The organism is Christiangramia aestuarii, assembly GCF_009735585.1.
GTDB classification, from domain to species: domain Bacteria; phylum Bacteroidota; class Bacteroidia; order Flavobacteriales; family Flavobacteriaceae; genus Christiangramia; species Christiangramia aestuarii.
The window spans coordinates 633,958-749,300 of the sequence record NZ_VJVW01000002.1; the positions used below are offsets into that span (position 1 = coordinate 633,958).

The window sequence follows — 115,343 nt, forward strand, 5'->3', positions numbered from 1 at the left end:
CACCGATCCCAAGGGCGAATAGATTATCTGAATCATCTATATCCTGGACCTGAGCTTCAGGTCTTATTAAAAATCCGGGGTTGATCATAAAGGAGACCCCCGGACTGAACTTTCTGGCTATGATCACTTGAAAGAAATGAGAGATCCTGTCTGATTCCTTATCGAACTCGTTCCGTGAAAATGGTTCCCGGGTGATCCAGCTACTCTGACCAAAAAGGGTAACCGAAAGCGGCATTGAATCCTCTTCCTGCCAAAGCAGCCTGTATTTTACAAGTCCACTATAAGACTCATTGAATTTACTTCTTCCAATTCCTACGGTCAATGCATCTGTGATCCCATAATCGAATCCCAGGTAAAGATCTGTAGCGATGTCCAGACCAAACAAGGTATTGGAGCCACCAAATTCGCCCCCTATATCACCAAACCGGTGACCTACCCAGAAAGCGAGATTTTTTGCCTTCTGTGTTTCATTGGTTTGCAGCAGTACAAGCCTAGGACTTTTAAAAGTAGCCTGCACCCGGTAATCCTTCTCTTCGGAAAGATTTGCCATGAGACTATCTACGTCCTGTGCCTGTAATATGGAACAGAGAAGCAAAAATTGAATAAGTAATAGTTTTTTCATTTTGTTATGATTTGAAATTCTGCATTCACGCTTACCTCTATAACCTCAGCAATATTTTCCCAAAGAATTTTCGGAATCTTAATATCATGGTCCTTACAGGCAACATCGAACTGGGATTCCAGTTTCAAAGCCTTGCCATTGTTCTTGACGGTAATTCGAACAGGTATATCCCGGGGCCTGCTAACCCCGTGCACACTAAAATCTCCCTTGAAGACCACTTCCTGAGGCGTACTGGAATCGAGATCGATTTTACTGTTTGCTTCACCTTTAAAAGTGGCTGCAGGATATTTTTCGCTTTCCACATAATTTTCGTTAAAATGTTCCTGCATGAGTGACTTTTCAAATTTGAAAGACCTCATCATTACCTTAAAAGAGATCTCTCCATTGTCTGAATTTAAAACCGCGATGCCCTCCTTTGAAACTGCCTCGATATCCTCGACTGGTGCAGAGGAAAAAAACCTGATCTCTGCACTGGTGGTCTGGTAGAATTGAGCATTTACCGGAGTTGTGTTCCAGTAGAGAAAGGTCATTATTAGAAAATAGAAAGGCCGCATATTTAATATTTACGAAAAAAATAAGGGTATAGTTTCCACCTATACCCTTATAAATTTATGTAATATTCCTTTAAAAAAGAATTTTTAAACCACTATTCCCTAGTTACTTACATTCTTTTCAATATAATCTGCTAAATATTCCGCATCCTTTTTTATTCCACCCAGGGTAGCAGAGCCGCGAGTATGCAGCCAGGGAAGACCTATGAAGTAAAGACCTTCGATATTACTTACCCCGCGATAATGTTCGGGATACCCATCCTTGGTAAGCTCCAGACCTTCGATCCAGCTAAAATTAGGTCGGTAACCAGTAGCCCAGATGATATTCTTAAGGTCTTTGATTTTTTTCTTTTCGGTCACCACCAGTTCTCCTTCGGCGTTTTTGGTCTTACCTACAGGTTCTACATTATCCCGTTCCAGGATAGCCTTAACATCGGTACCAATCACCGGTTGCCTGGATTTCGAGATCTTCCTTCCCAGCCAGGTGTCTCGGCTAAAACTCAGGAAGCCCGATTTGGTAAACCACCACCACAGGGTTTTTCCTAAAATTTCCTGCGGAAGCACCTTTACATCTGTAGTTCCTGAAAAATAGACCATACGACCGTTCTCTTCAGAAACTTCATCTAGTATCTGGAAACCGCTGTCGCCCGCCCCTACCACCATGGCTTTTCCTTCTTTAAGCTGATCTGGGTTCTTGTAATAATTACTATGAATCTGGAAGATATCTTCGTCTATTTTTTTCGAAAAAGGTGGAGTGTATGGAATATGAAAAGGCCCTGTAGCAATTACCACATTCCTGGCTTTCATAATTCCTTCACTGGTCCTCAGCACGAAATGATCATCATGATGAGCAATGTTTTCTACCAGTGTATTCAGCTGTATGGGAAATTCGAACTTTTCAGCGTAATCCTTGAAATATTTCGCCACCTCAACCTTGGAAGGGTAATGGCCTTTCTCTGCCGGAAATTCCATTCCCGGCATATTATTGAATTCAGAAGGTGTAAATAAAGTAAGCGAATCCCAACGGTTAAGCCAGGAGGCGCCAATCTCAGACTCCTTATCCAGAACCAGGAAATCCTTTCCCTGTTTCCGCAGATAATAAGCCATGGCTAATCCGGCCTGTGCAGCACCCACAACGATAAAATCCAACATTCCTATTCTTTTTTGCAAAAGTAAGGCTATTTAAAGGTTTCTGAAAATGAGAGCGTTTAGAATAGGAAAGCCTTGTAATTCCATACCTGGTAAAGAAATAAGATCAGGAAAGCGAAGGTGACGATGAATTCCATAAAACTTGACGCAAGTAATCCTACGAAAGATCCGAAGGCAGCCTTTCCGGCAGTCCTGGAATCACTTTTATTCATGATCTCCCCTACGAATGCCCCTAAAAACGGGCAGATGAGGATAGCGAAAGGAAAGGGCGCAAAGATACCAACGATGAGCCCGACCGTAGCCCCGATCATTCCTTTACGGCTGCCGCCAAATTTTTTAGTACCCAGGGCGGGGATCACCAGGTCCAATACATATATAAGTATAGTTACCGCCAGGGTAACGCCAAGAAATAAATAATTGATACCCACGCCGGGAATAAGATAAAATATTAAAAGTCCTATCCAGCTAAGTGGCACCCCGGGAAGCACCGGCAAAAAACTGCCCATTAGCCCCAAAATCATAAACATCCCTGCAACTATTAATAATATTATTTCCATTTTATTTTTATATATCTAAGCTTAATTCCTTCTCTAATAATTAAGTCAGCCTGCCAATAGCTAAGAAAGGCATTCCACGAATATAATCAACTTCAGATCAATTTATAACTAAAATGTTAGTTTAAACTAATTATTTAGTTTATATTAGCTTCAAATTCATCATCAAAATGAAACAACTCACCAAAGCCGAGGAGGAGATCATGCAGATCTTATGGAAATTAAAGGAGACCAATGTTGCCGGAATCATTGAAGATATGCCGGAGCCGAAACCCGCATACAATACTGTTTCTACCATTGTAAGGATTCTGGAGAGCAAAGGTTTTGTAGATCATCGCCAGAAAGGAAAGGGATATATCTATTTCCCTGTGCTGGAGAAGGAGACCTACAGCAATCAAAGCATCAATCAATTAATGAACAATTACTTTAATGGCTCCTTTAAAAGCATGGTTTCTTTTTTTATGAAAAAGAACGACCTGAGCACCCAGGAGCTGGAGACTATATTAAAAGAAATCGATAAAGAGGAGGAAAAATGATACTTGATTATACGATACAGGTAATATTATTTCAACTAGTATTTTTACTGGTTTTTGAGATATTTCTAAAAAAGGAAACCTATTACAATTACAACCGATTCTATCTCCTGCTCACCCCTCTAATAGCCTTAGTTTTGCCATTATTGAAATTAGATTTCCTGGCAGAGACAGTTCCACAACAACTTAGAATGGACCTACCTGGCATAGTATTGGGAAATTTCGACCATCCGGTTCAGAATCTTCCCGAGATTACCTTACATGCTGAAAATAATCAGATCAACTGGTGGCTGCTCACTTATTTCGGAGGTTTTGGGGTCAGCTTCGTTCTATTCCTGAGGAAGTACACCAAGCTCTCCCAAATGTTCAGGTTTAGGAAAGTTAACGAAGAAAAGGACTTCAGGATGATAGAGGTTCCAAATTCTAATATGGCTTTTACTTTTTTGAATAATATCTTCCTGGGTGACCAGCTTTCTGAAGATGAACGCAAACATATCCTATCTCACGAACTTGTACATGTAAAACAAAAGCACAGCCTGGACCTGATCTTTTTCGAGGTCCTGAAGATCATTTTATGGTTCAATCCGCTCATTTATGTCTACCAGGCCAGGATTGCCGGGCTACATGAATTCATCGCAGATGAGGAAGTTGTAAAGAACACCGGCAAAAAAACCTATTACGAGCAGTTGCTGAATACTGCTTTTAATACTCGTGACATCTCATTTACAAATCAATTTTTCAAACATTCATTAATCAAAAAACGAATCATTATGTTACAAAAAAACAGATCCTCAAAACTTTCAAAGTTCAAATTTCTATTAGTAATTCCTTTAATGCTCAGCWTGGTTACTTATGTGGCCTGTAGTGAGGACAACCTGTCACAAAATGATTCCCAGGCAAGTGACGTAGATCAACAAATGGAACAATTACTGGAAGCCCTGAAGGAAAAGGAAAATCTTTCAGAAACTGAAAAAGCCATCTATATGAACCTTTTAAAAAGGAAAGAGGAAGGAAGTCTAAGTTCCAGCGAAAAGGAAACCAATGCCCAGAAGGGATTGGAGAAATATGGAGATAAAATTCCTTTTGCAGTGATAGAAAAGGTGCCGGCGTTTGAAGGCTGCGCGGGACTTGATGGAGAAAACAGAAAAGCCTGTACGTCGAGAGAAATTTCAAATTTCGTCAATAAAAACTTTGACACCAGCCTGGGCAAAAAACTAGGACTTACAGGGATGAACCGGGTGATCGTTCAGTTCAGAATAGACGAGACCGGTAAAATTACCGATGTAAAGGCAAGAGCTCCGCATCCAGAACTGGAAGAAGAAGCTAAACGTGTAATTTCCAGCATTCCTGATATGACACCAGGAGAACAGAATGGACAACCAATTAGCGTGATGTATTCTCTGCCAATCGCTTTCCAGGTTTCGGAATAAGAAACACTACAATTATTTAAGTTTAAAGGCCGGAACCTGCTTCCGGCCTTTGATCATTAAAAATTTTCTATGAAATCATTATTTAAGCTTCTTCTTTTACTGAGCCTTTTCAGCAGTGCACAATCGAACCAGATAAAAGTAGCCGATAGCCTTGCTGCAGTTGGAAAAAATACTGATGCAATTTAGCTGTTAAAGCAAACCGAATCTAAGACGGGAAAGATATACCTTCGGCTTGCCCAGATACAGAAAAGTATAGAGCAGAATGATCAGGCCCTCGAAAACTATCAAAAAGTTCTGGAACTAAACCCTTCTCTCGTATTAGCTGCCCAGGAATACGGAGAACTCTTGCTGGAATCTGGAAATCTGGATGAGGCCGATAGCCTTTTCAGTAGTTTAGGTGAAAAATATCCGGACAACGCAGGTTTTATTTACCGAACTGGATTGGCTAAAGAGAAGAAAAAAGACAGCTCGGCCATGGATTACTTCTTTAAGACGGTGGGATTAGACTCCACGCATCAGGCAGCTTTATATAAAACCGCCAAATATGAGCTAACCCATAGAAAACCTCATAATGCCATCCAACTAAGCAGTACCGGTTTAAGATCCAGGCCTAATAATGCCTCTTTGCTATCAATTCTCGGGCAGTCCTACCTCGCCACCCTTCAGTTTGAGGAAGCTACCAAACCATTTGAGAGACTGCTTGAACTGGGGGAAGGCTCAGAATTCATTCTGGAAAGACTGGCCTCGGCCTATCGAAGATCGGGGCAGACAGATAAGGCGATAGAGACCTATAACAAAATGCTGGAGTTAGATAATATGAACGGCATGGTACACACCAATCTAGGCGCTCTTTATTTAAAAAAGGACGATACCAGAAAAGCACAGGAGCATTTTATGATGGCTTTATTCATTAAGAATCAACCGGCAGATGCTGAATATGTAAACCTGGGACTGGCTTATAAACGCAAGGAAGATTTCAGAAGTGCTTATATAAGCTTTCAAAAAGCACTGGAAGAGAATCCTGAAAATGAACGGGCCATGATCGAACTAGCCCTTGCCGCCGATGCACATTTTAAAGATAAAAATGCGGTGCTTGAACTTTACCAGGATTTCGTGAAAAAGTACGCTGAAAATGGTAGAAAGGATATGCTTTCTGTAGCCGAATATCGAATTAGCGAATTGAAAAAGGAAATACATCTGGCCAAATAGCATATTTTTTTCCTAAGCTGCTATATTTCACTATTTTTGGAATCCGAAAGCGGATTGCCAATGAAAAAAGTTCTACTTTTTGTATCCATCTTAATACTTACTTCCTGCAATTTTGAGACTAAGAAGATCTCTTCTGAAGAGGTCCTCGAACAGGAATCGAAATCCCTAAACTGGAAAGAGGTGGACGAATATCCCGCTTTTGAAAATTGCCAGGATGCCAACGGACTTGCTGCGGCAAAGAGCTGTTTTGAAAGGCAGCTGGCTACCACCATTTACTCCTTCCTGGCCAATCAGCAACCCGTAGTAACCGAAAGTATAAATGACACCCTATACATCTACCTGGAGATTACCAAAGAAGGTAAGCCGCAGATAGATTCCATTAAAGTAGACACCACCGTTACAAGTCAATTACCCCAGATCGAGGACTGGTTACAACAAAGTATGGATTCCCTGCCGAAGATCTACCCGGCCAGCAAACGAGGAATTCCAGTTTCCACGGTTTTCAAAATGCCTGTAGTGATTAAAGCAGAATAGACTGAAGTACGAAATTGGAAAGACGAAGTTGGAATATAAAGAGATTTTAGTATTGTCTATTTTGGAAATATCACCCCTGAACTTGTTTCAGGGTCTTTAGTTTAAATGCTGAAACTCCCGACGCATCGGGATAGCATGACGAAGCCCCAACTATTGGATTTTTTCAATTCGAAAAAGTAAGAAATCTCATTCTCAACCTTCAATTCTAGACCCTACCACAGCATTCCATTTTCTAACTTTCCATTCTTTGATCAGTCCGTTTTTCACATAAGGATCATTCTTGGCGAAAGCAGTTGCTGTTTGTTCATTTTCGCTGCGGAAGATAAGGTAAGCCTCATCTGCCGGTTCATAAAGTGCTCCACCCAGGACAAGTTTACCTTTTTCCGCGGCTTCTTTGGCCATCCCGAGATGTTCAGCTCTATACTGACCTCGGTCTTGAAGATAATTATCTGCCAGTTTGTAATTAAGTATGTAATAATTCATAATTAAAAATTTTAAGTTTCTTCTCTTAAGCTGACGTCACCCTGAACTTGTTTCAGGGTCTCAAAAAAGATGCTGAAACAAGTTCAGCATGACGAAGTACTATTCATTTAATTTTGATATTTCTAACGTAGTAAAGAAATATCATTCTCAACTATCTATTAAACCTTCTCCCCTTCCATTCATAACCTTTAAAAAGCGAAAGACTTGCAACATACACACTGAAAAACGGATAAGCGATACTGCACCAGAAATAATGACGCATTAAGCTCTCCCGGTTCATAAATTTCGCTGCTTTAAAGATGAGCATAAAATCGGCGTTGAATTTCAAGAGGAAGATCAGCATTAAATACTGAAAAGAAAACAGATCCATAAAAGCCAATACCGTAAAAATGATAAGGGACAGGTTCATCAAATAAACAATGACTCCGGTAAATTTTGCAAACAAGCTTGTATAGGCAGATGTTTTGGCTGCCCATCTAATGCGCTGTTGGATAAGACCATGGAGATTCTTTTGATAATTGGTGAAAACGGCAGCCTTTTCAGATTTTATAAAGGCTACCTTTTTTCCTTTTTTTCGAAAATCCTGCAACAGGAACACATCGTCTCCGCTGGCCAGATTTTCATTTCCAGAGAAACCTGATCCTTCTTTGAATAGGGCTTTCTTGTAGCAAAGATTTGCCCCGTTACACATAAAGGCCTTTTCGATCCCGAAAGCTCCAATAGTAGAGGCCTGCAGACTCATAAAATCCATTTCCTCAAAATTCTGAAAATATGGTTTCTTTCCTCCCGTTCTTTGAATAAACCCAACCGGCCCGGCGATCATTTCAGAATTATGCTCCCTGATCATTTCATCAAAAAAATGCAACCAGTTAGCGGGAATCACACAATCGGCATCGGTAGTAGCGATATACTCAAAATTTGAACTTTCTATCGCGGTCTTGATCGCATCCTTTTTAGGAGAATTGGTCTGCCTTTCATTTTCCAGCAAACGGATATTCAGCAATGGAAAATCCTTCAGAAAAGTTTCACAGATCTCCCTGGAATTATCTCTGGAAGCATCATTAACAAGAAGGATCTCATATTTTTCAGCAGGATATTTAATTCCGGAGAGCGATTTCAGAAGCGCTGGTAGATTTTCGGCTTCATCCCGGTAGGGAATGACAATAGAAAAAGTATTTTCAGCAGGCAACACTTTTAATTTTAGATCTGGCAACCGCTTCCACCCGTAAAGGAATGAAATGATGAGCCCCAGGTAGGCTGCTGTTATGAGTCCGAATAAGATCAGCAAAAGCATAACCGATAAGTTTGATGCTGGCAGTGCAGAATTGTTTAGCTTTGTGAAAGTCCCAAATTAGGTAATTTTTGTGAGCAAATCTTCGGAAAAATCAGTTTTGAAAGGCGAAAGGATCATTCTTGGTATCGACCCAGGAACAACTATTATGGGTTTCGGACTCATTAAAGTAGAGAATAAAAAGATGAGTTTTATCCAGATGAATGAACTCCAGCTGAGCAAATACAGTGATCACTATAAAAAGTTGAAACTGATCTTTGAACGTACTATTGAACTTATCGATACATACCATCCCGATGAGATCGCCATTGAAGCTCCTTTCTTCGGAAAGAACGTTCAGTCGATGCTAAAACTGGGACGGGCTCAGGGTGTTGCCATGGCCGCCGGACTATCGAGGGAAATTCCTATTACCGAATACCTACCGAAAAAGATAAAAATGGCGATCACCGGAAACGGGAACGCCAGTAAGGAACAGGTTGCAAAAATGTTGCAGAGTCAGCTGAATATTGGTAAGCTTCCCAAAAATCTGGATGCTACAGATGGTCTTGCTGCCGCGGTTTGTCATTTCTACAATTCCGGAAAGACCGAAATAGGAAAAAGCTACACCGGATGGGATGCTTTTATCAAACAAAACCCTGATAAAGTCAAATAATGGCTGGGATATATATACATATTCCTTTTTGCAAACAGGCTTGCCATTACTGTGATTTTCATTTTTCAACCTCAACGAAGAAGAAAACCGAGTTGGTGGAAATGCTGTGCAGGGAGCTGGAACTTAGGAAGGACGAGATAGGACAGCAAATTAAAACCATCTATTTTGGTGGGGGAACCCCTTCTCTTTTAAATTCAGAAGAATTAGAACTGATCTTTAAAACGATCTTTAAACATTTCGATGTTTCTGAAAATGCCGAGATCACTCTGGAGGCAAATCCCGATGATCTTTCAGGAGAAGTGATCAAAATGCTTGAAGCATCTCCGGTGAATCGACTGAGTATCGGAGTACAATCATTTTTTGAGGAGGATCTTAAATTGATGAACCGGGCTCATAATTCTGAAGAAGCATTGAGTTCCTTGAAAACAGCGAAGCAGTATTTTGAAAATATCAGCATAGATCTTATCTACGGGATTCCAGGGCAATCAAATGAACAATGGATAGAAAACCTGGATATTGCTTTAGGCCTTGAGATTCCACATATTTCGAGTTATGCGTTAACTGTTGAACCAAAAACCGCCCTCGAAAAATTCATAGAAAAAGGAAAAGTAAAGCCTGTTGAAGATGAAACCTACCGGGAGCAATTCGATATTCTGCTGAAAAAGCTCACCACAAACGGATTTGAGCATTATGAATTTTCGAATTACGGAAAACCCGGATATCATTCGCAAAACAACATGGCTTACTGGCTGGGAAAACCTTACCTGGGAATTGGCCCATCAGCACATTCCTATGATGGTATTTCCAGAAAATGGAATATCAGTAATAATACCCTATATATAAAAGCCATTGAAGCCGGAAATTTACCTCAGCAAACCGAAAAACTTTCCATTACCGATTCTTACAATGAATATGTAATGACCAGGCTCCGAACCAAATTCGGAGTTTTTACAGATGATATCCAACAGAAATTTGGAGAAAAATATCGTGATCATTTTTTAAAGGAAACCGGTAAATTCCTGGATGACGGACTCATGGAAAAGATCGAAAACACTTTTCATATTACCGCCAAAGGAAAATTTCTTAGTGACGGGATTGCAGCAGATCTTTTTTATATCGACTAATGAACCGTCATGCTGTTTACCAATCATTACTATCAAGATTATTCGGGAGTCTTATGGCCCCATAAGGTGCTGAAAATACCAAGTCTTCGGGACAGCCTGACGATTTTATCAAAATCGAGATAAATCTCAATTGTCCATTGTCAATTATCAACTAACAATACTACATTTGTTAGGACCAATCAAACAACATGTTAGCGAACATAAGCCATCACGGCAATTCATATAAAATAGATCTCTCTCATCCACTCGATATTTCCATCAGTCTTCGTGGAGATAATAAGAATCCGATGGCCTGGTATTTAAAGCATCCGGAGATCGAACCCGTAATTGATGGTGATTTTATTGGAAAGGTGAGCAAGGGGTCTTCGGTGAATTTCAATAATATCTGGTTTAATCCGCATGCTCATGCCACGCATACCGAATGTGTGGGCCACATCAGTAGCGAAACACATACTATTCAGCAGCATCTGAAAACCTACTTTTTCAAGGCAGAACTTATTTCCATTGAACCTCAGAAAAAAGGAACTGACCTCGTTTTTACCAAAGAGCAGTTACAAAAGAAACTGAAAGATTTTAATGCTGAAGCGCTGGCACTACGAACACTTCCAAATTATATTGGGAAGATCTCAAAAAATCACTCGCATACAAACTGGCCATATATTGAGGAAGATGCCATGACCTATATTCGTGAATTAGGTATCAAACATTTGTTGACCGATCAACCTTCAGTGGACAGGGAAAAAGATGAAGGAAAATTACTGGCTCATAAAGCCTTCTGGGATTATCCTAAAAACACCAGGTTTGATGCAACAATTACAGAATTGATCTATGTACCGAATAAGATCGAAGATGGGAACTACTTCTTAAATCTTCAACCCGCTTCTTTTGAAAATGACGCCGCTCCCTGCAAGCCGGTATTGTATAAAATTATTGAGTGATGAAAATTACCTTAAAACTGGAAGAACTTGCCATGCTCCTTCTGGGAATCTGGGCATTTAGCCTTCAGGACCTCAGCTGGTGGTGGTTCATTGGTCTGTTCTTCGTGCCAGATGTTGGAATGCTGGGCTACCTTATTAATAATAAATGGGGTGCTTTATTCTATAATATCTTTCATCACAAAGGTCTGGCGATTGTCATTGGCTTAACTGGATATTATCTTAAATTGCAGGAACTGGAAGTTGCCGGCATCATTTTGTTTGCGCATTCCAGCTTTGACCGCTTGCTTGGATACGGATTAAAGTTCGAAAAAGGCTTTAAATTTACACATCTGGGAGAAATAGGAAAATAATATGGAATTACTCTTTATAGGATTGGCCGTTGGCGCCATTGTAGCATACTTCATTTTCGCAGCTTTCAATAAGGAACGCTCAAGATCGAAGACCAGTGAGCAATCTGTTGTTTTAATGGATAAGATCAAAAGTGTATGCAAATTCATTACCGTGGAAGGTGATTTTTCTGAGATCTATCATTATGAAAATCTGAAAGAAAAATATCTAAGTCTTATCCTCGGAAAGAAAAAGGCCATTGTCCTGGTAACTGCTAAAGCACATGTAGGTTTCGACCTTAGTAAGATCAGGATGGATAGTGACAATGAGAATAAAAAGATCATCCTTACCAATTTTCCGCAGCCGGAACTGTTAACTATTGAAACAGATTTTAAATATTACGACAAACGAGAAGGATGGGCGAACCCGTTTACGACTTCAGATCTAACCGATATAAACCGTGACGCAAAAAAGACCATTGTAGATAAGATCCCTCAAAGCGGACTGCTGGACAAAGCGAAAGCTGAAGCTTTGGATACTATTCTTCTCATGGAAAAGATCGTGGAAACCATTGGCTGGAAACTGGATTATACAGCTCTGACCATTGAAAATACTGAAAATAAAAAGATTGAAAACCAATAGAGATTCCTCTCCCGATTTCATCGGAATCGGAATGACAAAATTTTCCAATGTCATTTCGAACGTAGTGAGAAATCTCCTTGCAATAACGGGCCCATGAACATCGACACATTCAGAGATTATTGCCTGGCAAAAAAAGGAGTTACCGAAGGTCTTCCCTTTGGTCCGGATAATCTCGTTTTAAAGGTAATGGGTAAGATGTTTTCTATCGTTTCTCTGGACGAGGTGCCGCTCAGGGCAAATTTGAAATGTGATCCAGAGCGGGCCATAGAACTTCGGGAAGAATATGAAGAAAATATTCTGCCGGGTTATCATATGAATAAACAACACTGGAATACCCTGGTTCTGGACGGTCGGCTGGATCCAAAACTGGTTTTTGAATTGATCGACCATTCTTACGAACTTGTAGTTAACGGACTCACCGCAAAGCTGAAAAAGGAACTTGAAGATTTATAATGACAAAAGCTGAAGAATTTTACTCCTCGCGACAGGCGAAATACTCCGAATTAAAAAAACAGATCTCCAGGAAATTAGCTTTTTCAAGCACCTTAAGGTTAGTAGTCTTTCTGGCGATCTGCGCCTCAATTTATTTTTTCTTCGGAAATATTACTGTCCTGTTGCCATTGGTAATAGCTCTAATAGCTGTTTTCATATTTCTAATTTCAAGACATACCGATCTGAAAAAAGAACGGGACAAGCTGGCGGCTTTGATCGATATCAATAAACTGGAACTAAGGATCCTTAAAACAAGAGATTTCTCAGACCTTCCTGACGGAAAGAAGTTTGAACCCGAAGATCACGAGTATGCCCGAGACATTGACCTTTTCGGCAGAAAATCTTTCTTCCAGTTTCTTAATAGAACCGCATTAAAAGAAGGAAAGGCCAGGCTCGCTAGAATTCTACTCGCGAATAAAACCGAGGATATTCTAAAGAAACAGGAAGCTATAAAAGAACTGGCTTCAAAAGCCGACTGGAGACAGAACTATTCCGCTACGGCTACTTTGGTTAAAACCGAAACCGATTCCAAGTTCATCCTCAACTGGATACAGAATTACAAAAGTTTCGTGCCGAAATACATGAAATGGTTTCCGGCGGTATTTTCAATATTATCCATTGCCGTTCTGGCGCTATTCTATTTTGATATCATTGGAGGCTCCCAGGTGCTGTTATGGTTTATCATTGGAGTGCTTATTTCAGGAGTTTTTCTGAAAAAGGTCAATGACCTGTCTGGAACTGTAAGCAAGGTGCAGGATACTTTTCAGCAATATCACCAGTTGCTTGATTTCCTTGAAACCGAAGAATTCGAATCGGCATTAATGCAAGAAGTAAAGAATTCCATTACTTCAGAATCTAAAAAAGCTTCCGTCATTTTAAAGGAATTTTCCCGGGCAATAGATGCGCTGGATCAACGAAACAATTTCCTTTTTGGGATCTTCGCTAACGGATTCTTCCTCTGGGATCTTAGACAATGCTACCGACTGGAAAAATGGATTCAGCATCATCACACCGCCGTGGAACATTGGTTCGAAGCTGTAGAAAGGACCGATGCTTATAACAGCTTGGGGAATTTCAGTTTTAACCACGAATCATATCATTTTCCTGAAATTCTGAAAAAAGGCCAAGGAACTACCGCGAAAAATTTAGGCCATCCATTATTGCATCCACAAAAGCGTATTAATAACGATTTCAGGATCGATGGTGAACAGTTCTTTATAATTACCGGCGCGAATATGGCTGGGAAAAGTACATTCTTACGTACGGTTGCCCTGCAGATCGTCATGGCAAATATCGGTCTTCCGGTTTGTGCTGAATCTTGCAGCTATGCTCCTACCAAACTTATTACCAGCATGCGTACCAGCGATTCCCTGGGCGATGACGAATCTTATTTCTTTTCAGAATTAAAAAGGCTGAAATTTATCGTCGATAAGATACAGACCGAAGATTATTTCATCATTCTGGATGAGATCCTGAAAGGAACCAATAGTACCGATAAAGCGATAGGTTCAAGGAAATTTGTGCAGCGACTGGTAGGTACTAATTCTACCGGGATCATTGCCACGCATGATCTGAGTTTATGTGAGATAAGCCAGGAATTAGAGCAGGTGAAGAACTTCTATTTTGATGCTGAAATCGTGAACAATGAACTTCACTTTGATTATCATTTAAAAGATGGTGTTTGCCAGAATATGAATGCTTCGTTTTTATTGAGAAAGATGAAGATAGTGGAAGATTGAGTTGATTAGACCTCACAGGTTTCAAAAACCTGTGAGGTCTGTTCGAAGAGGTAATTCGGTTGGAGCAATTTTAGCCTGAGATCCCTTCATTACGTTCGCGATGACTTTTGTCACATTGAGCGCAGCCGAAATATGATATCATAATTGATACTTCGACTGCGCTCAGCATGACGCATATCTAATTTAATTCCCCCGTCACCCTGAACTTGTTTCAGGGTCTTTATCTTAATAAATGAAAACTAGTTATATCTATATACTTTCAAACAAAAACCGATCTGTACTTTACATCGGAGTAACTAGTGAACTAATCAAAAGAATGACTGAGCATAAAAATAAAATAGGTTCAGACTTTTGCCGAAAATACAATCTTGAAGATTTACTCTATTTTGAAGAATTCACAGAAATTAATAAAGCCATTGCAAGAGAAAAGCAATTAAAAAATTGGCATAAGGAATGGAAGTGGAATTTGATCAAAGAATCCAATCCAGACTTAGAAGATCTGTTTCAGGAATTATGAGATGCTGAAACAAGTTCAGCATGACGACTTTTATTATTTAAACGTCATCCTGAAATAATTTCAGCGTCTTATCTTTACCAAATATGGATTCAGTAACCCAGATCGTTTTAGGAGCAGCTGTTGGAGAAGCAGTGCTCGGTAAGAAAGTTGGTAAAAAGGCTATCCTCTACGGAGCGATTGCCGGAACCATTCCAGATCTCGACACGCTGGTCGGTAACTTTTTCGATACCATTACGGCTATTGAAATTCATCGTGGTTTTTCCCATTCCATAGTTTTTTCGCTCCTCTTTGCGCCGATATTTGGCTGGATCATCTCAAAGATCAAATCAAGTTCTGAAGCTACCTGGAAGAACTGGTCCTGGTTAATGTTCTGGGGTTTGTTCACGCATCCCTTACTCGATGCGCATACTACCTGGGGCACCCAGCTTTTCTGGCCATTCGATCTGAGACTTGCCTACAAGAATATCTTTGTAATAGATCCGTTGTACACCCTTCCATTCCTGTTCTTTCTTATCATGGCCATGAGATTTAACCGGACAGATCCTAAAAGAAGAAAATATAACCGGCTTGGGCTCATTGTGAGCAGTATTTATTTGTTAGTTATCACTCCGGCATTAAAATTCTATACATTTCAGAAATTTGAAGCCGCTCTGGAAGAGCAAAATATCACTTATGAAAGAATGGACACCAGGCCAACACCTTTAAATTCGATTTTATGGACTGCCAATATCGAAACAGATGAATCCTTCCTTATCGGGAATTATTCTGTTTTTGATACGCAGCCAATAGATTTTTATAGCGTACCCAAAAACTATGACCTGGCTGGCGAACTGGCTGATGACCCCAACTTGCACAGATTGATCCAGATTAGTGATGGCTGGTATACATTTTCAGAAAAGAACGGAGATCTCTATTTCAATGACCTCAGGTTTGGCAACATGGATATCGAAGATCCTGATTCCGAATTTATTTTCAGCTACAAATTAGCCAGAGAGCATGGTGAACTTACCGCGACTGAAACTGAAAAGGAAATGACCGATGCTAAAAACCTTCTTCCGAGACTGTGGGCACGCATTCTGGGAAATTGATTTATTAAAAATTTCCAAGAACGTCATTCTGAACTTGTTTCAGAATCTCGAGTTTCTAACGAATAACCGAAATTGAGACCCTGAAATAAATTCAGGGTGACGAAATAACAAGAATAAGAATCCAAAGAATTTACAATTCTTATATTTAAGAAAAATTCTATTTATGCGATTGCTTCCGGCACTTCTTGCTATTTTCATATTTTCTTCCGCCTCGGTTTACGCTCAAAAAGATTCTTTAGCCCTGGAAACAGTAATAAAGAAATTTCAGGACCACAAACCATATAAAGGCTCAAATTATCCACTTGGGCTTTACACTAAAGAACATTACAAAAAGGAAGCTGAATTTGCTGAAAAACTGCTGAAAGAAATAAAGAAACTGGATTATTCAGATCTTTCAGAATCTCAAAAAATATCTGCTGATCTTCTGAAATATGACTTGAAGAACACAGTGAAAACTTATGAATTCAAAGCTTATCTCAATCCGCTTTTATCTGATTCCGGATTTCACCTTAGCCTGAATTATCAAATTCGTGATCTGAACAACTATGAGCAGGTAAGGGCATATTTGAATAAACTGAACGCCATACCAGAGTATGTAGATCAGCATTTTAAATTATTGCGAGAAGGTTTAAAAGAAGGGATCACCCAACCACTCGTAATATTCGAAGGTTACCAGAATACTTATGACTCTCAGATCGTGGATAATTATAAGGACAGCTATTTCTATAAACCTTTTGAAAACCTGCCTGCAACTTTATCTGAAAAGCAAAAAGATTCGGTTTTAACAGCTGCTGAAAAAGCGATCTCGAATAATGTAATTCCTGAATTCAAACGCATCAAAAAATTCTTTGAAACCGAATATTATCCAAAAACAAAGACTGCTTTAGGCGTTTCAGAAATCCCGAATGGAGAAGAATATTACGATTACCTACTGGAATATTACACCACTTTAGACCTTAGTGCCGATGAAGTTCATAATATTGGACTAAACGAGGTGCAAAGGATCAATACCGAAATGAAAAAGGTGATGGCCGAAACCGGTTTTAAAGGTTCTTTTTCTGAATTCTTTGACTTCCTGAGAACAGATGAACAATTCTATGCTGAAACCCCTGAGGAACTTCTCATGTTCGCCAGGGATATCGCTAAACGTATCGATGCGAAATTGCCGGCATATTTCACCAAACTTCCAAGAAAGCCTTATGGCGTTGCTGAAGTTCCTGCGGCAATCGCTCCTAAGTACACCACCGGAAGATATATTGGAGCTTCAGATGAAACTCAGCCAGGATATTACTGGGTAAACACATACGACCTGCCGAGCAGGCCAAAATATGTTTTACCCTCATTAACGGCGCATGAAGCCGTGCCGGGACATCATTTACAGATCTCCTTAAACAATGAACTTGGAGATGAAATTCCTGAATTCAGGAGAAGATTTTATATCTCCGCTTTTGGTGAAGGCTGGGGATTATATTCAGAATTTCTGGCGGAAGAAATGGGAATTTATCGTAATCCTTACGAGGTTTTCGGAAAGCTTACTTACGAACAATGGCGTGCCTGCCGACTGGTTGTAGATACGGGGATCCATGCAAAAGGCTGGACCAGAGACAAGGCTGTTGATTTTATGAAAAAAAACACCGCGCTTTCCATTCACGAGATCAATACCGAAGTAGACCGTTATATTTCCTGGCCGGGACAGGCTGTTTCATACAAGATCGGAGAATTAAAGATCCGTGAACTGCGAAAGAAAGCGGAAGATGCTTTAGGAGCCGATTTCGATATTAGGAAATTCCACGAAGTAATCCTGGAAGAAGGGGTTGTGACCTTACCAATTCTTGAGAAAAGGGTGATGGAGTATATCAAATCTAATTCTTAGATCTTTATAAGACTCATAGCCTGAGTTTAAACTATCTTTGCAGCCAAATTCAGAAAAAAATGACCTTAGAACAAAGCCTAAAACAGCGCAGTGATTCCTCCTGTGAACTCTGTGGAAACAAGGAAACCCTTAAAGTTTACGAGATACCTAATTCTCCTGAACAGGTACTTCTTAAGGAAATTCTTATTTGTGATATCTGCCACACCCAGGTAGAAGATCCGGAAAAAGCTGAACCTAACCACTGGCGTTGTTTAAATGACTCTATGTGGAGTACTGTGCCCGCGGTGCAGGTGATGGCCTGGAGAATGCTGAACAGATTGAGATCTGAAGGATGGCCGCAAGACCTTCTGGATATGATGTATATGGAAGATGAGGTAAAGGAATGGGCGAAGGCCGGAATTCAGGAAGAAAAGGCTGAAAATTCAATTGTACATAAAGACAGCAATGGGGCGATCATAGAAGCTGGAGATACCGTTGTTCTAACCAAAGACCTTAATGTAAAAGGTTCAAGTTTAACCGCAAAAAGAGGAACTGCCGTAAGACGTGTTTCCCTTGTTCATGATAATGCCGAACAGATAGAAGGTAAAGTTGAAGGACAGCAGATCGTGATCCTTACCAAATTTGTCAAAAAGATTTAGTTTCGATTGAGAATTGAAAAGGGATAATTGACAAATCAAGCAACAGGTTCAGTATGATGCTAGTGGAAAAATCTAATTTTTAGAAGACGTCAAGCTGAACTCGTTTCAGCTTCTCAAATGAGATTCCTTCACTCCGTTCGGAATGACATAAAACAAAAGTATGAGCGAAAATATTAATAAGAACGAGCAACCAAATAATCCGCTTCACGGAGTAAAGCTTGCTACCATTATGGAAAAGCTACATGCTCATTACGGATGGGATGGCCTCGCCGATCGCATCAATATCAATTGCTTTAAAAGTAATCCTTCCGTAAAATCCAGCTTGAAGTTCCTAAGAAGAACACCCTGGGCCAGAGAGAAAGTGGAGAGGCTTTATTTGAAAACAGATTTTAAATAAAAGAAGTTTTTTAATTGGCACATTTGAGGAATTCAAAGCAATTACAGATTTACAAATAGATTTCAGTAATAACATTCATTTTCATTATTGCTCATCACCCAAACTTTCAAAGATGGATACTTTCTTCTCGAAACCGGTATTTGATCTCCGCTACTTAATTGAAAATATCTATTGCTAAATTTCGAATCTCGAAATTTCAGATTTACCAGGTATGATTTATGGCACCTGAAAAATCCTTTATCACTTAAAAGGTTTTCGAAATCTTTGATGGTCTTTGAAAAAAGCTCCTTTTTACCGCTACTTAAGTAAACACTCGTATAATTATTTTCTGCTTTCAAAAAAAGAATATCCCTGATCCTTAAATTAACAATGCCTTTTTGAGTTCTAAGACTTAGGATATCGAGCGTGTTTTGCTCAATCTTCATACCCGATCCTAACTCAGCCTTAGTCGACATATTTTCTTGACACCTCTCTTTGAATCTATTTATGGCCGAATTTAGCTCCTGAAATTCAAAAGGAGGAATTAAAAAATCCAGAGCATTATATCGGATAGCCTGGATAGCATGGATACTTGATGAGCTAATAAATATTGTTTCAAATTCAGTCCGATTCAGTTTATTGAGCATTTCAAAACCTGTCATATCGGGTAATTCAGTATTGAGAAAAACGAGCTGGGGTTTATATTTAATAATCTTCTTAAATCCACTTAGGCCTGAATTAGCCATCCCCTTAAGATCAATCTCAGGGAAATCCTTTGATAATTTTTGAGCAAGTGTTTTAAGCAGAAGAGTATGTCCTTCAATTATAACGCAGGATATCTTATTGAATGCAAACTGATTATTCAAAGTAGGGTATTGAATAGTTCTTAAACCAAATTCAATTTTAAAAAATAAAAACCTGATATTAAATAAGTTAAAACCCCGATTTTAAGTTTATTCTATTCATATCCAGTAACTCTAATAATCTCTGAAACATTTTTTTGAAATTTAGTAGCCCTTTACTGAACCGTTCCCTAAAAAGATTTCCTTTTAATAAATACATTTCATACTTATCTAAGTTTTGCAATTATCTTAATATTTAGAATCTACTCATTTTACCACCTGCCTGCTACTTTTCATTAACAATTATAATTTACAAATCATGAAACCAATCAAACAACTAATTCTGTTGGGTTTACTTTTTTTAGTAGCCTGCGAAAGTTCAGAAACCCCGGAAAGTTTCAATGCACAGGAAATTAAGATCCAAAACGAAGTAAACAGGGACCTCATTAATGCCACAAACGTATTCATTAAAAGTCCATTATTTAATCAACTATCTCAAAGCAGTATCCAATCACAAAATTTCAAGGAAAAAGAGAATAATAAAGGAGCATTTATAGTTCAGCAAGGTGTTTTTGCTTTTTTCCCGCACTATTTTGACGGTGGAGTTGTAGTAGTAGCCGCGATATTTGAATCTGGTGACTATAAGATTTTACCTAATGACCTGGCTGAATTCAATTTAAATATAGAAAATCCACTGGTACTGTATATTGATGATGCCAACGGATTATTCCTATCTGCAAATGAATGTATTGAAAGAAACAGTACTTATAGCGTTAAATATAAAGGACAATTACTAGTTATTGAAGATGGAGAGACCACAACATACAGAGCTGTATTACCATTAAAAACTGCTTATATAGCAAAAGGTAGAAATATGGTCGTGAATGATGCAGATGAATTTGATGAAGAAACTGAAACCGTAATATGCCGTGAGGAAAATGTGACCGAACTGGCTTTCGATTTCATGTATATTGAAAAATTGAACAATGAAGGTAATGCTACGGAGACTTCTTTAAATATCAATTTCAGGTAATAAAATCGCTTAAACAAAAAGCCCGGCAATTGCCGGGCTTTTATATTTCAGAAGAATGAAATATTACATTTCAGCTGTTTCAACAGCTTCATCTTTTTTCGCTTCCTTCTCTTCAGTTAAGAAGCTATGATTTTTAGAGTAATCCATCATTTGCTTTTCAAAAGATTCCGGCTGGGTCACTTTGATCGCCATGATCTCTCCATTCTCATCCATTTCAGGAACCAAAACAGGATTTATGAATCCGCTATAAGGAGCAGATTTGAATTTAGCGTTTCTGTCAAGAACCTCTTTATGAAGATCCTGATCTACTTTTACTCCGTAGTTCTCTACAAGATTTTTGGCAGCTTCATAATCACCTTCAGATTTAATTCTCTGAGTTTCTCTCAATAACTCTCCAAAAAGCTCACGAAGTTTCGCATAATCTTTAATGTCGTAATAAGTCTTTCCGTCTTTTTCAACTTTTTCGATCACACCTTCTTCCTTACCTTTTTCAAAAACCCAGGCACTAACCCACTGGCGGTTTCTCATATGAGCCTCTTCAACATCGTCTCCAAGCTCTAATCTCACCAACTGAGTTACCAGTCCGTTACGGATATAATCGTTATAAGCAGCTTTCCCAAGCTCTTCAACATTATCGGTAAGGCCAAGTTCCTCCAGTTTTGGATCCATCAGGTAATAAAGTCCCACAAGATCTGCACGCCCTTCTTCCAGGGTAGATGCATAACTTTTCAAAGTTTCCTTGGTAGTTCCTACCCCCTGGTTCAACTGACCTGAAGCGTGACCTACCACTTCGTGAAGTGCTGTGTGCAGTTTATCTGCCTGTTTTCCATATTTTTCGGAAAGCGCAATCTCCTCCTCGTCATGAGCAAATTCTTTCAGCCTGTCTGAACCACCGGCGTTCTCATACGCATTGATGATATTTCCAAGCGAAACAGATTTACTTCCGTGTTGCTTTCTAATCCAGCTAGAATTTGGCAAGTTTACTCCAATTGGAGTACTTGGAGAAGCATCTCCTGCCTCACCGGCAACAATTACAGTTTTATAGGTTACACCCACCACTGAATCTTTTTTATGCTCCTCCATGATCGGCGAATTATCTTCGAACCACTGAACATTATTTTCTACAACGCTCATCTTCTCAGACATATCGAAATCCTTGATCTGGATAATACTTTCATAAGAACCGGTATACCCCATAGGATCGTTATAAACCTCAATAAAAGAGTTGATATAATCGATATTTCCTTCGGTAGCTTCTACCCAGGCAACATTATAATCGTCCCAGGTCTGCAGGTCTCCGCTCTTATAATATTCTATCAGAAGACCTAAAGCATTTGCCTGCTTTTCATTTTCGGCAACTTCTTTAGCCTTTTCCAGCCATTTTACTATCTCATCGATGGCATCTCCGTAAAGTCCGCCACTTTTATAAACTTTCTCTACAAGTTTCCCGTTTTCCTTAACCAGCTTGGTATTGATACCAAAAGCAAGAGGTTTTTCAGGATTCGGTGATTTCTTGTTCGCATAAAACGCTTCTACTTCCTTAGCAGTCACATCTTCGCCATACATATTGATCGCTGAACCTTCAATAAGACCTTCAGCCTCGTTAAGGTTCACTTTCTTGGAATCCTTATCGTTAAAGATCACTTCGTAAGCCTCTCCCGTAAGCTCGGTATTGGTTTCTTTCAGTAAAGTATCAAAATAATCTTTACTGAATCCAGGCTTCAATTTCGCATTGGAATAGTGGTGGTGAATTCCGTTAGAGAACCAAACCCTTTTAAGATAAGTTTCAAACGCATTCCAGTCTTCAGATGATTTATCACCTTCATAATTAGTATAAATATTCTCTAAAGCCTCGCGTATGGTAAGGTTATGACGATAATTCTGGCCCCAGATAATATCACGACCCGCTAGTCCCGCCTGGGTTAAATAATAAACCAGTTTCTGCTCTTTCAGGCTAAGGTTTTCCCAGCCCGGGATCTGGTAACGAAGGATCTTAAGATCTGCAAATTCATCTGCTTTAAAATTGAAATCTTCCTGGGAAGTTTTTTCTGTCTTGGCTACATCTGCATCTTTTTTATCCTCATTGCAGGACACAAAGGTCAGCGCAGTGGCCAGCAGACAGGTACTTAATATTTTGTTCATGTTGTTAAAAAATTTGAGGCGCTAAGATAATAAAACGGGGAATCAAATCTTAAAAAATCTGATTCCCCGGTATTTATATAAAAAATCCTTTTAGTAGACCCTGAAACAAGTTCAGGGTGACTGCTCCACAAGTAAAATTATTATTTACTCATTTCAGTAAAATGCTTGTAGAACCATGGAATGGTCTCGATACCTTTCAGGTAATTCCAAACCCCGAAATGTTCATTTGGTGAATGTATCGCATCTGTATCCAGCCCGAAGCCCATCAGGATAATCTTGCTTTCCAGCTCCTTTTCAAATAAAGAAACGATTGGAATACTTCCTCCACTTCTTTGTGGGATTGGTGTTTTTCCGAAAGTTTCTTCATAAGCAGCACTTGCCGCCTGATAACCAATAGTATCAATTGGAGTTACATATGGGTAACCTCCGTGATGAGGCTTTACCTCAACTTTTACTGAATCTGGAGCCAGACTTTCAAAATGCTTTTTGAAAAGCTCTGTGATCTCCTTCCAATCCTGATTTGGGACCAATCGCATAGATATCTTCGCATAGGCTTTTGAAGGTAAAACGGTTTTTGCACCCTCGCCTATGTAACCACCCCACATACCATTCACATCAAGGGTTGGTCTGATAGAACCTCTCTCTAAAGTAGAATATCCTTTTTCCCCATGGACATCTTTAATGTCTAGTTTCTCCTTATATTCTTCTAAACTGAACGGTGCTTCCGCCATTTTGGCTCTTTCCTCGTCGCTTAGGTTTTCAACTTTATCGTAGAAGCCTGGAATGGTGATATGATTGTTTTCATCTGTGAGCGAAGCGATCATCTGGCTAAGAATGTTCAGGGGATTAGCCACAGCACCACCATATAAACCTGAATGCAGGTCACGATTCGCCCCGGTTACCTCAACCTCAACATAAGAGAGTCCACGAAGTCCTGTGGTGATAGATGGAGTATCTTTAGAGATCATTCCTGTATCTGAAATAAGGATAACGTCGTTCTGAAGTTTCTCCTTATTTTCTTTGATCCACCAGTCCAGGTGTTCACTGCCAACTTCTTCCTCACCCTCGATCATGAACTTTACGTTACAAGGCAATTCATTATTCTCGGTCATATATTCCAGCGCCTTCACATGCATATACATCTGGCCTTTATCATCACAGGCACCACGCGCGAAGATCGCTCCTTCAGGATGAATTTTGGTTTCCTTGATTACAGGTTCAAATGGCGGTGAATCCCACAGATCCAAAGGGTCCGGTGGTTGAACATCATAATGCCCATATACCAGGACTGTTGGCAAACTTTTATCTATAATCTTTTCGGCATAAACCACGGGATGTCCAGGAGTTGGAGAAACCTCGGCAAGATCACAACCGGCCTGCAAAAGTCTTGTTTTTACAGCCTCCGCAGCATCGAGCATGTCAGATTTATAGGCTGGATCGGCAGAAATAGAAGGGATCTTCAGTAGGTCTACCAACTCATTAAGGAAGCGCTCCTTATTCTTTTCTAAGTATTCTTTTATTGAATCCATGAATATAATTTCGAGTTTGGGTAAAGTTACTAAGTTATGACTGGAAAACTATAATCCTTCCGCCGACTCTTTTCTTAAGGTCGCGCTAATTTTTTTATTTTTTTTTCATTTTTCTACTGAAATCCTTAGTGCTGAATTTCAGAATCTTAGAATAAAACCAGCCTGAAAAGCAGAATTTTTGATGAAATTTTTCAATAATTTTCTTCAAACACTGTTTGAAATTTGAAAACAATATATATATTTGCACCCGCTTAGGTAATTAAGCAGGTAACACAACGAGTCCTAAGTGTTGTGAAACTTAAAATGCGGGCGTGGTGGAATTGGTAGACACGCTAGACTTAGGATCTAGTGCCGCGAGGTGTGAGAGTTCGAGTCTCTCCGCCCGCACGAAAAAAAGCCGACTTTTTCAAGTCGGCTTTTTTATTTTTGAATCTTTTCTATTTCGGACTGGTTTTCGAAAATTCAGGGTTTTCCCCCAAGATATATCTTCCATCAAAACGATAATTTTAATTACCACTTATGCTTTTACAATAAGCACATCTCCGGATCCTCCTTTTTATTTAAAAACAACCATTCTAAATATAAAACCGATCCAATGATGAAAACTTTTCGATCATGGCATATATGTGTACTCATGTTTGCCTTGCTAATAACCGCCTGCAGTAAAGATGAGAACGAGCCATTAAAACAAAATGAAACCGATGAATTGATAGACCTTTCCCTAAACATCAATATTCTGGACGTTGCCAGGAATTCTGAGTCAAGGCAACAGGTCATTGAGCTACCTGATTGCAGCGAAGCCGCTCCCTTTTATATAGAGATCATCATGAAACAGGGAGACCGGGAAGTTGTTGGTACGGCCGACACACCATTCAGGCTGGACCTGGCACCAGGACAGATGTTCACTAAATATGATCCGGCAATGGCTATGCCGGCAGGATTATATTTTCTGGACCATTGCGCTGTTTTCGACGAAGCAGGAAATTTACTTTGCTTGGCTCCCAAAGCAGACAGCCCAATGGGCCCAATGTCTGATGCTCCTATGCCCATGAGCATAAATCTCAGGGCCGGCAGCAAACCTTTCCCGGATGTTCCGGTACTTTGTTTCGACAACCGTGATGTAAACGAATATGGCTATGCCTTTTTCGATATCGTTCCTACCAGGATACAGAATTTCTGCTTTTTCGCCAATTACTGCAGCGATACCGGCAAGCATTATCCCGCCAGGTATTCCCTGGACCTTTCGGTGGAAGGAGTGAATATTTACAGTAATGAGATAAGCACGACCGGCCAATACGATACCGATGGATATTTTGCCGATCCGGTTTGTGTGGACATTCCTATCCTATCTAAATATGAAGAAGATGAAGAGTATATAGATTACACCTTAACCTTGCTTCCCTGGGATGATGTCTATGGTTTTGAGGAGGAAATGGTTATCACGGGAAGTTTAAGCCGGGAGGATATAGAAGAATTCCTTACAGACGACGGAAACATCGAATACAAACATATTTTCTTCAATTGTGAGGACGAAGAAGACATTCCGCTTCCCGATTTTGAAGCCGCTTCCTTTTCTAATCCAACCAATATCACCAACCCTTTTTACGGGCCCAGACAACAATTTGAATATTTATATGAGGGATATGAGCTGGAAGATGGTGAAATGCCAGATGAACCTTCAGAAGTCATTTTTGTAGAAAGAAGGCTTGAAACCAAAGAGATCCTGGGTATAAATACAGTTATACAGAGGGATTATGTTTCTGAAGACGGAGTAATAAATGAAGATACCGACGACTGGCTGGCCCAGGATGACGATGGAAATCTCTGGTATATGGGTGAATTATCAAAAAATTATGATGAAGACGGTAATTTTATTGGTACTGAAGGTTCCTGGGAAGCCGGAGTAGACGGAGCTCTTCCAGGATACTGGTTACCGGCAGATCCTTATGTGGGTCAACGCTACTACCAGGAATTCTATGAGGGAGAAGCTGAAGACTGGGCAGAAGTAATTGCCCTTGATGCTACGGTAGAACTTGAAATTGGAAGTTTCAGTAATGTTCTGGTCACCAAAGATGTGAATCCATTTGAACCTGGTGTATACGAGCTTAAGTATTATGCTCCCGGAACAGGTTTTATCAAGGAAGAAAAATACGAAGATGGAGAGCTGGTCGAGGTTGTTTTCCTAACCGGAATTATAGTGATCGATTAAAGAATTTCAGGTTCATTTTAATAAATGAAAGTTATAAACTAGAATAAAAAAGCCGGCCAGATGGCCGGCTTTTAGTATTAAACTTATCTGCGAACATTAAAAATTCTCAAGTGTCCCGGCAAATTCTATTATAAATTCTATGCTACTGTTTCCTCTTTTTCAACAAAAGGATAATCTACATAACCTTTTTCTCCCGGAGTATAGAAAGTATCATAATCTGGCTCATTAAGCTCCAGATCATTTTCAAACCTATAAACCAGATCTGGATTGGCTATAAATGACCTTCCAAAGGAAATGAGGTCGGCAGAGTCTTCCTGGATTGTATTTTCTGCTTTTTCTTTCGTGAAACCACCGTTCAGCATTAAAGTGCCATCAAATCTCTCCCTGATCTTTTTAGGTAGATCGGTTTGAACTTCTGGAGATCCCAGGGTAGAATTATCTACCAAATGAATATAGGTTAGACCCAGCTCATTCAGTTTATCGGTGAGATAAAGGAATTGCTCTTCCATCTCGTCAAAAACTTCAGTTCCGTTGAAAGTACTGAAAGGCGATAATCTGATCCCCGTTCTTTCCTTCCCAATTTCGGCAGAGATCATTTCGGCAAGCTCCAGGGTGAAGCGGCTTCGGTTTTCAATACTACCACCATATTCATCATTACGTTTATTTGTGGCCGTATTCAGGAACTGATCGGCAAGATAGCCGTTAGCGGAATGTATCTCAACCCCATCAAACCCAACTTTGATCGCATTTTTAGCGGCATTTAGAAACTCCTGCTGGGCCTTTTTGATATCCTCAAGATTCATAACCTCAGGTACCGGGTAAGGCTGCGGACCATGCTGATCTGTATACATTTCTCCATCCAGGGCTACCGCTGAAGGTGCAATGATTCTGGCATCCTTTTCCATATTATATTCATGAGACACCCGGCCGGTATGCATGATCTGTAGAAAGATCCTGGATCCATTATCATGAACCGCATCTACGATTTTTTTCCAGCCTTCAAGTTGTTCCGCAGAAAAAATACCAGGAATTCTGGCGTATCCAAGTCCGTTGGCTGAAGGTGCGGTTCCTTCAGAAATGATCAATCCGGCTCCAGATCGCTGCACGTAATACTCGAGCATAAGATCGTTAGGAATATTATCTGTCGCTCTGGCGCGGGTTAGGGGAGCCATTACCATTCGGTTCTCCAGTTCTAATTCTCCTAATTTATAGGTATCTAATAATTTCATTAGTTTTATTTGTTTGATTCTGACCAATAACGAGCTGGTTTTCAAAAATCAACTCAAATTGATCACATTGATTTATTGGCAAGAATAATTCTATTCCTGCCTTTCATAGTTCATTTTAAAAATTTCTACGCTTTTTCCAGTTTTCTTCCAGCAAAAGCATCATCAATTTCGGTGTGAAAAATATGATTTGAATAATTACTGATGGTCTTTACAGACTGTGCCAGAATGATCCCGAGTATATGGATCTCTTCATATCCGGCATCAAGGAATCTCTTCGCCTGCTCGGGAGTTGGATTCCCCCTACTCTCGTTCATTATTTTAGTAAACTCAGAAAGCGCCTTCATTTTAGCATCTGGAATCTCCTTACCATCTCTAATGGCATTCGTAACCTCTTCCGGAGTTTTGGACATATTATCAGCAATAAAACTATGCGCAGCCGTACAATAGCCGCAGTCATTATCTATACTAAGAGTTAGAAAAACGACCTCCTGCTCTGCCGGAGTAAAACCACTTTGCTCACGGAAATGTTTGTAACCAAGATCGTAAGTATCCTGAAGTCCCGGAAGATTCACCATGTTCTTATACATATTCGGGATCATTCCATTGGCTTTCTTCGCTCTTTCCAGGATCTGTTTCTGTTCCTCATTTGCATTTTCCAATTCTACGGGCTTAAGGCCTATTTCATAAGTTTTATCAGACATACATTATTATTTTTTTAAAGTGACTGGAAGTTTAGACGACCGCAGATAGTCTGAATTACTCACTTAACAAAAGTTTATCTATTGTAGAACCTCATCTAACAGCTGAAAAACCTTGCCCTAATAAAACCATTGAGATTAATGAATTACCTAAACGTTATGAGCCAGCTTTAAGATTTCATATTCTTTGCGAATTCAGGATAATAAGTCCGAAGATGATGGAACTGACCAGTAAAATAGACTCAGTTTTCCAGTAATATCTAATTTTATTTGATCAGGTAACCGATCAATCTTTAACTAGTATTGATTGGCAAATGATCACCCGGTCCTTTATACCGGGCTTATTGTTTTGATTTTCTATCTCTTTTGAATTAAGAATGCCAAACCCGGCCTCTACCAGGAATTTTTCAATATACCCAGCTTCATGGTAGTAGGTGAACAGCTTTTCTTTTTCATTGCGGGAAGAGCTCAAATACCCTGAATTATTATAATCGTCTTCCATAAAGCTCAGGTATATGATCCCTTCGGATCTTAAGGAACCGGCACACTTACCAATAAATCCTTCCGCTTCTTTTTTAGAGAGGTATGGAAGAAAAAAACCGGCAACCACCGCGTCAAATTTATTCTTCAACTCATCGATCCTCCGTCCATCGAGCAGCTCGAAACTGGCCTGGGGATTGTTCGTGCGGGCCCTTTGGATCATTTCCCCGGCAATATCTATACCGGTGATTTTTAAACCAGGGCGGGAATTCAATAAATACTTGGTGATATTCCCGGGACCACAACCTATATCCAACACCCCAGCATCTTCAGTCTTTATCAGAGCCAGAAATTTATCAAGCGCTTCAGCGTACAAAGACAGATCCATATACCTGCTTTCATATTCCCCCGCATATTTATTGAAGATGTTTCCAGTATTTTTCAGCTCATCCATAGTTCGAATTATAGCTCAATTTAACTAATTGCTTCTTAAAACAATATCGGCTTATCCCTTTTGATTCGGTTCCGATAAATGAGCAGCTTCAATTTATCCAAGAAAAGAAAAACAAGCTTATTTAACTGATTTACAATTATTTAAATTTATTTTCTATCTTTAAAGGAAGTTTAGTTAAGATCCTCAATTTTTGGCAGATCCCACCTGAACCTAAAATAGCCCCCACTTCACTTTCCTGATCAGATTCAGGTTTTCCTACTAACTATAATAACCAACTAAAACCAACAATTATGAAAATCAACGCCACTTTTTACGTTCTACTTGTCTGTACATTATTACTCAACTCTTTTCTCTTTTCACAGACCAACAAAATGATCACCCTGGAGGTTGATACCGAAAATATCAACCAGGATAATATTGAAGAAATGGCCACTTTTGGCCAGCCTTCGGAAACCCCTAACAGAGATTTTACTTTGGAAGTAGAAAATGGAGATGTGATCATCTGGCAGGGCCGAGCCACTCAAGCTAGCGGAGGCCTGGTTTATATCAAACTATTCAAACATGAAGATGGTGTTCAATTATTGGGTACAGGCAGAATAAAAGACACGAACAACGCCGGGGTGATCGTAGGAAAGGTACAGAATGGAGAGTCCGGACAAATGGAAAAGTATAGTATACGATTTGAGGTGAGGAAGAGAGGTTCCCAGACCTGGGAAACCTTCGAAATAGACCCAAAACTTCAGATGCTTTAATACAGAAAACATATGGGATTGAATGGGGTTCCTTTATCCATATTTAGAAATAGCACATTTATAATATGCCTGCTCTTATACGGCCTCATGCCTGAAAATTGTCTTTCGCAAAACCAGAACATAGCAGATAGTATTGAAAAAATATACGATAGGAACCCTGAAAGGAAGAAAGATCCGGACCTGCTTAAAATGGTTGCGAGGAACTCCGCAGACCCGGCTAAGCAAATACAATACTCGAACGAATTAATTGAGATAGCAGAAAAGAACCAACAACCAGACTATTTATTTTTAGGATATAATTATAGAGGATACGGATTCTTCGCCAGAGGCGATTATAGTGAAGCCCTGGAAAACTTTTTTAAAGCGGCATCTATAGCTAAAAATGAAGAAGAAAAAGCTATGGTGACAGTAGCCATCGCAGATGTTTATTCTGAAACCGGAAATTTTAGCAGGTCTGCTGAATATTATAACCAGGCTACCGATCTCTTCAGAAGAATGGACGATCAAAAAAACCTCGGTTCGGCAATATTCAATGCCGGGGATAATTATTTAAAAGATGGTCAACTAGAAAAAGCCATAGAATACCTGGAACAGGCCGAAACCATTTTTATCGAAGAAGGTTTTGAGCAGGGATTAGCCTATTGCCTAGGTACACTAGGCCTGGCTTATGCCAGGCAGGGCAGGATCCAGGAAGCAGAGAAGAATATAGAACAGGCCATTCAAACTCTGGAAAAGTCGGAAGATTATTCCCCTATTTGCGAATTCCTCTCTGAAATGTCTGATATCTATAGCGAAAAGGGGCAGGATTCCCTGGCCATAGAATTTGCCAGTATAAGTCGTGACCTGGCTAAAACTTATGGGTTTAAGAACGAGATCCTAAAAGCCAATTTGAAATTATCCCAGATCTATGAAAAGACCGGGAAAATTCCCGAATCCTATAGCTCCTACAAGGAATACATCGCCTACAGGGACAGCGTGATAAATGTCGCCAAGGCTCAGGAAATGGCAGGCATGAGAGCCGATTACGAAGTATCCCAGAAACAGGCTGAAGTAGACCTCCTTAACGAAAAGCAGAAAAATCAACAGCTGGTAGTTATCTCTATTGCAGTTGCCAGTGTTTTGATAGGCCTGCTTGCATTTGGACTGTATCGCCGGAACCGCTTTATAAATAGAACCAAGATCATCATAGAAAAAGAGCGAAACAGGGCAGAACGCTTATTACTGAACATTCTGCCGGAAGAAACTGCCAGGGAACTCAAAAAACATGGTAAGGTAAAGGCAAAGAAATTCGCCTCGGTAACCGTACTTTTTGCAGACTTCAAGAGATTTACCCTGGTGGCTGAAAAACTACCTCCGGAAAAACTCATTAAAACCATCGATTATTATTTTTCAAAATTCGATGAGATCATGGAAAAGTACAGTATAGAAAAGATCAAAACCATTGGCGATAGCTATATGGCTGCCAGTGGACTGCCTTTTCCTTCACACGATCATGCCACCCGCATCCTTATGGCTGCTTTTGAAATGACCGAATTCGTCAAGGAAACCAAGGAAAAATCGCTTTTTGATGGTGCCGATTTTGATGTAAGGATAGGACTTAATTCCGGGCCAGTGGTAGCGGGAGTGGTAGGAACTAAAAAATTCGCCTATGATATTTGGGGAGATACCGTGAATATTGCGGCAAGAATGGAATCACATTCAGAAATAGGAAGGATTAACATTTCCGAACATACCTACGAACTTGTAAAAGATGAGTTCATTTGCGAATACCGCGGCAAAGTAGAGGTTAAGAATAACCGTATCCTGAAGATGTATTATGTGAACGGGCTTCGGGAAAATATGGTTTGGGAAAAGGAAAAAGAAAGCGTTCCTTCCAAACCTTAGTCAAATCTTATTCACTTCTTACTTCTGAACCTCGGGGCTTGGCACTGCTGCTGAACCTTCCGGTAATAAGCCAGCCAATTCCCACTCCTATAAGCATTCCCGATAATAAATGTATTCCAGTACGATTGAAGTAATAACCGATAAAAATTCCGGTGGTAATAGTCCCTAACCCCAGGATCCTAACTTTATTCATGTTAGCGCATTTAATGGTCTTTTTATCTAAATGCGGAGTAGGGCTAGCATTTGGCGTAGGTCAAGACCCGATTTGGACCATAAACTTACACAATAAATTGAAAATTAAATATTTATTTTCTCAGAAATTATTACCGGAATAATTGAACTTCGAGGGCTGTTTTTTCAGATTAGATCATAAAGTCCAAAAGATCTTCACCGCGCTTAGCCGGGAAGTTTCCAGCCTGACCGAGGCATCTATTTTGAACCCGAGTTTTTTGTAAAACGATAAAGGAGACCTGTAGGCCTGGCCATTGTTTTTAAGATAAGCATCAGAATCTATTACCCAGCCGTGAAGCTCTTTTCTGCTTTTCATGGCCCTTTTTATCAATTTTGAGCCATATCCTTTTCCCTGAATCTCAGAATCCAGGATAGCGGCGAACCATCTTTTTTTATCCCTGATAAAATCGAAATACCAGCCTAACACACGGTCATTATCATCCAGCAATAATGCATGAGATTTATCCTCCAGAGCTTGCAGGTAGTTTTCAAACTCCTTCACGTCATGATATCTCAGGTTTATGGGATATTCATTATTCCATAAGTTTAAAACGGCCAGTTTATCTGCCGGAGTCAATTCATTTTTATCTAAGATCCTCAATGTTCCCAGCGATAAATCCAATTATATTACTTCCCCTTGAATTCATTCATTTTAGAGAGCCTGTACATCAAAATGGCTGCTCTTTTAGCCTGTACGGCCACTTTATTGATATTCCCTGTTTCTTCCACCGTATGATTATCGGCACCACTCAGTCCAAGACCATCCACGGCCATCTCTACATGTGAGGCAGTGAAAGAAATATCAGCCGCTCCGGCATTTCTCGGGTTCACGGCGTAGACTTTTCCAAAGCCAAGATCCTGGCTAATTCTATCATATTTTTCCAGCAGTTTTTCTGAACCTTCAGACCTGGCAAAAGGTGGATAACCTCCAACATCAAAACTAAGCTTCGCGCTGGTTTGAGGGTAATTTTCCGAAACTATTCTTTCCATGGTTTGTTTGGCTTTATCCAGTTGATCTATAGAAACCGCTCTTATATCACCTCTTACCACAGCTTTTTCTGGAACAACGTTGGTCTTCCCATAAGCTGAACCTCCGGTCCCGTCTTCCTTTAATTCTACGGAAGTCCCACCAAGTATAAAGCCCGGGTTAAAAGTAAGATTTTCTTCCTGTGACAGCTCTTCAAGGAACTGAGTCAGTATTCTGGAAGCCTCGTAGATCGCGCCATTGCCCACTCTTTCTGTAAAAACCTGGGATGAATGCGCAGGTTTACCGGTAACTTCCAACTTCCAGCTGGCAGAACCTCTACGTGAAATCACGATAGTTTCTTCTTTGCCATCCCCATTTTCAAAGCCAAGTGCAACGTCGGCCCACTTTGCGGCATCTACCAGATCTTTTTTAGAGAGTTCCAAAGGACTTCCGCTTTTCTCTTCATCGCCGGTCATCACGATCTTTATAGACATTTCATCCAGCAACCCTGCATCTTTTAGTGCCTGCATGGCCAGAGTAATGATCACGTTACCACCCTTCATATCACCCACACCAGGAGCTTTCATCACGGTATCGTTCACCATGCTGCTGCTCTGGAAAGGGCTGTCCAGTTCGAAAACCGTATCCAGATGTCCTACCAATACTAATTTTAATCCTGGTTTTCCTTCGTGGGTAGCTATCAGGTGGCCGGCCCGACCATATGCTTCTCCCGAGGTAAGTTCTGTTTTGAAACCCAGTTTATCCAGTTCAGATTTGAATAACTGACCCACTTCCCGAACACCTTCGAAGTTCATGGTTCCGCTGTTAATATTCACGGCCTTTTCGAGTAACTCCAATGCAGCTTTCTCGTTTTTATCAATAGAGCTGACTATTTTCTTCTCTTTCTTATCTAATTGGGCCAGGAGGATAGAAGGCAGGAAAATGATTAAAATTACAAGGAGTTTCTTCAGGCTCATAAAACGGAATTTTGATTAGATGCCCAATTTACAAAAAGAAAATTCTAGAATATCGCAGCTTCGATTTTCCTCCTGAAATTCTCTTTGTCATCCACATGAAAGGCAATGACCCTGAACTTTTTGGTTCTTCCGTATATACCCGTAAGATTTTGCTCCCTATGCAGGTGTAGAATAATATTATGGCTTTCAAGCTTTTCTAATAAGGCTAGTTTCAAGGTGGATGCATCCTCCTCAATGTCCCGATCTGAAATTTCGATCGCCGCAATATCGCTCAAACTGATCTCTGCTTCCTTCATGATTCCATAACGAAGCAGCAGTTTATCCTCTTCTATAAGAATAGGCCGCTTATAGATTGAACGTAGAAAACCAAATAATTGCAGTCCTGTATATATGCTCAAGATCGAGATTAGCCAGGCCAGGCTTTCCAGCCAGAGAGAGATTAATATATGAAGCACCAGAGTTTCGATTATTATAAGAAAGATGATCACGGCATAGAGCGAAACAGAACCACTATCCTTATGGTAACTATATTCATTTTCTTTAGGGTCTTTCTTTTTCCAATGAAAAAATCCGTAATAGAAGACCGCGATCTCAGTTGCAAAAGGAATAGCAAAAGCTTTAGGCAAAATCTCACGGCAGGAAGTTTTTAATGCATTATAAAAGTCGGCTTCACCTTCCCGGTTGATCTTGTAAGCCTGGATAGTCCTATAAACCCTGAAAATTACCATACTAATAACAGAGATCTCCAATACCGGTAATGCCCAGCTCTGGAAGGAGTCGAGGTAGAAATGATATTCCTGTGGAATGGTATATTTCCCTGCCAGCAAACCGATTACCATCAATGGAATTATCGTAGTGGCGGGAATTTTACTTTTCCGAATGATCAGGAAATATATCAGGGGAATGGTAATGAGAAAATCAAAACTCAGGGCTAGCGAGAGAAGCTCTGCATTCTCCTTAAACCCAGCTGAAAGAGCTAATAAAACCAGGGAGATAAGTAGAATTAATGGGAAAATTAAAACCAGGTAATTGAAACTGCCTTTTTCCTGAAGCATGATGATTTATCTTAGCATTTGCTTATAAGACGCTGAAACATAGATTTGTTACAGTTTCCAGCAATTAGATCATTCAAGATCTCCACGCATAAAACTCTTGATTTTTTCTGCGATCTCCCCGCCTTTCTCCTCCTGAAGAAAATGTCCGGCGCCCTTGATAATGATAGGTTTTTCACCGATGCTGCCAGGGATAAGTTTTTGGAAAAAGCCTTCCAAACCACTAAAAACCGGATCTTTATCAGAAAACATGATCAGTGCAGGTTTCTTCCATTCCGAAAGGATTTTTCTGGCCTTTAGCATCCTATCCACCCCTTCATCATCTGGACTCGAAGGGACTAATTGCGGAAAAGCTTTGGCCCCATCTTTATATTTCTTTGAAGGGAACGGGCTATCATAGGCTTTCCTGACCTCTTTACTGATCTTACCGAAACTTGCAAATTTCACGATCCTGCCCGCAGATAATGCAGGGTGATACTTAGCATATAATTGCCACAACCTGAAATACCACGGAAGCTTTTTTCCTTTTGGAAGGAAGGTATTTAATATCACTACCCTCTTAAACCTCTCAGGGTATTCTCCCAGCAGACTCAATCCTAAAAGACCTCCCCAGTCCTGCACGACCAGAGTGATATCGTTCAACTCAAGCATGTCTATAAAATTCTTTAGAGACCTGAAATGCAGATCGAAAGTATAATTCCTCCATCCTACTATTTTATCAGATTTACCAAAGCCTATCATATCTGGTGCGATAAACCTATAATCTTTAAGTACAGGAATGAATTTGCGATACAGGTAAGACCAGGTAGGTTCGCCATGCAGGGCCAGGATAACCTCACCAGATCCTTCATCTATATAATGCATCTTTAAGTTTTCAAAATCTACATAGTTTTCCTTAAAAGGAAAATCTGGGATAGACCTGTATCTTTCAGGATCTGTTTTAAGTACTTCCATCTTTTATTCAAATTAAACTCTCTTCATAACAATGACAGGATCTAAATCTGCTAACCCATAACGTTCAAGTTAGATAAATTAATTAAAGGAATATATTGATTTCCCTGTAGGTTGATTAAAACTGGAAGTAAATAAATTGTTGCCCACTACCCTGTGAGATTACTATTAGAAAAAGCATTACGGCCCACCCAATTCCTAGTAACCATGCCGGAGTTTTTAATGATAATTCTTTCAGGGAAGAATTCCGCATCAGGTAATGACAAATAAATAACAGGCTTATTAGGACCATCACCTTTATAATATCAAAATTCTGTAAAAGCTTTACTCCTTCCCCGTTCATAAAGAACATGGAGGTAATCATATTTTTTGCGGTTTCAAATTCACGTGCTCTGAAAAATACCCAGGTGATATTTACACAGGTATAGGTAAGCAAGGCCAGAAAGATACCATTAACAGGGGTAACCTTTATCCGCAATTTATTTTTGAAAACCCTTTCTAAGACCAGATAGATTCCATGCAATGCGCCCCAGATAACAAAGGTCCAGGCTGCCCCGTGCCATAATCCTCCCAGCAACATGGTTAACATGAGGGCTACATACATCTGGGTGATTCCATGCCTGTTCCCACCCAGGGGGATATATAGATAATCTCTTAGCCAGGTTGAAAGCGATATATGCCACCTGCGCCAGAGATCTGAAAATCCTGTTGCCGCATAGGGATACCTGAAGTTATCTGGTAATATTATTCCCAGCATTAAGGCTATGCCAATGGCGCAAGTCGAGTATCCGGCAAAATCAAAGAATATCTGCCCCGAAAAAGCTAGAGTTCCCGTCCAGGCATCAAGACTGTTCAATATTTCCTTAGACCCAAAAACCCTATCTGAAGTTCCCGATAATAAAGTATCTGCCAGAACCACTTTTTGAAATAAACCTATAGTTAGTAAAAACAGTCCCCAAAAAAACTGGTTTGCGGTAGCTTTCTTTTCTTCGTAGAACTGACCAATTAGATTTCCCGCCCTAACAATCGGTCCCGCCACTAACTGTGGAAAGAATGTTACATATAAAGCAAAATCAAGAAAAGTTCTGGCGGGTTTAATTCTTTGGTAATACATGTCTATGGTGTAAGACATGGTTTGAAAAGTATAAAATGAGATTCCCATGGGAAGAATAATATCCATGGGTTGTGGCTCATAGGTCATTCCCACTGCATTCATTCCGGCAGTAAAATTTTCAAGGAGGAAATTCCCATATTTAAAGAATGCCAGGAATCCCAGATTTGTGAACATACTCAGGAGTAACCACAGTTTTCTTTTCCGGCCATCCTCTTCAATGGCAAGTTTATTCCCGGCGGTCCAGTCGACAACAGTGGAGATCCATAAAAGAATTACCAGTGGCGGGTTCCATAGGCCATAAAAAATATAACTGGCCAGCAAAAGCATGCGTTTCCGGTTAGACCAGCTAAGAATATTTGAATAATAAAGCACCAGAACAATGCCGAGAAATAATATAAAGCCCAAGGAGTTAAAAAGCATATCCTAACTAATTATTGGTTAGTTGATCTATCTGACCAGATTTTGAAATATGTCCATCACTTAATAATAAACCCACAAAAGTTTGTGTAAAGCTGTCTGCATCTTCTGCTGAAAGGTGGGACCATTCCGGGCAGTCGTAATTTTTCAGGCTCTCGTAGTCTTCAAAATGATAAGCTGGAACATCAGACTTTTCTACTAACCAATCCCAATATTCCTCCCGGGGGAAGACCTTTTTTTCAAATCCCCTTACGTCACCAGTGGAAGGGCATCTTATCAAGATCACCTTCCCGCCACGTTCCTTGAACTTGTTTACATTCTCCACAAAAAATCGGGTAGTTGCCTCTTTCTCCGGCTTGAAATTGGCACTAGCACTTCTAAAGAACATCCATACTTTTTTAATAGTTCCGGCAAAAGCAGTATCGGTGGCAGTGCGTGCAGTCATTCTCAGGTTTCTGCTTTCATCTACACTTGAAAACACATGGAATGGAGGCATGGGATCGGGAACTCTTTCGCCTATTTTCACTTCGTCCAGAAGCGATTTCAGTTTAATCCCATCAACGCCAGAAACATCACTAACAAAGGCCATTGAATTCTGAATCGGAATAGACAACGAATGGTTAAGTCTATCTGCATAGGTGCGATCCTTATAATATTTTATTCTCTTATTGATCTTTTCATTTGGAGAAGCTTCCGGAAATACGGTAGAAAAGAATAGACTTTCGGTTACTCCCACTACGATCGTCCCATTAAAGTTGGTATTATTCACCAGGTCGTCGAAAGCATATAACGGCGAAGTTCCCTCTATAGCAAGCTGTATAGGTCGCCTACCAGTTTGGTCCTCCCACTTATCTAACTGAAGATCGAAATATACCCTCGAAGAGCCAATAAGGATGACATCATCTTCAGTTGCCTCTTCTACCGTAGCCCTGTGTATAGCCCATAGGTTATCATCATCGTCCAGGTCTGCCATAAAACCCTGGCTACGCCAGTATAATTCCCATGAAGTTACTCCCAAAAGGCAACCTACTACAGCGATAATTAATGACTTTTTTAAATTCATTATGCTTGAAATAAATATTCAAAATGTCAGGCAGTAAGTAGGTAAGGGTAAAATAAAATGAGTTCTGAATAAATCCTCTTATTTTAATAAGATAGAGTTTCAGGATTTTTCAAGTGGTTCAGCTTAAATGTAAATGCTAAATTTAGCTGATAATTTTCAACTGAGTGTTAATCAGCATTTTGTAAATATATGATTTTAAATCAAGTACAGTTTAGCCTGGGGCAAAATCGATGATTTTTCCAGCATTTTTTGAAAAGTCTCAGTATTTCGAAGAATTGTAAAATTTTCGGTGAAAATCAGATGTAATTTTTATGAATGTGTAATTGTTTGATCTGGATTTACACCTGAATTCTAAAAAGTCAGAAAGCCCATAAACCTTTCATCTTCTATCCCATCCAATAGCTGCTGAAATTTATCTACAAATAGTCCAACGTGATATCCGTCCATTAAAGCATGGTGAACATGTATGGATACTGGCATTATTCTTCTCCCATTTTCCTGGCTGAGTTTTCCGAATGAGATCTTGGGACAACTATCCCCTTTCTGAAAGCTCCTTGCGTGAGATAGGGCTGTAAATTTCAACCACGGCAAGGCGGAATAATGCACTTCATTTTGCCGGACTTCCTCAAGCATTAAGCCGGAACCAGACCTGATCCTGTGCATTTCTTTTTCGGCATTCTGTAAAAACACCTGCAGGTCTTCATGGTGGATAATATGGGAAAAACCGAAACTGTTATCTGGCCTGCTAATGGTGGCAGAGGCATTGATCTGGTCATAGATAAAAACCCTGTCGCCCTCGATTCTATATCTAAAGGCTTCGATAGAATTAACCGCTCTTGAGGCCTGGTAGAGATAATACAGAAAAAAGGAAATATTCTCTTTCTTGCATCTTGCGTAGGCCAGGCTACAGTCCATATCTACACTTACCCCGAAAAAGGGTTCTTCAAACTTTGAAAAGAATTCGAAATGCTCTTTTCGATTCCATTTAGAGAGATCTAATTCGGTTTTCGTGCAGGCCATTTGTGGTTTCTTTAAAACGGCCACAAAACTAGAATTTTCAATAATAAAAAAAAGAGGTTTGTCCGGCAAAATTTGATTGAAATGCTCTCTTCCTGCTTTTTTTACTGAAGCCCTGGAATTAAACCCTAATGTAATTCTTTACCACTTCTCTGCCCTCTCCATAGAAAGATCTCTTTTCCAGTAAAACAGTTCCATCAGCTTTCAGGGAGAAATTAAGCCGCTCGTACATATTTTCAGGGAGGCCACCATATTCAAAGGAATTTTTGCCGGTATAGCTAAAGACCTTTCCAAAGACCTCGTTTTTTATCCACAGTTCGCCTTCCCTCGCAAAAAACTCGTTGATCTCCCCGGTATTTATATTCCTGTATTTCCCTACTATACTTTTTAATGCATCCTGGCTTGGCTTAAGCTTGTCATTCATATTGCAATCAAACCGTATTCTATGAACCTCCTTAGATCTGTCGATCTTCAGGATTCTCTTTTCAGCACGCGGACTTATAGTAGAAGGATCATCGTCAAGGTATTCATCGCCTTCAAAATATATCTGGGTGATCAGGCTCTGGTAACCTGGTGCAGAGATCATAATATGGAAATGCGCTGGTCTTATTTCTCCGCCCCCGGCATCGTAAGGTACGGGCATCTGGGTAAGGAACTTATAATTGCCCTGGTCATCGGCATATGTAGTTCCGCGATAACGGAATTCCTCGCTGTCATTATCATAAACCTCGTTATTAGAGCAATGCCAAAGCTCTACCTTGGCTTTTTTATGGGGAGTGCTGCAATCCTGGTGCCTTATCTTACCAGAAAGCTCGACGATGGCACCGGGCATCCCCTCGATTACCAGGTTGTTTCTAACAGGACTATCTGGACGGTAAAAAGGACCTAAAATATCTGAAGTGGTTTCACAGTCTCCCACATAATCCTTTCCGTTAAAACTTATAAATCCAGTAGTGGAAATGGCGACCACTCCAAGCCCGGTTAATTTTGCGAATTCTCTTCTTTTCATGGTCTAAATTATTTGATCGTTCATAATCCATAAGAACTGCAGGCAGGGTACAGGAAGAATAGGAAGGGTAGATCTTAAATTTACGATAATTATTCCTTCTTGTTGTTTTTCAGACACTTAAATAATCATGAAGAAAAAAGTATTCCCCAATTTCCAGGATTTGAAACTGATGAAATGAGAATTATTTCGGCTTTAATTTCTATTTTGCATATCCATTAGATAATTTGAATTAACATGAGAATCCTACTTGTCATAAGCTTTCTAATTTTCAGTCTATCCTCCGCTGCCCAGAATGGCAAACCCGAGGATTACCTTTCTTCTGAATTTCACCAAAGTCGCAGGGATGCCCTCAGGGAAAAAATGCCGGAAAATTCGGTAGCTGTTTTCTTCGCTAATGCGGTGAGAAACCGTGCCAACGATGTGGATTACGTCTATCACCAGGATCCCGATTTTTATTATCTCACGGGTTATAAAGAGCCACACGCGGTACTGGTTATCTTTTCTGAAGAACAAACAGATGCTGAGGGAAATAGGTATGACGAGATATTATATGTGCAGGAAAAGAATCCACGAGCTGAAATGTGGACCGGATACAGGTTAGGGATAGAAGGAGCAAAGGAAGAATTAGGCTTTGAAACCGTATATAATGGGAAGGATTTCCTGGATAATTCTATAGATTTCGCTGAATTCGAAACCGTTTTCCATAAACCATTCATGAACGATTACCGCGACACCAGGGATGAGGCAGACCTTGCCGACCTGATCGCGGCTTTTAAAGACCAGGTAAGCGAAAAGGTGATCGTTCAGAACAATTCTGAAAACAACCTGGAGCTGAACAAGCAGGTCACCACCAAGCCTAAAGCAAATGTTGACCAGAACAGCCTTCGAACTTTCATGGGTTCACTGCGGGAGATCAAAACTCCGGAGGAAATGAAGCTTCTTAAAAAGGCGGTCAGGATCTCGGCCATGGGCCAGGTGGAGGTAATGAAAGCCATGCACCCGGGAATGTCTGAAACAGAGGTACAGGGAATACACGAATATGTGTACAAGAAATACGGCAGCGAATATGAAGGCTATCCTTCTATCGTAGGAGCCGGTAATAACGGCTGCGTATTACATTACGTTGAAAATTCCAAGACCAAACTGGAAGATGACCTGGTTCTTATGGACCTTGGAGCAGAATATCATGGCTATACAGCCGATGTTACCCGAACTATCCCTGCTAACGGGAAGTTCAGTCCCGAGCAGAAAGCCATTTATGAACTGGTATATAAAGCACAGGAAGCTGGGATCGCCGCGGCTACAGTTGGCAACAGCCCAGCCGATACTCATAAGGCCGGCCAGGTGATCATCAACCAGGGTTTAGCCGAACTCGGCATCATAGATTCACCGGATGCTAAACATATGTATTTTCCTCATGGAACCTCTCACCATATAGGCCTGGATGTACATGACCTGAACACCTGGGGCAGTTTTAAGCCCGACATGGTCATTACCGTAGAACCGGGAATCTATATTCCGGAAGGCAGTGACTGCGATCAGAAATGGTGGGGAATAGCGGTTAGGATAGAGGACGACATTCTGATCACCGAAAACGGGCCGGTGAACCTTTCTGCCGAGGCTCCTAGAAAGGCTGAGGAGATCGAGAAAATGATGCAGCAGCCTTCTATTTTCGATAAGCTGGACCTGCCGGAACTGGATTAACCTGGCAATATTCTGAAGTTATAATTCCAGGAATTCCATCGTATAATCAAAATATTCCTCCCCAGCAATACCCCGGGCATATTCCAGGTTTGCCGGCTGGTCATATTTTTCCAGGTAAGCTTTACTAATTTCAGGCTGAAGGGGATCTTCTGCGGAAAGCTGTTTTCCCCTTACCTTGATGATGCTATTCCCATATTTGATCTCACCAAGACCGGTTTTTTGAAATTCGGTAAACCAGCTACGGGAACTCTTATTCCAGCTCCGGGAAAATAACCGGCCGTTCACTTCTACCATCCAGATAGGCAAAAAGCTTTCCCGGGTAGTACCGCCTTTGACCTCGATTAGAGTATGCGTATTCAGATATTCATACAGGTGTTTCGGAAACATTTTTTCAGATTATTTATTCCCGGCAATATTAAATGAAAAACCTGGACGATAAGCACACCCAAATCGATAAAGATCAACCTTTAAATTTGTGAATATTTATTTCCTACAAGAGTTTTCAGGAAATCTTTTAAATCTATATTTGGCCTCCCAAAAATTATATAGATATGAGCGTAACCTGGTATGAATGCAAAGTGAAATATAGAAAAACCCATGAGACGGGGGAAAGTAAGGTTGTAACAGAGACTTATTTGCTGGATGCAGTTTCCTACACAGAGGCTGAAGCCCGTATTACCGAGGAAATGGCAGCTTACACCAGTGAGGAGTTTTTGATCACGAATATCAAAGTGGCCAACCTTTCTGAGGTACATCCATTTGAAAATTCAGATCGCTGGTTCAAGTCTAAAGTTTCTCTTATAAGTTATGACGATGAGAGCGGGAAAGAGAAGAAATCCAATCTTTATATGCTTATACAGGCCAACGATGTAAAGGAGGCTTATGAAAATACTGAACAGGCCATGCAGGAAACCACTGGTGATTATAGCATTCCTGCGATAACAGAATCTCCGATCCTCGATGTATTCCCATATTTCACAGGAGACGAAGATGAAGTTGAAAGTTCTGAAGCGGTTAAGGAAATGGAAGTTACCGAGGAGGAAGTAATTGCTGAAAGCGAAACCGTTTAGCCATAGGCTTTAACATATGAACTTCTGATTATGGCGAAAAAGGGAAAAGATAATACCCATAATTGTGTATCAAAATGAATAATTCCACAAGCTGAGCTTTTCATAAACCCCGTAAATAAAGGGTTTTCGCACTTGGCACAGGACTTGCTAATGCATGAACTCGAGATCCTTAATGGAATAGATTATGAATCAAGACACAACAAATATTGCTAATAATAGAACAGAAGTGAATTTAAAAAATGATTATACCGAAAACCCGGCGGTTAAGAAACCAACTACCACCTGGGGAATCGTAGTACTTGTTAGTACTTTTATCCTGATGATAGGGGCGGCTTTTCTGGTCTACCTGCTTCAGAACGATTTTACTGAATACAACCTGGACAGGATGAATACAACCTGGGGCTTCGCCTTTTTTATTGTGGCCAGCGCCCTTTTCCTTTACCGGGCCGGGTTCTTTGTGTACAACCTGTACCTGTATTTCAAATACAAGCCAATAGCCTCGGTGACAGACGAAGAATTGCCCACAACCACGGTTATTGTACCGGCTTATAATGAAGGAAAACAGGTGTATGCAACTTTAATGAGCCTTGCAGCCAGTGATTTCCCAATAGAAAAATTACAGTTACTGGCCATCGATGATGGTAGTAAAGATGATACCTGGTACTGGATGCAGGAAGCCAAAAAAGTGCTTGGAGATAGGGTTTCTATTTATCAGCAACCTAAGAATAAAGGTAAAAGACATGCTCTTTACCGTGGTTTCAACCTGGGTACAGGCGAGGTTTTTGTTACCGTAGACAGCGACTCTGTGGTAAATGCAGATACTTTGAGAAATCTGGTAAGCCCATTCGTGGTGAACGAAAAATGTGGCGCTGTAGCCGGGAACATCAGGGTTCTTAACAACGAAAAGGCACTGCTTCCTAAGATGCTAAATGTAAGTTTTGTACTTAGTTTTGAATTCATGCGTTCGGCGGAAAGCACCCTTGAATCTGTACTTTGTACCCCGGGAGCACTGGCGGCTTACAGAAGATCTTCGGTTTTCAAATGTTTGCCAGAGTGGATCAACCAGACCTTTATGGGTAAAGCTTCAGACATTGGAGAAGACAGGGCTATGACCAATATGATCCTTAAACAGGGGAAACATGTATTGTTCCAGAGAAATGCTTACGCCTATACCAACGTCCCTGAAAGATATAAAGGTCTTTACAAGATGTTCATTAGATGGGGAAGAAGTAACGTAAGGGAGAACATCGCGATGTCTAAATACGTTTTCACCAACTTTAGAGAAGGTTCTAAACTAGGTTCGAGATTATTATTCATCAACCAGTTCCTGAAGATTATCATGAGCTACCCGCTTATCTTCTTGATGCTGTTCTTTGTAGTATCCCACCCGATACTTTTTATAAGCTCGACCCTGTTCAGTATTATGATATTTTCAAGCTTCCCGGCATTCTTTTATGCCAAGAAGTATAATACTTCAGAATCTTTCTGGGCATATTCTTACAGTATCTTATACACCTTTGGCCTATTCTGGATCACCCCCTATGCTATCGCAACTGCCAGCAAGAGTGGTTGGTTAACCAGAGAATTGAGTCAGAAGAAATAAGGATTCTAGATCTTAAAAAGCTAAATGGTTTCAGGTTGAATTTAAATTTCGATCTGAAACCATTTTTTTTGATCGTGGCTGAAGACAGGCTAATGCCAGTCGTGCTCTAACCTGGTCTTCATCTCCTGGGTTTCCCTTTCATGAAGCTTTATCAGTTCAATTTCATCTACCGGGTATTTATCTACTTGCATAGCCTGCATCATGCGGAAAGGAGGCACGGTTTCCCTCCCCTTTTTCACCGTGTTCTTTACCAGGCAGGCGGCTATAAGCTTATCCTTTCTCAGGATCTTTTGTTCGATATAGATCCACTTTTCGTCTATATAACAGATCCTTGAATAAACACAGGCCTTTTGCAGGAACTTCATAGGCCTGAAAAACTGAACGCTTACCGCCTGACTCGGGAAATACCATTTATTCTTTAGGGCTATTTTAAAGAAGCCGGAGCGCAACATCGCATCAAGCCTGCCGCATTCAAAAACGGTCATGAACGAAGCATTGTTCATTATGGAAATATCAATATCTGTGAGCCAGACCTGGAAATCGTATGAATAGGAATCTGTAGCCCGGCCCCTCGTCCTGAACCTGGCGAAAATGAGTGCTGAAATGAGTCTTAACCATCTCATTTTTTTGAATTATAAAGTTGAGCTTACAGGACGGAAGATCTGGCACCGGCCCCTACAAGTTAAGACTTTCTGGTTTCATTAAGTAATTAATCCAGAAAGGATTGGTGCAAGCTGATCTGATTTATCAATAGTTAGGTCGCGCAAAATGGATGGCAGGTGCAGTTTGATATTTTCTAAAAAGGAAAAATTCGGCTTTGTAGAAATTGTTCCTATTCTGCCCCTTCTCTATTTTCTACTCTGTTCAGAAAACTACCTATAGCCTCCGCAACTTGTTCTGGTTGGTCTATCATGGTGGAATGCCCGGAATTCTCTATGATCTTTACCCTGGCATTTTTTGCCAGCTTTTGATATTCATACATAGTTTCTGGCCTTGCCTCATCATATTCACCGGCCAGGAACAGGATGGGTTCATCAATTTTGTCCAGATCCTTTGTCCGGTCAAAATCTAACAGCGTACCCGTTGCCGTAAATTCGGTCGGACCCCACATATAATTATAGACTTCAGAATTGAAATCGCCCACATTTTCACATTCAGGGTTGGGTTCATATGGCCAGCTCTTCCTGGAGAGATGCTTACTGTAAAAGGAATCTACCGCCGCCAGGTATACTGGAGCCGAATAATCCTTCAATGCTTCATGTTTATATATGGTATCCTGGATAGGTTCTGGCATTTGAGATAAAAGAAGTTTTGCGTCTTCCATCCAGTCTTCAGTACTGAGTAAAGGACTCGAAAATATTACAGACTTAACTCCTTCTGGTTCCCGGGTGATCAAATATTCACTTAAAAGGGCACCGCCCCAGGACTGTCCAAGAATGTGCAGGCTGTCTAATTGCAGTTCTTCCCGCAACAGCTCTATCTCATTTACAAACCTCTCTTTTCTCCACAGACTGGTATCTGAAGGCCTGTCTGAACTTCCCGACCCTAACTGATCATAAAAGATAACTTTTCGGTCTTTAGCCAGTAACGAATAACCGGGGATCATGGAACAGCTTCTGGAACCGGGGCCACCATGCAGAATCAACAAGGGTGTCGCCTCTCCTTCCCCAATGATCCTGTACCAGATCTTACCTCCTTCTACTTCAACAAAACCTTCTGCCGGGATTTCCTTTTTGCAGGAAATGAACAGCAAAAGTGTCGATATTATTAAAAAAGTTGATCTTATAAACCGGGGCTTAAAATATGTCATAGGATTTCAAATGTGTCCCAATTTCAGAATAATGCCCCAACTTAGAAAATCCTGATTTGAAAATATAGATAGGTGAAATTTAATATCGCCTAGTCTTCATTCTTATAGGGGTCTATAAAAGAATTGATCGTAGCTTCAGAAAGTATGGGATTTGCGCCCTCTTTTCCGGCTACCAGGGCACCTACTGCACATGCCGTATCCAGTGCCGCCTGAGGTTCTGTTCCCTGTAACAATTTTGCCAGAAGGGTTCCTAAGAAAGAATCCCCGGCACCCACGGTATCCTTTACTTTTACCTTATAGCCAGAATTGTAGTATAATTTCTTTTCGTGCAACAAAACCGCCCCATGCCTGCCCTTGGTCACGCATATAGTTTTGGCATTAGATTTTACAGCCATAAATAACAGGTTCTGCTCCAAAGAATTATATTTTGAACCCAACATCGCTGCGATCTCAAAAAGTTCATCATCATTGAATTTTATGAATTCCGCATGCATTATAAGCTCCCTGATCAGGTCTTCGGAATAATGGGGCGGACGCAGGTTGAAATCCAACACCCTGTACCTGGCTTTTGGTATGAGTTCAAAAAGGCTTCTGCGGCTAACCTCATCACGGCACACCAAGCTTCCAAAAATAAAGGCATCGGCTTTCTTTACTGAATTGATCATCCCTTCGGTTAATTCTATCTTATCCCAGGCTGAAGGATAGGTGATCTCATAGGTTGCCGAACCGCTTCCGGAAAGGCTCACCTGTACCATCCCGGTAGGATGTTGTGGATCTTTTGTAATATTTGAGGAAGCGATACCGCGAGAGCTCAGGTATTCCAGCAATTGAGCAGCTTTTTCGTCATTACCTACCTTGCTTATCATTTCTGTTTCTACCCCCATACTGCTAAGCCTGCTGGCTACATTGAGTGGCGCTCCGCCAATTCTCTCTTTATCGGGAAATACATCAAAAAGGACCTCGCCAAAACATACCGCCTTTACTTTTTTACTCATATCTAGAAATACCTTTTATTTATTCATCATTTTCGACATCCCCGGTTTGGAATCTGCACGCTGCTCATACCCGAACCGGACATAGAAGTCCTTTACCCCATCTGCGGCCATAAGACCAACGAAAGAGTTCTGAAAGGAATTTTCACGAAGCCAGGCCTCGAGCTCTTCCATGATCATGTCTCCAAGTCCAGTTCGCTGGAATTCGGGCAGAACGATCACATCCTGTATATAAAAATAGATTGCTCCATCTCCTACTATTCTACCAGCACCGGCGATCTTTCCCCCAACCATAAAACAGACCGAGAACAGAGAGCCTTTCATTCCTTTTTTCACCGCCTCATCACTTAATTCCATCCAGCCGGTAGAACCTCTTAATAATTGGTATTCTGCAACGCTGGGGTTTCGATGTTCAATTTTTATATTCATAACTATAAGATCAATTCCAGCTTAAGTTAGAGATATTCGAATAAGGAAGTCTTAATTATTTCAGAATTAAGAGAACCAGGCTGATTTTTTTCTATTTAAAGATCCTGATCTTCCTCAGCAGAAGCAGCTTTTGTGGGTCGCTCAAATTTCAGCTCATAGGCCTTAAGTTCACTTACTCTAAAATCTTCCAGGCTGGCAAAACTGAATTCATTCCAGGGCTGATTAGGAAAGAATATCTCTGTCATCACCGTTTTACCATCGTCGAAGAACATCTCTATGGAAGTTTTATCAAGTATAAGCACGGCTGTAAGGCTATCGGAATCTGAGATCCTTGGAGCGGTTGAGTTCTCTGCAGCAAAATCCTGGGAAAAATCTGTCTGTCCCGAAAGCGACCTGTTTACACTAAATTGTTTTTGAGCATGGTCGTAGGAAACGATGAACTCTTCGCCTACCACATTCGAAAGCCTGAAGTTGTAGGTCATTTCCTGTAGATCATCTATGGTAAATCTTATCTCGGCGCGGGCCAGGTCAAGATCTTCGCTATCCAGCGCTATGGAATTTCCACTTACATTAATCTCTTCCATATAATGATCTTCATCGCGGTATTTTTTTAACTCTTCCACAGGTTCTGAAGTCACCAGGTACCTATCCCCTTCTTTTACCAGTTTTAATTCCCGGGCCACGGTCATGGCACTTCTCCAGGTCTGGGTTGGAACCTCCTGGGCGTAAAGCCAGTTGGACATCCACCCAATAAATAATTTTCGGCCATCATCCTGCGGAATATTCGCCCAGGTCACCCCGGCATAATTATCCCGGCCAAAGTCTATCCAGTATTCATGTTTTTCTCCCAGTTTTTCCATATAGGTTTCCGGGGTGAATTTCTTCCCATCAAAATCACCAACGAAATATTGGGTTCCGGAACCACCATTATACCCACCCGGATTAAGGCTTTGAATAAGTACCCACTTGGTTTCTTCACCGCCTTCCACCTGCATGGGGAAGAAATCGGGACATTCCCAGACGCCATCATGAGCGCCGGTGCCTTCCCCAAATTCGGAAAGCTTCTTCCATTCCTTCAAGTTCTGCGAGGTATAGAACAGTGTTTTTTTGGTGGTGGCCAGGGCCATTAGCCATTGCTTATGAATATCGTCCCAGGTCACTTTCGGATCCCTGAAATCTGTCATCCCGGGATTTGGCAATACAGGATTGCCTTCATATTTGGTCCAGGTCTTACCTTCGTCCAGGCTATAAGCGATTGCCTGTGACTGGTGATCATTTTCCTTATTTTCAGCCCCAACAGGATCATGGTAAGTATAGATTGCCACAACCGGGACCTTTCCGTCCTTACCAAAACCTGAGGTATTGTTGCGGTCTACCACTGCACTTCCGGAGAAAATATATCCATTATCATCTGGGTAAAGGGCTATATCCTGTTCTTCCCAGGTGATCATATCCTTACTTGTAGCATGCCCCCAGTGCATGGGCCCCCAGACATTATCTTCCGGGTAATACTGAAAATATAAATGATAGGTTCCGTTGAGGTAGAACATTCCGTTAGGATCGTTCATCCAGTTCTTCTTTGGAGTAAAATGGAAATTAGGCCTGAAGTCCTCATCCTTCTGAGGTTCTAGTGCTGCCATGTCTTTTTCGGATTCATCGGTCTTTTTATCGTTCTTACAGGCAAAAAGCAATCCCAAGAATAAAGGAAAAAACAGGACAAGGATATTTTTTTTCATAGTTTTCATATTTCACTACTGTTTATTTAAAGATAATTCTGCACTCAACTCTTCCAGGGTCTTTCCTTTGGTTTCGGGCATCATAAAGATCACGAAAAGCAGCTGTAGCACCATCATAAAGGCAAAAAAGGCAAAGACGTAACCCGGGCCAATATTGGTAAAAAGGTATGGAATGGTAGATGGGATGATCGCCGCCAGCACCCAGTGGGTCGAGGATCCAAAAGCCTGCCCCGATGCTCGAAGCCTGTTAGGGAAGATCTCTGAAATAAATACCCAGATCACCGCTCCCTGGCCTATGGCGTGTGCGGCGATAAAAAGGAACAGGAATATAGGAACCCAGAGCCCTCCCCAGTTCAGGAAAAAAGCTGCGGCCACCAACGAAAGCGAGATGATATACCCAATCGAACCAATGAACATGAGTTGCCTTCTCCCAAGTTTATCTATAAGAAATACCCCGAGCAGCGTAAAGATGAGGTTTACCACGCCAATGCCAATACTGCTAAGCAAAGCCGTGCTCTCACCAAGACCCGCAGATTCGAAGATCCTGGGAGCATAATAGAGAAAAGCATTTATGCCGGAGAGCTGGTTAAAAAAAGCGATGAGGAAGGCAAGGATTAATGGAAATCGAAATTTTTTCATCAGGATATTTTCGCCGGTAGCTTCTAAATCGTCCAGCGCCTTGATCTCCCTGAGCTTTTCTTTGGTATCTATTCCCGGATAGATGATCCCCAGCACTTTCTCGGCTTCTTCCAGCCTTCCTGCCGATACCAGCCAGCGCGGACTCCTCGGAATAAAAAGGACGAAGATCACATAGAGCAAGGCCGGAACTGCTTCTACCCCAACCATCCACCGCCAGGGTTCTTCCCCGGTATTGCGCAACAGGTAATTAGAAAGGAAGGCTATGAGAATTCCCAGTACTATATTGAACTGGTATAGTGATACCAACTTTCCACGCTGGTCTGCCGGAGCGATCTCAGAAACAAAAGCCGGTGCAGCTATCGTTGACGCACCCACGCCGAGGCCTCCCAAAAACCTGAAGATCGCAAAGCTAATCGGGTCGTCTACAAGGGCAGAGCCCAGGGCAGAAACAAAATATAGTACTCCAATTACCAGAAGGGTATTCTTTCGACCGAATTTATTAGTGGGGATTCCGCCAAAAATGGCGCCCACCACGGTTCCCCAGAGGGCCATGGCCATGACCACCGAGCCGTGAAAGGCATCTGAAGTATTCCACAATGCCTGTAACTGTTTATCGGCTCCGGAGATCACCACAGTATCAAATCCAAATAAAAAGCCGGCTAACGCGGCGCTGATAGACCAGATAAGAATTTTGTTCATATTAAATCTGAATTTGAGACTCGTGATTTTCAGCCCTAAAACAGGGATATAATGCTTTGTATCGCGGTTTTAACGGTAGAATTTAAAGATTTTTAAAAAAATAGCCGCATTTTTTCAAATAAATCAATCAGTAAGAGATTGAACTTTAGGTATTCCGGGCAACGACTGGGCTATTTACCAAATGCTAATGCGCTTCTTTTTCGAGCTTAAGGAAAGGATATTTCAGAATATAAATCTTATCTTCATAATCAACCTAATATCAACAGCTTAAGCAACAAAAAACCAGAAAACTGAAGCCATTCAAACATTACTTTCTTAGTCCTAAAATGAATGAAAAGACTTTTTCTTCTTATGCTTTTGCTGTTTCCAATGATTGCAAATTGCCAATCCTGGCTAACGCGTGAAGACACCTACTGGTTCGTGGGCACCGGCGTGGATGTTAGAAATGCTATTTTTGGCGGTACCGTTAACCCGGTCGCCTACGACGGTACCTGGAGCCTAGGTTATCGCAATGCCGGATTTAGCATCATTGCCTATTATGAGACCTTCCACGAAATAGAATATGAATCTTTTGGCGTGAACCCCGGTTTCGTGGTTCGGCCCGGAAAGAAATTCGTGCCTGCAGCAGATATTTCCCTTTCCTTTATTAGAAGACCCTGGAAGGTCTATCCCTCCCTTGCCTTCAATGCCAGGGCCGAATATCATTTCGACAGGTTTTTCATCTACGCCCGTGCAGAGAACAGGTGGCGTACAGATTATGATTTTTACCAATTCTCGGTTTATGGAGGCTTTTGTGTGAAATTTGGCTTCGATTAAGCAGGTCTTTTCTAAAAATTTCCTTTGGGTAAAATTTAACTACAAGCAATCAAATTTTCAATAATTTTGGACCAGTCCAATCTAACAACCATGGAAATATTCTTACTACCAGACACCTGGGTAGCTTTGCTAACCCTCACTTTTCTGGAAATTGTACTCGGTATAGATAATATCATTTTCATTTCGCTGGTGGCCGGAAAGGTGCCCGAAGAAAACCAGAAAAGAGCGCGTCTGGGAGGATTGTCTCTGGCTCTAATAATGAGAGTCTTACTATTGTTGAGTATCACCTGGATCATTGGCCTAAAAGAGCCAATTGTGACCATATTTGATTTTGAGCTTAGCTGGCGGGATATCATTCTTATAGCCGGCGGAATATTCCTGCTAGTAAAGAGTACCCTGGAAATTCATCATAAAGTAGAAGGTCAGGAAGATAAACCTGAACAAGGGAAGAAATCTAAAACCATGAGTTTTACTTCAGCGATCATTCAGATCGTCCTGCTTGACCTGGTTTTCTCGTTCGATTCCATACTCACCGCAGTAGGCTTAACAGATGAGATCATACTTATGATCATCGCGGTAGTGGTCGCTATTATCGTGATGATGGTTTTCGCAAAACCTGTGGGTGAATTCGTGAACAAGCATCCAACCATACAGATACTGGCATTGTCTTTCCTGATACTTATTGGAGTGATGCTAATCGTAGAGGGAGCACATTACCATGTACCTAAGGGTTATATCTATTTCGCGGTCTTCTTCTCTCTGGCCATAGAAATGCTGAATATGAGGTATCGCAAGAAGAATTGATCACTCCAGTATCTCGTAATGTATAGGCTTAAAACTACCGCCGTTGCTATCTTCTGCAGAACAGGCGGTAAGGCCAACAATCAGGTCCATCTGGGCCTCGAAAAGCACGTGATCGCCGGCCTTGCTCAGTGGTGGATCTACGCTAAGTTTCCCGTCGGGCTGGAACTGGACATTCATGAAGATATTGAAAGCCGTAGGAATATCATCGGGCTCAATATCATATTTGGCCAGATTGGTATATAGATTCTCAAAGCAACTGGGATGATACTGCTCGTTGCCGTACATGATTTTAAATGTTTCGGGGCTGCAGGGTGCCAGCAAGAAATCGTTCCTGCCATTGGTATCCTCCAGGATCTTCATCATTTTATTGCTGCGGTTGCTCCATAGAAAATCTCCTTTAGTAATAAGTATACTTTCCTCGAAATCCAGTGTTTTTCCGCTGGAGATCTTTTCGCGGGTATCCTGGGCATTGAAAAGGACCATATCGCTTACCTGCTCTCCTTTAGGATCAATCACTTTCAGTTTATCGCCTTTTTTAATTTTAAATGCCGCGCCACTCTGCTTTTCGATAATGTTCATTCCAGGTTCATTTTATAATTTGTTCTCTCTCCGCATTTCCTTCGCCAGCTTACGATCCATGGGATTCTCTGAATTTTCCAGCTTTTCTATCACATTTTCCACATCATGCCTGGGATAGGACTGGTGCAATTTAGCGATCCCTTCCACTTTATAAGGGTCCAGCCAGAAACCGGTAATGAGGGGTAGGTGCTCCTGCAGCATTTTTTCAGGAATATCGCCGTACAGTAGAGGTTGCTGTTGGGAGGATTCAAATCGGGCCACTAATTTTTCAAGGGAAACTCCCAGTTCTTGCGGAGTTTGAAGCCTAATTTTTGCATTCAGGTGAACAGCGGAATAATCCCAGGTACTTATATCTTTCTCCTGATACCAGGAAGAGGAGATATAGGCCTGTGGACCGTGAAAGATCACCAGTGCTTCAGCCCCATTTTTCAATGATTCACGTTGTTTATTGTGATTCGCAATATGAGAATATAGTTTCCATTTTTTGTGATCTCCCTCTATAAGAACAGGGATATGCGTGGCCATAAGGCTGCTGCCCTCTACGATAAAAGTTGCAAAAGGATGCTCCTGGATAAAGGGAAATACAAATTCAATTTCGTCCTTAACGTATTTTCTGGGTCTGTACATGCAAATTAATTACTGCTAAGAAAAGGACATTTCCACTCTTCTCCTACTTTTCTTCCGCTATATTGCCTGGCTTCAGAATTAGCTCCAAAATCCTGCAGCATAGGGTTGATATCACCCTGCAGGGCTTTATCGCGCTCCCTTATCTTATCACGAACAGTCTCAAAACTACCCATCTCCCTGAGTTTCTCAAATTGCCAGTGCAGGTTGAACGCCATGGCCGGATACGGACTTTTCCTGGCCTCCCTGGATGAATTCGGGTGCATTCCAACCACGTAGAATGCTTTCCCGCAAATACTGAAACTGAAATGTTCACTTTCTGGATCTGCACTTACTTCGGGATCCCAGTCACAATCATCCACTTTATGAACAAGTTTTAATTGCTGCCATAATTTTTTTTCAAATTCCAATTCTGAAAAGTCTGGCGAGTCTGGGAATACAGCGAGAAATGTTTTAAAATCATTGGTTTCAAAATCATAGGTCTCTATATAGTTTTCAAGATCCTGAAGGATCTGCCTGGCTGCTTTCTCAGTTCCAAGCTCTGGATATGAAGACATGACCACCTGGTCCATTCCAAAAACGGTCTTGGCCATGATACAGGGATGGTCCTCTCCCAGGATAAATTTTTCGAAATCTCTTTTAATTAAGGAACATGAATTTCCCAGACTTGGGTTAAGCTCGAGGGCTTCTTCATTTTTCACTTTCATAATCTTCTATTTTTGAGTACTTTACAGGTTCTTCTTTATTCTGATCAAAATGGAACTACTCAAAGTGTTAATGGCAGGAATTCTGGGTACGGTTCTTATGACCGCCTTCAGCTATGCCGTTTCCCGAATGAAGTCACAGCAGTTCCGCGAACCGCGCCTTCTTAATATGATCCTGCGCAGGTCTACTTACGATATGAATCCTTCCAATAATTCATTTTTAGGCTGGGTAGTCCACTTTTCGATTGGGGTGATCTTAATGACCCTTTTCTATATTTTGCATCTAACTTTCTCGTTTAATATTTCTTTCCTAGCCATCCTTATCTACGGAATTTCGGCCGGTGTGCTATCCATTCTCAGCTGGCATCTTATGCTCACCATAAGCCCAAATTCTCCAGATTTCATTCTGCGTGAATTCTATTTACAGCTGCTCATTGCCCATATACTTTTCGCCATGGGCGCGGCCATCTTTATTTTTTGATCATTTTCTCTTTACATCTTTCATCAGCCAGTTCTCGAGTTGCTCATTATCATTTTCGGTATGCAGCACCGAAATATCCCCGGTAGCCTCGAACACCACTGCCCTCACTTCTTTTAACCTGATCACGTTCGCTTCCCTCAGTTTAGACCTTAGATCCTCTTCAGTAACCCGGGCCTTCTTGAGATTTTCAAAGTAAATCTTCTCTCCTTCCATTAGAAGCAGAGGCTCATTGTCTACCGTTTTTTTAATTATTTGGAACCTACGCAGGATAGCAACAAATAGTTGTAAAAGATAAACTATCCCCATACCTACAATTCCGTCCCATAAGCTCACACTTTTGGATAGTACGGTGGTGGCTATCATAGACCCCAGGGCTACGGTCATGGCAAAGTCGAAACTCGACATTTTAGAAAAGCTTCTTTTTCCCGCGATCCTGGTATAGATGATCGTTGCGATATAGATCCCTACCGCCGTAAGAATTATCGCCAACAGGTCTACTTGCTTAAAAGCGAACCATTTCTCCATCCTAGATCGATTTAACAGGACAAAAAATGGTACTGATTTTATATGTATTTGCTGGTCTCATATTTCTCCTGGTTGGTTGAAAAACTAAATTACGAGCTTAGGTAACTAATTAAATGTTAAGCATTCATAATCCTTTCTCAATATTGACACTTTCATTTTGATTGAGTCAAAAAGTCTTACCAATAGAATTAATTGAATAAATTTGGGAATGGACAATTTCTTAAAGATAGGCCACAGGGGCGCCAAAGGTCATTTAGCCGAAAACACCCTGGAAAGCATTCAGAAGGCTCTCGACATTGGGGTAGATGCCATCGAAATTGATGTTCACAAATGCGCCAGTGGCGAGCTTTGGGTGATACACGATTTTACCCTGGACCGTACTACCGACGGAAGTGGCGAGATCGCAAAAAAACCTCCGGAAGTCCTGAGAAAGTTGAAGGTCGAAGGCCACTTCAGGATCCCACAGCTTACTGAAGTTCTGGACCTATTGCAAGGCAAGTGTATGCTGAACATAGAATTGAAGGGCTTGAATACGGCCGCACCTGTGAACAGGATAGTTAGAGAGAAGGTGGAAAACGGAAGCTGGAAATATTCAGATTTTATCATCTCCAGTTTTCAGAAGAATGAACTTTTTGAGACCAGGAAACTGGATAAAAATGTGCCTATAGCCGTGCTTAGCAAGGCCAGTGTTCCGGAGGCGATCGAACTGGGAAAAAGACTGGAAGCCGTGGCCATACATCCATCACTCGGCATTATCACCAGAGACAACACTAAACAAAGCCACGAAGCCGGTTTTAAAGTGAATGTCTGGACCGTTAATGAAAGGGAGGATATCCTGAGGATGATAGATTTCGGGGTAGACGGTATCATTTCAGACTTTCCGAACAGGCTGCACAATCCGCTGCTTAGCCTCAATCCATAAACTTATTTCCCGGGCCCGGAATATCTGCCTATTTTTGTGCCCTAAATAAATTCTGAATTTGGAGAGTTACGATATCATTATTGTTGGAGGTGGAGCGGCAGGTTTCTTCAAGGCTATAAACGCTGCTGAAAATAACCCCGGTTTGAAGATACTTATCCTGGAACGCGGAAAGGAAGTGCTCACCAAGGTCAAAGTTTCTGGTGGCGGACGCTGTAATGTGACCCACGCTGAATTTATCCCTGCCGAACTGGTAAAAAGATATCCTCGCGGCGAGAAGGAACTTCGTGGTCCCTTTCATAAATTCATGACCGGAGATACCATTGGCTGGTTCGAAGAACGGGGAATAGACCTGAAGATCGAGGAAGATGGCCGCATGTTCCCGGTGACCGACAGTTCCCAGACCATTATAGATTGCTTCAAAAAACAATGCCTTAAACTGAATATCGAAATTCAGAAAGGCCAGAGTTTGAAAAAAATCAAAAAAGAAGAAGATCACTGGTTGATCGAGACCAACACACATTCTTTCCCTACCCAAAAAGTAATGCTGGCCACGGGCAGCAACTCCAAGATATGGAAGATGCTGGAAAGAATGGGACATAGCATAGTCCCCGCGGTTCCTTCCCTGTTCACTTTTAATATTCAGGATAAAAGAATCAAGGATCTGGCAGGGATCGCCTCAGATGCCGAGGTCAGGATCCTGGACCAAAACCTGGAAAGTTCAGGACCGTTATTAATCACGCACTGGGGAATGAGCGGCCCTGCCATCTTAAAACTTTCTGCCTGGGGAGCCAGGGAACTCAACCAACTCGATTATAAGTTCAGCATCAGCGTCAACTGGCTGCCTGGACATACCTCAACAGACATGTTAGAGAATTTAAAGGAACTAAAATTTTCCAACTCCAAACAGCAGGTAAGCAGCAGGCCCCAATTCGAGCTTCCTAAAAGGCTGTGGCAAAGTATAGTTTCAGCTTCAGGAATAAAGAACGAGACCAAATGGGCAGACCTTAATAAAGATCAGCTGAAAGATCTCGCAGAACAGCTCACTTCCGCAGTCTACCAGGTAAATGGAAAAAGCACCTTCAAGGAGGAATTCGTTACCGCCGGAGGAATAGATCTAAAGCAAGTAGATTTCAAGACCTTTGAAAGCAAACTGCACAAGAACCTCTATTTCGCCGGGGAAATACTGAACATCGACGCCATTACCGGTGGATTCAATTTTCAGAATGCCTGGACCGGTGGATTCCTTGCGGCAAAGGCTATGAGTTAAGTCTCCAGATCTCGAAGTTGAAAACTATCGCGAACAACACCCACACCGCGTATGGAATGAGCAGGTAGGCCGCGGTATTACTAACGATCCTGAACCACCTAATGGTCAAAAGGATTATAATGAACAAAAGAATAAGATCTATAAGGGCTATCAATGGTTGTTTAAGAGCGAAGAAAAGCAGGAACCAGAATCCGTTCAAAAAGAGCTGAAAACCAAAATGGTAAAGGGCAGTTTTTACCCATTTATGATAAAAGCCTTTGCTCCAGACCACCCCGGCGGCGATACCCATCAAAACATACATAAAGATCCAGATAGAGCTGAAAAGGTCTTCATCTATATGGAACCAGGGTTTTTCCAGCTCGGGGTACCAATCGGCGATCCCGGTCTGGGTGGCCACCGTTCCCATAAAACCGAAGATGAGACATATTCCCACCGCAAACGAACTTCTTATGAAGAGTTTTCTGGTCATAACTGGCCGGTTGAATTCACTAAAATAGGAATTTATTTGAATTGTTTAGGCAGGATACAAAGTCATAAAAGTTTAACTTTGGCAAAAATTTTTGAGGATGACCCAAAAGGATTTTATTCCTAAGACAGAACCGAAAAATATTGTTAGCGGAGAAGTTAGCTGGCAATCCCCCAGCAATATAGCGTTGGTAAAATACTGGGGTAAGAAAGAAAACCAGATCCCGGCCAACCCTTCCATTAGTTTTACACTGGATGAATGCAGGAGCACCACCAGCCTGAAGTATTTTAAAAAAGAAGAAAACAGCGAAGCTTATGATTTCGATTTTTACTTTGAAGGAAAGCCGAAGCAGGATTTTAAACCTAAGATCCAGAAGTTCTTTCAGCGGATAGAAACATATTGCCCTTATCTAAAGGATTATCAATTCGAGATCCACAGCGAAAACTCCTTTCCTCATAGCAGCGGGATCGCTTCTTCAGCCAGCGGAATGAGCGCGATCGCCCTATGCTTAATGGACCTGGAAAAGGAACTTTATCCCGGGATGTCCCAGGAATATTTTAATAAAAAGGCTTCTTTCTTGGCGAGACTGGGTTCTGGAAGTGCCTCCAGAAGCATCGCGGGCCAACTGGTGGTTTGGGGAGAACATGAGAGTATAGAAGGTTCTTCAGATGAATATGCCATTCAGTTCCCTTACGAGGTGCACGAAATCTTCAAAACTTATAAGGACACCATCCTGCTGGTAGATAAAGGTGAAAAACAGGTAAGCAGCACGGTGGGTCACGACCTGATGCATGGGCATCCGTTTGCCGAAATGCGATTTAAGCAGGCAGAAGACAATCTGGAAAAACTGATCCCGGTGCTCAAGAACGGGGACACTTCAGAATTTATAAAGATCGTGGAGAGCGAGGCCTTAAGCCTGCATGCCATGATGATGAGCAGCCTTCCTTATTTTATCCTGATGAAACCTAATACACTGGAGGTCATCAATAAGATCTGGGAATACAGAAGAACCACCGGGATACCGGTATGTTTTACCCTTGATGCCGGCGCCAACGTACATGTTCTTTATCCTGAAAATCACGCTACTAAAATTTTAGAATTCATTAATAATGAGTTAGTTGTATATTGTCAAAACGGACAGTATATTTGCGACCATGTTGGTGATGGAGCATCGAAGAATTGATAATTGAAAATGGATAATTGACAATAATGAAGGAGAATGTCATAGGAACCAAGACTTTTAAGTTCTCCGTGAAAATTGTTAATCTATACAAATCGATTATCGACCAAAAGAAAGAGTTCGTACTTTCGCGCCAACTGGTACGTTCCGGAACAGCCAAAGGGGCGTTGGTAAGAGAATCTGAACAGGCTGAAAGCAGGGCAGATTTTATTCATAAGCTCTCAATAGGGCTTAAAGAAGCCAATGAAACTGACTACTGGTTAGACCTTTTAAAAGAATCTGACTATATTAGTGATCTGGAACACAATGAAATGAAAGAAGACCTTGGTGAAATTTTGAAATTGCTTACTAAGATTATCAAGACCTCAAAATCAACATGATTGTCAATTTTCAATTATCCATTGTCAATTTGAAAATACTATGAAAGGACCTCTATTTTATTCAAAAATCCTTCTCTTCGGGGAGTATGGGATCATTAAGGATTCCAAGGGTTTATCTATTCCTTATAACTTTTATAATGGTGCTTTGAAACTGGACAAGAATCTAAGTGAAAAAGCACAGAAATCTAATGAGAACCTTAGGAAGTTTGCAGCCTATCTGGAAGCGCTTCAGGAAAACAATCCTGAGCTAGTACAGTTCGACCTGGAAGACCTAAGGGAAGACATTTCAAAAGGAATGTATTTCGACTCCAGTATCCCTCAGGGTTATGGGGTTGGTAGTAGTGGTGCCCTAGTAGCGGCAATTTATGATAAATATGCCAAGGATAAGATCACGGTACTGGAGAACCTTACCAGGGACAAGCTGTTAAAGCTGAAAAAGATCTTTGGCGAGATGGAATCTTTCTTCCATGGAAAATCTTCAGGGCTTGATCCTTTAAATTCCTATTTAAGCATCCCGATCCTTATCAATTCTAAGGAAAATATTGAACCTGCCGGCATACCTTCTCAAACCGAAAATGGTACCGGCGCCGTATTCCTTCTGGATAGTGGGATTACGGGAGATACTGCACCCATGGTGAGCATCTTCATGGAAAACATGAAACAGGAACCTTTCAGAAAAATGCTGAAAGACCAGTTCGTAAAGCAAACCGATGCCTGTGTGGATGATTTCCTTAAGGGAGATGTAAAATCTTTATTCTCTAACGTTAAGAAACTTTCGCATACGGTCCTGGATAACTTTAAACCAATGATCCCCGCACAATTTCATAAGTTATGGAAGAAAGGGATCGAAACCAACGATTACTACCTAAAACTTTGTGGTTCTGGTGGCGGAGGATATATACTCGGGTTCACCGAAGATATAGATAAAGCCAGAAAAGCTCTGAAAGATTACAATTTAGAAGTAGTTTACAACTTCTAAATTATATTCATGGCGAGCACTGCTAACAAGCGACTTCTGCTGAAGATACTTAGTCTATTTTCAGTAGTAAGAGGTTATAATATCCTGGTAGTCGTCATAGCGCAGTACCTTACATCGGCATTCATACTGGCCCACGACAAACCTTTACGGGACGTATTGTTCGATCCTAACCTGTTTTTCCTTATCCTCGCTTCATCCAGTACCATCGCGGCTGGCTATATAATCAATAATTTTTACGATAGCGAGAAAGACCTTATTAACAGGCCTAAAAAAACCATGCTGGATCGCGTAGTAAGTCAGCGAACCAAGTTATCGGTTTATTTTATCCTGAATTTTGCTGCGATCTTTTTTGCCAGCTATGTTTCCTTCAGGGCGGTGGTTTTCTTTTCCATCTATATTTTTGTGATCTGGCTTTATTCCCATCGTCTGAAAAAAATACTTTTTCTGGGGAACCTGGTAGCCTCTATCCTTACGATTACCCCTTTCTTCATAGTATTTGTTTATTATAAGAACTTCGAAACGGTCATTTTTATTCACGCGACCTTCCTTTACCTTATGATCGTAATGCGCGAACTGGTAAAGGACCTGGAAAACATGCAGGGAGACCTGGTACAGAATTACAGGACCATTCCGCTGGTGTATGGAGAGAAATGGAGCAAGTTTTGTCTTGCTGTTTGCGCCCTGATGGCGATCATTCCCATTTACCTTCTTATCACACGTTTCGAGACCGGGTACATGAATTATTATTTCTATACCTCGCTAGTGCTACTTATCATTTTCTTACTGATGCTTTACTTTAGCAAGGCTAAGTGGCAGTATCTCCTACTTCATAATATTTTGAAACTGATCATTGTAGTGGGTGTTTTCAGCATTTTGCTTATCGACATCGATGAAGTGATCAACCGCGTATTTTAGATAAATCCCTCATTCTAAAACTTTTCTCAATTCCTTGGCTACCTCATTGGGGATAACGTATCTTTGCAAAAAATTTAGCGATGAGTAGAAACGACAGATCTTCAGGCAAAAAGTACAGCGGAAGGCAAGGTGGCGGACAGAGAAAGAAGTCCCATGCCCGCGGTAATGCGCCAATCAAACCGAAAATGGAGAAAAGCCCGTTGTCTAATACAGACGGGATTCGTTTAAATAAATATATCGCGAATTCAGGTATTTGTTCACGTCGCGAGGCAGATATGTATATCGCCGCCGGGAACGTGACCGTTAACGGGAAGACCATCACCGAGATGGGTTACCGTGTTAAACTGGAAGATGATGTAAGGTTCGATGGCCGTCGCCTAAACCCTGAAAAACCTGTATATATTCTACTGAACAAACCTGCCGGATTCTTCGTGACCGGAAATCCTGAAAAAGGTGGCCGCACCGTAATGGAGCTTGTTTCTAAAGCTACCAGCGCGAAGGTGAGCCCTGTTGGGAAACTGGACAACCAGGCAAAGGGATTGCTATTATTCACCAATGACGGCACCCTGGCTAAAAAACTGGCCAAACCTAAGAATGGGATCAGGCAGATCTACCAGGTGACCCTTAACAAGAATATGAGCAAGGAAGACCTGGAAGCCATACAAAAAGGAGTTTATCTTGAAGGCTCCAAGGTACCGGTGACCAGCATTAGCTTCATCGATGATAAACCACATACCGAGGTGGGGATAGAATTAAAAAGTATCAAGGAGCATATCGTAACCCGTATTTTCAAAAGCATGGGCTATGAAGTGGAAAGCCTGGATCGTGTTGTTTTTGGGGGACTTACCAAAAAGGATCTTCCTCGCGGAAGACACCGACACCTTACTGAACAAGAGGTGATTAACCTGGGAATGTTATAGTATTTTTTTTAGCTTATCATTCTGTTTTTTTAATACATTTACCCCGTCAAAAACAGGGAGCCATATAACCGGCTTCCTTTCGATTTTTTATGTAATTGAACAGAATTTCATTTTACAAGCCTGAAGTCTATTCAGCAGCAGATCTTAGTGGTTTTCAGAAGTTCTCTGGACAAGCCCACACACCCCGAAACCTTTTCTTAACATTAATTTACCAGTCGATTCTTTTGACCCTATAAATTATTCTCTAATTTTTAGCCTTAAACCATTTTAAGAAATTGAATACCAAGTACAGCGACCTCATCGACCAGACTTACTACTTCCCACAGGAAGAGTTTAACCTGGACGGCACACAGTTAAAATTTCATGACATCGACCTCATGGAATTAGTTAAAAAATACGGAGCACCGCTTAAGTTCACCTACCTGCCCAAAATTTCACAGAATATAAATCGCGCGAAAGGCTGGTTCAAATCGGCCATAGAAAAGCATGATTACCAGGGTTCCTATAACTATTGCTATTGCACCAAGAGCTCTCATTTTGAACATGTTCTTAATGAAGCACTTAAAAACGACATCCATATAGAGACCTCTTCAGCTTTCGACATCAATATTGTGGAAAAACTGAAGAAGGCCGGGAAGATTTCAGATGATCGCTGGGTGATCTGCAACGGCTTTAAAAGGGACCAATACATTGAAAACATCAGCAGGCTGTTGAATGGCGGACATAAGAATTGCCTTCCTATTATAGATAACTATGAGGAGCTGGACCTGCTTTCAGAAAAAATCGAGGGGAAATTCCAAGTAGGAATACGAATTGCTTCTGAAGAGGAACCAAAATTTGAATTTTATACCTCAAGACTGGGAATAGGTTACAAGAACATTGTTCCTTTCTATAAAAAACAGCTGGAAGAAAATGAGCAGGTAGACCTGCGTATGCTGCATTTCTTCATAAATACGGGGATTCGCGATACCGCTTATTACTGGAACGAACTGAACAAATGTCTCAAGGTTTATATCGCCCTGAAAAAGATCTGCCCTACCCTGGACAGCCTGAATATTGGTGGTGGTTTCCCTATAAAGAACTCCCTGGCTTTCGATTACGATTACGCCTATATGGTAGACGAGATCGTGAACCAGATCAAGCTTGCCTGTGAAGAGGCCCACGTTGATGTTCCGAACATTTTCACAGAATTCGGAAGTTTTACCGTTGGAGAAAGCGGCGGAGCGATCTATGAAGTGCTGTACCAGAAGCAACAGAACGACCGTGAGAAATGGAATATGATCAATTCTTCTTTTATCACCACTTTACCAGATACCTGGGCCATTAGTAAGAAATTCGTCATGCTGGCGGTAAACCGCTGGAACGATGAATATGAAAGGGTACTTTTAGGTGGCCTTACCTGCGATAGCGACGATTATTATAACTCAGAGCAGCATACCAACGCCATTTATCTGCCGAAATTCAAAAAGGACAAACCATTATATATTGGATTTTTTAACACAGGTGCCTACCAGGATACCATTGGAGGTTATGGCGGACTTCAGCATTGCCTGATCCCGCAGCCAAAACATATCCTGATAGACCGTGATGAAAATGGTGAATTAACCACCAGGTTATTCAGCGAACAGCAAAATGCTGAAGATATGCTGAACATCCTGGGATACGATAGAAACAATTAATATCTTATAACTTTAAAATCAACTAACTAAACTCTCTTATTAGCCATGAGCAAAAAGAATTATGCCGGGATACCCGAAAAATACGCTCGTATAGACGAAGCTAAGGTGGTATTGATTCCTGTTCCCTACGATGGTACCAGTACCTGGCAAAAAGGCGCCGATAAAGGCCCTGATGCGTTTTTAAATGCTTCTGAAAACATGGAGCTTTACGACATAGAAACCCAAAGCGAGGTTTACAAGAAAGGGATCTACCTGGCCCCTCCTGTCACCGAGAACTCTTCCCCTGAAAAAATGGTCGAGGCGGTTTATAAGACCACCAAAAACTATATTAAACAGGAGAAGTTCGTGACCCTTTTTGGAGGAGAACACTCGATCTCTATTGGAAGCATCAGAGCATTTAACGAGGCTTTTGAAGACCTAACCGTGGTTCAGCTGGATGCACATGCCGATCTTAGACCAGAATATGAAGGTTCTAAATGCAATCACGCCTGTGCCCTGCATGAAGCCAGTAAGAATACCAACTTGTTGCAGATTGGTATCCGCTCTATGGACATTTCAGAGAAGGACCATATGGACGAGAACCAGGTGTATTTTGCTCATGACCTATACGAAGACTGGCAGGATGATGCTATTGGCCAGATGACGCCTAACGTATTTATTACAATAGACCTTGATGCTTTTGACCCTAGCATCATGCCTTCTACAGGAACCCCGGAACCAGGAGGATTGTTCTGGTATGAGACCCTGGAATTCCTGAAGATGATGTTCAAAAAGAAGAACGTGGTTGGGTTCGACATCGTGGAGCTATGCCCTAACGAAAAAGAGAAATCTTCAGATTTCCTTGCGGCGAAACTCTATTACAAGATGTTGAGCTATAAATTCAAATATCAAAATTACAACGAAGAAGACGAAGATGAGTAAAGGACAGATATCTCAGTTCATTGAGAAATATTATTTACACTTTAACGCTGCAGCTCTTGTAGATGCGGCAAAAGATTACGAAAAACAACTGGAGAACGGCTCAAAGATGCTGGTTTCCCTTGCGGGTGCAATGAGTACCGCCGAGCTTGGGAAGATCTTTGCAGAGATGATCCGCCAGGATAAAGTTCATATCATTTCCTGTACGGGTGCAAACCTGGAGGAGGATGTGATGAACCTGGTAGCGCATTCGCATTATAAAAGAGTTCCTAACTATCGTGACCTTACTCCGCAGGAGGAATGGGACCTGTTGGAAAAAGGATTGAACCGTGTGACCGATACCTGTATTCCTGAAGAAGAAGCCTTCAGAAGGATACAGGAGCATATTTTCAAGATCTGGAAAGATGCCGAAGAAAAAGGTGAGCGCTATTTCCCTCATGAGTTTCTGCACAAACTGCTGTTAAGCGGGGTGATGGAAGAACATTACGAAATAGACATCAAGGATTCATGGATGTATGCTGCGGCAGAAAAGAACCTACCCATGGTAGTTCCGGGTTGGGAAGATTCAACTCTGGGAAATATTTTCGCATCTTATGTACTGAAAGGTGAATTAAAAGCGAGCACCATGAAGTCTGGAATAGAATACATGACCTTCCTTGCCGACTGGTACACTGAGAATTCTGATAACGGAATTGGTTTCTTCCAGATTGGTGGTGGTATTGCCGGTGATTTCCCTATTTGTGTGGTGCCTATGCTTTACCAGGATATGGAAAGAACAGATACTCCATTCTGGAGCTATTTCTGCCAGATCTCAGATTCGACTACTAGTTACGGGTCTTATTCCGGAGCGGTGCCAAATGAGAAGATCACCTGGGGTAAATTAGACATCAATACACCCAAACATATCATAGAAAGTGATGCAACCATTGTTGCTCCCCTGGTTTTTGCATATCTCCTGGATATGTAATTAACAAATAATTACAGGTAGTTAAAGCTGTTCAATAGGTCATTTTGATTAATATTGAACAGCTTTTTCATTTATAGACACTATGCAAGACTGGCCTATTTTCGCGATCGGGTTTCTCGCCCAGCTCCTGTTTTCGGCCAGGCTTATTTCACAGTGGTTCCTTTCTGAAAAATCACAAAAGGTAGAAACACCTGTCCTGTTCTGGAAACTCAGCCTATTGGCTTCCATCTTACTATTCACTTATGGTTATTTGAGAGAAGACCTTGCCATCATGCTGGGGCAGTTCCTCATTTATGGAGTCTACTGGCGTAATCTGGTCTTAATGGGAGAGTGGAAAAAAAGGAACCTTTTCTTTAAGGCATTGGTGAATATTTTCCCTTCCGGAATTGCCGCTTATATCATTTTCTTCGGAAGCCTTACCTGGTCTGATCTTTTTAAATCTGAAAATATCTCCGGATGGCTTATCGGCCTTGGGATCCTAGCCCAGATAATTTATACCTCGAGGTTCTTTTATCAGTGGTACTATTCTGAAATGAACCAGGAATCTTCCCTGCCCATGGGATTCTGGATATTAAGCCTGATTGGTTCGAGCCTATTATTTACTTACGGTATATTTCGTCATGATCCTGTGCTTATTGCGGCCCATTTCTTTGGTGCCATCATTTATATGAGAGATATGTACCTACTGAAAAAGACTAGTAAGCAACCTGCGGCTTAGATCTCTGAAAAAGGTCCCTTCCTAAATAGTATAGAACGACCAGGTATTCCAGGGCCAGCAACCAGGGATTTTCCTGAAATTCGGGGTTCGAATAAGCGAAATAACTCAGTATTACCACCAGCGTCCAGGCCAGCATATATTTGAATTCGGTAAAAAGGCTAAGCATTAATGGGATCGCCAGGTACCATGGATGCACGGTAGTTGATAGTAGCAGGTAAGCAGTCACGGCAAATAACATATTTTCTATTAATTGCCTGCTTGTCGCATTATTCCTAAAGAAACTAAGACCCAGGATGATCAATAAGCTTATTGCAGGAAGTACTTTCCCTGCCGTCTCAATGATATTATATCCCTTCACCTGGAAACCAACCCAGCGCACCAAGTAATAGATGCTAGCATTGAACTCGAATTTCCCGAACCATAGACCTATACTCGCCATAAAATTGCTGAAGATTTCTTCGGAATAAAATGGAACAAAGGAAATTGCCAGGGTAGCGATCACTAGTAGATAGTAAGTAATGAGCTTCGAAAAATTCAGCGATCTTTTATCGGTTGAAAAATAGTTGAAAAACAGTGGCAGCAACATTAACGGTAGTAGTTTTATGGATACAGAAAGACCAAAAACCAGGGCGCTTATCATCCATTTTCTTGTTTGCAGTAGGTATAAGGACAGAACCAGGAAAAAGACCATTACCGATTCGAAATGAAGATTACCGGTCATTTCAATAATGATGAAAGGATTCAGGATATACCAGAAGATCCTGTACTCCGGCAGCCCTAGCGACCTTAAAAGTTTCCTCCCGAAAATAAGAGTTCCCAGGTCGGCAAGAATAATCATAAGCCGGAAAATGATCACCGATCCTAAAATGCTCGAGGTAGAAAGATAGCCGGAAATTGCAAAAAGGAACTGATTCAGGGGTGGATAATTAGAATAATGCCCGGCACTTAGGCTTCCCATTCCCTTAATAAGTTCAACCGCCTGGGAAAGACTGAAATTATTCATTTCGATGAGCTCGTTCGGAATATACCTGTACGGATTCCAACCGGTAGTGATAAGCCTGCCATCCCAGATGAACCTGAAAAAATCCTGGGATAGGTTGGGAAGTGCAAACAGGAAGATAAGCCGGAAAAGCAAGGCTGCGCCTGCCAGCAACCAGAAATTATTCTTCTGCATCTGTATAAGCTTAAAACTTAAAAAGAAAACAGCAAGATACAATCCGATTAGCTTAAAGAAATCAGCCCTTTCCAGGTCGTAAGCGAATGCAGCATAAAAAGCCGAACAGGAAAAGATAAAGATTATGGGGGTCTGGTAAAGTTTTAGTTTTCTGAAGTCCATGTAAAGCGATATGCTCCCGCTAAAATAAGAATAATCAGGCTTCTGCCTTCAGGCTTTTAAAGACCACGAAACCAAATCCGCTAAAAAGCATCAGGTGAAAAACCAGTAAGCCAAATTCCTGCAGTTTAAAGGCGCTCCAGATGGCGAAGCCAAAATAGAGAAAGAGCAGAGCTTCAATAAGGATATTTTTTGAGAACTGTTTCTTTAAATACCTGTTCCCCTTCCAGGAATCCTTTAGCGAATTGATATTGAATTTCGGGGTCCTGATGAATTCTGAACGCTTTCCGAAATGACCTTCCAGCACCGCCAGTGAATTATGTACGGAGAAGCCCATCGCTACTGAAAAAAAAGTGAGGAACATGCCGATAAACCTGAAAAAGCTCTTTATCCCCCTTCCATGAACCTTTCTATAAGCCACGTAATAGCAGGCAAAAAATATGATGGTACTTATGGCAAATCCTGCCAGCACCTTGAAATACCAGGAAAAATTGGGGTTGGTATGTTTAATATAAAGAACCGGCACACTTAATATGGCAAGTAATAATACGATAAGGAACATACTTGAATTAAGCAGGTGAAAAAAGCCATGAAATTTGGTGGCAATGGAAACCGAAGGGTCCCTAAGCAGTTTTCCATAATTCTTCCTGAAATTCTCTGCCGCACCTTTATTCCACCTGAACTGCTGACTCCTGGCGGCACTAATCACCACAGGCAATTCTGCAGGGGTTTCAACGTTCTCCAGATATTTGAACTCCCATTTTTTCATTTGGGCACGATAGCTAAGGTCAAGGTCTTCGGTAAGGGTGTCGCCGCTCCAGTTCCCGGCATCCAGGATACATTCTTTCCTCCAGATACCCGCGGTACCATTGAAATTGATAAAATTTCTTCCGAAATTCCTTCCGGTCTGCTCCAGGATGAAATGAAAATCAAGCGCGAAAGCCTGTATCCTGGTCAGTAAAGAGTAATCCCTGTTCAAATGCCCCCATCGCGTTTGTACCACCCCAATTTTTGGGTTTTTGAAATAAGGCAAAGTTTTCATCAACCAGTTCTCTCCAGGAACGAAATCTGAATCGAAAACAGCTACGAATTCCCCCCTGGCGATCTTCAATCCTTCTTTCAGAGCTCCGGCCTTAAAACCGGTCCTGTTCCCCCTTCTTATATGTTGTATATCCAGGCCCTTTTCCTGTAGCTCTTTGATAAGCTCTGATGTTTTTTGTACAGAATGATCGGTAGAATCATCAAGCACCTGTATCTCGAGTTTCTCTTGGGGATAATTTAGTCGGGCTATATTTTTCAGCAGTCTTTCGACCACGTAATATTCATTATACAGCGGCAACTGTACCGTCACATAGGGTAATTCATGCCGGGTGAAATCATATTTTTCAGAATTGTCGGTAGACTTTACCGCTTTCAGGTAATTGACCAGTAAATGAAGCTGGGAAAGGCTGTAAATAAAAATGACCAGCAAGGCAAGGCTATAAATTATGATTACCGCTAGATCTATCATTTAAAACTATATTTAAAAATCCAACCAAGGATCTTAACCCCCGCAAAGATAGCACCTTTCACGGTTCCTGAAACCTTGGAAACGCCTATCCTGTTCCGGTAATGCACCGGCACCTCAGCATAGCTCAGGTTTTGTCGTAATGCTTTTAGCTGCATTTCAACCGTCCAGCCGTAAGTTTTGTCCTCCATCTCCAGCTGCAGTAATTTTGGATACTTTATGGCCCGGAATGGGCCAAGGTCCGTAAATCTAGACCTGAAAAATAATTTCATCAGACTTGTGGCCAGCCAGTTTCCAAAGATCTGCGGAAAGGTCATGGCTCCTTTTTCCCGCCATTCAGCTACCCTGGCTCCCACCACAAAATCCTTATCCTCTTCCAGGATCGGCTGCAGCAGCTTATCCATTTCCTCAGGATAATCGGAATAATCTCCATCAAGAAAAACGATTATTTCAGGCTTTTCTTTCAATTTGGAGACATACTCCATACCCTTCAGGCAGGCATAACCATAGCCTTTACGAGATTCAGATAGCACGGTCGCGCCAGCCTTTTCAGCATTGGCTTCGGTATCATCGGTAGAATTATTACTAATCACGATCACCTCATCTACATAATCCGGGATATCGGATATCACATGGGGAATGGAGCCGGCTTCGTTATAGGCAGGAATTAAAACCTTTATAATAAGATCCTCTGGAATATTCAAGTTTGGGGCTTTAATAAAGGTGCAAAAATAGGGTATTCTTCAGAATTTATTTGCTCTTCTGCTCGATGAGATCCAGCAGGTCAAGATTATCCCCCATCACCGCTTCCTGGCTGATAGTTCGGTTCCTAGGAGAACCATTTTCCAGCTTCAGAACACCCCTGGGGCAAACCGCAGAGCAGATCCCGCAGCCTACACAGCTTGATCTAACGATATTCTCCCCTTTCTGGGCGTAAGCACGAACATCTATCCCCATTTCGCAATAGGTAGAACAGTTCCCACAGGAGATACATTGCCCACCATTGGTAGTGATCCTGAATTTGGAAAACAGCCTCTGTTGCATCCCCAGAATCGCCGCCATGGGACACCCAAAACGACACCAAACCCGGTTCCCGAAGATCGGGTAAAAACCAGTACCAATAACCCCGCTAAAAACGGCTCCTATCAAAAATCCATAGGCCTGTCTTAGCGTTTCTGCATTAAAAAGAAACAGGTTTTGGCCGCTCATATAGTGGAAGCCGACCAGGGACAGGATAATCACGAGGTAGCATATGGCGCCGTAACGCGCATCCTTTTCTAATTCTTCTCTTTTAAAATACCAGATCCCGGCAAATAAGATCGTAAGAAAAACAGCGACCCCGACAAGAAAGACATCTCGATTCAGCCAGTATTTATCGGCATCATATCCAAGATAGGAATAGACCACAGCGGTCGTCATAAGGACCACAAAAACCAGCACGCTATGTATGACCCATCTTTCAACCTTCCAGGCAAAAAGACTTTTATCTGACAAATGACGATAAGGATCACCGGCCGTTTCAGCCAACCCGCCACAACCGCAAACCCAGCTGCAATACCAGCGTTTTCCATATTTGTAGGTTAAGATCGGGGTGATTATGAATATAGACGCGATCCCAAAAAGCAACAGGGCCAGACCAATGGTTCCGGCAGACAGGAAATCGTCTACCCGATACTGTTCAAAATTGTAATAATTCAACGGCCATATATTCTTTAGATCATAATAGGGCAGACTAAATCCTTCGCCATTCAAACGGGACATGAATTCGGGAATAAGGAAAGCAAAAGCCGTCTGGAAAAAGATCACCGAAATGGTCCTTAATTTTTCATAGCGGTTGTGCCGGTATTTCCAAAGGAATTTGATTCCGAAGGCTGCAATGGCAATGGTATAAAGAGTTCCGTAAACAAACCACTGGCTGGCCGGATTCCCGCTAAGAAGTTTACTCAGGGGATCGAACAGGGCGATTAGTCCGGTATTATCTCCTTCAGCCCTAAGCCCAAGGTATTCAGGATAGAAATAAAGCACGATATAAAAGCCGGTAAGGGCTATTCCCGTGATCCAGGCCAGGTAACCCCGGTTAGTCATAGACTTGAACCAGATACCGTCATTTTTGATCCCGGGATGTGTATCTGAATACGCAGCTCTGGCAAACCATACGATCCCGGCGAAAATCGCGCCCAGGGAAATACTAAGCCACATGGTCTTGTTCGGAAAATTTACATTAAGGCCCGCCAGCAAAAGGATGATGAGCCCCGACATTCCCAGGAACGAAGCTAGTTTTTGTTGAGTATTCAGGGAGGCGGGTGCCTCGCCGGTCAATGACATATTATGTTCTATCCTGCTCATTAAGCTTGCTGTAGATTATTTTTAAAACTTCTAAAGATCTCCTTTTCATGCCTGTCATAAAATTCAGGGTCGAAATTGGCCTCTCTTAAATTTACCAGTACATGATCTATCTTCATCTCTTTATCTAACCAGGTATCGATCACTTCCTGCCGCATACGTATACCAAAAGTATTGATGCCCAAAAATTTCCTTGATTCCATATCAAAAGCTATGGTTACGGCCTTTGGCTCTTTTTCATGTTGCCAGTGAAAATGCTGTTCATTTTTCAGGGGCTTTGGCCAAACCCATCCGTAGGTTTGATATTCTATATCGAAAAATTTAGCAGAATTGAACCAGTTCCCCGGCTGGTAAGCAGTTCTTTTCCCGGTTAAAGTTTGGGCAAGGGTTTCGCCCATGATCCTTCCGGTATACCAAACCGCCTCTACCGGTTTCCTAAGTCCCACCGGATCCCTATGCTGTACGCAATCGCCGATGGCATAAACATCCGGAATACTGGTCTCGAGAAATTCATTTACCAGGATACCGCGGTCGGTTTCCAGTTCTGTGGCTTTTAGAAAATCTATATTGGGCCTAACTCCGGCACAGAGACCTACCAGCTGACATTCAATCTCTTCTCCAGCGCTTGTCCTAACAGCCTTTACGCGGCCATTTTCATCTGCAAGTATCTTATCAAGTTCGGTAGTATGGCGAAGGTCTACCCCATGCGAAGCAATATGTTCAGAGATCATCCTTGCTTCGGGAAGTGGCAGAACATTATTCCAAAAGGCCTTCTCCCTAACAAGGAAGGTCACCTCTATCTTTCGGGTGCGCAGCATCTCGGCAAGCTCAACCCCAATGAGGCCTCCGCCCACAATCACGGCTTTTTTAGTGTAGGCAGTATTTTCTTCTAATTCAATAAGGTCCTGTTTCGAGACCAGGCCTTGTACACCTTTCAGATCTTCACCCTCCCAGCCAAATTTATTGTAGACCGAGCCTGTAGCCAGAACCAGCTGATCGTAGTTCATGCTTTCCCCTTCAGAAAACAATAGTTTCTTATTATCGAAATCTACCTTCTCTACCCAGGCTTTTTTCAATTCGATCCTGTTCTTCTCCCAGAACCAGTCTTCATAAGGTTTCAAATGATCCCACTTCATATGCCCCATATATACATACATCAGGGCGGTACGCGAAAAGAAATAATCAGATTCTCCAGAGATTACGGTGATCCTTTGATCGGAAGCTTTACGGATATGCCTCGCGGCGGTAATTCCGGCAATCCCATTTCCAATAATTACGATATGCTTCATTAATTTTTCCTAATTTGGGTAGAGCAAAAGCACTAAAGTAAAGTACGCTGAAAATAGGCAGAATCCCAAGTATGTCCGGGATTATATATTCAAACCAGATGAACGGAAGCTTCTCAAACAAGACCATAAAAATTTTCGCTTTTGCGATAGCGATCCTTTTTTGCTCCTGCCAGGCTGAAGTTCCTTCGCGGAAATACAACGGGATAAGCCTGGTTGCTTCCAGGGACAGCCTGGAAACCGGTCAACTGGAGCCGATTATTAAGGTAAATGCGAACGCGGTTGCCCTGATGCCCTATGCCTTTCTTCGAAGTACAGAGGAGCCGGAACTTATCTACAATATAGATCGCCAGTGGTTTGGTGAAAGACTGGAAGGCATTGAACAGGCAATTTCAGTACTAAGGAGGAAGGAACTCAAGATCATGATAAAACCACATATCTGGATAATGAACGGCAAGTTCACCGGGGATCTTGATTTCAAAACCGGGGCAGACTGGGAAAGATTTGAGGCTTCTTATCGTGAATATATCCTGCTGTATGCAGGGATCGCTGAAAAGCATCAAATAGAACTACTTTGTATAGGAACTGAATTATACAATTTTTTAGATAAACGGCCTGAATTCTGGAATTCCTTTATTTCTGAAGTCCGTGAACTGTTCCAGGGCAAGATCACCTATGCCGAGAATTGGGACAAGATTGACAAAACCGATATCTGGAGCCATCTGGACCTGATAGGGGTGGACGCATACTACCCCCTGCATCAAGAAGCCTCTCCAACAAAGGAAGAAATAAGATCTGGCTGGGAAAAGCATAAACCGGAACTTAAATCGTTAGCTTCAGAATATCATAAGCCTATTCTCTTTACCGAATACGGCTACAGAAATATTGATCATGCGGTGAAAGAACCATGGAATTCAGATAGGGATCATACGGGGATCAACCACGAACTGCAGGCTTTTGCCCTGGAGGTTATCTATGAGGAATTCTGGCCCGAGACCTGGTTTTCGGGAGGTTTCCTGTGGAAGTGGCATCAACAGGAGTCGGCCGGCGGATTGGAAAATGACAGGTTCACGCCGCAGAACAAACCGGCAGAAGAAGTGGTTAGGGATTATTATGGCAGGTTCAGGAACTAAGCCTGTTGTAGTAGTGCTCGTAGAGTTCTTCGGGACCCGCGCCTAACCTGCGTTTCCAGTAGATTTCAGCAAAAAGCAATTGTGTTTTCCAGACGCCCATTTTTTCGTAGAGTCTGGCAGAAGTTGTGAGCCACTTTTTTATGACCCTGAAATTCCCATTTTGGTAAATACGCCTTATGAATTCGTTGTCCTCGTAGACCTTATATGCTTCATCAAAACCTTCAAGTTTTTCAAAAAGGTCCCGTCTTATAAACAGCGACTGATCGCCCCCGCGACAGGAAATATGGTTAAGCCTGGTGAACTGGCCCATCAAGTTGAGCCACCAGTGATCCTTATCGAACTTCATCTGGAAACAACCTGCATCCACCCCTTCCACTATTGCTCGGAAAATTTCAGCATCAAAGTCAAATGGCGGCAAACTATCAGCGTGCAGGAAATACAGAATATCAGATTTAGCTCTATCTGCCCCGGCATTCATTTGAACGGCCCTGCCTTTTGGAGATTTCAGGTAAAAAACAGCCGGCGAATTCAAGGCCAATTCAGCAGTTTTATCTGTACTTCCACCATCAACGACAATAATTTCAGAGATCAAACCGGCAGAAGTCTTTTCCAGGTGCTTTAAAAGTACCGGAAGCTGCTCTTCTTCATTATATACCGGAATGATGATACTTATCATGAAAGCCTATTTAGAATCATTCAGCTCCCAGTTGTATTCCCGGAAAGAAACTTTAGCATCTGGATCTATTCTGGTTTCTGAATACTGGTTGATATAATCGATAAGGCTTCTCCCATTTTCAGTAAAATCTCCTTTATACCAGTCGAAGATCTTAGATAATTTTACAGCATTCTTCGAGATAACATTCTTATCAGAATTAATGAATTCCCTGGTCACCTTATCCAACTGGCTCTCTATCTTCCCGGCAGTATAAGCTTCATTCAGCAATTTAGGACAGGAAATGGAAGCACAGTTAATGGCGAAATGTATCCTGGGTTCGTTCATTTTTCGCAGAAGACTGTTCTCAATTCCGCCAAGGGAGATTTCGGTATCGCCAACTTTCACGAATTCCCTGGTCCATGCTCCATCAATATCCTTGATGCTTTTAACCGGGTAATTCCTAAGAATAAGATCTACCGTATAGGCATTATAAAGATTGATGTAATAGGCCAGCAATTCTGAAGTTTTCCAACTGTCATCTGGCTTCTTACTGGAAAGCAATTTTAAATATTCGTCCAGCTTTTCCCTATCCTTCTTAAACCCGGAATAATTTACCATTCCATCCTTATCCACATGCCTTTGCAAAAGTCCATTCCAAATCCCATGATCTACTTTATTTTGTACTCCCTCTCCAGAATTTCGCAACTCTGCAGTAACATCTGGCGTGGGCAAACCTTTACTATTGAAGCCCGCACTGGAAATAAGGTTACAGGATGCGAACATCCAGGCTCCGGAAATAAATACCACAAAACTTAAAATGAACTTTTTCATATTCCAGTTTTAAAATTAGCAGCAGCCCCCACCATCATAATGAAAGGTAGACTCGCTTATATAAATATCATCCCGTCCTATCGAGGCTAGGGCACCAGCCGTCTTATCACAGATCGCTAAAGGCTGATTCTTCAACAGAACATGCCCTTTGCCATCATCAAAATGATCATCTTCTCCGTAATAGATAGCAGCCTTGCCGGTGAAAATACAAGGGCCGTCTTCTGGCATGGGATCCTTGATCGCGGCAACTTCTATAGACTCTATATAGATAAGTTCATCTGTAGGATAGTTCTTTGGATCCAGGATGCGATATGGCTTTCTTGCTCTAATTTCGATAGTTCCAAAACCGGCATCGGTAAGAGCCTTTACATAATCTTTAATGGAAAGGCTCCCGCTTAGACAAAGTGCCCTTAGGCGCTCATCATTCCTCAACTCCTCGTTCATTTCCTGTTCACAGGTAGGATCGCTCATCACCAGCCTTCCGTGAGGCTTTAGAACGCGGTACATTTCTTTAAGGGCTTTGGTAAGCTCTTCTGTTTTAAAGATGTTGAACAGGCAGTTCTGCGCCGCCACATCTATGGAATTATCCTCAACAGGAAGATCTGTGGCATCACCCTTTTTAAGATCTACAAAATCTGAACTGAACCAGGGATTCATCTCTTCGGCTTCCTGGAAATTTTTTCTGGAGGCCTCCAGCATTTCGTCCACTACATCTACCCCTACTACTCCCGATTTTTGCCTTGAAAAATAAGCGAACTGAAGCAATTCCATTCCTCCGCCCACTCCTACATATAGAATCCTTGGGCTATTTGTAAGGTCACGAGCATGAACGGTGGTGCCACAGCCATAATTCATTTCCTGCATGATCCTGGGGATCTTAAGGCCGGGTAATTCCCAGATGGGATTGGTGGTACAGCAAAGCCCCACATCTGGAGTAAGCGCCGCATCGCGGTAAACATCTTTGGTTGTTTCTAAATAGCTCATGCTTATAGCTTCTTAAGTAATTCTTTAAATAATTTAACCATATCTGGTTCGGCTTTGGCGGCCATGGCCAGGATATCCTGAATATCAACTTTCTCCAGGTTATCGGGATCGCCCTGATCTGTAATAACTGAAATTGCCGAAACAGGGATATTAAGGTGATTGGCCACGATCACTTCGGGAACAGTACTCATGCCCACGGCATCTGCTCCAATGACCTTCAGATACCTGTACTCTGCCCTGGTCTCCAACTGAGGCCCCAGCACCGAGGCGTAAACACCTTTGTGAAGTTTGATATCATTATTTTTGGCCGCTTCTTCAAAATGAGCATTCATCTTTGCATCATAAGGTTCACTCATGTCTACAAATCTTTCCCCAAGTTTCTCAACTCCGTGGAAAGCCAAGGGAGAACCTCCCTGAAGGTTAATATGGTCTTCAATGAGCATTAATTCACCTTTCTTAAAATCAAGGTTTATTGCGCCGGAGGCATTGGAAACCAGCAGCTTTTGGATCCCCAGTCTTTTCATCACCCTTACCGGATAGGTCACATCAAAAAGGCTGTAGCCTTCGTACAGGTGAAACCTCCCCTGCATGATCACAACTTTTCTTCCCTGTAAAGTTCCGTAGATAAGTTTTCCTTTATGGAATTCTACGGTAGCGGTAGGAAAATAAGGAATATGATTATAGCTCGCCTGTACCTCTATCTCTACATCGTCCAGAAGCTTCCCCAGGCCGGTGCCCAGGATTATACCGAACTCAGGCTCTCCAAAGCCTTTTTCTTTTAAGAATTCTACAGATTCATCAATTCTATCTGTCATAGTTATATAAATTTTTGAAATGCAGGATAAGTCTTAATATCATCCAGTACATCAATATCATTTTGTATTTCTAACAATTCTACCTTTTCTCCCATCAGGTCATTCAGGCTATCTTCTAGAACTGTGGAAGTACTCCAGTTTTTATTCCTGAAAAGTGCCGAATTCAGGGATTTCATGCCTAACAAATAATATCCCCCATCCCGGGCCGGACCTATTACATAATCGTTTTGGTCCAGGGCCTTGAAGGCATCTTCAATATGAGCGGTTTTGAGATCAAATAGGTCTGTCCCAATAATGAGGACCTTTTCAAAACCGGCAACGAAGCCATCTCTAAAGGCATTTTCCATTCTTAAGCCTAAATCGGAACCCCGCTGTAATTTCTTATCAAAGCCACCCCGATCCCAAAGATCTTCTTCTGGAATTTCGTTAGAGTAGTAAACATGTTTTGAAATATTTAAAGAGGCAGTTTGCTTTTGAGAATGCTTTAATAAGGTCTTATATATTTCGAGAGCATTTCTATCCCCAATATCTTTGGCCAGCCTCGTCTTCACCTTTCCAGGTTCAGGGTTCTTGGTAAAAATTATAAGTAGGTCTTTCTTGTTCACTTAATATACTTTTTCGGCATTTTTAAGCCATTTCCCCCAGGTTTGAGAGAAAGCATGTACCCTTTCTGTTTCTTTTCCGTTGCTATCTATCACAGGAAAGCCTTTATTTTTCCATTCGAAGATGCCGCCATACAGATTCCTGATATTCCTGAATCCTGCCTTTTGAATTTCTGTACTTATATCTTCGGAACGGATGCCCAAGGAACAGTACACTACTATTGGTTTATCTTTTGGAATGTCGGCTAACCTGCTTACCTCAAAATCTTCATAACCCACGAAATATGCATCTTCCAGGTGACTAACGACATATTCCTGTGGCTCCCTGGCGTCTAATATCGTTACCTCACCCTTCAACTGCTGCATCCGTAATTCTTCCACAGAAATGTAAGGTACCTCCCCGGTATTATATTTTTTAAGCAAAGCATCGAGATCTTGCTGGGCATTTGCCAGATTAAACAGGCAGGCAGTAAAAAAGAAAATTAAAAAAGATCTCATAGTACAGATTTTAAGACAGGCTTCCCTGGCAGCTGCTGCCTGCGCCGGCCGTACAACCGTAGCAATGCTGTGAAATGATAATTTCCCTGTCATTCAACAGGTCCTCATTATAATCGCTGATATGCTTCACCTTACTATCCACTTTTAGTCCCAGCATCTGATTGAAGTCACAATCGTATAACCAGCCATCCCAACTTATGGAAATGGTATTGGTACACATGACGTTCTCCACAGCCGCAGGATTATAGGCTTCTACCAGGGAATACATATAATCCTCGTAGTTTTCAGAAGCGATCAGATATTCCAAAAACCTGCTGATGGGAAGGTTAGTGATCGCAAAAAGATTATCGAAGTCTATATCGAAATCTTCTTTAAGGGCTACCTTGAAATCCCTTTCCATAGCCTCCTGATTGGTTGGCAGAAATGCTCCCGAAGGATTATAAACCAGGTCAAGTTTTAGACCTGTACCTTCCTGGGCATATCCCACCTTATTCAGCATCTGCAGGGCGCTGATAGATTTATCGAAAACGCCACTACCTCTTTGCTTATCTGTCTTTTCCCTTTTATAAAAAGGAAGGGAAGAGACCACATGTACATTATGCTTCTTGAAGAAATCGGGAAGGTCATGGAATTTTTTATTCGCAAGTATTATGGTAAGGTTAGAACGTACGATGAAATCCCTGATCCCGGCTTTTGCAGCTTCCTCCACGAACCACCTGAAATTCGGGTTCATTTCTGGTGCGCCGCCTGTTAGGTCGAGGGTATGGGCACCCGTGTTCTTTATAACCTCAAGGCATTCCTGCATGGTCTCCCGCGTCATGATCTCCTTTCTATCCGGACCGGCATCTACGTGACAATGAGAACAAACCTGGTTACACATATACCCAAGATTGATCTGCAAAATCTCAAGTTTTTTTGGCTTTAGGGGGAATTTTCCAGACTCGGCGATCTTTTCCTTGAAGGTAGGGAGTTCTCCTTTTCTGAAGATCCCATTGCTTAAGAATTTCAATTGATTTTCCGGACTGGAAAGATCGTTTTTCCTGGCTTTTAGCGACTTTATCGTCATAGATTAATTCTTGAGTTGTAAAGTTAGTTCAGCAAATACGAAAAAACTTACATACTCAGCTTTTTGTATTTGTTCATCATTTGCACCCCATGTACCAGGGTAGCGCCGCTTTCTATGGCGGCCCCGGCATGCACAGCCTCCATCATCTCTTCTTTGGTGATCCCTCTTTGCAAGCCATCCTTGGTATAGGCATCTATGCAATAAGGACATTTCACCACGTGAGAGACCGCGAGGGCGATCAAAGATTTTTCCCGGGCAGAAAGGGCTCCCTCTTCGAAAACCTTTCCATAATAATCGAAGAACTTTTTACCCAGTTCTTCACTCCACTCTGTTATTTCGCCGAATTTCCTAAGATCGGCAGGATCATAATAAGTTTTAGACATAATAGTGTGCTTATACTCGTTTAAGTACTATAAAATTTACGAAAAATAAGGAGTTGTGGATTTACAGGTTCACAACTCCGGTTATAGACAGGATGATAAGTAAAAATACGATAACCACCGCTATAACAATCCATAATTTAGAACCTGAATTTCCGGTCCTGGTTTCTGTAGATTGGTTTACACCCTGTTCTGTCTTATCATGTTTGGTAGAAACCGGTGATGATCTGTCTTTGTCTGCACTCATAATTATTGTTTTTCCTGAAAATAAGGCCTTCCCAAGACCTATAAAAAGATTTAACAAATCCTTCAAAAATGGAAAACAGGCCATAATCCCAGTAAAACGGGAGGAATACTATTTTGGAATAACGTTTTTCGCATTACCATTAGTTCAAAGCCTGATAATTTAAGACTGTATTCTTAGTTTTTTCACACAAATTTTAATTTTACGACACTTTTATCATAAAATTATTAGTTTAAAAACGCTTAACTTTAAGGAGCGTGAATAGTACGAAACAGGAAAATGAGAATTGATGTTAAGACCCTACCGGTAAATGAGATCCTCGAAGACATCTCCGAGACGCTACAGAGTGAATTAATAAATAATAGCGGGGAACTTACCGTAAAAATTCCTGAAAAACTGGGTGAAGGATATATCCGTGGGGTAAGTTTTGATTCTGGAATGGGCATCATCACTTATAACTGCAAATTCTACGAGGATATCGAAATTCATTTTTCCCTGAACACCGTACACCCCTTAAAATTCATATTCTGTTCTGAAGGTAGCGTAGAACATCGTTTCCAGCAGGACTCCAAGATCCATAAAATTGACACCTACCAGAACATCGTGGTAAGCAGCAACGGTTATGACGGGCATGTGCTTTATTTTAAAAAGAACGTGGCCTCCCATGTCTCCAGCCTGGAGATCATAAGGTCTGTATTTACCCACAGGTCTAATTATGACTTTAAGGACCTTGACCCAACCTTGAAGGAATTATTCCAGGATGCGGTTTCCAAGAAACAGTTCTTTTACCAGGGTAATTACAGCATCAAGGCGGCAGACCTTATGGACGACATTAGCGCAAAAGATTATACCGGATTCCTGAGAAATCTCTTTCTGGAAGGCAAGGCTTTTGAAATGCTCGTGATACAGATCGCACAGTATGAAGATGACGCTAATGGCGGGAACCTACCAAAAATACTTCGTAAGTCTGATATCGAAAAGGTAGATTATGTTGCCAAAAGGATACAGGGCGATCTAAGCACCAATCTTACCGTAGAATCCCTGGCCAAGGAAGCCGGCACCAATGTGAATAAACTTCAGGAAGGCTTTAAATATGTATATAATCTTACCGTAAACAAATACATGCAGCATGTGAAACTGGAAGCGGCCAAGGAAATGCTCCAGCTTTCTGAAAAGAACATCTCTGAGATCGTAACTAGCATTGGGCTTAATAACCGAAGCTATTTTTCAAAGATCTTTAAAGAGAAGTACGGGGTAAGTCCTAAATACTTCCTGAGAACCAAGAAGAAGCTGGTGAACGACGAAATAGAGGAAGAGCAGGATTGATTGCATAGTTGGGATATTTATCCTAAAAACCGATATTTAAGGAATAAAACCAACCAAGCATGAAAGACCTGGAAATAAAAGCTGCCTTACAGATAGGCAAACCCATCGATGAAGTTTTCGAGGCCATTGCAGACCCCGAGAAAATGTCAAATTATTTTATATCTGAAAGTACCGGCCGGCTGGAGGAAGGCAAATCTGTTACCTGGAAATTCCCCGAATTCGATATGAAGTTCCCAGTACACGTTAAAAAGATTGTGAAACCTCAACAAATCCTTCTGGAATGGGAAGGAGCACCAGAAAAGACACTACAGGTAGATTTTAAATTAGAGGCCTTAGCACATAATAAAACCCTGGTAAATATCACCGAGGGGAAAATGCCCATTAACCAGGAAGGCCTGGAATGGTATGGCAGGAATTCTGGCGGATGGGCCAATTTCCTTGCCTGTCTGAAAGCTTACCTTGAATTCGGGATCAACCTGCGTAAGGGAGGATTTGATTTTATGAAAGAACCAAAGTAGTTTAACTCATATAGGTTTAAAACAAAAAACCCGCCTCATGAAGAAGCGGGTTTTTTTATTTAATCAATTAAATCTCAAGTCTAAGATCTAACGTCTGATGTTCATCTTACATCATTCCTGGCATTCCGCCTCCCATACCTTGTGGCATTCCTCCGCCACCGGTATTTTCTTCAGGAAGGTCGATCAATGCACACTCGGTAGTAAGAATCATTCCGGCAACAGAAGCAGCGTTCTCAAGAGCTACTCTGGTTACTTTCTTAGGATCGATAATACCAGCTTTCATCATGTCTACATAAGTATCGGTCTTAGCATCGTATCCAAAGTCTTTCTTACCTTCAAGTACTTTGTTGATTACTACAGAACCTTCACCTCCGGCGTTCTCAACGATCGTTCTTAGAGGAGCTTCAATAGCTCTCGCCACGATCTGGATTCCGGTTGCTTCATCGTCATTTTCAGCTTTAAGCTTAGAAAGTACAGCCTGTGCTCTTACCAGAGCAACACCACCACCGGCAACGATACCTTCCTCCACAGCCGCTCTGGTTGCGTGAAGAGCATCATCTACACGGTCTTTCTTTTCTTTCATTTCTACTTCTGAAGCTGCACCTACATAAAGTACGGCAACACCCCCAGCAAGCTTAGCAAGACGCTCCTGAAGCTTTTCCTTGTCATAATCTGAAGTAGTAGACTCTATCTGAGCTTTGATCTGGTTCACTCTGTTCTCGATATCCTCGTTCTTACCAGAACCGTTCACGATAGTAGTGTTATCCTTATCTATAGCTACTTTTTCGGCAGTACCAAGCATGTCGATGGTCGCGTTCTCAAGAGTGAATCCTCTTTCTTCAGAAATTACAGTTCCTCCTGTAAGGATCGCGATATCCTCTAACATTGCTTTTCTACGGTCACCAAATCCTGGAGCCTTCACAGCTGCGATCTTAAGTGATCCTCTTAATTTGTTCACTACTAGGGTAGCAAGGGCTTCCCCGTCTACATCTTCAGCAATGATCAATAATGGTTTTCCAGACTGAGCTACTGGCTCAAGAACAGGAAGCAGGTCTTTCATTGAAGAGATCTTCTTGTCAAAAAGAAGGATATAAGGATCTTCAAGATCTGCGGTCATTTTTTCTGAATTGGTCACGAAGTAAGGAGAAAGGTATCCTCTGTCGAACTGCATACCTTCAACCACGTCTACGTGAGTTTCAGTTCCTTTTGCTTCCTCGACAGTAATAACTCCTTCTTTACCAACTTTTCCGAAAGCCTGGGCGATCAGGTCGCCGATCTTATCGTCGTTGTTGGCAGAAATAGAAGCTACCTGCTTGATCTTTTCTGAAGAATCTCCAACCTCTTTGGTTTGCTTGGCAAGATCTTCTGTAAGCGATAATACCGCTTTATCTATACCTCTTTTAAGATCCATTGGGTTTGCACCTGCAGCAACGTTCTTAAGACCTTCTTTTACGATAGCCTGGGCAAGAACGGTTGCAGTGGTAGTACCATCACCGGCGAGATCGTTGGTTTTTGAAGCAACTTCCTTCACCATCTGTGCTCCCATGTTCTCAAGAGCATCTTCAAGTTCGATCTCTTTAGCTACGGTAACCCCATCTTTAGTTACGGTTGGCGCACCAAAAGACTTGCTGATGATCACGTTACGACCCTTAGGTCCTAAAGTTACCTTTACAGCATTAGCCAATGCATCTACTCCACGTTTGATCCCGTTACGGGCCTGGATGTCAAATTTTATATCTTTTGCCATTTTTATAGATTTTAGAATTCTAAAGCTTATTCAGCTGAAGAAAAAATATGGTTAATTAATTTTTATTGAATCGATCTCCTGCGGAAGCAGGAAAAGTTTATCGTGTTGAAACTTATACTATCGCAAGTATATCATCTTCCCGCATGATAAGATAATCTGTACCTTCCAGCTTTAGCTCGGTACCGGCGTACTTACCGTAAAGCACCATATCTCCTTCTTTCACAGTCATCTCATGTTCCTTGGTACCTTTACCTACAGCTACTACTTTTCCTTTTTGCGGTTTTTCTTTAGCAGTTTCAGGAATAATAATACCAGAAGCAGTTTTGTTCTCTGCGGCAACAGGCTCAATAACAACCCTGTCTGAAAGCGGTTTAATGTTTAGTCCCATTTTTATAAATTTTATTATTAGATTAATTAATTTTTCAAATTCGGTTAGGGATATTTCTAAAATTATGCCACTAGCTTATTCCTGCCAATACCCAATAAAAAATGCCAGCTTGTCATAAGCTGGCATTTTCAAAATATAATATTTTGTGAAATTTACTGCGCGCTGTCAGTTTCCACCGGTTGTGCTGCCGGCGCCTGTGTCGCAGGAGCTTCAGTATTCACTGGTTCATCGCTTTCAAAAACTCCGGAAGCTGCACTTGCAGGAGCATCCATGATAGTCACATTAGAAAGGAGGATCAATACCAATAATAAAGTAGCAAGGGTCCAGGTAGATTTGTCAAGAAAATCTGTGGTTTTCTTAACACCTCCCATTTGCTGACCGCCACCTCCAAATGATGAAGATAGTCCCCCACCTTTAGGGTTCTGTACCATAATCACAACTACCAGCAAAAATGCTACGATGATTATTAAAGCTAAAAAAATAGTGAATGTGCTCATTCTTATTCGTTATTAGTGTCTTGTAATTTTTCGATTGCCCGAATTTGGTCTGCAAAGAAACCACTTTTTTCGGGATTTTTCAAAATTAATATTTTATATGCCTGAATGGCTTTCTTATAGTTTTTCTGTTCCAGATAAACCTTGGCCAGGGTCTCTGTCATCAGGGATTCCGGCGCGGCCATGCTCTGCTCGGCCAGGTTTGCCTTGTTTGGTGTCTTACCTGGTTTTATTTTAGGATTCTTGGAAATGAATTCCTCGATAAGCTCAAACTTTCTGGTCCTGGACTCATTGGTTTCAACCTGCTCTTTTTCAGCCTCCTCTTCCCTTTCTATTGGTTTGGCGCGGGTAAGCTTAAGCCATTCTGAAAATGAATGGGATTCTTTCCCGTCAAATTCCAGTGGCTTTCCAATTCCCAGCTTCTCCTCTGTAGATCTTTCCTCAGTAACCTGTGATGCTTCGCTTTCCTCAACTTCGGTATGAACTGCCGGTTCAAACAGGGCCGGGTCTAACACCCTTTCAGACTCAGACTGCTTCATCTTTATAGCCTCGTCCATTTCTATACTTCGCCTGCCGTGAACCTCTTCGGCCTCATAAACGGTGATATTCTTCAGCCTCTCCTCCTGTTCGCGTATCTGCTTGGCGATCTGGTTCTGGTTGAATTCGGGTGAGGTTATGAATTCAAAAAGAATGCTCCTGTCTGTAGTATAGGCCGCGGTCTTTTTAAGGGCGTCATTATAAGTGAATTCCTGGTGCTCTTTTAAGCCTTTCAGCCTTATGGCCCTGGCCGCCTGGAAATAAGGCGCTTTTGCCAGCACTTTTTCGATCTCCCGGGTTTGCTCAGGAGTGATCCCGGCCGGGTTATCCAGAAGATATGTAAGCTCTTTTACGTCCATTACCAATCGGTGAGGGCTGCGTTAAAAATATCCTGGGTAAGACGGGTATAGATCTCGTCCAGCGCCGTTTCAAGGTTGGCGCCTACCAGCTGGGTTTGCGCCGGGTAATCATAGTAGAAAGAAAAACGTCTTTCCAGGTCCTTTTCCGGCTCCAGCGTATTATAATATCTCACGTTCACCGAAATGGTCAACCTGTTCTGGGCCGCGGTATTCTGGGCGGTGGCAGACATTGGTGAAATATAATATTCTACGATCTCTCCTTCAAAGATCAGGTCTCCATTATTATTTACCAGGCTAAGGCTGGTTTGATTCTGAATAAGGTCCTGCAGGGAAATGGTAAAAGCCCTGTCTATTCCCGGTTCCACCAAATCTGCATTATTCTGAAAGAAATTCACCTGGAAGGTTTCGGCTTCACCTGTATCGGCCCCTGTAAATGAATAAATCCCACAGGACTGGAAGGTCATTAACAGTAGGAAGGAGCTAAATAATAAAAGAAGTTTCTTCATTGTTGAGAGCTGTAAGCTTTAAGTAATAAGCTTTAAGCAGGTCAAAATACTAAATTTGATCTTATCTGCTCAGGGCTTAAAGCTGAATGCTTAATTCTATAAATTGTATTGTTTGATCTTACGATAAAGCGTCCTTTCACTAATCCCTAACTCCTCGGCAGCGGCCTTACGTTTACCGCTGTGTCTTTCCAGGGATTTTTTGATCAGTTCAAGTTCCTTATCCTGAAGAGAAAGTGTTTCCTCCTCTTCGATCTCTTCGGCAAAATAGTATTTATCTTTTTCTTCCTGGCTTGGCGCAGCATTATTTTGCTGAGGGATCTGCAGCACGTTCAGTTCATCATCATCAATATCGGCCTCATCGATATCATCACCACTGTTCCCGTAGATCTTCTGAATAAGGCCTTCATTATCGTCCTGCACCTGTTTACTGTCCCCTTCCTGCATCAGCTTCAGGGTTAATTTCTTCAGGTCGTTAAGATCGCCTTTCATATCGAAAAGAACCTTATAAAGGATCTCCCGCTCGTTGCTGAAATCGCTTTCCTGTTTCTTTTCTGAAATCACCGCAGGAAGATTGCTACCCACATCTGGCAGGTAATGCCTCAGGTCTTCAGCAGAAATACTCCTGTTCTGTTCCAGCACAGAGATCTGCTCGGCAATATTTCTTAGTTGACGGATATTTCCTCCCCACCGGTACTTTTGCAAAAGCTCCACGGCATCATCGTCAAGCTTAATGGTCGGCATCTTGTATTTAAGACCGAAGTCTGAAGCGAATTTCCTGAAAAGCAGATGTATGTCCCCTTTTCTTTCCCGTAGCGGCGGCAGGTTAATTTCAACGGTGCTCAGCCTGTAATAAAGGTCCTCGCGAAACTTTTCCTTTTTGATCGACTCGAACATATTGATGTTGGTAGCAGCAACTATCCTCACATTGGTCTTCTGAACCTTAGAGGAGCCCACTTTAATGAACTCACCATTCTCCAGAACACGCAAGAGTCTTACCTGCGTAGGCAATGGTAATTCTCCCACCTCATCAAGAAAGATGGTCCCTCCATCGGCCACTTCAAAATACCCATTCCTGGTTTGAGTGGCGCCGGTAAATGCTCCCTTCTCGTGACCAAAAAGTTCACTATCTATGGTACCTTCTGGGATGGCCCCACAGTTTACCGCAATATATTTACCATGTTTTCTATGGGAGAGGGCGTGAATGATCTTAGGGATGCTTTCCTTACCCACACCACTTTCACCGGTCACCAGTACAGAAATATCTGTTGGTGCAACCTGTATTGCTTTTTCAATTGCACGATTCAGCTTTGGGTCGTCCCCAATGATTCCAAATCTTTGTTTTATTGCCTGAACTGATTCCATTTACAAATATTCAGCGAGCAGTAAAGGTTTTCTGATATTATTACTGAGAAACCTAACTGTACCTTTTAATTAGTTATTATCACTATATCCAACCGGAGTACCAATAAGCGTGGCACTCGTGCAATCTTCTATCTTTACGTTCACAAAATCACCTACCTTATAGTTCTCCTTATCAAAGACCACTACGGTATTCTGCGAATTCCTGCCACTCCAGTGAGCGGAAGACTTCTTAGATTCTTTCTCAATAAGAACCTCAACGGTCTGCCCCAGGAACCTTTCAGTTCTTAGACGGGAATGTTTTTGCTGAAGGTCAACGATCTCCTGCAACCTTCTTTTCTTAACCTTTTCAGGCACATCATCTTCAAATTTACGCTCGGCCATAGTTCCGGGTCTTTCGGAATAAGCGAACATATATCCAAAGTCATATTTCACATATTCCATCAGGGAAAGAGTATCCTGATGGTCCTCTTCGGTCTCTGTTGGGAAGCCTGTGATAAGGTCGTGCGAAATACCGCAATCCGGGATCAATTTCTTGATATTATCTATCAGGCTGAAATATTCTTCACGGGTATGAAGTCGATTCATTTTTTTCAGGATTCGATCACTTCCACTCTGTACCGGTAAATGAATATAATTACAAATATTACGGTGGCTAGCCATGGCCTCTATCACATCCAGAGTCATATCCTGTGGATTCGAAGTAGAGAAGCGAATTCTCATTTTTGGCTGCGCTTCAGCAACAAGCCTTAAAAGCCCGGCAAAATTCGTAGCGGTCGCTTTCTGAATTTCGGTAGCGTTCTTGAAATCTTTTTTCAATCCGCCTCCATACCAAAGGTAAGAGTCAACATTCTGCCCTAAAAGAGTGATCTCCTTATAGCCTTTCGCGGCCAGGTCGTTCACTTCTTCAACGATACTTTGAGGGTCACGGCTTCTTTCCCTTCCCCGGGTAAAAGGAACCACGCAAAAAGTACACATATTGTCACAACCACGGGTGATCGAAACGAAGGCAGAAACCCCATTAGTTTGCAACCTTACCGGGGAAACATCACCATAGGTCTCTTCTTTGCTTAGGATTACGTTAATAGCATCGCGGCCTTCCTCAACTTCATTAATAAGATTAGGCAAATCTTTATAGGCATCTGGGCCCACTACAAGATCTACAATCTTTTCTTCCTCCAGGAACTTGCTTTTAAGACGTTCGGCCATACAGCCCAGAACCCCTACTTTCATTCCCGGGTTGATCCTTTTTACCGCGTTATATTTTTCGAGACGTTTTCTTACCGTCTGTTCAGCTTTTTCTCGTATAGAACAGGTATTCACCAACACCAGGTCTGCCTCCTCCAGGTTCTGGGTGGTATTAAAACCTTCTTTAGAAAGGATGGACGCCACGATCTCGCTATCGCTAAAATTCATCGCGCAACCATAACTCTCGATAAAGAGTTTACGGTCGTTCGAAGCCTTAGGCTCCATCACCAAAGAGTTTCCCTGTTTTTTCTCGTCTATAGTCTTCTCCATAATTCTATTAGAACCTTTCGGTTTTTAGATTCGCAAAGATAGGACTAAAGACACTTCTGACAAAGTGACAGAAAAAATTTTATAATTATTCACGCAACCTTTTGAGACCAGTTGTATCTACCTAGTAACTAATTGGTTTAAAATGAAAAAACTTTTCTTTTTTTCCATCCTTTTGAGTCTCTTCACTTTTACTTCCTGTGAAGAAGAAGACGACTCCAACCTGGTCACTGTCGCTGTTCCCGTGACCCAATCTATTGCAGATTTTCGTGCTTCCGTAAAGATACAGGAGCCAAGAAGCATCAAAGAATCGGGCAAGATCTACGCCTGGAAAGACTATATCTTCATCAATGATAAAAACGAAGGGGTTCACATCATAGACAATTCAGATCCTTACAATCCAACAAATATCAGGTTCCTCAAGATCCCCAGGAATATGGATATCGCGATAAGGAACGATAAGTTATATGCCGATAACGGGATGGACCTGGTGGTCTTTGACGTTAGCGACATGAACAACATCAGGGAAACCGGCCGGGTTGAAGATGTTTTTCCTAACTACTTTAACCTTGCTCCAGAGGGCGCAGTCTATGTGGACTTCGCTAATTTCAATTCACAGGAAGAAGTTATTGTTGGCTATCAATTGGAAAGCCGAAAGATCGAACAGGTAGAGATATTTATAGACAGGTTCGAGACCGCAGATAATGCTTCTGGCGGGAACACCGGAACCGGAGGCAGCATGGCCAGGTTCAATATTATGGATAATTACCTTTATGTGGTAGATGAATCCAGCCTCTCTGTTTTTGATATTAGCAGCCCTTCAGAACCCAACAGGATACATTCTGATTATGCCGGCTGGCAGATAGAAACTATTTTCAATTACCAGGGTTATCTATATCTGGGAAGTGCTACCGGAATGTTCATTTTCAGTATCGAAGATCCGGCAAATCCAACACAGGTTTCCTTTATTCAGCATGTACAGGGATGTGACCCGGTGGTGGTAAAAGATGATTACGCCTATGTAACTATTCGAGGCGGGAATGAATGCGGACAGAATTTTAACCAGCTGAATATCGTAGATATAACAGACAAACACAATCCTAAGATCGCCAAAACCTATGAGATGAGTAATCCATATGGGCTGGGCATAAAAGACAACTGGCTTTTCGTGTGTGACGGCGATGCAGGCTTAAAGGTCTTCGACCTGCAAAATACCCCCAATCTTGAGCAAATAGATCATTTCAGCAACATTAACACCTATGATGTCATCCCCCTGGATGATAGGTTGCTTATGGTTGGGGACAATATACTTTACCAGTACTCGTATAAGGGTGACGAGATTAATTTGATAAGTAGTTTTACTTTAAATTGATTTCCCTTATTGTTTGGTTTTTTTGCAAATCCCCGTTCGTCAGCGGGGATTTTTTAATACTTCTTCTTTGAGATCCGGTTACCGGTGATCTGTCTTTGGGAATCACTTTTAAACCGGCTCACCTCATCTCTTCTTAGCTTCTCGTGCTTGGTCTTTCTTCCCTGAACCCTAGCCCGCCATTTTCTCCAGTTCCTGGGATGCATCTGCTCCTTCATAAATTTGATCACCTGTTTTTCGGTAAGACCGAACTGGTATTCTATAGCTTCAAAAGTTGTCCGGTCTTCCCAGGCCATGGAAATAATACGGTCTACCTGCCTATCGTTGAATTGAAATTCCTTTTCAATACTCATTATGTTTAATTTTTTAATTATAAAGTTAAACATTTTTAGTGAACAGCCATAAAAAAACCCTTTCCGGTCTGGAAAGGGTTTCTATTTATAAGATCGTTCTAATTAAGCTTCGAAAGGCTCAATTGAAACATAAGATTTATCATCTTTCTTCTTAGTGAATTTTACGATACCATCAACTTTGGCATGTAAAGTATGGTCTTTTCCTGCGTATACATTGTCACCTGGACGATGTGCAGTACCTCTTTGTCTTACGATAATATTTCCCGCAACAGCAGCTTGTCCTCCAAAGATCTTCACACCTAAGCGTTTCGATTCTGATTCTCTACCGTTCTTGGAACTACCAACTCCTTTTTTATGTGCCATTTTATTTCGTTTTTAGTAGTTTAAACTTAGCTTAATGCAGCAATTAGTTCTGCTTTCTTCATAGAAGAGTAACCTTCGATGCCTTTATCTTTAGCCATTTCTCTTAGCTCAACCACAGTGTGCTTGCTAAGGTCATCAGATTGGGTTTCGGTCTTCTTAGTTTCTTTCTTAGCTTCTTCTTTTTTAGGCTCTGCCTTTTTAGTAGAAGTTGCTTTCTTACCTCCTTTAAGGTCGATGCCTTCAATAAGAATTTCTGTTAGGGCCTGACGGTGTCCATTCTTAACACGGTAACCTTTACGTCTTTTCTTTTTGAAAACGATTACTTTATCACCTTTAAGGTGACGGTTGATCTTTGCTCCAACAAGAGCTCCATCTATAGCCGGGGCGCCAACGGTAATATTATCTCCGTCTGCAGTAAGAAGTACCTTGTCAAAAGAAACACTATCTCCTTCTTTACCATCCAAACGGTTAACAAAAACCTTCTGGTCTTTTGCAACTTTAAATTGCTGCCCTGCTATCTCTACAATTGCGTACATAGCGTATAATTAATTATTTAAATACTTAAAAGTTAACTCACGTTTTCACGCAAGCGGGTGCAAATATAATTCTAATTAATTAATTGACAAAGTTTTTTGTCTATACTAGAAGAAGTTACAGCGTATGTTTTTTAGCTTCCTTGGTATTCCAGGAATTTTTGAACAACTGCATATAAGCCAGGGTGAGCACCAGGCTGGTAGCAAAGCCCATAATAGCGACCACAAAAAGTACTATTCCTATACTGGTGTTATAATCTGTAATCCATACAGTGATTAGATCGTCCAGGAAACCAGGGTTGAATTCGGTTGCGTAAAGTCCAAAAAAGATGGTGAATATAATGGTGGCGTTAAAACCTGTAAGCAGACAGGCCATAAAGCCTTTTTGATATTTAAATTTATTAGCTTTTTGTAGGCGGTAGTGCTTAATTGCCTCATACATTCCATACCCCATGATCACCCCGTTGAAAAGACTATAAAATGGATTCACATGTAAATTGAAAAAAGATAGAATTAAAAAATAAGCAATTAATCCAGCCGCGATCGCGACTCCATATTTTATTGGAATACTTGATTTCCCCATAGCATTTTGAAATTTTTCAAAGTAAATTTCTTAAAAATACAGCGGTTTTTGCCTTAATAGCATGTTAATTTTAACACATATGGATTAATTAGTCTAATTCCGCTTAAAACCTGTAACTTTTCAACCGCAAACGTTACTAATCCCTGTAACTGAAAAAACAATTTAAAAATGATTAACAAATTAAAGCTATTATCCTGTTTCCTCTTCGCGGGGGCAGCCGGATTTGCTCAGGAAGTTGAATTCACTGAGTATGAATTAGAAAATGGCCTGGATGTGATCCTACACCAGGATAATACCGCCCCGGTAGTTTCTACCTCGGTAATGTACCATGTAGGTGGTAAGGACCTTAAAAATGATAAGACAGGATTCGCCCATTTCTTTGAACACCTGTTATTCGAAGGAACCAAGAATATTGGCAAGGGAGAATTCATGTCTATTATCAGCTCCAATGGAGGATCTTTTAATGCTACCACCTCTTTAGACAGGACCTATTATTATGAAACTTTTCCATCTAATAAACTGGAACTTGGTCTTTGGCTGGAATCTGAAAGAATGCTTCACCCGGTGATCGGTGAAGAAGGTGTTGAAACACAGAACGAGGTAGTAAAAGAAGAAAGAAGAAGATCTTACGATAACCGTCCATACGGAAATGTTCTTCAGGTGGTTCAGAGAAATCTTTTCAAGGAACATCCTTACAAAGATCCGAATATTGGTTACATGGAAGATCTTGACGCTGCAACCCTGGAAGAATTCAATGAGTATTTTGATGAATATTATGCTCCAAACAACGCTACACTGGTTGTAGCTGGGGACATAGATATTGAAGAAACCAAAAAACTTATCGAGGATTATTTTGGACCTATTCCAAGAGGCAACGAGGTTAAAAGAAGCCTGATCGAGGAAAAACCTATTACCGAAACTGTTACAGATACTTTTTACGATCCTAATATCCAGCTTCCAATGTTCTTATTAGCCTGGAGAACTCCGGGAATGAAAGCAAAGGATGCAAAGGTATTAGATATGATCTCTACCCTTCTTTCACAGGGAAAATCTTCCAGACTTTACAAAAAGCTGGTAGACGATCAAAAGCAGGCACTTGAGGTAGCTGCGGTGAATCTTGCCTTTGAAGATTATGGCGGATATGCAATTCTAAGTCTTCCACTGGGTGATACCGAACTGGAAACCCTGAAACAAGAGATAGACGAGGAAATAACCAAACTTCAAACAGAAAAGATCAGCCAAAGAGAATTTCAGAAATTACAGAACACCTTTGAAAACAGGTTCGTGAACTCAAACAGCAGTGTATCTGGAATTGGAGAATCTCTTGCTACTTATGATGTTCTTTACGGTGACACAGATCTTATAAACAAAGAGATCGAAATTTACCGTTCAATCACTCCAGAGGACATCAAAAGGGTAGCGAACGAATACCTGAAAAAGAATCAAAGAGCTGAAATCTACTATCTGCCGAAATCGGATGATGTTGAATAACAATTTTAAAGAAAGTAAAATGAAAAAATACCTATTTACCATAAATGCGATCCTATTTCTTGCGTTCTCAAGTATCGCCCAGATAGATCGCAGCAAGCAACCCGAACCCGGTCCCGCTCCAAAGATCAACCTGGAAGAACCGGAAACATTTACCCTGGATAACGGCCTGAAAGTAATGGTTGTAGAAAACCATAAGTTACCAAGGGTGAGCATGATCTTATATCTAGACAATCCACCTGTTCAGGAAGGAGAAAAAGCAGGAGTTTCCAGCCTTACCGGGGGGCTGTTAGGGACAGGCACAAAAAATACCTCGAAAGACAAATACAATGAAGAAATTGACTTTTTAGGAGCCTCTGTTTCTTTTAACTCTAATATTGTTAGAGCCAACACTCTATCCAAGTTTTTCCCACGAATACTGGAACTTGTTGCCGAAGGAGCCCTTCAGCCAAATTTCACCCAGGAAGAATTTGAGAAACTAAAGGAAAGAGAAATAGAAAACCTTGAAAGCAATGAAAAAGATGTTGCTTTCAATGCCAGAAGATTGAGACAGGCTCTTAACTACGGAAAGGATCACCCTTATGGTGAATTCACCACCGTGGAATCTCTAAAGAATGTTAGCCTGGAAGATGTAAAACAGTTCTATAACACTTATTTCGTACCAGAAGAGGCTTACCTGGCTATTATTGGAGATGTAGATATTAAAGAAGTAAAGAAGCTGGTAAAGAAGAATTTCTCAAGCTGGAAGAAAAAGGCTTTACCTGAATCATCGATTCCTGAAGTAAATCCTGTAGAGACTACGGAGATAAGCTTCCTGAACATGCCTAATGCGGTACAGAGCCAGATAGCCGTGGTTAATCCGGTTAAATTAACCAAGAACAACCCAGATTATTTCCCTGCTCTTATTGCAAACCAGATACTTGGTGGCGGAAGTGACGGTAGATTATTCCTTAATCTACGTGAAGACAAAGGATATACTTATGGCTCTTACTCCTCTTTGGGAGATGATAAATATGTTTCCTCTTTTGTGGCCACTGCCGAAGTAAGAAATGAAGTTACCGACAGTGCTGTAGTAGCTTTTCTGGATGAGATACATAGGATAAGAAAAGAAAAAGTTTCGCAGGAAGAACTGGAAAATGCCAAGAACAAGTATGTTGGAAATTTCGTGCTTTCGCTTGAAAGCCCTTCAACTATCGCCTTCAATGCATTGAATATCGAAACGGAAGATCTTGATGAGGATTTTTATGAGGAATATCTTGAAAACATCAACGAGGTAACTGCAGAGGATGTGCAGAGAGTTGCCAAAAAATACTTCAAAATAGACAATGCCAGGATCGTAGTTGCCGGTAAGGGCAGCGAAGTGCTTAAGGGATTGGAAAATCTTAAATATAACGGGAAGTCAATTCCGGTTAAATATTACAACAAGAAAGCCGAGCAGGTTGAAAAACCAGAAGAAAAGAAAGTAGATGCTTCGGTTACTGCTGATAAGGTTTTTGATAAATATCTAAAAGCCATCGGAGGTCGTGAGGCTGTTGAATCTGTAAATAGCGTTCTTATGAATGCTTCCACTGAAATCCAGGGAATGAAGTTAGACCTGGAATCCAAGCAAACTACAGACGGCAAGTCTTACCAGGCTATTAGCATGAACGGGAACGTAATGAACAAGCAGGTCTTTAATGGCGAGTCTGGGTATGTAATGGCACAGGGACAAAAAATGCCTTACAATGAAGAACAGATTGCAACTGCAAAAGTAGATGCCAATCCATTCCCAGAACTTAGTGTTAATGATGCTAAAGTTACCGGAATTGAGCAGGTGAATGGCGAAGACGCTTATGTGGTGAAACTTGACGAAAATAATACCGCGTACTATTCTGTTGATAGCGGAATGAAAGTAAAGTCGGTTAAAACCGTCTCTCAGGCAGGTCAAACCATGAGCATCCCTTCACTTTACAGTGATTACAGAGAAGTTAGCGGAGTTAAATTTCCATTTATGATCGCTCAAAGTATGGGACCTCAGTCTTTCGAATTCGAGGTATCAGAAATCCAGGTCAATGAGGGAGTTTCTGAAGAAGATTTTGCGACAGAGTAAAACATAAGATTAAAGATATAAATGAAAAGTCCCTATAGCAGGGGCTTTTTTTATGTTGCCTGTTTTCTAAATCTTGAAATAAGGTTTTTCGACCTGTTCACGATAAATACACCTATTAATATGACCAGGGCAGATATCAACTGCCAGAAACTGAAGACCTCGCCATCAAGAATTCCCCAGCCCAAAGCAACTACCGGGATGGTATAAGTTACCGAAGTGGTAAATACCGGGTCTGAGATCTGTACCAGTTTGTTGAAAATGATCATAGCCACCCCGGTGCCAATTACTCCCAAAACAGCCACGTACATTACCGACCTTTCGATCTCAACGTTGACAGGTCTCTCAAAAAAACCCGTGAAATATAAAATAAGCAAAGCCGGTATGAGTAATACCGAAAAATTACCGGCAGCAATTCCCAGGGGTGAAATATCGCTCATCCTTGTTTTCAGGATATTGACGTTCATGGCATAAAAACCCGCTGCCATTACTACCAGCAATGAATAAAGATAGTTCTGGTCTGGATTTACACTCGCTCCGCTATAGATAAGCCCCACGGTCCCCAGCAAACCAATAACTACCCCAGTCACCTTGTTCTGGGTAAAAACGGCTCTGAAGAACAAACCTCCGAAGATCAGGGTTAAAATTGGCGTGGTCGCATTTAGAATAGAGGCGATGGCCGAGTCTATTTCTGTTTCAGCAAATGAAAAGAGATAGACCGGGAAGAAAGAGCCAAGGAAACCCGAAATAACGATCCACTTCCACTGCCTTTTAGAAAGCCTGCTGATACTCTTAAAACCAACAATCAACAGGAACAGGGCTGCGAAAATGATCCTGAAAGAACCTACCTGCGTTGCCGACAGGCCCACAAGTCCTTTTTTAATAAGAATAAAACTACTTCCCCAAACTATGGAAAGTATGACCAGGTAGATCCATTTCAGATTTTTCAAAATATAAAATTTTACGGCTGCGAAGATATATCTTAGTAGAGTTATAAAAAGAAAAAACCCCAATCAAAGTTGGGGTTTTAGTTAATATGTGATTATCACTATTGTAACTGTTCCGTAAAGGGTGTAGGGAAAGCATCAATTATATTATCCCCATCGCGATCAAGAGGAATATAATTTTCATTTAATCTATCCAGCCTTCGAAGATCGATCCAACGATGACCTTCAGCTAAAAGAGAATAACGCCGCTGTCTCAGCACTTCCTCAATCAAGGCTTGCTCGTCAGTAGATCCTGAATAATCATCCAGACCCGCAGCATTTCGAACTATATTTATAGCCTCAACTGCCTCGTCGTTATCTATACCTATATTAGCTTCAGCATATATCAGGATTAACTCCTCATTTCTAATAAGATAAACCGGGTCCGTGTTCTTATCATAAACTGCGATTTGATCAATAGCTGTCAGTCCATCAAAGCTAGTTGAATCCTCAAATCTAATCGTTTTCTCCTCTATTCTTAAATCGCCGTTTGCTGCATCAGCAACCCAGGTAGGATGTACCATAAATTCCTGTCCAGACTGGAGTGGTACATGAAATTGGGCATTTAAGATATCGTTCCCTGTAAGACCAAATACATGAGCTGGGCCTTCGTAAAGATCTCCATCAAGATCAAGGAAAGATTCCTCTAATAGGTTAAGAACCATTTGATCATTATCTTGGTATAGAGCTACTCTGGCAGCTAAAGCCCTGTTGAACTCGCTAAAAGTGGAAGCGGTGTCAAATCCATCAAAACCTGAACTTAAACTCACAAATTCTTCGGTTCCATTAGCTAAATGAGCGTCAGCCTCATCCAGCAGACTCATAATAGCAGTTAAGGCTTCCTCATAACTTACGTTAGGACCAAGATTATCTGGATCTGCGACATCTATCCTGATTCCATTATCATACTGCCTGTTGGCTACCATTAAAAGAGCATAGGCTTTTAAGGTTTTGGCATACCCATAATAATCATTCTTTTCTGCGTCGGACAATCCTGCTACAGAATTTTCGACAGCCTCTATTAAAATATTAGCGGTCTTCACAACTTTATACCAGGCCGCATATGCCCTGGTAGTTAAGAATCCATTATTGTCTAAAGGGCCTTTAAGCAGCTCCCCGGTATAACGAGGGTCTACCCCAGAAAGATCGTAATACTCCCTTCCCAGAATACTTACGGTATCATAATGAAAAGCCAGATCATTTCTCATTACCGCCTCTAAACCTGAGGCCAGCAGCATAATGTCTCCTTCACTTGCACCTTCTGCAAAACTACTTACAGTAGGAGCATTAGGGTTTTCTATTTCATCCAGTTCACAACCCGAAAAAATCACGAGTCCGAACAATAGAATGAACGATATTGATATTTTTTTCATAATCACAGTCTTTTAGAAGTTTACATTTAGGTGGAAATTCACAAACTTTGATGCCGGATAAGGTGTTACCTCAACGTTATTTGCCAGCACATTGTTACCGAAGTTAGAAACCTCTGGATCATAACTATTATAATCAAAGATGTTGATCAAGTTTCTTCCTGAAACACCAACCTTAATGTTGTCTGCATATTTAATTAATCCGTTAGGCAAGGAGTAGAACAATCCAACTTCTCTAAGTTTTAGATAGCCTGCATCCTCAATATAAGGATCTGGATTTACGAATGCCTGACTTGCCCTATATTGTCCGTTAGTTAACTGTCCGTTTGGATCAAGACCAGTGTCATTATAATCCCAGGTGGTTCCAGCCAGGTCATATAGTAAAGTAGAAAGATTTATGTTATCTCCTCCTTTTTTCCAGTGCCATAAGAAGGTGAAATCAAAGTTCTTAAAGTTAATTTCATTATACCAGGACATCTGGAAGTCTGGTTCAGCATTTCCATATACAAAGAACCCATCTCCTTCTGGATCTCTTTGAGCGATTTCCTCTGCCGTATAGTCATCTGGATTATAGGTGCCAATGATCTGGGTAGCACTTTTTCCTTCCTGAATAAAGAATTGTCCTAGAGAGGCAGCAAATCCACCATTGGTAAAGGCTGGAACATCCAAACTGGTAACTTCAGATTTATTTTTCCACCATTTAAAGGCTGCATGCCAATAGAAATCTTCTTTTTCCATGATCACGGTGTTCAAACCTAATTCTACCCCCCTATTTTCAAGTTCTCCACCATTTACTACAAGCGTTGTAAAACCAGAGGATGTAGGGAATTGAGATTGAATAAGAAGATCTTTTACTTTTTTATTGTAAACGGAAGCCTCTAAACTTATTCGGTTTTGAAATAAACTAAGATCAAGACCATATTCCAATTCAGTCTGTCTTTCTGGACCAATTTCTGGATTCCCCCTAAGGTTAGCAGGACTTAGTCCAGATGAACCATCTATGAACTGGGCGTTCATGAGCGAAAACCGGTCGTTAAAATTTGGGAAACGTCCCGCCTCACCATAGGCTATCCTAGGTTTAAGTGCGGTGATCGCATCAAGAGTCCAGAAATCGAACTCGTGCAGATTAACCGCAAGGTTGGCTTTCGGGTAATAGTTCATTTCATTGGCATCACCATTATTGGTAGACTTATCTCCTCTAACCCCAATGGTCCCGATTATCTTATCATCAAAATTGATCTCTTCCTGTACAAAAAATCCCTTATCCCTTTGGGGCTGGATAATTTGTTGAGTAGATACGTTTGTAGATTGTCCCAGGTTGGTTTGTGACCCATTTAGTCCCGTAGCAACAGTAATTACAGTATTCCTATCAAAGTCCTGTAAAAAGCTACCCGCCTGAGTTGTGAATGAAAGACCATTCTTCAGATTCAGGTTATGAACCAGGAAAGCAGATAAATTGTAATTGGTGTTAACCGTTGTTCCAGAGATAGATACACCTCCTAATGAAGTAGGATCTCTAAAATAGGTTAAACCACTTGGGAAGATACTTGTAGTTCTCAGCGTATACTGATCAAACCCACCTTCAAGAACAATTTTAAGATCCTGAATTTCGGTAGCCAGTAATCTAATATTTGTTTTTGCACTTCCAATAAAACGATTTACTTCTTCCCTGTTAGTAGTTAATGCTACAGTCTCAAGAACGTTAGAACCGGCACCTCCTTGAGGATAAACTCCATCTACAGGAAACAGATCTTCCCATGGATAAGTGAATGCCAGGGCATATCCTACAGTACGGTTGGCATTACCATTATTAAAGAACCCTCTGTCAGATTGAGAATTAATATAATTAGTAGTTACATATAAATCCAGCCAATCATTGAATCTTTGGCCTATATTCAATCTCACCGAACTCTTTTTATATCCTGTATTTTCTACCAAACCTGGCTCATCTCTGTGTGTTGCCCCGAAGAAATAATCTGTCCTTTCGTTTGCTCCAGAGGTAGAAAAACGGGTAGTAGTAGAAACAACAGTATTATCAAATAACTCAGCTTCATAATCTGTCAAAGTTGGATTGTTAGGTCCACCAAGCGCTGTAATTTGCTCCTGAGTATAATCTCTAAGGCCCAAAAGCTGAGTTGGACTTCTAAGTCCTATCACCTGTGAAAAGTTGGTCCTCGGGTCTCCACGTTTTCCTCGCTTGGTAGTTATAATCACAACCCCACCAGCGGCACGAGATCCATATATTGCAGCAGCCGAGGCTCCTTTCAGGATTTCAACATTCGCAATGTCTTCCGGATCGATATCAGCGATACGGTTCGAAGCATCATCCTGGGTATTCGAAGGGTTACCTCCACCTGCCGCCTGGCTCACAATGTTATTACCAAGACTAATTGAAGAGTTATCTACATAAACCCCATCTACGATAAATAAAGGCTGCTGATCTCCAAAAATCGAGGTCACCCCACGTAATCGCATAGAAATACCACCCCCTGGGGCACCAGAGTTCGCCTTAATTTCGGCTCCATTGAATTTACCCGAAAGCGCAGCATCCATTCCTGACTGAACGGTAACCCCGGTCAATTCATTCGCGGAAATTGATGCTACAGCATTGGCGGCATTAGCCCTTTTGGTAGAAGATGCTAAACCGGTAACTATTACCTCATCCAGAGCTGCAGCAGACTCCTTGAATCTCACAGTTAAAGGCGAGTTTTCGGTCACGTTTATTTCTTGTGTTTCAAATCCTAAGTAAGAAAAGACTAAGGTTGTGGGGAGTGATTCGACAGTAATGGTGAAATTACCTTCAAAATCACTGGTGGTTCCATTATTTGTTCCTTTTTCGATCACATTAACGAAGGGCACAATAGCTCCTGTATCATCGTTAATTGTTCTACCTTCGAGTACTTCTTGGGAAAGTAATAGCGAAGGAAACAGAAGAAATAAAACCACTTTGAAATAATCCAAAGAAATTTGCTTCATAATTGCTAATTTTTAGTTTGTTTTAACAATTATAAACATTTTTCTTAATATTTAAACATTTATACTGAGGGTATTACAAACAATCGCTGTTAATAATTCCAACGAAGACTTTCCATCAGGTGCCGGATATCCTTCTTTAAGTAATCGGCTGCGGGTACTATGGAATCGAAATTTGGAAGACTGTTGAAGTAAACAGAACCGGTTAGAAAATGCTCCGTACTATCGGTAAGGTAGAATTGAGCCTGGGAAGCCGCATCGCCGTCTACCTGGTAAAACATCCCGTAAGTTTTATGAATATCATTGGTATATACATCACCCTCGATAACATCTGCCTTGATGGTATGTTGTAAAGGAAGTTTCTGAGCATCGGCAAGCAATGAATCAAGATTATTCTTCACCGGCTGATAGGTAATAAAGACAGAGCCGTTCATATCTTTATAATCCAGTTGTATCCAGCAGGGAATTCGGTTTCTGGAAGGAGCGATTTCCGCGATCTCGTTCTTATCAAAAGTATAGGGGCAGCCAATATCCACTCTTTCATATTTAGCCTCAGGATACTCCAGCGCCAGAAATCCCTTTGGTTTCGGCTTTGGATCATCCTTGCAGGAACCACAAGATAAAATAAGGCTTAAAAGAATAAGTTTTAGCTTCCTCATAAAGGCGCGATACTCAGTTTGATTTGTTTAATTCGCTTGTCATCTATCACTTCTATCTTAAAGGAATAGTTCAGGAAAGTGATGACATCATTTTTTTTAGGGAATCCTCCCGATATTTCCAGCAGGAATCCGGCCATGGTATCGGCTTCACCCTTTTGATCCTCAAACACCGAAGGATCTTCGATCTTGGCGATCTTGTAAAAATCCTTTAGCGGGGTCTTACCTTCAAAAACGAAATTATTCTCATCCAGCTTGGAGTAAATAAGGTCTTCATCATCAAACTCATCGCTGATATCCCCAACAATTTCCTCGATAATATCCTCAAGGGAAATAAGTCCGCTAGTTCCTCCATATTCATCTACCACGATGGCCAGGTGATTTTTCTTATCCTTAAATTCATTGAGCAGATCGTCCAGCTTCTTGTTTTCAGGAACAAAATATGGCTCTCTAAGCAGGCTGGTCCATTCAAAGTTCTTTTGATTCAGATAAGGTAAAAGGTCTTTTATATATAAGATACCAATCACATTATCTACATTTTCACGGTACACGGGAATCCTGGAGTAACCATTCTCAATAATTTCGGGTATGATATCCTGGTAGGAACTCTCCTCATTCAGAGCGAAAATATCCATCCTGGGACGCATTACCTGCTTGGTATCGGTATTTCCAAAGCTTACAATACCCTGAAGGATCTTCTGCTCTTCCCTGGTGGTATCCTCCTCACTGGTTAGTTCCAGTGCCTGGGAAAGATGATCTATGCTAATAAATGATTTCTGTTTCCCCAACTTCTCATGAAAATATAAGGTAACCGCCCGCATGGGGGTACTTAATGGAGAGAACAGGCTGTCCAATACATTTATGGGATAGGCCATAAAATTGGAGAACTGTACTTTATTCCTGCTGGCATAAACCTTCGGCAGAATCTCCCCGAAAAGGAGAATAAGGAAGGTGACCAGGCCTACTTCAAAAAGGAAGCGCAGGTCTATTCCATAAAATTCAGTATTGATACCCGCAAAAAGATCATCGGCCAGATTATCGAACAGAAGAACTATGGCGATATTGATAAAATTATTGGCAACCAGGATGGTTGCCAGCAGCTTTTTGGGCTTTTCCAGAAGATTGATCACAATATTCTGGGTTTTAGATCTTTTCCCGTCTTCGGTTATAAAATTAGCCGGGGTAAGAGAAAAGAATGCTACCTCTGCGCCAGAAATCAGTGCAGAGCAAAGTAAAAGCACAAATAAAAATATCAAACTGATAATTTGGGAGATTCCCATTGTGGCTAGAAACAAAAGCAAACTGGGAGGTTCCGAATCCAAAGGCAAAAGTTTTAGTTAGACTTAGAATGGTAAATCATCTTCCTCTTCATCCTGAGAGAAAGACTCATTCCTATTGGCAAAGTTATCGCTTTTAGGTTTAGCAGGCTTGCTTGATGACATTTGTGAACCAGAATTTCCAGATGGTTCTGCCCCTGTTTCACCTTTAGGTGTTAAAAAGGTAAACTCGGTACAATGAATTTCTGTAGAGTACTTTTCGTTCCCGGCATCGTCCTGCCATTTACGGGTTTTTATACGCCCCTCGATATAGACCTTGTCTCCTTTTTTGAGGTATTTTTCGCAGATCTCGGCCGCTTTGTTTCTTACAACAACGTTATGCCATTCTGTATTGGTAACACGTTCACCGGTAGTTCGATTTGTGTAACTCTCGTTAGTAGCCAGAGGAAATCTTCCAATAGATCCGCCTCCTTCAAAATAATGCATTTTTACGTCATCTCCTGTATGCCCTATTAACATTACTTTGTTCAATGTACCTGTCATTACTTAAATATTTAGTTACCGCTAGCCGGTTATTTGGATTAATAATTATTCTAAAATACTAAAAAATTCTGCCTGAATATGCAAAAAGATCCAAAGATATAAACAAGCATCTATTTATAAGCATCTGGAAGATATTCATTCAAAAAGTTTTCGATAAGCACGGGAACGGGGTAATCAATAACTTCCTGAAGGGCTATTTTCGGTTTTTTTACTTCGGTCGTGTTTACGATCCAGAACCGGGTATAAAGATGCTGATGGGATAGCTTGTGCACCACGGGCTTTTGGTTATAAAGCTCTATGCTGAATTCATCACCCCCAATGAGATCAGTAAACTTATCCTGACTTTTTAGTTCCTCCTCATCGCTAAGACTTTCGGTTTCCACAAGAGGGAACTGGTAAAGTCCATTCCAGATGCCCTTCCCCTTTCTTTGCTCCAGGATGGTGCTCTCATCCTTTAGGTCGAAAACGAGGTAGTTAAAAAACCTCTTTTTCACTTTTGACTTTTTCAGCTTTACCGGCAATTCTTTTACCCGGTCATTTTTCAAAGCAAGACACATGTCATTAAAAGGACAGGAATCGCATTTTGGATTCTGAGGTTTACAGTGCAAAGCACCAAATTCCATGATAGCCTGGTTAAAGGTGGCCGGATCTTTTTCATCTAAAAGCTCCTGGGCAAGGATTTTGAATTCCTTGATCCCGGCAGTATTATTAATAGGAGTATCAATTTCAAAGATACGCGACAAAACCCGGTAAACATTTCCATCTACCACGGCCACGGGTTCTCCATAACAAATAGAAGCTATGGCGCTGGCCGTATAATCACCCACTCCTTTTAATTTGAGCAATCCTTTATAGTTATCGGGAAATTTCCCATTAAGATCGAAAGCCACGTGCTTGGCGGTTTCGTGAAGGTTCCTGGCGCGGGAATAATATCCAAGTCCCTGCCAGAGCTTTAGAACTTCATCCTGCGGAGCTTTGGCCAGGTGAAAAACCGTAGGATAGGCCTCGATAAACTTCTTATAATAAGGTAAACCCTGCTCTATTCGCGTTTGTTGAAGCATTATTTCGCTGAGCCAAATTTGGTACGGTTCGTGCACCTTTCTCCATGGCAGATCTCGTTTGTTTTGCAAGTACCAATGTGTCAGTCTTTTGGGAAAAACCATAATAAATAGGGATTGTCCGCAATAATAGGAGTTTATTCCGTTATTATTAGTGAATTAGGTTTGAAATATTGCAGATTTAATTCTTATATTTGCCCCCTTGAAAAATTGAAACCCCAATTAATAATTTTAAATAGCACGAAAATGACGAAAGCAGATATCGTAGCAAACATTTCAGAAAAATTAGGAATGGAAAAAGGAGACGTACAAGCTACTATCGAATCCTTCATGGACGAAGTAAAAACTTCTCTAGAAAGCGGAGATAATGTTTACCTTCGTGGTTTCGGAAGCTTTGTAGTGAAAACCAGAGCTGAGAAAACCGGTAGAAACATTTCTAAGAACACTACTATTAAGATTCCTGCACACAACATTCCTGCATTTAAGCCAGCAAAGATATTTGTAGAAGGAGTAAAGACTAACGTCGAAGTAAAATAATTGAATCCTCCCCGCTCTGCGGGGTGGCTTCTAAGAAATAATTATTAATTTTAAAGATATTGCACTATGCCAAGTGGTAAGAAAAGAAAAAGACACAAGGTGGCTACGCACAAGCGTAAGAAAAGAAGAAGAGCTAACCGCCACAAGAAAAAGTAGTGTGACAACTACTTTTTTTATTTAAATCGTTCTTTGAAATCGAAACCCTCGACGCACGTTTTGTATGTCGATCAGGTTTCTTCAGGATTAAAAACCTGTGAAAAAATAATGTTTAATCCATCTATGTTTGTTTAACAACAGATATGGATAAAAAATCTGGAAGTGTGGACAAAGAATTAATTATCCGGTCCGAACCTTCTGCTGTAGATTTTGCCTTATTAAAAGATGGAAAACTTATTGAGCTAAACAAGGAAGAAGACAGCAACAAATTTAATGTAGGCGATATCTATATCGCCAAAATTAGAAAAGCTGTCCCAGGGTTAAATGCCGCATTCGTGAATGTTGGCTACGAAAAAGATGGTTTTTTACACTATCATGACCTTGGACCTCAGGTTTCTTCTTTGCTTAAGTTCATAAAACGTGTAAGCACAGGTAAACTAAAAGACTATTCTTTAAAGAATTTTACTTTTGAAAAGGATATAGACAAGAACGGTACTATTACCGACGTCTTAAAATCCAATCAGTCGCTACTGGTTCAAATCGTAAAAGAACCCATCTCTACAAAAGGCCCCAGGATAAGCTCTGAGCTTTCCCTACCCGGCCGTTATATTGTATTAGTCCCTTTTTCAAACCGAATTTCAGTTTCACAGAAAATTGAGAGCAAAGACGAAAAGGAACGCCTAAAGAGACTGGTAAAAAGCATTAAACCCAAAGGTTTTGGGATTATTGTAAGAACTGTAGCCGAAGGCAAAAAAGTAGCAGAACTGGACAGAGACCTCCAAAATCTAATGGGTCGCTGGACAGCTATGTGTAAAAAATTGTATAAACCGCATCATCCCTCCAAAGTACTGGGAGAATTGAACAGGGCTTCGTCCCTGCTAAGAGACATTTTTAATGACTCCTTTACTTCTATTTGCGTAGACGATGAAACGCTTTATACTCAAATCAAAGACTATGTGAGCGAGATCGCTCCAGAAAAAGAATCAATTGTAAAATTGCATCAATCCAACCAACCTATTTTCGAGAAGAATGGTATCGAAAGACAAATAAAAACTTCCTTTGGGCGCACCGTTTCCATGAGTAAAGGCGCCTACCTGGTCATAGAACATACAGAAGCCATGCACGTTATAGACGTGAACAGCGGAAACCGTTCTAATAAATCCAAGAACCAGGAAGATACCGCGTTAGAGGTGAATATGATTAGTGCTACCGAGATAGCCAGACAGTTACGACTTCGTGACATGGGCGGCATTATCGTGGTAGACTTCATAGATATGAATAGAGCCGAGAACAGAAAAAAGCTCTATGACCACCTTAGAAACGAAATGAGTGACGACAGGGCTAAACATAAGATATTGCCCCCCAGTAAGTTTGGATTAGTTCAAATTACAAGACAGCGCGTAAGGCCTGAGATGAATATCAAGACCCGTGAGGAAAATCCCAACGGGAATGGTGAAATTGAAGCACCTATAAGTTTGGTAAACAAGATCAAAGTAGACCTTGAGAAGCTGATCAAAAAAGACCATAAAAAGATCACGCTTAGCGCACATCCATTTATTGCCGCCTTTTTAACAAAAGGCTTTCCATCTCCCCGATCTAAGTGGTTTGTAGACCACAAACGATGGGTGAAAATTTTACCTCGCGATGCTTACACGTATTTAGAGTACCACTTTCACGATAAAGACGGGAAAGTGATCAAATAAAAAGAACGCCTTTCAAGCAATTGGGAGGCGTTTTTTTGTACCCTGTTTTGAACTGCCTGCCCTAAACCTTTATATTTGATCGATGAACAAATATACTTTAGGCATAAGTTTATTAACCCTGATGTTTGGCTTCACCTTTTACGGCGAGATCATAACAATAAATCTTGGGGCCACCTATTATTTAATTCCTGCCGAAGTGATCTGCTTCGGGATCTGGCTTATATTCATGATCATCTTCTGGATAAGCAGGCTGAGAAAAATTCTTTCTAAAAATGAGGCATAACCAGAATTCTTATACCGTAGATGAAGCACTTCAAAAACTGATGCATTTCTGTGCATACAGGGACCGTTCTCAAAAAGAAGTTGAAGACAAGCTGGACTCCATGCGTATGATCCCCGAAGCCAAGGAAAAGATCATCATTACATTGATGCAGGAAGGCTTTTTAAACGAGGAACGTTTTGCCAGAAGCTTTGTAAGGGGTAAATACCGCATGAAAAAATGGGGAAGGATCAAGATCACCCAGGAACTTAAAAAGCGGCAGATCTCCTCTCCCATCATTAAACTGGGACTTTCTGAAATAAAGGAAAATGATTACCTATCCACACTATACCAGCTGGCAGAGAAAAAAGCCGAAATGATTTCTGAAACAAATACCTTTAAAAAGAAAAAGAAACTCGCAGACCACCTTATAAGAAAAGGTTATGAACCTTCGATGGTGTTTGACTGCGTGAATGATATTATAGACTAATGTCGTTCTTTTTGTGGGTGCGCTTCACCGCCTGCTCATTTTTATAATCTATCCACTTCTGCCCCCTTAATTTCCTCATATAATTATCAAAATGCCTCATAAAAATAAGGTTATAGACCGCTTTGGAAAAATTGGTCAGGGTTCTTGGGGTTGCCCTGAGACTCATTGAGAAACCTGCAGTGAGGTAGGTCATATGATGCCAGTAACCTTCAGGCATATAGAGAGCCTCACCATGCTCGAGCTCGGTTATATAGCCTCTGGCCTTTTTCAGGACAGGGAATTTTTCAAAATCAGGATCGTTAAAATCTATATCTTCCCGGGCGATCAAAGCATGCGGCACCTTATATAGATGTTTGCTCTCGCTTGGCGGAAAGAGGATACATTGTTTTTTTCCATGAAAATGAAAATGAAGAATGTTTGCGTAATCTATGTCGTAATGCATAAACACCCTGGAATTTTCCCCTCCAAAAAAAAGCATGGGCAACTGCTTCAAGAAGCGCAGGCCCACATCTGGGAACTTGAAATCTTCCTGGAAAGCAGGTACCTCTTTCAGTAAATTGTATAAAAATATCCGGTAGTTGGAAGGCCCTTTTTTTAAAAGCTCTATATACTGAGACATCTTCATCTGGGCATGGGCCTCGTTGAATTTGTATTTGGAAGAAATTGGCCGGTCATCGTAAAGCGGAACGGTTCTGTCTCCCGCCATTTTATTTACATAATCCAGGTCCCATTTTTTGTAAGCGGGCCAGTCATCGATCAATCTTTTTATCACTACCGGTTTCTGAGGCTGAACATATTCCCGTAGGAATTCTGCTTTCGAGATCCTATCTACCTTTGGTATTGCTTCAAGATTCATCTTTGACTTCATTCGATCCCGGCATTTTTATGGGTTCTTTTTATGGCTATCCTGTTCTTATAATCTATCCAGTCCTGCCCCCTGATCTTTCGCATCAGGTTATCATAATTCCTAACGAATAACAGGTTATTCAATACTTCGGCTATTTTCCCCGGAGATTTAGGCAAGGACCTGAGCGTTAAGGAAAGGCTTGCTTTTTCGTATTTTATCCAGTGCCACCAGTGGCTCGGAATGTAAAGAGCATCGCCGTGTTCCAGGATGGTTTCGAACCCCCTGGCCTTGGCCAGTGCTGGATATTTCGTGAAATCTGGCTTATCCATATCTATGATCTCCATGCTCACTATGGAATAAGGAACCTTATACAGCAATCCTGTCTGATCTGGCGGATATAGAATCACCCTCTTTTTCCCTACGAAATTGAAATGAAAATTATTGGCCAGGTCCATATCGTAATGCATCACAACTTTTGAACCTTCACCACCCACAAAAAGAACGGGTAACTTCTTAAAAAATTTCACCCCAAGGTCGGGATACTGAAAATCTTCTACCAGCTCCGGACAATTCTGAAGCATGTTGAAGAAGAACATCCTTAGATCTGTAGGGCCTTTTTCAAGTAAATCAACATACTCTCTGAAAGGGACCTTCATGGCGGGGCCATGGGAGTTCTGTCTTCCCTTGGCGGGTTTACCGTCATACAAAGGCACTACAACATCGCCGGCCTTTTCCCTGAAATAATCAAAGTTCCATTTTTGGTAGGCCGGCCAGTTTTCTGTAAGATCTTCTATGACTACCGGTTTTTTCGGTATAAAATACTCCTGCAAAAATTCCTCCTTGGAGAGGTTTTTTCGTCTGGGAATATTTTGAAGATCCAGTTTCAAAATTTATGATTTTTGCTAGGCCTTGGTCTTAGCCTTTCCCTGAGCCTCTAGATTCCTGTCGATCTTATGCCCTGGTCTTGTCCATTTTGGTTTCTCTCCCTGGCTCTGAAATTGAGACTTATCTGCATCTACACTTTCCGGCTGAGATTTTTTCTCAAATGCTTTTTGCGGATTCAATCCTAGCATTTTGAACATCTCCATATCCTCGTTCACATCTGGATTAGGAGTGGTTAAAAGCTTATCTCCGGCAAAGATCGAGTTCGCCCCGGCAAAGAAACACATAGCCTGTCCTTCCCTGCTCATCTGGGTTCTTCCTGCTGAAAGTCTAACCTGGGTCTCTGGCATTACAATTCTGGTGGTCGCTACCATCCTGATCATATCCCAGATAGGTACAGGCTCCTGCTCTTCAAGAGGGGTTCCTTCCACAGGCACCAATGCATTGATCGGCACAGATTCCGGCTGCGGATTAAGGGTTGAAAGAGCTACTAGCATCCCGGCACGGTCTGCTTCGCTTTCGCCCATCCCAATGATCCCTCCGCTACAAACCGTAACATTGGTCTTTCTAACGTTTCCAATTGTATCAAGCCTGTCCTGGTAACCACGGGTAGAGATCACCTCTTTATAATATTCTTCAGAGGAGTCAAGATTATGATTGTAAGCATACAGGCCTGCCTCAGCAAGACGCTGAGCCTGGTTTTCGGTAAGCATTCCCAGGGTACAGCAAACCTCCATATCCAGCTTGTTGATGGTTCTTACCATCTCAAGCACATTATCAAATTCTTCACCATCTTTCACATTTCTCCAGGCCGCACCCATACAAACACGGGAACTACCGGATGCCTTGGCGCGTAAGGCCTGGGCTTTCACCTGGTTTACGCTCATAAGGTCATTACCTTCAAGATCTGTATGATAACGGGCTGCCTGTGGGCAGTAACCGCAATCTTCGGGGCAACCCCCGGTTTTTATAGAAAGCAGGGTAGAAACCTGAACGGTATTAGGGTCATGATGTTGACGGTGAACAGTGGCTGCTTCGTATAGCAGCTCCATAAAAGGCTTATTATAAATTTCCAGGATCTCTTCTTTGGTCCAGTCGTGTTTAAGTGCCATGTAATTTGATTTGTATTCAAAAATAACGAAAACTAGGCTTTAATCTAGGATGCTAACCTAAGATTTATAAACGGGATAGCTAACAATTTATTTACTGCTTATCAAAACAGAAACGGCGTTCCCTCCAAAGCCTACAGAATTCACTAATATATTATTAAGTTTTTCAGGTTGTTGCGGAAATTCGGAAAAAGGTACCGGCAGGAATTTTTGATTTTCCAGCATCAGCACGGCCATTTGCAGGCTCAGTATTCCGGAAGCAGCAAAGCTATGACCTGTTTTCCATTTATTGCTGGTAATCGCGGGTAATTTCTTCGGAAAGACCTTTTTCACCGCATTCACCTCGGCAAGGTCACCGCCAATAGTTCCCGGCGCATGCATCACTACCGCATCGACCTCCTCCGGCTTTATATTTTTCATGGCCATCTGCATGGACTTTTGAAGACATTTTCCATTCTTCGAAAGCGATGCACCATGCTTAAGCTTCTCGTTGGCGTAACCAATACCCGTGATGAGTGCTCGTGAATTTTCTGAAATCCCATCTTCCAGCACTACGGCCGCGGCGGCTTCACCAAGGATCATAGTGTTCCTTGATTTTTCCATATCCAGGGACCGGCAGGGAAAAGTCGAGTTTTCGGAAGCATAGATCTTCATTGCCTTCATCTGTGCGATGGTAAAGCCAGTTAGTGGCGCCTCGCTACCACCCGCCACAAAGCTTTTAGCCATACCGCTTCTTACCCAGGCAATGGCATTCAGAATAGAATGCATTCCTGTGGAACAGGTTACGCTGTGTGAAAATTCGGGACCCTGGCTTTGAAGATCCTGGGCCACCCAGGAAGAAATATTTCCCAAAGTGGTTGAAGGCGAGGAATAGGTGGAAGCCTTTCCCGTTTTGATATATTCAGAATGATAATTTTCAAAAAGGCCGGTCGCTCCTCGGCTGCTACCAAAATTGATCCCGGTATCGCGGTCATGGAATCCCGAACCAGCCGAAGCCTGCCTAGCGGCAAGGATGGCATAAAGAACCGAATTATCCAGGTATCTGTACTTGGAATTCTGCTCCTTCAGCTGCTCCACCTCTTTTTTGATCTCTTCAGGCAAAAAACCGGCAAGGGCCTTATAACCATCAAAATCTTCTTCCTTAAAACAATGCTGGTCGTTAAGGTAATTATTCCAGATCTCTTCTGAAGTTCTTCCAAGCGGAGAAATACTCCCAATGGACCTTATGGAAATCGGATTTTTCAAAAGCTGATTTTTTCAGCAAAAATAAGGCTCAATAAAGGATTGTCTAAATTTAGCCTCCTAAATTCTGCTTTTTTTAGGCTTATAATATAGCTTGATGGTAGATAGCATTTTCTTCTTTCCCTGGACCACATCCTTTACCTCATCCTGCAACTTATCTGAAAGCAGGTCGAATAAAGGCTGCTCGACTTCAAGGAGCAAAGGGAAGAGGGACTTAAGCATATCATCCCACTGCCGGTATAAATTCAAGGTATCATCAGGGTTTACGATCTTTCGCTCTGCTTCCTCCTCTGCGGGTACAAAAGGCTCCTCCAAATTGAGATAACCATAATCATCTGTAAGTTCTTCGCCTGGAGCAATATCCCTGATGGCCACTTCAAAATTATAGGCCGTAGAAAGGCAGTTTGAATTAAAACTATGGTTCACATATTTGGCAATATCCCAGCAAAGAATGTATTCGCCTTTCCCATTCCTGAAGCTATACTTATCAAATAGCTCACGGGTGAGTGGCTTGTACTGAGCAGGTTTTCCGGGAGGAACCACGATATCCAGTTCGTCCTGCACCCAGGTGATGGTTCCTTTAGGCATGAAGGCTGTAGCCACAACCCCAAATCCCTTCTGGTCGTTTATCCACTCTAGTTTAGTGTCTGGATGCATCATAATCTTCAGATTAACCTAACTAAAGTAGGCAAAAATCGAATCCGAAAATTATAAATATGAACGCAATAGATTTTTTTTAGAACTCTGATAATACGCCCCTTAGCGTAGAATAAACCTTTTCAAGCTCTTCATCCCCTATCACATATGGCGGGACAATATAGATAGTATTCCCCAGTGGCCTCAGGAAGACTCCTTTCTCCATGAAATACTGGAACAGTTTATTCCGAAGGTTACCATACCTTTCCATTTGGACATCAAGTTCAAAGGCCAGGATCACGCCCCTGGAGCGGATGTTCTTCACTTTCGGATGGATTTTCATTTCCTCGGCAAAAGCCCTGTTCTTTTTTGAAATCTCCTTTATATTCTCCTGCATCTCTTCTGAAATCAACAACTCCAGTGCAGCGAGTGCCGCAGCACAGGCTAGCGGATTTGCCGTATAGGTATGACCATGGAACAGGCCTTTCGCGATATCATCTGAAAAGAAAGCGTCGTAGATCTCCTGGGTACATGAGGTAAGCCCCATAGGTAGAAGCCCGGCGGTTAAAGCCTTGGACATGCAAACCACATCTGGCTTTTCTTCGATATAATCTGAAGCGAAATATTTCCCGGTTTTCCCAAAACCGGTCATCACCTCATCGGCAACTTTTACGATGTCATTTTCCCGGCAGATCCTAAGGATCTCGTTAAGGCCTTCGGCATCATGGAATTTCATGGCCGCAGCTCCCTGGATTAGGGGCTCGTAGATAAAACCTGCGATCTTATCCTCCGAGATGACTTGTCTTAATTTAGCAATTACCTCAGGATTATTCCTTCCATCAGGCACCGGGATGCGCTCTACCCTGATAAAATGATCTTCGAATGCGCCATTATAAACAGATAGCCCGGAAACCGACATGGCTCCAAAGGTATCTCCATGAAAACCCTCTTCAAATGCCAGCATCACCTTACGATCGTTGCCAAGGTTATGGTGATATTGCAAGGCCATCTTTATCCCGATCTCGGTGGCGGTAGAACCATTATCATTGAAAAATAATTTCTGCTGTCCCTCAGGGAGAATTTTCACAAGAGCTTCTGATAATTTTATGGCAGGCTCATGGGTGAATCCGCTGAAGACCACCTGGTCCAGGTTCTGCATTTGTTCGGCAACCCTGGCGGTGATGAATTTGTTACAATGACCATACACAGCGGTATACCAGGATGAAATGGCATCTATATATTCCCTGCCCTCATCATCGGTAAGCACACAGCCCCGGGCCTTTTTTATGGGCAACATATCTGGCGATAACTTATGTTGTGTAAGCGGGTGCCAGAGATGTTTCTTATCCCGGTCTGCCAGGGTTGCTTTTTTCAGTTCTATATCTCGCATAATCTTTCCTTAAATTTTTCGGCATATTCCTGCACTACTCTTTCGTCAAAATAAGGTTCCTCATCTATACGGCCTATCACCTCGACCTTGCCAAGTTCTTTTATAGCTTCCTCGGTAGTTGGATGTTCCTCCCCGCTAAAGATGATCCCGATCTTTTCGATGCCCCGACTTTTAAGGGCATCGATACTTAACAAGCTATGGTTTATACTACCCAGGTAATGCCTGGAGACCAGTATGACCACATCTTCCTTATCTATAAGATCGGCAATGACCTCTTTTTTATTCAAAGGGACAAGCAGTCCTCCGGCGCCTTCTATCACCAGGTCATTTTTGGTCTTCGGCCTTTTGATCTTATTTACCTGGATCTTTACCTTATCTATTGCCGCCGCAGCATGCGGACTCATAGGCGTTTTTAAGGCATAGGCGTTCTCATGAAATTTAGAAGTTTCGTTAGCTACCAGTTTCTTAACCTTATGAGAATCTGAATTATCAAGATCACCGGCCTGTATAGGCTTCCAGTAATCGGCCTGTAATGCTTCGGTAACAATCGCAGAAACAACGGTTTTTCCAACTTCGGTCCCTATCCCGGTTATAAAATATGTCTTCGGCATCATTTATTCTTTGCCACAAAATTACCCAAGTCTTTTAAGACCTGCGAAATTTCATCGAAAGAATTATAAGAATGTACAC

Annotated in this window: 120 protein-coding genes and 1 tRNA gene (2 of these 121 only partly in view); 48 read left to right on the top strand and 73 right to left on the bottom strand. The window is 41.5% G+C overall.

From position 1 onward, the window contains the following. The 4 genes from FLP08_RS06815 to FLP08_RS06830 all read right to left on the bottom strand — a co-directional run. A protein-coding gene (locus FLP08_RS06815) for a DUF5777 family beta-barrel protein (RefSeq protein ID WP_156275295.1) crosses the window boundary here: on the bottom strand, positions 1-622 show its 5' portion. 287 nt of this gene lie to the left of the window's left edge; 622 of the gene's 909 nt are visible here — the first part of the coding sequence; it begins with the start codon at positions 620-622; its stop codon lies off the left edge, out of view. Then, the gene (locus tag FLP08_RS06820) at positions 619-1,152 is read right to left on the bottom strand and encodes a YceI family protein (RefSeq protein ID WP_162430966.1); all 534 of its coding nucleotides are present in this window, start codon (positions 1,150-1,152) and stop codon (positions 619-621) included. Before FLP08_RS06820 ends, FLP08_RS06815 begins: the two co-directional genes overlap by 4 nt. A 123-nt stretch (positions 1,153-1,275) precedes the next feature. Beyond that, positions 1,276-2,325: a flavin-containing monooxygenase gene (locus FLP08_RS06825; RefSeq protein ID WP_156275299.1), complete on the bottom strand. Its 1,050-nt coding sequence runs from the start codon at positions 2,323-2,325 to the stop codon at positions 1,276-1,278. Positions 2,326-2,381: 56 nt separating this feature from the next. Then, positions 2,382-2,879 (bottom strand): DUF456 domain-containing protein, encoded by a 498-nt coding sequence (locus tag FLP08_RS06830; RefSeq protein ID WP_156275301.1) that lies wholly within the window; start codon positions 2,877-2,879, stop codon positions 2,382-2,384. A 167-nt stretch (positions 2,880-3,046) separates the two neighbouring features. On the opposite strand from FLP08_RS06830, the gene FLP08_RS06835 reads away from it, so the two are divergent. The 4 genes from FLP08_RS06835 to FLP08_RS06850 all read left to right on the top strand — a co-directional run bounded on the left by FLP08_RS06835 (position 3,047) and on the right by FLP08_RS06850 (position 6,582). Then, a complete protein-coding gene (locus FLP08_RS06835; protein ID WP_156275303.1) occupies positions 3,047-3,412 on the top strand; it encodes a BlaI/MecI/CopY family transcriptional regulator in 366 nt (121 codons plus the stop codon). Further along, on the top strand, positions 3,409-4,839 hold the full coding sequence (locus FLP08_RS06840; RefSeq protein WP_156275305.1) for a M56 family metallopeptidase: 1,431 nt from the start codon (positions 3,409-3,411) through the stop codon (positions 4,837-4,839). Before FLP08_RS06835 ends, FLP08_RS06840 begins: the two co-directional genes overlap by 4 nt. Positions 4,840-5,058: 219 nt before the next feature. Continuing rightward, positions 5,059-6,048, top strand: a complete 990-nt coding sequence (locus FLP08_RS06845; protein ID WP_341484994.1) for a tetratricopeptide repeat protein — start codon at positions 5,059-5,061, stop codon at positions 6,046-6,048. A 60-nt stretch (positions 6,049-6,108) separates the two neighbouring features. Next, the gene (locus FLP08_RS06850; RefSeq protein WP_156275308.1) at positions 6,109-6,582 is read left to right on the top strand and encodes a hypothetical protein; all 474 of its coding nucleotides are present in this window, start codon (positions 6,109-6,111) and stop codon (positions 6,580-6,582) included. 192 nt (positions 6,583-6,774) lie between these two features. On the opposite strand, the gene FLP08_RS06855 is transcribed toward FLP08_RS06850, so the two are convergent. Together FLP08_RS06855 and FLP08_RS06860 are read right to left on the bottom strand one after the other, a co-directional pair. After that, a complete protein-coding gene (locus tag FLP08_RS06855; protein ID WP_156275309.1) occupies positions 6,775-7,065 on the bottom strand; it encodes a YciI-like protein in 291 nt (96 codons plus the stop codon). 151 nt (positions 7,066-7,216) lie between these two features. Next, complete coding sequence (locus FLP08_RS06860) at positions 7,217-8,359, bottom strand: glycosyltransferase family 2 protein (protein WP_156275310.1); 1,143 nt, start codon at positions 8,357-8,359, stop codon at positions 7,217-7,219. A gap of 97 nt (positions 8,360-8,456) precedes the next feature. On the opposite strand from FLP08_RS06860, the gene ruvC reads away from it, so the two are divergent. The 12 genes from ruvC to FLP08_RS06920 all read left to right on the top strand — a co-directional run bounded on the left by ruvC (position 8,457) and on the right by FLP08_RS06920 (position 18,783). Next, entirely contained in the window at positions 8,457-9,008 is a 552-nt protein-coding gene (gene ruvC, locus FLP08_RS06865; RefSeq protein WP_108171254.1) for a crossover junction endodeoxyribonuclease RuvC, read from the top strand. Further along, a complete protein-coding gene (gene hemW, locus FLP08_RS06870; protein WP_156275312.1) occupies positions 9,008-10,132 on the top strand; it encodes a radical SAM family heme chaperone HemW in 1,125 nt (374 codons plus the stop codon). The genes ruvC and hemW overlap by 1 nt, the downstream gene beginning before the upstream one ends. Before the next feature lie 188 nt (positions 10,133-10,320). Continuing rightward, entirely contained in the window at positions 10,321-11,070 is a 750-nt protein-coding gene (locus FLP08_RS06875; RefSeq protein ID WP_156275313.1) for a cyclase family protein, read from the top strand. Beyond that, entirely contained in the window at positions 11,070-11,420 is a 351-nt protein-coding gene (locus tag FLP08_RS06880; protein ID WP_156275314.1) for a DUF4260 domain-containing protein, read from the top strand. The genes FLP08_RS06875 and FLP08_RS06880 overlap by 1 nt, the downstream gene beginning before the upstream one ends. Position 11,421: 1 nt before the next feature. Then, positions 11,422-12,039: a DUF4230 domain-containing protein gene (locus FLP08_RS06885; RefSeq protein ID WP_156275316.1), complete on the top strand. Its 618-nt coding sequence runs from the start codon at positions 11,422-11,424 to the stop codon at positions 12,037-12,039. Positions 12,040-12,132: 93 nt separating this feature from the next. Further along, positions 12,133-12,492: an MmcQ/YjbR family DNA-binding protein gene (locus FLP08_RS06890; RefSeq protein WP_156275318.1), complete on the top strand. Its 360-nt coding sequence runs from the start codon at positions 12,133-12,135 to the stop codon at positions 12,490-12,492. After that, positions 12,492-14,270, top strand: coding sequence for a MutS-related protein (locus FLP08_RS06895; RefSeq protein ID WP_156275320.1), 1,779 nt, complete (start codon positions 12,492-12,494; stop codon positions 14,268-14,270). Before FLP08_RS06890 ends, FLP08_RS06895 begins: the two co-directional genes overlap by 1 nt. 232 nt (positions 14,271-14,502) lie before the next feature. Beyond that, positions 14,503-14,787, top strand: a complete 285-nt coding sequence (locus FLP08_RS06900) for a GIY-YIG nuclease family protein (protein ID WP_156275322.1) — start codon at positions 14,503-14,505, stop codon at positions 14,785-14,787. 83 nt (positions 14,788-14,870) lie between these two features. Next, positions 14,871-15,875 (top strand): metal-dependent hydrolase, encoded by a 1,005-nt coding sequence (locus tag FLP08_RS06905; RefSeq protein WP_156275324.1) that lies wholly within the window; start codon positions 14,871-14,873, stop codon positions 15,873-15,875. A gap of 163 nt (positions 15,876-16,038) precedes the next feature. After that, positions 16,039-17,748 (top strand): DUF885 domain-containing protein, encoded by a 1,710-nt coding sequence (locus FLP08_RS06910; RefSeq protein ID WP_156275326.1) that lies wholly within the window; start codon positions 16,039-16,041, stop codon positions 17,746-17,748. Between the two features lie 59 nt (positions 17,749-17,807). Next, the gene (locus tag FLP08_RS06915) at positions 17,808-18,386 is read left to right on the top strand and encodes a PhnA domain-containing protein (protein ID WP_156275328.1); all 579 of its coding nucleotides are present in this window, start codon (positions 17,808-17,810) and stop codon (positions 18,384-18,386) included. A 160-nt stretch (positions 18,387-18,546) separates the two neighbouring features. Then, positions 18,547-18,783, top strand: a complete 237-nt coding sequence (locus FLP08_RS06920; protein WP_156275330.1) for a VF530 family protein — start codon at positions 18,547-18,549, stop codon at positions 18,781-18,783. Between the two features lie 62 nt (positions 18,784-18,845). On the opposite strand, the gene FLP08_RS06925 is transcribed toward FLP08_RS06920, so the two are convergent. Next, positions 18,846-19,628 (bottom strand): LytR/AlgR family response regulator transcription factor, encoded by a 783-nt coding sequence (locus tag FLP08_RS06925; RefSeq protein WP_156275332.1) that lies wholly within the window; start codon positions 19,626-19,628, stop codon positions 18,846-18,848. Between the two features lie 295 nt (positions 19,629-19,923). Here FLP08_RS06925 and FLP08_RS06930 point away from each other — a divergent pair, with 295 nt between their 5' ends. After that, positions 19,924-20,637, top strand: coding sequence for a hypothetical protein (locus FLP08_RS06930; RefSeq protein WP_156275334.1), 714 nt, complete (start codon positions 19,924-19,926; stop codon positions 20,635-20,637). A gap of 63 nt (positions 20,638-20,700) precedes the next feature. On the opposite strand, the gene FLP08_RS06935 is transcribed toward FLP08_RS06930, so the two are convergent. Continuing rightward, the gene (locus FLP08_RS06935; protein WP_156275336.1) at positions 20,701-22,779 is read right to left on the bottom strand and encodes a dipeptidyl-peptidase 3 family protein; all 2,079 of its coding nucleotides are present in this window, start codon (positions 22,777-22,779) and stop codon (positions 20,701-20,703) included. A 140-nt stretch (positions 22,780-22,919) separates the two neighbouring features. Further along, entirely contained in the window at positions 22,920-24,308 is a 1,389-nt protein-coding gene (locus tag FLP08_RS06940) for a dipeptidase (RefSeq protein ID WP_156275338.1), read from the bottom strand. A gap of 305 nt (positions 24,309-24,613) precedes the next feature. Between FLP08_RS06940 and FLP08_RS06945 the strand changes: the two genes are divergently transcribed. After that, positions 24,614-24,695, top strand: a tRNA-Leu gene (locus tag FLP08_RS06945). Positions 24,696-24,903: 208 nt separating this feature from the next. Next, a complete protein-coding gene (locus FLP08_RS06950; protein WP_156275340.1) occupies positions 24,904-26,517 on the top strand; it encodes a hypothetical protein in 1,614 nt (537 codons plus the stop codon). A 137-nt stretch (positions 26,518-26,654) separates the two neighbouring features. Here the strand turns inward: FLP08_RS06950 and FLP08_RS06955 are convergent, their stop codons facing one another. The 3 genes from FLP08_RS06955 to FLP08_RS06965 all read right to left on the bottom strand — a co-directional run bounded on the left by FLP08_RS06955 (position 26,655) and on the right by FLP08_RS06965 (position 29,378). Then, positions 26,655-27,746 carry an alkene reductase gene (locus FLP08_RS06955; protein ID WP_156275342.1) on the bottom strand — a complete coding sequence of 364 codons (1,092 nt, stop codon included), beginning with the start codon at positions 27,744-27,746 and terminating at the stop codon, positions 26,655-26,657. A gap of 125 nt (positions 27,747-27,871) precedes the next feature. Next, positions 27,872-28,447: a carboxymuconolactone decarboxylase family protein gene (locus FLP08_RS06960; protein WP_156275344.1), complete on the bottom strand. Its 576-nt coding sequence runs from the start codon at positions 28,445-28,447 to the stop codon at positions 27,872-27,874. 283 nt (positions 28,448-28,730) lie between these two features. Then, positions 28,731-29,378 (bottom strand): class I SAM-dependent DNA methyltransferase, encoded by a 648-nt coding sequence (locus FLP08_RS06965; protein ID WP_156275346.1) that lies wholly within the window; start codon positions 29,376-29,378, stop codon positions 28,731-28,733. 290 nt (positions 29,379-29,668) lie between these two features. Here FLP08_RS06965 and FLP08_RS06970 point away from each other — a divergent pair, with 290 nt between their 5' ends. Both FLP08_RS06970 and FLP08_RS06975 read left to right on the top strand, forming a co-directional pair. Then, on the top strand, positions 29,669-30,130 hold the full coding sequence (locus FLP08_RS06970) for a hypothetical protein (RefSeq protein WP_156275348.1): 462 nt from the start codon (positions 29,669-29,671) through the stop codon (positions 30,128-30,130). Between the two features lie 87 nt (positions 30,131-30,217). Further along, a complete protein-coding gene (locus FLP08_RS06975; RefSeq protein ID WP_156275350.1) occupies positions 30,218-32,014 on the top strand; it encodes an adenylate/guanylate cyclase domain-containing protein in 1,797 nt (598 codons plus the stop codon). 7 nt (positions 32,015-32,021) lie between these two features. Here FLP08_RS06975 and FLP08_RS06980 read toward each other — a convergent pair whose 3' ends face one another. From FLP08_RS06980 to FLP08_RS07020, 9 genes are all read right to left on the bottom strand, one after another. Continuing rightward, the gene (locus tag FLP08_RS06980; protein WP_156275352.1) at positions 32,022-32,207 is read right to left on the bottom strand and encodes a hypothetical protein; all 186 of its coding nucleotides are present in this window, start codon (positions 32,205-32,207) and stop codon (positions 32,022-32,024) included. A 174-nt stretch (positions 32,208-32,381) separates the two neighbouring features. Beyond that, positions 32,382-32,867, bottom strand: coding sequence for a GNAT family N-acetyltransferase (locus tag FLP08_RS06985; RefSeq protein ID WP_202912752.1), 486 nt, complete (start codon positions 32,865-32,867; stop codon positions 32,382-32,384). 5 nt (positions 32,868-32,872) lie between these two features. After that, positions 32,873-34,189, bottom strand: a complete 1,317-nt coding sequence (locus tag FLP08_RS06990; protein WP_156275356.1) for a M20/M25/M40 family metallo-hydrolase — start codon at positions 34,187-34,189, stop codon at positions 32,873-32,875. Between the two features lie 44 nt (positions 34,190-34,233). After that, positions 34,234-35,244, bottom strand: a complete 1,011-nt coding sequence (locus tag FLP08_RS06995) for a hypothetical protein (RefSeq protein WP_156275358.1) — start codon at positions 35,242-35,244, stop codon at positions 34,234-34,236. Positions 35,245-35,313: 69 nt separating this feature from the next. Continuing rightward, entirely contained in the window at positions 35,314-36,195 is an 882-nt protein-coding gene (locus tag FLP08_RS07000) for a haloalkane dehalogenase (RefSeq protein ID WP_156275359.1), read from the bottom strand. Positions 36,196-36,310: 115 nt separating this feature from the next. Continuing rightward, positions 36,311-37,726 carry an MBOAT family O-acyltransferase gene (locus FLP08_RS07005; protein ID WP_156275360.1) on the bottom strand — a complete coding sequence of 472 codons (1,416 nt, stop codon included), beginning with the start codon at positions 37,724-37,726 and terminating at the stop codon, positions 36,311-36,313. Between the two features lie 7 nt (positions 37,727-37,733). After that, a complete protein-coding gene (locus FLP08_RS07010; protein ID WP_156275362.1) occupies positions 37,734-38,786 on the bottom strand; it encodes a hypothetical protein in 1,053 nt (350 codons plus the stop codon). Between the two features lie 351 nt (positions 38,787-39,137). Then, positions 39,138-39,806 (bottom strand): chloramphenicol acetyltransferase, encoded by a 669-nt coding sequence (locus tag FLP08_RS07015; protein WP_156275364.1) that lies wholly within the window; start codon positions 39,804-39,806, stop codon positions 39,138-39,140. A 118-nt stretch (positions 39,807-39,924) separates the two neighbouring features. After that, positions 39,925-40,812 (bottom strand): dioxygenase family protein, encoded by an 888-nt coding sequence (locus FLP08_RS07020; protein ID WP_156275366.1) that lies wholly within the window; start codon positions 40,810-40,812, stop codon positions 39,925-39,927. A 234-nt stretch (positions 40,813-41,046) separates the two neighbouring features. Between FLP08_RS07020 and FLP08_RS07025 the strand changes: the two genes are divergently transcribed. After that, positions 41,047-42,516, top strand: coding sequence for an aminopeptidase P N-terminal domain-containing protein (locus tag FLP08_RS07025; protein WP_156275368.1), 1,470 nt, complete (start codon positions 41,047-41,049; stop codon positions 42,514-42,516). 18 nt (positions 42,517-42,534) lie between these two features. Here FLP08_RS07025 and FLP08_RS07030 read toward each other — a convergent pair whose 3' ends face one another. Further along, complete coding sequence (locus FLP08_RS07030; protein ID WP_156275370.1) at positions 42,535-42,903, bottom strand: DUF2255 family protein; 369 nt, start codon at positions 42,901-42,903, stop codon at positions 42,535-42,537. 164 nt (positions 42,904-43,067) lie between these two features. On the opposite strand from FLP08_RS07030, the gene FLP08_RS07035 reads away from it, so the two are divergent. Both FLP08_RS07035 and FLP08_RS07040 read left to right on the top strand, forming a co-directional pair. Then, the gene (locus FLP08_RS07035) at positions 43,068-43,586 is read left to right on the top strand and encodes a DUF4494 domain-containing protein (RefSeq protein WP_156275372.1); all 519 of its coding nucleotides are present in this window, start codon (positions 43,068-43,070) and stop codon (positions 43,584-43,586) included. A gap of 184 nt (positions 43,587-43,770) precedes the next feature. Beyond that, complete coding sequence (locus FLP08_RS07040) at positions 43,771-45,189, top strand: glycosyltransferase family 2 protein (protein ID WP_156275374.1); 1,419 nt, start codon at positions 43,771-43,773, stop codon at positions 45,187-45,189. 89 nt (positions 45,190-45,278) lie between these two features. Here FLP08_RS07040 and FLP08_RS07045 read toward each other — a convergent pair whose 3' ends face one another. From FLP08_RS07045 to FLP08_RS07070, 6 genes are all read right to left on the bottom strand, one after another. Beyond that, the gene (locus FLP08_RS07045) at positions 45,279-45,812 is read right to left on the bottom strand and encodes an acyl-CoA thioesterase (RefSeq protein ID WP_156275375.1); all 534 of its coding nucleotides are present in this window, start codon (positions 45,810-45,812) and stop codon (positions 45,279-45,281) included. Positions 45,813-46,021: 209 nt separating this feature from the next. Then, the gene (locus FLP08_RS07050) at positions 46,022-46,942 is read right to left on the bottom strand and encodes a proline iminopeptidase-family hydrolase (RefSeq protein WP_162430968.1); all 921 of its coding nucleotides are present in this window, start codon (positions 46,940-46,942) and stop codon (positions 46,022-46,024) included. Positions 46,943-47,088: 146 nt separating this feature from the next. Continuing rightward, entirely contained in the window at positions 47,089-47,994 is a 906-nt protein-coding gene (locus tag FLP08_RS07055) for a carbohydrate kinase family protein (RefSeq protein ID WP_156275379.1), read from the bottom strand. Between the two features lie 15 nt (positions 47,995-48,009). Further along, entirely contained in the window at positions 48,010-48,420 is a 411-nt protein-coding gene (locus FLP08_RS07060; protein WP_156275381.1) for a GNAT family N-acetyltransferase, read from the bottom strand. Positions 48,421-48,515: 95 nt separating this feature from the next. Continuing rightward, complete coding sequence (locus FLP08_RS07065; protein WP_156275383.1) at positions 48,516-50,156, bottom strand: glycoside hydrolase family 32 protein; 1,641 nt, start codon at positions 50,154-50,156, stop codon at positions 48,516-48,518. Positions 50,157-50,171: 15 nt separating this feature from the next. Further along, the gene (locus FLP08_RS07070) at positions 50,172-51,494 is read right to left on the bottom strand and encodes a sugar porter family MFS transporter (protein WP_156275385.1); all 1,323 of its coding nucleotides are present in this window, start codon (positions 51,492-51,494) and stop codon (positions 50,172-50,174) included. Positions 51,495-51,824: 330 nt separating this feature from the next. Here FLP08_RS07070 and FLP08_RS07075 point away from each other — a divergent pair, with 330 nt between their 5' ends. Beyond that, the gene (locus tag FLP08_RS07075) at positions 51,825-52,310 is read left to right on the top strand and encodes a hypothetical protein (protein ID WP_156275387.1); all 486 of its coding nucleotides are present in this window, start codon (positions 51,825-51,827) and stop codon (positions 52,308-52,310) included. A 90-nt stretch (positions 52,311-52,400) separates the two neighbouring features. Continuing rightward, positions 52,401-53,114 carry a TerC family protein gene (locus FLP08_RS07080; protein ID WP_156275389.1) on the top strand — a complete coding sequence of 238 codons (714 nt, stop codon included), beginning with the start codon at positions 52,401-52,403 and terminating at the stop codon, positions 53,112-53,114. On the opposite strand, the gene FLP08_RS07085 is transcribed toward FLP08_RS07080, so the two are convergent. The 3 genes from FLP08_RS07085 to gntA are packed head-to-tail and all read right to left on the bottom strand — an operon-like array spanning position 53,115 to position 55,024. Beyond that, on the bottom strand, positions 53,115-53,693 hold the full coding sequence (locus tag FLP08_RS07085; protein ID WP_156275391.1) for a DUF1989 domain-containing protein: 579 nt from the start codon (positions 53,691-53,693) through the stop codon (positions 53,115-53,117). 12 nt (positions 53,694-53,705) lie between these two features. Then, positions 53,706-54,320 carry an FMN-binding negative transcriptional regulator gene (locus tag FLP08_RS07090; protein ID WP_156275393.1) on the bottom strand — a complete coding sequence of 205 codons (615 nt, stop codon included), beginning with the start codon at positions 54,318-54,320 and terminating at the stop codon, positions 53,706-53,708. Positions 54,321-54,325: 5 nt separating this feature from the next. Beyond that, positions 54,326-55,024 carry a guanitoxin biosynthesis heme-dependent pre-guanitoxin N-hydroxylase GntA gene (gene gntA, locus FLP08_RS07095; RefSeq protein WP_156275395.1) on the bottom strand — a complete coding sequence of 233 codons (699 nt, stop codon included), beginning with the start codon at positions 55,022-55,024 and terminating at the stop codon, positions 54,326-54,328. Between the two features lie 49 nt (positions 55,025-55,073). Between gntA and FLP08_RS07100 the strand changes: the two genes are divergently transcribed. Then, on the top strand, positions 55,074-55,502 hold the full coding sequence (locus FLP08_RS07100; protein ID WP_156275397.1) for a hypothetical protein: 429 nt from the start codon (positions 55,074-55,076) through the stop codon (positions 55,500-55,502). Here FLP08_RS07100 and FLP08_RS07105 read toward each other — a convergent pair whose 3' ends face one another. Next, on the bottom strand, positions 55,503-56,027 hold the full coding sequence (locus FLP08_RS07105; protein WP_156275399.1) for a DUF421 domain-containing protein: 525 nt from the start codon (positions 56,025-56,027) through the stop codon (positions 55,503-55,505). It lies immediately after the preceding gene. A gap of 208 nt (positions 56,028-56,235) precedes the next feature. On the opposite strand from FLP08_RS07105, the gene FLP08_RS07110 reads away from it, so the two are divergent. Beyond that, positions 56,236-56,949 (top strand): glycerophosphodiester phosphodiesterase, encoded by a 714-nt coding sequence (locus tag FLP08_RS07110; protein WP_156275401.1) that lies wholly within the window; start codon positions 56,236-56,238, stop codon positions 56,947-56,949. Between the two features lie 58 nt (positions 56,950-57,007). After that, a complete protein-coding gene (locus FLP08_RS07115; RefSeq protein WP_156275403.1) occupies positions 57,008-58,216 on the top strand; it encodes a BaiN/RdsA family NAD(P)/FAD-dependent oxidoreductase in 1,209 nt (402 codons plus the stop codon). Here FLP08_RS07115 and FLP08_RS07120 read toward each other — a convergent pair. Further along, entirely contained in the window at positions 58,206-58,685 is a 480-nt protein-coding gene (locus tag FLP08_RS07120; protein ID WP_156275405.1) for a TspO/MBR family protein, read from the bottom strand. The genes FLP08_RS07115 and FLP08_RS07120 overlap by 11 nt on opposite strands. Before the next feature lie 97 nt (positions 58,686-58,782). On the opposite strand from FLP08_RS07120, the gene FLP08_RS07125 reads away from it, so the two are divergent. The 9 genes from FLP08_RS07125 to FLP08_RS07165 all read left to right on the top strand — a co-directional run bounded on the left by FLP08_RS07125 (position 58,783) and on the right by FLP08_RS07165 (position 67,338). Beyond that, entirely contained in the window at positions 58,783-59,865 is a 1,083-nt protein-coding gene (locus tag FLP08_RS07125; RefSeq protein WP_156275406.1) for a diphosphomevalonate decarboxylase, read from the top strand. A gap of 26 nt (positions 59,866-59,891) precedes the next feature. Next, positions 59,892-60,242 carry a four helix bundle protein gene (locus tag FLP08_RS07130; protein ID WP_156275407.1) on the top strand — a complete coding sequence of 117 codons (351 nt, stop codon included), beginning with the start codon at positions 59,892-59,894 and terminating at the stop codon, positions 60,240-60,242. A 40-nt stretch (positions 60,243-60,282) separates the two neighbouring features. Continuing rightward, on the top strand, positions 60,283-61,221 hold the full coding sequence (locus FLP08_RS07135; protein ID WP_156275409.1) for a mevalonate kinase family protein: 939 nt from the start codon (positions 60,283-60,285) through the stop codon (positions 61,219-61,221). A 9-nt stretch (positions 61,222-61,230) separates the two neighbouring features. Beyond that, the gene (locus FLP08_RS07140) at positions 61,231-62,136 is read left to right on the top strand and encodes a geranylgeranylglycerol-phosphate geranylgeranyltransferase (RefSeq protein WP_156275410.1); all 906 of its coding nucleotides are present in this window, start codon (positions 61,231-61,233) and stop codon (positions 62,134-62,136) included. Positions 62,137-62,216: 80 nt separating this feature from the next. Then, positions 62,217-63,056 (top strand): pseudouridine synthase, encoded by an 840-nt coding sequence (locus FLP08_RS07145; protein WP_156275411.1) that lies wholly within the window; start codon positions 62,217-62,219, stop codon positions 63,054-63,056. A 275-nt stretch (positions 63,057-63,331) separates the two neighbouring features. Next, positions 63,332-64,735, top strand: a complete 1,404-nt coding sequence (locus FLP08_RS07150; protein ID WP_156275413.1) for an arginine decarboxylase — start codon at positions 63,332-63,334, stop codon at positions 64,733-64,735. A gap of 45 nt (positions 64,736-64,780) precedes the next feature. Next, entirely contained in the window at positions 64,781-65,656 is an 876-nt protein-coding gene (gene speB / locus FLP08_RS07155) for an agmatinase (protein WP_156275415.1), read from the top strand. Further along, positions 65,649-66,620 carry a deoxyhypusine synthase family protein gene (locus FLP08_RS07160; protein WP_156275417.1) on the top strand — a complete coding sequence of 324 codons (972 nt, stop codon included), beginning with the start codon at positions 65,649-65,651 and terminating at the stop codon, positions 66,618-66,620. Before speB ends, FLP08_RS07160 begins: the two co-directional genes overlap by 8 nt. Before the next feature lie 82 nt (positions 66,621-66,702). Continuing rightward, on the top strand, positions 66,703-67,338 hold the full coding sequence (locus tag FLP08_RS07165) for a lipid-A-disaccharide synthase N-terminal domain-containing protein (protein WP_156275419.1): 636 nt from the start codon (positions 66,703-66,705) through the stop codon (positions 67,336-67,338). On the opposite strand, the gene FLP08_RS07170 is transcribed toward FLP08_RS07165, so the two are convergent. From FLP08_RS07170 to FLP08_RS07190, 5 genes are read right to left on the bottom strand one after another with little or no spacing between them, the layout of a single operon-like run. Next, entirely contained in the window at positions 67,316-68,674 is a 1,359-nt protein-coding gene (locus FLP08_RS07170; RefSeq protein ID WP_156275421.1) for an MptA/MptB family glycosyltransferase, read from the bottom strand. The genes FLP08_RS07165 and FLP08_RS07170 overlap by 23 nt on opposite strands. 34 nt (positions 68,675-68,708) lie before the next feature. Continuing rightward, a complete protein-coding gene (locus FLP08_RS07175; RefSeq protein WP_156275423.1) occupies positions 68,709-70,181 on the bottom strand; it encodes a cellulose synthase family protein in 1,473 nt (490 codons plus the stop codon). Further along, positions 70,178-70,882, bottom strand: a complete 705-nt coding sequence (locus FLP08_RS07180; protein WP_156275425.1) for a glycosyltransferase family 2 protein — start codon at positions 70,880-70,882, stop codon at positions 70,178-70,180. The genes FLP08_RS07175 and FLP08_RS07180 overlap by 4 nt, the downstream gene beginning before the upstream one ends. 46 nt (positions 70,883-70,928) lie before the next feature. After that, positions 70,929-72,524 (bottom strand): 4Fe-4S binding protein, encoded by a 1,596-nt coding sequence (locus FLP08_RS07185; protein WP_156275427.1) that lies wholly within the window; start codon positions 72,522-72,524, stop codon positions 70,929-70,931. Beyond that, on the bottom strand, positions 72,524-73,810 hold the full coding sequence (locus tag FLP08_RS07190) for an NAD(P)/FAD-dependent oxidoreductase (protein ID WP_156275429.1): 1,287 nt from the start codon (positions 73,808-73,810) through the stop codon (positions 72,524-72,526). The genes FLP08_RS07185 and FLP08_RS07190 overlap by 1 nt, the downstream gene beginning before the upstream one ends. 71 nt (positions 73,811-73,881) lie before the next feature. Between FLP08_RS07190 and FLP08_RS07195 the strand changes: the two genes are divergently transcribed. Beyond that, entirely contained in the window at positions 73,882-74,940 is a 1,059-nt protein-coding gene (locus tag FLP08_RS07195) for a glycoside hydrolase family 113 (RefSeq protein ID WP_238388458.1), read from the top strand. On the opposite strand, the gene FLP08_RS07200 is transcribed toward FLP08_RS07195, so the two are convergent. The 9 genes from FLP08_RS07200 to FLP08_RS07235 form a co-directional block, all read right to left on the bottom strand. After that, positions 74,930-75,616 (bottom strand): TIGR04283 family arsenosugar biosynthesis glycosyltransferase, encoded by a 687-nt coding sequence (locus tag FLP08_RS07200; RefSeq protein ID WP_156275431.1) that lies wholly within the window; start codon positions 75,614-75,616, stop codon positions 74,930-74,932. The two genes, FLP08_RS07195 and FLP08_RS07200, sit on opposite strands and share 11 nt — an antisense overlap. A gap of 6 nt (positions 75,617-75,622) precedes the next feature. Then, positions 75,623-76,426 (bottom strand): DUF547 domain-containing protein, encoded by an 804-nt coding sequence (locus tag FLP08_RS07205; protein ID WP_156275433.1) that lies wholly within the window; start codon positions 76,424-76,426, stop codon positions 75,623-75,625. A 15-nt stretch (positions 76,427-76,441) separates the two neighbouring features. After that, positions 76,442-77,410 carry an arsenosugar biosynthesis arsenite methyltransferase ArsM gene (arsM, locus tag FLP08_RS07210; protein ID WP_156275435.1) on the bottom strand — a complete coding sequence of 323 codons (969 nt, stop codon included), beginning with the start codon at positions 77,408-77,410 and terminating at the stop codon, positions 76,442-76,444. Positions 77,411-77,412: 2 nt separating this feature from the next. After that, positions 77,413-78,225, bottom strand: coding sequence for a purine-nucleoside phosphorylase (locus FLP08_RS07215; protein WP_156275437.1), 813 nt, complete (start codon positions 78,223-78,225; stop codon positions 77,413-77,415). A gap of 2 nt (positions 78,226-78,227) precedes the next feature. Further along, positions 78,228-78,830, bottom strand: coding sequence for a TIGR04282 family arsenosugar biosynthesis glycosyltransferase (locus FLP08_RS16470; RefSeq protein ID WP_341484986.1), 603 nt, complete (start codon positions 78,828-78,830; stop codon positions 78,228-78,230). Then, complete coding sequence (locus FLP08_RS16475; protein ID WP_238388459.1) at positions 78,831-79,325, bottom strand: rhodanese-like domain-containing protein; 495 nt, start codon at positions 79,323-79,325, stop codon at positions 78,831-78,833. A 10-nt stretch (positions 79,326-79,335) separates the two neighbouring features. Next, positions 79,336-80,391 carry an arsenosugar biosynthesis radical SAM (seleno)protein ArsS gene (gene arsS, locus FLP08_RS07225; protein WP_156275439.1) on the bottom strand — a complete coding sequence of 352 codons (1,056 nt, stop codon included), beginning with the start codon at positions 80,389-80,391 and terminating at the stop codon, positions 79,336-79,338. 47 nt (positions 80,392-80,438) lie between these two features. After that, on the bottom strand, positions 80,439-80,774 hold the full coding sequence (locus tag FLP08_RS07230) for an arsenosugar biosynthesis-associated peroxidase-like protein (RefSeq protein ID WP_013073569.1): 336 nt from the start codon (positions 80,772-80,774) through the stop codon (positions 80,439-80,441). 61 nt (positions 80,775-80,835) lie between these two features. Continuing rightward, on the bottom strand, positions 80,836-81,018 hold the full coding sequence (locus tag FLP08_RS07235) for a hypothetical protein (protein ID WP_156275440.1): 183 nt from the start codon (positions 81,016-81,018) through the stop codon (positions 80,836-80,838). Between the two features lie 276 nt (positions 81,019-81,294). On the opposite strand from FLP08_RS07235, the gene FLP08_RS07240 reads away from it, so the two are divergent. Continuing rightward, positions 81,295-82,341: a helix-turn-helix transcriptional regulator gene (locus FLP08_RS07240; RefSeq protein WP_156275441.1), complete on the top strand. Its 1,047-nt coding sequence runs from the start codon at positions 81,295-81,297 to the stop codon at positions 82,339-82,341. Between the two features lie 59 nt (positions 82,342-82,400). Beyond that, complete coding sequence (locus FLP08_RS07245; RefSeq protein ID WP_156275443.1) at positions 82,401-82,859, top strand: SRPBCC family protein; 459 nt, start codon at positions 82,401-82,403, stop codon at positions 82,857-82,859. Between the two features lie 106 nt (positions 82,860-82,965). On the opposite strand, the gene groL is transcribed toward FLP08_RS07245, so the two are convergent. The 7 genes from groL to miaB form a co-directional block, all read right to left on the bottom strand. Next, complete coding sequence (groL, locus tag FLP08_RS07250; RefSeq protein ID WP_156275445.1) at positions 82,966-84,606, bottom strand: chaperonin GroEL; 1,641 nt, start codon at positions 84,604-84,606, stop codon at positions 82,966-82,968. 112 nt (positions 84,607-84,718) lie between these two features. After that, a complete protein-coding gene (locus FLP08_RS07255) occupies positions 84,719-84,994 on the bottom strand; it encodes a co-chaperone GroES (RefSeq protein WP_156275446.1) in 276 nt (91 codons plus the stop codon). Positions 84,995-85,146: 152 nt separating this feature from the next. Then, a complete protein-coding gene (gene secG, locus FLP08_RS07260) occupies positions 85,147-85,491 on the bottom strand; it encodes a preprotein translocase subunit SecG (protein ID WP_156275447.1) in 345 nt (114 codons plus the stop codon). Between the two features lie 2 nt (positions 85,492-85,493). Beyond that, positions 85,494-86,384, bottom strand: a complete 891-nt coding sequence (locus FLP08_RS07265) for a DUF8458 domain-containing protein (RefSeq protein ID WP_156275449.1) — start codon at positions 86,382-86,384, stop codon at positions 85,494-85,496. Beyond that, positions 86,384-86,890 (bottom strand): LptE family protein, encoded by a 507-nt coding sequence (locus FLP08_RS07270; protein WP_156275451.1) that lies wholly within the window; start codon positions 86,888-86,890, stop codon positions 86,384-86,386. The genes FLP08_RS07265 and FLP08_RS07270 overlap by 1 nt, the downstream gene beginning before the upstream one ends. A 96-nt stretch (positions 86,891-86,986) precedes the next feature. Then, positions 86,987-88,252, bottom strand: a complete 1,266-nt coding sequence (locus FLP08_RS07275) for a sigma-54 interaction domain-containing protein (RefSeq protein WP_156275453.1) — start codon at positions 88,250-88,252, stop codon at positions 86,987-86,989. 69 nt (positions 88,253-88,321) lie between these two features. Further along, positions 88,322-89,767 (bottom strand): tRNA (N6-isopentenyl adenosine(37)-C2)-methylthiotransferase MiaB, encoded by a 1,446-nt coding sequence (gene miaB / locus FLP08_RS07280; RefSeq protein WP_156275455.1) that lies wholly within the window; start codon positions 89,765-89,767, stop codon positions 88,322-88,324. Between the two features lie 142 nt (positions 89,768-89,909). On the opposite strand from miaB, the gene FLP08_RS07285 reads away from it, so the two are divergent. After that, positions 89,910-91,136, top strand: coding sequence for an LVIVD repeat-containing protein (locus tag FLP08_RS07285; RefSeq protein ID WP_156275457.1), 1,227 nt, complete (start codon positions 89,910-89,912; stop codon positions 91,134-91,136). Positions 91,137-91,189: 53 nt separating this feature from the next. Here FLP08_RS07285 and FLP08_RS07290 read toward each other — a convergent pair whose 3' ends face one another. The 4 genes from FLP08_RS07290 to FLP08_RS07305 form a co-directional block, all read right to left on the bottom strand. Next, a complete protein-coding gene (locus tag FLP08_RS07290) occupies positions 91,190-91,486 on the bottom strand; it encodes a TIGR03643 family protein (RefSeq protein ID WP_156275459.1) in 297 nt (98 codons plus the stop codon). A gap of 102 nt (positions 91,487-91,588) precedes the next feature. Further along, positions 91,589-91,849: a 50S ribosomal protein L27 gene (gene rpmA / locus FLP08_RS07295; RefSeq protein ID WP_156275460.1), complete on the bottom strand. Its 261-nt coding sequence runs from the start codon at positions 91,847-91,849 to the stop codon at positions 91,589-91,591. Between the two features lie 26 nt (positions 91,850-91,875). Beyond that, on the bottom strand, positions 91,876-92,385 hold the full coding sequence (gene rplU, locus FLP08_RS07300; RefSeq protein ID WP_156275461.1) for a 50S ribosomal protein L21: 510 nt from the start codon (positions 92,383-92,385) through the stop codon (positions 91,876-91,878). Positions 92,386-92,500: 115 nt separating this feature from the next. Beyond that, the gene (locus tag FLP08_RS07305; protein WP_156275462.1) at positions 92,501-92,965 is read right to left on the bottom strand and encodes a DUF4199 domain-containing protein; all 465 of its coding nucleotides are present in this window, start codon (positions 92,963-92,965) and stop codon (positions 92,501-92,503) included. A 168-nt stretch (positions 92,966-93,133) separates the two neighbouring features. Here FLP08_RS07305 and FLP08_RS07310 point away from each other — a divergent pair, with 168 nt between their 5' ends. After that, positions 93,134-94,456, top strand: a complete 1,323-nt coding sequence (locus FLP08_RS07310) for a M16 family metallopeptidase (protein WP_156275464.1) — start codon at positions 93,134-93,136, stop codon at positions 94,454-94,456. Between the two features lie 19 nt (positions 94,457-94,475). Next, positions 94,476-96,542, top strand: coding sequence for a M16 family metallopeptidase (locus FLP08_RS07315; protein ID WP_156275466.1), 2,067 nt, complete (start codon positions 94,476-94,478; stop codon positions 96,540-96,542). Between the two features lie 50 nt (positions 96,543-96,592). On the opposite strand, the gene FLP08_RS07320 is transcribed toward FLP08_RS07315, so the two are convergent. The 7 genes from FLP08_RS07320 to mutY form a co-directional block, all read right to left on the bottom strand. Beyond that, a complete protein-coding gene (locus FLP08_RS07320; protein WP_156275468.1) occupies positions 96,593-97,489 on the bottom strand; it encodes a DMT family transporter in 897 nt (298 codons plus the stop codon). A 98-nt stretch (positions 97,490-97,587) separates the two neighbouring features. Then, positions 97,588-98,898, bottom strand: coding sequence for a RagB/SusD family nutrient uptake outer membrane protein (locus FLP08_RS07325; protein WP_238388460.1), 1,311 nt, complete (start codon positions 98,896-98,898; stop codon positions 97,588-97,590). Between the two features lie 12 nt (positions 98,899-98,910). Further along, a complete protein-coding gene (locus FLP08_RS07330) occupies positions 98,911-101,871 on the bottom strand; it encodes a SusC/RagA family TonB-linked outer membrane protein (protein WP_156275470.1) in 2,961 nt (986 codons plus the stop codon). Positions 101,872-101,960: 89 nt separating this feature from the next. Continuing rightward, entirely contained in the window at positions 101,961-102,527 is a 567-nt protein-coding gene (gene gldD, locus FLP08_RS07335; protein WP_156275472.1) for a gliding motility lipoprotein GldD, read from the bottom strand. After that, positions 102,524-103,846, bottom strand: a complete 1,323-nt coding sequence (locus FLP08_RS07340) for a gliding motility-associated protein GldE (RefSeq protein ID WP_156275473.1) — start codon at positions 103,844-103,846, stop codon at positions 102,524-102,526. The genes gldD and FLP08_RS07340 overlap by 4 nt, the downstream gene beginning before the upstream one ends. Positions 103,847-103,867: 21 nt before the next feature. Further along, the gene (locus FLP08_RS07345) at positions 103,868-104,344 is read right to left on the bottom strand and encodes a single-stranded DNA-binding protein (RefSeq protein WP_156275475.1); all 477 of its coding nucleotides are present in this window, start codon (positions 104,342-104,344) and stop codon (positions 103,868-103,870) included. A 110-nt stretch (positions 104,345-104,454) separates the two neighbouring features. After that, on the bottom strand, positions 104,455-105,507 hold the full coding sequence (gene mutY, locus FLP08_RS07350) for an A/G-specific adenine glycosylase (RefSeq protein WP_156275476.1): 1,053 nt from the start codon (positions 105,505-105,507) through the stop codon (positions 104,455-104,457). Between the two features lie 123 nt (positions 105,508-105,630). Between mutY and FLP08_RS07355 the strand changes: the two genes are divergently transcribed. The 4 genes from FLP08_RS07355 (at position 105,631) to FLP08_RS07370 (ending at position 108,547) form a co-directional block, all read left to right on the top strand. Beyond that, positions 105,631-105,939: an HU family DNA-binding protein gene (locus FLP08_RS07355; protein ID WP_341481573.1), complete on the top strand. Its 309-nt coding sequence runs from the start codon at positions 105,631-105,633 to the stop codon at positions 105,937-105,939. A gap of 320 nt (positions 105,940-106,259) precedes the next feature. Then, positions 106,260-107,798: an Rne/Rng family ribonuclease gene (locus FLP08_RS07360; protein ID WP_162430986.1), complete on the top strand. Its 1,539-nt coding sequence runs from the start codon at positions 106,260-106,262 to the stop codon at positions 107,796-107,798. Positions 107,799-107,880: 82 nt separating this feature from the next. Then, a complete protein-coding gene (locus FLP08_RS07365; RefSeq protein ID WP_156275480.1) occupies positions 107,881-108,081 on the top strand; it encodes a hypothetical protein in 201 nt (66 codons plus the stop codon). Continuing rightward, on the top strand, positions 108,071-108,547 hold the full coding sequence (locus tag FLP08_RS07370; RefSeq protein WP_156275482.1) for a regulatory protein RecX: 477 nt from the start codon (positions 108,071-108,073) through the stop codon (positions 108,545-108,547). The genes FLP08_RS07365 and FLP08_RS07370 overlap by 11 nt, the downstream gene beginning before the upstream one ends. Here the strand turns inward: FLP08_RS07370 and FLP08_RS07375 are convergent. The 8 genes from FLP08_RS07375 to FLP08_RS07410 all read right to left on the bottom strand — a co-directional run. Further along, complete coding sequence (locus FLP08_RS07375; protein ID WP_156275483.1) at positions 108,537-109,415, bottom strand: cupin-like domain-containing protein; 879 nt, start codon at positions 109,413-109,415, stop codon at positions 108,537-108,539. The genes FLP08_RS07370 and FLP08_RS07375 overlap by 11 nt on opposite strands. Next, positions 109,412-110,281 carry a cupin-like domain-containing protein gene (locus tag FLP08_RS07380; protein ID WP_156275484.1) on the bottom strand — a complete coding sequence of 290 codons (870 nt, stop codon included), beginning with the start codon at positions 110,279-110,281 and terminating at the stop codon, positions 109,412-109,414. Before FLP08_RS07380 ends, FLP08_RS07375 begins: the two co-directional genes overlap by 4 nt. 15 nt (positions 110,282-110,296) lie before the next feature. Next, on the bottom strand, positions 110,297-111,388 hold the full coding sequence (gene bioB / locus FLP08_RS07385; protein WP_156275486.1) for a biotin synthase BioB: 1,092 nt from the start codon (positions 111,386-111,388) through the stop codon (positions 110,297-110,299). A gap of 87 nt (positions 111,389-111,475) precedes the next feature. Continuing rightward, positions 111,476-112,630, bottom strand: a complete 1,155-nt coding sequence (locus tag FLP08_RS07390; RefSeq protein WP_156275487.1) for a beta-ketoacyl synthase N-terminal-like domain-containing protein — start codon at positions 112,628-112,630, stop codon at positions 111,476-111,478. Positions 112,631-112,687: 57 nt separating this feature from the next. Then, complete coding sequence (locus FLP08_RS07395) at positions 112,688-113,287, bottom strand: SET domain-containing protein (protein ID WP_156275489.1); 600 nt, start codon at positions 113,285-113,287, stop codon at positions 112,688-112,690. Between the two features lie 76 nt (positions 113,288-113,363). Further along, on the bottom strand, positions 113,364-114,653 hold the full coding sequence (bioA, locus tag FLP08_RS07400) for an adenosylmethionine--8-amino-7-oxononanoate transaminase (RefSeq protein ID WP_156275491.1): 1,290 nt from the start codon (positions 114,651-114,653) through the stop codon (positions 113,364-113,366). Continuing rightward, positions 114,641-115,264, bottom strand: a complete 624-nt coding sequence (gene bioD / locus FLP08_RS07405; RefSeq protein ID WP_156275693.1) for a dethiobiotin synthase — start codon at positions 115,262-115,264, stop codon at positions 114,641-114,643. Before bioD ends, bioA begins: the two co-directional genes overlap by 13 nt. Then, positions 115,264-115,343, bottom strand: the final stretch of a protein-coding gene (locus FLP08_RS07410) for an aminotransferase class I/II-fold pyridoxal phosphate-dependent enzyme (RefSeq protein WP_156275493.1). It continues 1,078 nt past the right edge of the window; the window shows 80 of its 1,158 coding nt (coding positions 1,079-1,158); the start codon falls outside the window, past its right edge — the gene reads right to left on this strand; its stop codon occupies positions 115,264-115,266. Before FLP08_RS07410 ends, bioD begins: the two co-directional genes overlap by 1 nt.

What these genes read in the sequence shown, in the direction of transcription:
- FLP08_RS06940 (WP_156275338.1), bottom strand. Translation starts at nt 24,308, where the DNA reads ATGGATTCAATAAAAGAATACTTAGAAAAGAATAAGGAGCGCTTCCTT.
- bioD (WP_156275693.1), bottom strand. Translation starts at nt 115,264, where the DNA reads ATGCCGAAGACATATTTTATAACCGGGATAGGGACCGAAGTTGGAAAA.
- FLP08_RS07015 (WP_156275364.1), bottom strand. Translation starts at nt 39,806, where the DNA reads ATGGCCTGCACGAAAACCGAATTAGATCTCTCTAAATGGAATCGAAAA.
- FLP08_RS06895 (WP_156275320.1), top strand. Translation starts at nt 12,492, where the DNA reads ATGACAAAAGCTGAAGAATTTTACTCCTCGCGACAGGCGAAATACTCC.
- FLP08_RS07270 (WP_156275451.1), bottom strand. Translation starts at nt 86,890, where the DNA reads ATGAAGAAACTTCTTTTATTATTTAGCTCCTTCCTACTGTTAATGACC.
- FLP08_RS07000 (WP_156275359.1), bottom strand. Translation starts at nt 36,195, where the DNA reads ATGGAAGTACTTAAAACAGATCCTGAAAGATACAGGTCTATCCCAGAT.
- FLP08_RS06835 (WP_156275303.1), top strand. Translation starts at nt 3,047, where the DNA reads ATGAAACAACTCACCAAAGCCGAGGAGGAGATCATGCAGATCTTATGG.
- FLP08_RS07110 (WP_156275401.1), top strand. Translation starts at nt 56,236, where the DNA reads ATGGACAATTTCTTAAAGATAGGCCACAGGGGCGCCAAAGGTCATTTA.
- FLP08_RS07365 (WP_156275480.1), top strand. Translation starts at nt 107,881, where the DNA reads ATGAACAAATATACTTTAGGCATAAGTTTATTAACCCTGATGTTTGGC.
- FLP08_RS07030 (WP_156275370.1), bottom strand. Translation starts at nt 42,903, where the DNA reads ATGTTTCCGAAACACCTGTATGAATATCTGAATACGCATACTCTAATC.
- FLP08_RS06980 (WP_156275352.1), bottom strand. Translation starts at nt 32,207, where the DNA reads ATGAATAAAGTTAGGATCCTGGGGTTAGGGACTATTACCACCGGAATT.
- FLP08_RS06875 (WP_156275313.1), top strand. Translation starts at nt 10,321, where the DNA reads ATGTTAGCGAACATAAGCCATCACGGCAATTCATATAAAATAGATCTC.
- FLP08_RS07265 (WP_156275449.1), bottom strand. Translation starts at nt 86,384, where the DNA reads ATGGACGTAAAAGAGCTTACATATCTTCTGGATAACCCGGCCGGGATC.
- bioB (WP_156275486.1), bottom strand. Translation starts at nt 111,388, where the DNA reads ATGGCACTTAAACACGACTGGACCAAAGAAGAGATCCTGGAAATTTAT.
- FLP08_RS07025 (WP_156275368.1), top strand. Translation starts at nt 41,047, where the DNA reads ATGAGAATCCTACTTGTCATAAGCTTTCTAATTTTCAGTCTATCCTCC.
- FLP08_RS07345 (WP_156275475.1), bottom strand. Translation starts at nt 104,344, where the DNA reads ATGACAGGTACATTGAACAAAGTAATGTTAATAGGGCATACAGGAGAT.
- FLP08_RS06935 (WP_156275336.1), bottom strand. Translation starts at nt 22,779, where the DNA reads ATGAACAAAATATTAAGTACCTGTCTGCTGGCCACTGCGCTGACCTTT.
- FLP08_RS07330 (WP_156275470.1), bottom strand. Translation starts at nt 101,871, where the DNA reads ATGAAGCAAATTTCTTTGGATTATTTCAAAGTGGTTTTATTTCTTCTG.
- FLP08_RS07075 (WP_156275387.1), top strand. Translation starts at nt 51,825, where the DNA reads ATGAAAAGACTTTTTCTTCTTATGCTTTTGCTGTTTCCAATGATTGCA.
- FLP08_RS07105 (WP_156275399.1), bottom strand. Translation starts at nt 56,027, where the DNA reads ATGGAGAAATGGTTCGCTTTTAAGCAAGTAGACCTGTTGGCGATAATT.
- FLP08_RS07170 (WP_156275421.1), bottom strand. Translation starts at nt 68,674, where the DNA reads ATGGACTTCAGAAAACTAAAACTTTACCAGACCCCCATAATCTTTATC.
- FLP08_RS06890 (WP_156275318.1), top strand. Translation starts at nt 12,133, where the DNA reads ATGAACATCGACACATTCAGAGATTATTGCCTGGCAAAAAAAGGAGTT.
- FLP08_RS06930 (WP_156275334.1), top strand. Translation starts at nt 19,924, where the DNA reads ATGAAACCAATCAAACAACTAATTCTGTTGGGTTTACTTTTTTTAGTA.
- secG (WP_156275447.1), bottom strand. Translation starts at nt 85,491, where the DNA reads ATGAGCACATTCACTATTTTTTTAGCTTTAATAATCATCGTAGCATTT.
- FLP08_RS07315 (WP_156275466.1), top strand. Translation starts at nt 94,476, where the DNA reads ATGAAAAAATACCTATTTACCATAAATGCGATCCTATTTCTTGCGTTC.
- FLP08_RS07035 (WP_156275372.1), top strand. Translation starts at nt 43,068, where the DNA reads ATGAGCGTAACCTGGTATGAATGCAAAGTGAAATATAGAAAAACCCAT.
- FLP08_RS07120 (WP_156275405.1), bottom strand. Translation starts at nt 58,685, where the DNA reads ATGACCAGAAAACTCTTCATAAGAAGTTCGTTTGCGGTGGGAATATGT.
- FLP08_RS07370 (WP_156275482.1), top strand. Translation starts at nt 108,071, where the DNA reads ATGAGGCATAACCAGAATTCTTATACCGTAGATGAAGCACTTCAAAAA.
- FLP08_RS07310 (WP_156275464.1), top strand. Translation starts at nt 93,134, where the DNA reads ATGATTAACAAATTAAAGCTATTATCCTGTTTCCTCTTCGCGGGGGCA.
- FLP08_RS07090 (WP_156275393.1), bottom strand. Translation starts at nt 54,320, where the DNA reads ATGTACAGACCCAGAAAATACGTTAAGGACGAAATTGAATTTGTATTT.
- speB (WP_156275415.1), top strand. Translation starts at nt 64,781, where the DNA reads ATGAGCAAAAAGAATTATGCCGGGATACCCGAAAAATACGCTCGTATA.
- FLP08_RS07230 (WP_013073569.1), bottom strand. Translation starts at nt 80,774, where the DNA reads ATGTCTAAAACTTATTATGATCCTGCCGATCTTAGGAAATTCGGCGAA.
- arsM (WP_156275435.1), bottom strand. Translation starts at nt 77,410, where the DNA reads ATGAGCTATTTAGAAACAACCAAAGATGTTTACCGCGATGCGGCGCTT.
- FLP08_RS07100 (WP_156275397.1), top strand. Translation starts at nt 55,074, where the DNA reads ATGGAACTACTCAAAGTGTTAATGGCAGGAATTCTGGGTACGGTTCTT.
- FLP08_RS06920 (WP_156275330.1), top strand. Translation starts at nt 18,547, where the DNA reads ATGAGCGAAAATATTAATAAGAACGAGCAACCAAATAATCCGCTTCAC.
- FLP08_RS07200 (WP_156275431.1), bottom strand. Translation starts at nt 75,616, where the DNA reads ATGATAAGTATCATCATTCCGGTATATAATGAAGAAGAGCAGCTTCCG.
- FLP08_RS06910 (WP_156275326.1), top strand. Translation starts at nt 16,039, where the DNA reads ATGCGATTGCTTCCGGCACTTCTTGCTATTTTCATATTTTCTTCCGCC.
- FLP08_RS07055 (WP_156275379.1), bottom strand. Translation starts at nt 47,994, where the DNA reads ATGAGTAAAAAAGTAAAGGCGGTATGTTTTGGCGAGGTCCTTTTTGAT.
- FLP08_RS06955 (WP_156275342.1), bottom strand. Translation starts at nt 27,746, where the DNA reads ATGAAATTATTAGATACCTATAAATTAGGAGAATTAGAACTGGAGAAC.
- FLP08_RS07070 (WP_156275385.1), bottom strand. Translation starts at nt 51,494, where the DNA reads ATGAACAAAATTCTTATCTGGTCTATCAGCGCCGCGTTAGCCGGCTTT.
- bioA (WP_156275491.1), bottom strand. Translation starts at nt 114,653, where the DNA reads ATGCGAGATATAGAACTGAAAAAAGCAACCCTGGCAGACCGGGATAAG.
- FLP08_RS06860 (WP_156275310.1), bottom strand. Translation starts at nt 8,359, where the DNA reads ATGCTTTTGCTGATCTTATTCGGACTCATAACAGCAGCCTACCTGGGG.
- rpmA (WP_156275460.1), bottom strand. Translation starts at nt 91,849, where the DNA reads ATGGCACATAAAAAAGGAGTTGGTAGTTCCAAGAACGGTAGAGAATCA.
- arsS (WP_156275439.1), bottom strand. Translation starts at nt 80,391, where the DNA reads ATGACGATAAAGTCGCTAAAAGCCAGGAAAAACGATCTTTCCAGTCCG.
- FLP08_RS07085 (WP_156275391.1), bottom strand. Translation starts at nt 53,693, where the DNA reads ATGAACATTATCGAAAAGCAGAGTGGCGCGGCATTTAAAATTAAAAAA.
- FLP08_RS07125 (WP_156275406.1), top strand. Translation starts at nt 58,783, where the DNA reads ATGACCCAAAAGGATTTTATTCCTAAGACAGAACCGAAAAATATTGTT.
- FLP08_RS07135 (WP_156275409.1), top strand. Translation starts at nt 60,283, where the DNA reads ATGAAAGGACCTCTATTTTATTCAAAAATCCTTCTCTTCGGGGAGTAT.
- FLP08_RS07285 (WP_156275457.1), top strand. Translation starts at nt 89,910, where the DNA reads ATGAAAAAACTTTTCTTTTTTTCCATCCTTTTGAGTCTCTTCACTTTT.
- FLP08_RS07245 (WP_156275443.1), top strand. Translation starts at nt 82,401, where the DNA reads ATGAAAGACCTGGAAATAAAAGCTGCCTTACAGATAGGCAAACCCATC.
- FLP08_RS07185 (WP_156275427.1), bottom strand. Translation starts at nt 72,524, where the DNA reads ATGAGCAGGATAGAACATAATATGTCATTGACCGGCGAGGCACCCGCC.
- FLP08_RS06970 (WP_156275348.1), top strand. Translation starts at nt 29,669, where the DNA reads ATGAAAATCAACGCCACTTTTTACGTTCTACTTGTCTGTACATTATTA.
- FLP08_RS07165 (WP_156275419.1), top strand. Translation starts at nt 66,703, where the DNA reads ATGCAAGACTGGCCTATTTTCGCGATCGGGTTTCTCGCCCAGCTCCTG.
- FLP08_RS06975 (WP_156275350.1), top strand. Translation starts at nt 30,218, where the DNA reads ATGCCTGAAAATTGTCTTTCGCAAAACCAGAACATAGCAGATAGTATT.
- FLP08_RS07130 (WP_156275407.1), top strand. Translation starts at nt 59,892, where the DNA reads ATGAAGGAGAATGTCATAGGAACCAAGACTTTTAAGTTCTCCGTGAAA.
- FLP08_RS16475 (WP_238388459.1), bottom strand. Translation starts at nt 79,325, where the DNA reads ATGAGATCTTTTTTAATTTTCTTTTTTACTGCCTGCCTGTTTAATCTG.
- FLP08_RS07160 (WP_156275417.1), top strand. Translation starts at nt 65,649, where the DNA reads ATGAGTAAAGGACAGATATCTCAGTTCATTGAGAAATATTATTTACAC.
- FLP08_RS07205 (WP_156275433.1), bottom strand. Translation starts at nt 76,426, where the DNA reads ATGAAAAAGTTCATTTTAAGTTTTGTGGTATTTATTTCCGGAGCCTGG.
- FLP08_RS06855 (WP_156275309.1), bottom strand. Translation starts at nt 7,065, where the DNA reads ATGAATTATTACATACTTAATTACAAACTGGCAGATAATTATCTTCAA.
- FLP08_RS07175 (WP_156275423.1), bottom strand. Translation starts at nt 70,181, where the DNA reads ATGATAGATCTAGCGGTAATCATAATTTATAGCCTTGCCTTGCTGGTC.
- miaB (WP_156275455.1), bottom strand. Translation starts at nt 89,767, where the DNA reads ATGGAGAAGACTATAGACGAGAAAAAACAGGGAAACTCTTTGGTGATG.
- hemW (WP_156275312.1), top strand. Translation starts at nt 9,008, where the DNA reads ATGGCTGGGATATATATACATATTCCTTTTTGCAAACAGGCTTGCCAT.
- FLP08_RS07325 (WP_238388460.1), bottom strand. Translation starts at nt 98,898, where the DNA reads ATGAAAAAAATATCAATATCGTTCATTCTATTGTTCGGACTCGTGATT.
- FLP08_RS06885 (WP_156275316.1), top strand. Translation starts at nt 11,422, where the DNA reads ATGGAATTACTCTTTATAGGATTGGCCGTTGGCGCCATTGTAGCATAC.
- FLP08_RS07195 (WP_238388458.1), top strand. Translation starts at nt 73,882, where the DNA reads ATGTCCGGGATTATATATTCAAACCAGATGAACGGAAGCTTCTCAAAC.
- FLP08_RS07145 (WP_156275411.1), top strand. Translation starts at nt 62,217, where the DNA reads ATGAGTAGAAACGACAGATCTTCAGGCAAAAAGTACAGCGGAAGGCAA.
- gntA (WP_156275395.1), bottom strand. Translation starts at nt 55,024, where the DNA reads ATGAAAGTGAAAAATGAAGAAGCCCTCGAGCTTAACCCAAGTCTGGGA.
- FLP08_RS07065 (WP_156275383.1), bottom strand. Translation starts at nt 50,156, where the DNA reads ATGAAAAAAAATATCCTTGTCCTGTTTTTTCCTTTATTCTTGGGATTG.
- FLP08_RS06900 (WP_156275322.1), top strand. Translation starts at nt 14,503, where the DNA reads ATGAAAACTAGTTATATCTATATACTTTCAAACAAAAACCGATCTGTA.
- FLP08_RS07290 (WP_156275459.1), bottom strand. Translation starts at nt 91,486, where the DNA reads ATGAGTATTGAAAAGGAATTTCAATTCAACGATAGGCAGGTAGACCGT.
- gldD (WP_156275472.1), bottom strand. Translation starts at nt 102,527, where the DNA reads ATGAGGAAGCTAAAACTTATTCTTTTAAGCCTTATTTTATCTTGTGGT.
- FLP08_RS06820 (WP_162430966.1), bottom strand. Translation starts at nt 1,152, where the DNA reads ATGACCTTTCTCTACTGGAACACAACTCCGGTAAATGCTCAATTCTAC.
- FLP08_RS07045 (WP_156275375.1), bottom strand. Translation starts at nt 45,812, where the DNA reads ATGAGATGGTTAAGACTCATTTCAGCACTCATTTTCGCCAGGTTCAGG.
- FLP08_RS06965 (WP_156275346.1), bottom strand. Translation starts at nt 29,378, where the DNA reads ATGGATGAGCTGAAAAATACTGGAAACATCTTCAATAAATATGCGGGG.
- FLP08_RS06950 (WP_156275340.1), top strand. Translation starts at nt 24,904, where the DNA reads ATGATGAAAACTTTTCGATCATGGCATATATGTGTACTCATGTTTGCC.
- FLP08_RS07005 (WP_156275360.1), bottom strand. Translation starts at nt 37,726, where the DNA reads ATGCTTTTTAACTCCTTGGGCTTTATATTATTTCTCGGCATTGTTCTG.
- FLP08_RS07215 (WP_156275437.1), bottom strand. Translation starts at nt 78,225, where the DNA reads ATGACAGATAGAATTGATGAATCTGTAGAATTCTTAAAAGAAAAAGGC.
- FLP08_RS07140 (WP_156275410.1), top strand. Translation starts at nt 61,231, where the DNA reads ATGGCGAGCACTGCTAACAAGCGACTTCTGCTGAAGATACTTAGTCTA.
- FLP08_RS06905 (WP_156275324.1), top strand. Translation starts at nt 14,871, where the DNA reads ATGGATTCAGTAACCCAGATCGTTTTAGGAGCAGCTGTTGGAGAAGCA.
- FLP08_RS06830 (WP_156275301.1), bottom strand. Translation starts at nt 2,879, where the DNA reads ATGGAAATAATATTATTAATAGTTGCAGGGATGTTTATGATTTTGGGG.
- FLP08_RS07190 (WP_156275429.1), bottom strand. Translation starts at nt 73,810, where the DNA reads ATGAAGCATATCGTAATTATTGGAAATGGGATTGCCGGAATTACCGCC.
- groL (WP_156275445.1), bottom strand. Translation starts at nt 84,606, where the DNA reads ATGGCAAAAGATATAAAATTTGACATCCAGGCCCGTAACGGGATCAAA.
- FLP08_RS07305 (WP_156275462.1), bottom strand. Translation starts at nt 92,965, where the DNA reads ATGGGGAAATCAAGTATTCCAATAAAATATGGAGTCGCGATCGCGGCT.
- FLP08_RS07240 (WP_156275441.1), top strand. Translation starts at nt 81,295, where the DNA reads ATGAGAATTGATGTTAAGACCCTACCGGTAAATGAGATCCTCGAAGAC.
- FLP08_RS07020 (WP_156275366.1), bottom strand. Translation starts at nt 40,812, where the DNA reads ATGAAAAGAAGAGAATTCGCAAAATTAACCGGGCTTGGAGTGGTCGCC.
- FLP08_RS06850 (WP_156275308.1), top strand. Translation starts at nt 6,109, where the DNA reads ATGAAAAAAGTTCTACTTTTTGTATCCATCTTAATACTTACTTCCTGC.
- FLP08_RS06915 (WP_156275328.1), top strand. Translation starts at nt 17,808, where the DNA reads ATGACCTTAGAACAAAGCCTAAAACAGCGCAGTGATTCCTCCTGTGAA.
- FLP08_RS06960 (WP_156275344.1), bottom strand. Translation starts at nt 28,447, where the DNA reads ATGTCTGATAAAACTTATGAAATAGGCCTTAAGCCCGTAGAATTGGAA.
- FLP08_RS06825 (WP_156275299.1), bottom strand. Translation starts at nt 2,325, where the DNA reads ATGTTGGATTTTATCGTTGTGGGTGCTGCACAGGCCGGATTAGCCATG.
- rplU (WP_156275461.1), bottom strand. Translation starts at nt 92,385, where the DNA reads ATGTACGCAATTGTAGAGATAGCAGGGCAGCAATTTAAAGTTGCAAAA.
- mutY (WP_156275476.1), bottom strand. Translation starts at nt 105,507, where the DNA reads ATGGTTTTTCCCAAAAGACTGACACATTGGTACTTGCAAAACAAACGA.
- FLP08_RS07235 (WP_156275440.1), bottom strand. Translation starts at nt 81,018, where the DNA reads ATGAGTGCAGACAAAGACAGATCATCACCGGTTTCTACCAAACATGAT.
- FLP08_RS06880 (WP_156275314.1), top strand. Translation starts at nt 11,070, where the DNA reads ATGAAAATTACCTTAAAACTGGAAGAACTTGCCATGCTCCTTCTGGGA.
- FLP08_RS07080 (WP_156275389.1), top strand. Translation starts at nt 52,401, where the DNA reads ATGGAAATATTCTTACTACCAGACACCTGGGTAGCTTTGCTAACCCTC.
- FLP08_RS07010 (WP_156275362.1), bottom strand. Translation starts at nt 38,786, where the DNA reads ATGAATTTAAAAAAGTCATTAATTATCGCTGTAGTAGGTTGCCTTTTG.
- FLP08_RS06990 (WP_156275356.1), bottom strand. Translation starts at nt 34,189, where the DNA reads ATGAGCCTGAAGAAACTCCTTGTAATTTTAATCATTTTCCTGCCTTCT.
- FLP08_RS07255 (WP_156275446.1), bottom strand. Translation starts at nt 84,994, where the DNA reads ATGGGACTAAACATTAAACCGCTTTCAGACAGGGTTGTTATTGAGCCT.
- FLP08_RS07395 (WP_156275489.1), bottom strand. Translation starts at nt 113,287, where the DNA reads ATGATGCATCCAGACACTAAACTAGAGTGGATAAACGACCAGAAGGGA.
- FLP08_RS07275 (WP_156275453.1), bottom strand. Translation starts at nt 88,252, where the DNA reads ATGGAATCAGTTCAGGCAATAAAACAAAGATTTGGAATCATTGGGGAC.
- FLP08_RS07060 (WP_156275381.1), bottom strand. Translation starts at nt 48,420, where the DNA reads ATGAATATAAAAATTGAACATCGAAACCCCAGCGTTGCAGAATACCAA.
- FLP08_RS06995 (WP_156275358.1), bottom strand. Translation starts at nt 35,244, where the DNA reads ATGCTTCAGGAAAAAGGCAGTTTCAATTACCTGGTTTTAATTTTCCCA.
- FLP08_RS07375 (WP_156275483.1), bottom strand. Translation starts at nt 109,415, where the DNA reads ATGAAGTCAAAGATGAATCTTGAAGCAATACCAAAGGTAGATAGGATC.
- FLP08_RS07040 (WP_156275374.1), top strand. Translation starts at nt 43,771, where the DNA reads ATGAATCAAGACACAACAAATATTGCTAATAATAGAACAGAAGTGAAT.